General features: G+C 73.0%; 48 protein-coding genes and 1 pseudogene (2 of these 49 running past the window's edge). 28 read left to right on the plus strand and 21 right to left on the minus strand.

What is annotated here, in order from left to right:
* From RVR_RS30815 to RVR_RS30830, 4 genes are all read right to left on the minus strand, one after another.
* A protein-coding gene (locus RVR_RS30815; protein WP_237405062.1) for a GntR family transcriptional regulator crosses the window boundary here: on the minus strand, nucleotides 1–231 show its start. The gene continues 441 nt to the left of window position 1, outside the view; the window shows 231 of its 672 coding nt (coding positions 1–231); it begins with the start codon at nucleotides 229–231; its stop codon lies off the left edge, out of view.
* Between the two features lie 493 nt (nucleotides 232–724).
* Nucleotides 725–1807, minus strand: a complete 1083-nt coding sequence (locus RVR_RS30820; RefSeq protein WP_202237176.1) for an ABC transporter substrate-binding protein — start codon at nucleotides 1805–1807, stop codon at nucleotides 725–727.
* A 318-nt stretch (nucleotides 1808–2125) separates the two neighbouring features.
* On the minus strand, nucleotides 2126–4015 hold the full coding sequence (locus RVR_RS30825) for a PD40 domain-containing protein (protein ID WP_202237177.1): 1890 nt from the start codon (nucleotides 4013–4015) through the stop codon (nucleotides 2126–2128).
* A gap of 215 nt (nucleotides 4016–4230) precedes the next feature.
* Nucleotides 4231–7032, minus strand: coding sequence for a SpoIIE family protein phosphatase (locus tag RVR_RS30830; RefSeq protein WP_202237178.1), 2802 nt, complete (start codon nucleotides 7030–7032; stop codon nucleotides 4231–4233).
* 334 nt (nucleotides 7033–7366) lie between these two features.
* On the opposite strand from RVR_RS30830, the gene RVR_RS30835 reads away from it, so the two are divergent.
* The 15 genes from RVR_RS30835 to RVR_RS30905 all read left to right on the plus strand — a co-directional run bounded on the left by RVR_RS30835 (nucleotide 7367) and on the right by RVR_RS30905 (nucleotide 24349).
* Nucleotides 7367–8170: an ABC transporter ATP-binding protein gene (locus RVR_RS30835; RefSeq protein ID WP_202237179.1), complete on the plus strand. Its 804-nt coding sequence runs from the start codon at nucleotides 7367–7369 to the stop codon at nucleotides 8168–8170.
* Nucleotides 8171–8179: 9 nt separating this feature from the next.
* Complete coding sequence (locus RVR_RS30840; RefSeq protein ID WP_202237180.1) at nucleotides 8180–8968, plus strand: SRPBCC domain-containing protein; 789 nt, start codon at nucleotides 8180–8182, stop codon at nucleotides 8966–8968.
* Nucleotides 8946–9806 carry an HpcH/HpaI aldolase family protein gene (locus tag RVR_RS30845; RefSeq protein ID WP_202237181.1) on the plus strand — a complete coding sequence of 287 codons (861 nt, stop codon included), beginning with the start codon at nucleotides 8946–8948 and terminating at the stop codon, nucleotides 9804–9806. The genes RVR_RS30840 and RVR_RS30845 overlap by 23 nt, the downstream gene beginning before the upstream one ends.
* Before the next feature lie 100 nt (nucleotides 9807–9906).
* Nucleotides 9907–11028, plus strand: coding sequence for an amidohydrolase family protein (locus RVR_RS30850; protein WP_202237182.1), 1122 nt, complete (start codon nucleotides 9907–9909; stop codon nucleotides 11026–11028).
* A complete protein-coding gene (locus tag RVR_RS30855) occupies nucleotides 11025–12677 on the plus strand; it encodes a thiamine pyrophosphate-binding protein (protein ID WP_202237183.1) in 1653 nt (550 codons plus the stop codon). Before RVR_RS30850 ends, RVR_RS30855 begins: the two co-directional genes overlap by 4 nt.
* Entirely contained in the window at nucleotides 12677–13570 is an 894-nt protein-coding gene (locus RVR_RS30860; RefSeq protein ID WP_202237184.1) for a hypothetical protein, read from the plus strand. The genes RVR_RS30855 and RVR_RS30860 overlap by 1 nt, the downstream gene beginning before the upstream one ends.
* Before the next feature lie 45 nt (nucleotides 13571–13615).
* A complete protein-coding gene (locus tag RVR_RS30865) occupies nucleotides 13616–14836 on the plus strand; it encodes a DUF3500 domain-containing protein (RefSeq protein ID WP_202237185.1) in 1221 nt (406 codons plus the stop codon).
* A gap of 17 nt (nucleotides 14837–14853) precedes the next feature.
* Nucleotides 14854–15720: a hypothetical protein gene (locus RVR_RS30870; RefSeq protein ID WP_202237186.1), complete on the plus strand. Its 867-nt coding sequence runs from the start codon at nucleotides 14854–14856 to the stop codon at nucleotides 15718–15720.
* A gap of 52 nt (nucleotides 15721–15772) precedes the next feature.
* Nucleotides 15773–16762, plus strand: coding sequence for an ABC transporter substrate-binding protein (locus RVR_RS30875; protein WP_237405063.1), 990 nt, complete (start codon nucleotides 15773–15775; stop codon nucleotides 16760–16762).
* 84 nt (nucleotides 16763–16846) lie between these two features.
* Nucleotides 16847–17707, plus strand: a complete 861-nt coding sequence (locus RVR_RS30880) for an amidohydrolase family protein (RefSeq protein ID WP_202237187.1) — start codon at nucleotides 16847–16849, stop codon at nucleotides 17705–17707.
* Between the two features lie 74 nt (nucleotides 17708–17781).
* Complete coding sequence (locus tag RVR_RS30885; protein WP_202237188.1) at nucleotides 17782–18450, plus strand: GntR family transcriptional regulator; 669 nt, start codon at nucleotides 17782–17784, stop codon at nucleotides 18448–18450.
* Between the two features lie 92 nt (nucleotides 18451–18542).
* Entirely contained in the window at nucleotides 18543–19652 is a 1110-nt protein-coding gene (locus RVR_RS30890) for an ABC transporter substrate-binding protein (protein ID WP_202237189.1), read from the plus strand.
* A gap of 45 nt (nucleotides 19653–19697) precedes the next feature.
* Nucleotides 19698–20564, plus strand: coding sequence for an ABC transporter permease (locus RVR_RS30895; RefSeq protein ID WP_237405064.1), 867 nt, complete (start codon nucleotides 19698–19700; stop codon nucleotides 20562–20564).
* Between the two features lie 108 nt (nucleotides 20565–20672).
* Nucleotides 20673–21929 (plus strand): lactonase family protein, encoded by a 1257-nt coding sequence (locus RVR_RS30900; protein ID WP_202237191.1) that lies wholly within the window; start codon nucleotides 20673–20675, stop codon nucleotides 21927–21929.
* Between the two features lie 461 nt (nucleotides 21930–22390).
* Complete coding sequence (locus RVR_RS30905) at nucleotides 22391–24349, plus strand: hypothetical protein (RefSeq protein ID WP_237405065.1); 1959 nt, start codon at nucleotides 22391–22393, stop codon at nucleotides 24347–24349.
* A 113-nt stretch (nucleotides 24350–24462) separates the two neighbouring features.
* Here the strand turns inward: RVR_RS30905 and RVR_RS30910 are convergent, their stop codons facing one another.
* The 9 genes from RVR_RS30910 to RVR_RS30950 form a co-directional block, all read right to left on the minus strand.
* Nucleotides 24463–25281, minus strand: coding sequence for an ABC transporter ATP-binding protein (locus tag RVR_RS30910; protein ID WP_202237193.1), 819 nt, complete (start codon nucleotides 25279–25281; stop codon nucleotides 24463–24465).
* A 59-nt stretch (nucleotides 25282–25340) separates the two neighbouring features.
* Nucleotides 25341–26126: an ABC transporter permease gene (locus RVR_RS30915; protein WP_202237194.1), complete on the minus strand. Its 786-nt coding sequence runs from the start codon at nucleotides 26124–26126 to the stop codon at nucleotides 25341–25343.
* The gene (locus RVR_RS30920; RefSeq protein ID WP_202237195.1) at nucleotides 26123–27172 is read right to left on the minus strand and encodes an ABC transporter substrate-binding protein; all 1050 of its coding nucleotides are present in this window, start codon (nucleotides 27170–27172) and stop codon (nucleotides 26123–26125) included. The genes RVR_RS30915 and RVR_RS30920 overlap by 4 nt, the downstream gene beginning before the upstream one ends.
* A 433-nt stretch (nucleotides 27173–27605) precedes the next feature.
* Nucleotides 27606–28544 (minus strand): DUF6807 domain-containing protein, encoded by a 939-nt coding sequence (locus RVR_RS30925; protein WP_202237196.1) that lies wholly within the window; start codon nucleotides 28542–28544, stop codon nucleotides 27606–27608.
* Nucleotides 28541–29689, minus strand: coding sequence for a Gfo/Idh/MocA family protein (locus RVR_RS30930; protein ID WP_202237197.1), 1149 nt, complete (start codon nucleotides 29687–29689; stop codon nucleotides 28541–28543). The genes RVR_RS30925 and RVR_RS30930 overlap by 4 nt, the downstream gene beginning before the upstream one ends.
* 507 nt (nucleotides 29690–30196) lie before the next feature.
* A complete protein-coding gene (locus RVR_RS30935) occupies nucleotides 30197–31102 on the minus strand; it encodes a substrate-binding domain-containing protein (protein ID WP_202237198.1) in 906 nt (301 codons plus the stop codon).
* Nucleotides 31095–32003 (minus strand): amidohydrolase family protein, encoded by a 909-nt coding sequence (locus tag RVR_RS30940; RefSeq protein ID WP_202237199.1) that lies wholly within the window; start codon nucleotides 32001–32003, stop codon nucleotides 31095–31097. The genes RVR_RS30935 and RVR_RS30940 overlap by 8 nt, the downstream gene beginning before the upstream one ends.
* A gap of 44 nt (nucleotides 32004–32047) precedes the next feature.
* Nucleotides 32048–32731: a 4-carboxy-4-hydroxy-2-oxoadipate aldolase/oxaloacetate decarboxylase gene (gene ligK / locus RVR_RS30945; RefSeq protein ID WP_202237200.1), complete on the minus strand. Its 684-nt coding sequence runs from the start codon at nucleotides 32729–32731 to the stop codon at nucleotides 32048–32050.
* Nucleotides 32732–32967: 236 nt separating this feature from the next.
* On the minus strand, nucleotides 32968–33993 hold the full coding sequence (locus RVR_RS30950; protein WP_202237201.1) for an amidohydrolase family protein: 1026 nt from the start codon (nucleotides 33991–33993) through the stop codon (nucleotides 32968–32970).
* A 234-nt stretch (nucleotides 33994–34227) separates the two neighbouring features.
* On the opposite strand from RVR_RS30950, the gene RVR_RS30955 reads away from it, so the two are divergent.
* A complete protein-coding gene (locus RVR_RS30955; RefSeq protein WP_202239403.1) occupies nucleotides 34228–34887 on the plus strand; it encodes a GntR family transcriptional regulator in 660 nt (219 codons plus the stop codon).
* 581 nt (nucleotides 34888–35468) lie between these two features.
* The gene (locus RVR_RS30960; protein WP_202237202.1) at nucleotides 35469–36770 is read left to right on the plus strand and encodes a cation:dicarboxylate symporter family transporter; all 1302 of its coding nucleotides are present in this window, start codon (nucleotides 35469–35471) and stop codon (nucleotides 36768–36770) included.
* Nucleotides 36771–36818: 48 nt separating this feature from the next.
* Here RVR_RS30960 and RVR_RS30965 read toward each other — a convergent pair whose 3' ends face one another.
* The 5 genes from RVR_RS30965 to ccrA form a co-directional block, all read right to left on the minus strand.
* Nucleotides 36819–37493, minus strand: coding sequence for a GntR family transcriptional regulator (locus RVR_RS30965; RefSeq protein ID WP_202237203.1), 675 nt, complete (start codon nucleotides 37491–37493; stop codon nucleotides 36819–36821).
* Between the two features lie 191 nt (nucleotides 37494–37684).
* The gene (locus RVR_RS30970) at nucleotides 37685–38518 is read right to left on the minus strand and encodes an AfsR/SARP family transcriptional regulator (RefSeq protein ID WP_202237204.1); all 834 of its coding nucleotides are present in this window, start codon (nucleotides 38516–38518) and stop codon (nucleotides 37685–37687) included.
* 516 nt (nucleotides 38519–39034) lie between these two features.
* On the minus strand, nucleotides 39035–40036 hold the full coding sequence (locus RVR_RS30975) for a beta-ketoacyl-ACP synthase III (protein WP_202237205.1): 1002 nt from the start codon (nucleotides 40034–40036) through the stop codon (nucleotides 39035–39037).
* On the minus strand, nucleotides 40036–41775 hold the full coding sequence (locus RVR_RS30980; protein WP_202239406.1) for a fatty acyl-AMP ligase: 1740 nt from the start codon (nucleotides 41773–41775) through the stop codon (nucleotides 40036–40038). The genes RVR_RS30975 and RVR_RS30980 overlap by 1 nt, the downstream gene beginning before the upstream one ends.
* 37 nt (nucleotides 41776–41812) lie before the next feature.
* Nucleotides 41813–43144, minus strand: a complete 1332-nt coding sequence (ccrA, locus tag RVR_RS30985) for a crotonyl-CoA carboxylase/reductase (RefSeq protein ID WP_202237206.1) — start codon at nucleotides 43142–43144, stop codon at nucleotides 41813–41815.
* Between the two features lie 633 nt (nucleotides 43145–43777).
* Here ccrA and RVR_RS30990 point away from each other — a divergent pair.
* From RVR_RS30990 to RVR_RS31010, 5 genes and pseudogenes are all read left to right on the plus strand, one after another.
* A complete protein-coding gene (locus RVR_RS30990; RefSeq protein WP_430393197.1) occupies nucleotides 43778–59398 on the plus strand; it encodes a type I polyketide synthase in 15621 nt (5206 codons plus the stop codon).
* Nucleotides 59399–59521: 123 nt separating this feature from the next.
* Nucleotides 59522–70600 (plus strand): annotated as a pseudogene (locus RVR_RS30995) (type I polyketide synthase); the annotation flags it as partial.
* Nucleotides 70601–70614: 14 nt separating this feature from the next.
* Nucleotides 70615–71718, plus strand: coding sequence for an NAD(P)-dependent alcohol dehydrogenase (locus tag RVR_RS31000; RefSeq protein ID WP_202237208.1), 1104 nt, complete (start codon nucleotides 70615–70617; stop codon nucleotides 71716–71718).
* 68 nt (nucleotides 71719–71786) lie between these two features.
* Nucleotides 71787–73238: an aldehyde dehydrogenase gene (locus tag RVR_RS31005; RefSeq protein WP_202237209.1), complete on the plus strand. Its 1452-nt coding sequence runs from the start codon at nucleotides 71787–71789 to the stop codon at nucleotides 73236–73238.
* 82 nt (nucleotides 73239–73320) lie between these two features.
* A complete protein-coding gene (locus RVR_RS31010) occupies nucleotides 73321–74142 on the plus strand; it encodes a mycofactocin-coupled SDR family oxidoreductase (RefSeq protein WP_202237210.1) in 822 nt (273 codons plus the stop codon).
* Between the two features lie 69 nt (nucleotides 74143–74211).
* On the opposite strand, the gene RVR_RS31015 is transcribed toward RVR_RS31010, so the two are convergent.
* The 3 genes from RVR_RS31015 to RVR_RS31025 all read right to left on the minus strand — a co-directional run bounded on the left by RVR_RS31015 (nucleotide 74212) and on the right by RVR_RS31025 (nucleotide 78048).
* Nucleotides 74212–75735: a flavin-containing monooxygenase gene (locus tag RVR_RS31015; protein ID WP_202237211.1), complete on the minus strand. Its 1524-nt coding sequence runs from the start codon at nucleotides 75733–75735 to the stop codon at nucleotides 74212–74214.
* Between the two features lie 42 nt (nucleotides 75736–75777).
* Nucleotides 75778–76971, minus strand: coding sequence for a cytochrome P450 (locus RVR_RS31020; RefSeq protein WP_202237212.1), 1194 nt, complete (start codon nucleotides 76969–76971; stop codon nucleotides 75778–75780).
* 66 nt (nucleotides 76972–77037) lie between these two features.
* Complete coding sequence (locus RVR_RS31025) at nucleotides 77038–78048, minus strand: choice-of-anchor I domain-containing protein (RefSeq protein ID WP_202237213.1); 1011 nt, start codon at nucleotides 78046–78048, stop codon at nucleotides 77038–77040.
* 392 nt (nucleotides 78049–78440) lie between these two features.
* On the opposite strand from RVR_RS31025, the gene RVR_RS31030 reads away from it, so the two are divergent.
* From RVR_RS31030 to RVR_RS38750, 6 genes are all read left to right on the plus strand, one after another.
* A complete protein-coding gene (locus tag RVR_RS31030; protein WP_202237214.1) occupies nucleotides 78441–79373 on the plus strand; it encodes a hypothetical protein in 933 nt (310 codons plus the stop codon).
* A gap of 31 nt (nucleotides 79374–79404) precedes the next feature.
* The gene (locus RVR_RS31035; RefSeq protein WP_202237215.1) at nucleotides 79405–80478 is read left to right on the plus strand and encodes an acyl-CoA synthetase family protein; all 1074 of its coding nucleotides are present in this window, start codon (nucleotides 79405–79407) and stop codon (nucleotides 80476–80478) included.
* A 176-nt stretch (nucleotides 80479–80654) separates the two neighbouring features.
* Complete coding sequence (locus RVR_RS31040; protein WP_202237216.1) at nucleotides 80655–81617, plus strand: NAD(P)H-quinone oxidoreductase; 963 nt, start codon at nucleotides 80655–80657, stop codon at nucleotides 81615–81617.
* Between the two features lie 223 nt (nucleotides 81618–81840).
* A complete protein-coding gene (locus RVR_RS31045; protein ID WP_202237217.1) occupies nucleotides 81841–82758 on the plus strand; it encodes an alpha/beta hydrolase in 918 nt (305 codons plus the stop codon).
* Nucleotides 82759–83278: 520 nt separating this feature from the next.
* Nucleotides 83279–102133 (plus strand): type I polyketide synthase, encoded by an 18855-nt coding sequence (locus tag RVR_RS31050; RefSeq protein WP_202239430.1) that lies wholly within the window; start codon nucleotides 83279–83281, stop codon nucleotides 102131–102133.
* Nucleotides 102134–102209: 76 nt separating this feature from the next.
* Nucleotides 102210–115343, plus strand: partial view of a type I polyketide synthase gene (locus RVR_RS38750; RefSeq protein WP_202237218.1) — the 5' portion only. The gene runs 7959 nt beyond the window's last position; only the first 13134 of its 21093 coding nucleotides appear in the window; it begins with the start codon at nucleotides 102210–102212; the stop codon falls past the right edge of the window.

Here is a 115343-nt window from a genome sequence, read left to right on the forward strand (position 1 = left end):
GCGGTTGACCTCGCTGGTGACGTACCCCTCCTGCGTCAGGCGTGCGAGCACGGCCCGCATGGTGCTGCGCGAGACGCTGAACATCCTGGTCAGGTCGGCTTCGGTCAGCCGCGTGTCCGGTTCGATGCTGCCCGACAGCAGCAGCGAGCGCAGTTCCTCGTATGCCTGGCTGGACCGGGTGGCGGACGACCTGCTGTCGTCCACGACACCGCCGTTGCTGCTCTGTTCCACCGTGATCGCCTATGGGTGTGAGAAGGGAGGACATCGCCCGGAGCCGGTCCGGCGAACCGTGCGACGGATCGGGACGCAGTGGACGCGGCCGCTCGCGCTGCCGCGCCGAGGCCAGGGTAGAGGCGAAGCGCGTCCTCGGCGAGAAGGTGCGACGGTGCCCGCCCCCGCGTCCGCGCGCGGGCACGGCGGGGCCGCACCGCCGACCACGGTTCCGCTCTGTCACCCCTGGCTCACGCAAGGACCGCCCCAAGACTCCACCCCACCCCCACTGGTCAGGTGGATTGTCCAACAACGCCGGGGCAAGCGCAACACCGGCCCGGCGGGGCGTGGCGCCCGCGGGAGGACATGGAGGGTGATCAGACGGGTGGTCGCGTTGCCGCGGGCGCTCCTTGGTTGTCGGACAACGGGTGTGCCGGGTGCGTCCGCTCCCTTCTCGGTGGCTCCGGGCGAGGGGCTGTTCCGCTCCTCGCCCGCGGCGGACGCCGGCGGGCGGCTACGGCAGGTACCGGTTGGTGAAGTTGTCGGAGGAGACGATCGCCTGTCCCGACTCCAGGGCGTTCAGCGAGTTGATGAACGTCATGGTCGTGATCCACGCCGACAGCTTCATCGCGTCGCTCCTGGGCCACTCGACCTGGGGGAGGCTGGCCTTGATGACGGAGGCGGAGACTCCGGGCAGGGCCCCCGCCGCCACCTTCTGGACGGTGGCGGAGTCGAGGTTGGCGTTCATGTACGCGGTGGCCTGCTGCACCGCGGTGGCGAACTTCCTCGCCACGTCGGCGTGCTGGGACAGGTAGCTGTTGCGCGCCACCACGACCTGGCCGTATCCGGCCTGCTCCTCGGACCAGGCTTTGACCTTGGTGGAGTCGGCGACGACCACGCCGTCCCCGGTGTCCTGGATGGCGAGCGGGGTGGGCTGGGAGGTGGCGAACCAGTCGATCTGGTTGCTCTTGAGGGCGGCCTTGTCCGCGGCGGGGCTGGGCAGCGAGACCCACTTCACCTTGCCGGGGTCGACGCCGTACGCCTTGAGGTAGACGCTCGCCTCGCCCTTGGTGTTCGCCGAGCTGGAGCCGCCGGTCGAGCCGTCGAGGGCCTTGGCGACCTGGGCGGCGGGAGTGGCGGCGGTGAGCTGGTGGGCCTTGGCGAACTTGGTGCTGACGATCAGCCCGAGGGGGTTGCCGCCGCCGTCGGCGGCGATCGCCGTCTCGGGGACCCGGCGGTCGACGGCGGACAGGAAGTCGGTGGGGCTGTCGTTGAGGAACTGGATCGAGCCCGACTGGAGGGCGGAGGTGCCGGTGGCCGCGGTCGTGGTGACGTACTTGACCTTCAGCTTCTGCTTGCCGAAGTAGCCGTTGGCGTCGGCCAGTCGGATCGGCATGTCGAAGATGTTGCCCGCGACCCCCACGGTGACCGTGGTCATGCCGTCCGCGTCGGCGGCACTGGCGCCTCCGCACGCGGTCAGCGTCACCGCGCACAGGGTCGCGGTGCCCCCCGCCGCGACGAGCCGGGCGCCGCCCCCCGTGCGCGGGGCCCGTCTGCCAGGACCCGCGTCGCCGGCGTCCGAGGTGAGGCGTCTCATCAGTTCTCCCCAATCACCACCGGCGGCACGGCCGTGGTGCGAGCACTTCCGGCGGCGGAGTCGGCCCCGGTGCTGCGGATCGACCTCGGGCTCAGCGTCTGCGCGCCACCGATTGTCGTACAAGGTGCGAGCGACCGTAACACCGGCGCAGTACCCCTGCAACAACTCGGCCGTGAATGGGGGGTGATGTGAAACGGGGCTTCGGAAAAGGGTGACATCTGTTCGACAATGTGGTGCGCGGGTGGTGCGAGGGGCGGGGCACCGCCCCTGCTGCCGGTGGCCTCTCCCGGGAGCAGGGGCGGCGTTCGGGGGCCTCCGTTACGAGGACAGGAGGCTCTGCGGGAGGTAGAGCGGCATGGAGTCCTCGGTGAGGCTGTTGGTCAGCGCCCGTTTACCGGAGCCGTCGGCGTTCATGACCATGATCTGGCCGTAGGACTGGAAGGTCTCGTCGTAGAGCACCGCCTCGTCCTGGAAGCCGAACATGCCGGTGTTGTAGAGGATGCGGCCGTCGTGGTTCCAGACGGCGTGCGCGTCGTTGGCGCCGCTGGTGGTCAGCAGGCGCAGGTCGCCGCCGTCCGGGCGGATGGTGTAGATGTCGAAGTTGGCGCCGCTGGTGCGGCGGGTGAACACGATCCGCCGGCCGTCCGGGGACCAGTCCGGGAGGTTGTCCTCGGCCTCGGTCAGCACCCGGGTCGCGCCGGTGTCGAGGTTCATGACGCGCAGGCCCGACGCGCCCTCGCTCCACACCCGGTAGACGATCTCGGTGCCGTCGGCGGAGTAACTCGGGAAGCCGCAGTTCTGCGTGCCGTCGGTGAGCTGCTCCCAGGCCGAACCGTCGCTGCGGACGCGTATCACCGCGTTCGTGGGCGCGTCCTCCACGAACCACGTGCCCAGGCCGGCGGCGATCCACTGCCCGTCCGGCGACCAGGCGGGCCGGTAGGCGCCGACGGCCCCGGGGAACGGGCTGGAGATCTTGCCGGCCGGGTCGAAGACGACCTTGCGGTCGGTGCCGCGCGCGTTGTTGGTGACGATGGAGGAGTTGCCGAGCTGCTTCTCGGTGTAGGCGAGCCGGCCCTGCCGGGACAGCACCGGGAAGACGTCGCAGAAGCGGTACTCCCAGTCCGGGTCCCAGCTGTAGAGAGGGGTGTCCAGCGCACGCACCGGGGTGAGGGCCTGCTTCTCGTAGATCACCGACCGGCCGTCGGGCGACCAGCACGGGGAGCGCAGCGACCGGCGGACGGCCGGGCGGGTGCCCGAGGTGTAGGCCAGGCCCTCGTTCGCCCCGCCCTTGACGAGGTAGCCGATCTCGCCGGCGCCGATGAACTGCGGCGCGACCTTGAGGTCCGGGCCGGAGGTGTGCTGGACGCGGTCGGTGCCGGTGGCCACGTCCACCGAGACGATCTGGGACGTCGCGCCGCCCTGCTGGTGGGCGGCGTAGGTGGCCTCGGTGGTGATCTCGTAGTAGACGATCCTGCTGCCGTCGGGCGACCACTTCGGCGAGCCGAGGCAGTAGCCCGGCTTGGTGGCGACCTGGCGGAAGCCGGTGCCGTCCTTCCTGATGACGTAGACGCTCAGTTCCTGGGTGTGCTCCCAGCCGACGCCGCCGTCGTGGCCGCGCCAGACGGTGTTGCGGTCGCTGGCGAACGCGAGCCACTCGCCGTCGGGGGACCAGGACGGCCGGAAGTGGCCGTCCGGCCCCGAGGGGTCGCCGGCCAGGGCACGCGTGCCGGTGAGGTTGGTGAGCGCGCCGGTGCGGACGTCCAGCAGCCAGATCTGCGCGCGGTAGTCGCCGGTGCCGGAACGGGTGGAGACGAAGGCCAGGGTCCGCCCGTCGGGGGAGAGCACGCCGGCGTCGTCCACCCCGGAACCGCTCACCAGCGGCTCCACGTGCGAACCGTCCAGTGAGGCGCGGTAGATGTTGGGGTTGCCGTCGCCCCCGCGGTCGGAGGTGAAGACCACCGAGGTCCCGTCGTGGGAGAAGCCGGCGTGGTAGTCGAGCCAGGAAGTGGTCAGCAGCCTGCGCTCGTTCGTACCGTCGAGGTCGGAGACGTACAGGTCCGACACCGACGGGCCGATCCGGTTCATCAGCATCACGCCCTTCTTGCCGGGGCCGGCGGCGGCCACCGCGAAGGGCTTCGGTAACAGCGCGGCGGCGGCGGTGGCGGCGCCGGCCGTCAGGAAGGCTCGGCGTTTGATGTCAGGGGGCATGGCTGCGGTCCCTTCGCAGTGGGGTGGCCTGGTTCCGTGCCGGGTTGCGGTGACGGCTGCGCCGGCGGCGGTACGGTGTGCGGCTCGCGCCCGGACGGCCGCCGGTACGGGGGTGGGGCTGGGGCAGGACAAGGATTGTCCGACAACCCGCCCGTGACCGTAACAGCGACCTCCGCCCGCCACAAGACGTCGCCGCGCCACTCCCGTTCCCGGGCTCAGAGTTCCTCGTCGCCCCACTGGTCGAGCAGCGACTGCTCGGTCTCCGCGGCGGGCTCGCCGGCGTGGGTGTTCAGCGCCTGCTCGGTCCAGATCACCTTGCCCCGCCGCGTGTAGCGGGTGCCCCACCGCTCCGCGAGGCGGGCCACGAGGAACAGCCCGCGGCCGCCCTCGTCGGTGCCGGCCGCCCGCAGCAGGTGCGGCGAGGTGCCGCTGCCGTCGGAGACCTCGCAGATCAGCTTGCGGTCGTACAGCAGGCGGACGGCGACCGGGGGAGTGCCGTAGCGGACCGCGTTCGTGGCCAGTTCGGAGACGATCAGCTCGGTGGTGTAGCCGAGGGCGTCCAGACCCCACGCCTCCAGTTGCCGCCCGCACGCCGCGCGGACCCGCGCCACCTCCGCCGGGTCGGAGGGCATGTCCCACCGGGCGACCCGCTCCGCGGGCAGCCGCCGGGTACGGGCCACCAGCAGGGCGACGTCGTCGGTGGGGCGCTCCGGCAGCACCGCGTCCAGCACGGCCCGGCAGGTCGCCTCCGGGTCCCGCTCCCCGTGCCCGGCGAGCGTGTCCCGCAGCAGGTCGAGGCCGAAGTCGATGTCGTGCCCGCGCCGTTCGACCAGGCCGTCGGTGTACAGCACGATCGTGCTGCCCTCGGCCAGGTCCAGTTCCGCGGCCTCGAACGGCTCCGCACCGCCCAGGCCCAGCGGCGGGCTGACCGGCACGTCCGGGGTGTCCACCGAGCCGTCCGGCCGGACCAGCAGCGGCATGGGATGCCCGGCGCGGGCGAACGTGGCCCGGCCGGACGACGGGTCGTAGACCGCGTACAGGCAGGTGGCCCCGGTGACGCCCTCGGCCTTGCCCTCGTCGGCGTCCATGCGGGCGACCAGTTCGTCCAGCAGCGCGAGCAGTTCCTCGGGTGCCAGGTCGAGCGCCGACAGGTTGCGGACGGCGGTGCGCAGCCGGCCCATGGTCGCCGCGGCGTGCAGGCCGTGGCCGACGACGTCGCCCACCACCAGCGCGGCGCGCGCCCCGGGCAGCGCGATCACGTCGAACCAGTCGCCGCCCACGCCCCCCGAGGCGGTCGGCAGGTAGCGGTGGGCGGCCCGCAGCGCGCTCAGTTCGGGGGAGGCGCCGGGCAGCAGGCTGCGCTGGAGGGTGACGGCCATGGCGTGCTCGCGGGTGTAGCGGCGGGCGTTGTCGATGGCCACCGCGGCCCGCGCGGCCAGTTCCTCGGCCAGCTCCAGGTCGTCCTGCTCGAAGGCGGTGCGGCCGTCGGCCTGCCAGAACGCGGCCACGCCCAGGACCACACCGCGGGCCCGCAGCGGCACGGTGAGCAGCGAGTGGATGCCGCGGTCCCTGACCCGGCGGCTCAGTTCGGGGTCCGCGGAGGCGAACCCCGGAACGTACCGCGGCACGAGCCCCTCGCCGGCCCGCAGGTCGGCGTCGAGCGTCCCCTCGCGGAGGGCGGCGCCGGCCGTCAGGAAGGGGGTGGGGGCGAGGGCGAGGCGCTCCCCCACCGGGGCGAACGGCGGCTCGCCGTCCGCGCCGGCGCGCACCACGCGGCGCAACTCCTGCTCCCTGCCGGTGGGTTCGTCGCCGGTCAGCACCGGTTCCGCGAGGTCGACGGTGACGTAGTCGGCGAACAGCGGCACCGTCGCCTCCGCCAGTTCCCGCACGGTGCGCCGGATGTCCAGGGTGGTGCCGATGCCGATGCTCGCGCCGTACAGCACCGCGAGCCGCTTGCGCGCGGCGTCGGCCCGGCTGGACAGCTCGCTCAGCTCGGTGGAGTCCCGCATGGTGGCGACGGAACCGGACACCGCTTCGTACCCGTTCAGCGGACGCTGGTTCACCGACAGCACCCGGCCGCCGGACAGGTGCACCTCGTCGCTGGCCTCCCGCCCGGAGGACAGCAGGTCGGTGAGGGGCTGTGCCAGGGGCAGCCGGTCCACCTGCTGTCCCTGCGCCTGCGGCGGCAGGCCGAGCAGCCTCTGCGCCTCCTCGTTGACCAGCAGCAGCTTGCCGTCGGCGTCGACGATGACGATGCCCTCCCGGGCGGCGTGCAGGACGGCCTCGTTGTGCAGGTACATGCGGGTGATCTCGGCCGGGCCGAGCCCCCTCGTCTGCCGCAGCAGGCGCCTGCCGACCGCCACGGCGCCGACCGTGCTGGCGGCCATCGCGAAGGCCGTGATCCCCAGCAGCAGCGGCAGCCGCCGGGTCGCGGCCGCGCTGATGCTGCTCAGCCGGACACCGACGGCGACCCCGCCCACCACCGTGCCGCTGCCGTCCTTGATCGGCATGAACGTCCGCATCGCGGTGCGGCCCTCCGACACGTTGCGCCCGGTGATCGTGCGTCCCGACCTGAGCGCCGCCAGGTCCTGGGCGTACGGGATACGGGTGCGCAGCAACGCCGGGTCGGCCTGCGTGTAGCGGATGCCCCGGCGGTCCACGACCACGACGAAGTCGACGAGGGAGTCCCGCACGATGGCGTCGGCCTGGGGCTGGAGCCGGGCGGTGGGATCGGGTGACCGCAGCGCCTCCACGACCCCGGGGGAGTGCGCGATGGCGTTCGCGACCGCGTGGGAGCGGTGGGCCGCGGCCTGCTCGGCCTCGTGCTCGACGGTCACCACGAGCAGAGCGGCGGCGACGGCCGCCATCAGCAGCACGATCGCCACCTGGAGCAGGAACATCTGGCCGACCACGCTGCGCGGGTTGAGGAGGGACTGCGAGCTGCGCCGCCAGCCACGCGCCGAGCCGGTGGCACGCGACGGGCCGTCCGCACGCCGCGGTTGACGGAACCGGTACATATGCACCCTTTTACACCCGATGCCCCCTCGGGTCGGGTGGCCTCGCCGTTTTGTTCAACAGACCGTGGCCGCGCGGACGCCGCCGCGCGGACCGAACCAAGTATTTTCGCGCACCCTTCTTGAGCTGACGATTCGGCGGTGTTACGGTCGCTCGCAAGTTGTTGGACAATCCGCCAGCCGGGGATACGGGCTCCCGCCCCAGCGTGATGCCGCGCGCACCGGGCTGCCGTGCGGAAGCCCCACCACAGCCAGCGGCATCCACCGCCGGGGCTGCTCGGACGCCATACCCGTGAGTGCCGGATCGCCTCTCCCGTTGCAGGCCAAGGAGACAGAGTTGTCGACCAACCAGCAGGACACCAGTGCGGAGGCACTCCGCTTCGAGGGCGTGACCCTGGAGTTCCCCGGGAGCCACCAGCCGGCCATCGAGAACGTCTCGTTCCGCGTCCCGCGGCGGAAGTTCGTGGCCGTGATCGGGCCGAGCGGGTGCGGCAAGAGCACCATCCTCAACCTGGCCGCCGGGCTGCTCAAACCGTCCCGGGGCGAGGTGGACTTCAACGGCGAACCCGTCCACGGGGTCAACTCCGAGGCGGCGTACGTGACCCAGAAGGCCAACCTGCTGCCCTGGCTGAGCGTCAGGGCCAACATCGGCCTGGCGCTGAAGTTCCGCAAGGTGCCCAAGGACGAGCGCCACGAGCGGATCGCGCACTGGATCAGGGTGGTCGGCCTGACCGGGTTCGAGGAGCACTACCCGCGCGAGCTGTCCGGCGGCATGCAGAAGCGTGTCGCCATCGCCCGGGCCCTGATCTACGACCCCTCCATCGTGCTGATGGACGAGCCGTTCGGCCCGCTGGACGCCATCACCCGGCTCAAGCTCCAGCAGGACCTGCTCAACCTGTGGGAGGAGCAGGAGGGGACGCTCATCTTCGTCACCCACGACCTCAACGAGGCGCTGTACCTCGCCGACGAGGTGATCGTGATGTCCAAGGGGCCGGGGACGGTGCGCCGCGTCCTGGAAGTGCCCTTCGAACGTCCGCGCGACATCGGGTCCCTCGTCGAGTCGCGCGAGTTCTCCGAGCTCTACAACGACCTGTGGAGCCTGTTCAAGTCGGAGATCGACCTGTCCGGCGCCCCCGCGTAAGGAACCGCAGTGATAACGATCAAGGAAGAGATCGACGTCCCGAGCCCGCGCAGCCGGGTCTGGGAGGTCGTGTCCAACCCCTCGGACGTGGTGTCCTGCATCGCCGGGGCCGAACTCGGCGAGGCCCACGACGACGGCTCGTTCGACGGCGCCCTGGTGATCAAGTTCGGCGCGATCCGGGTCAGGTTCGCCGCCCGCATCACCCTCGACCTGGACCCGGGGGAGTACGAGGGCCGCCTGTCGGCACGCGGCGGCGACGGGCAGGGCGCCACGCGCTTCCGCGGCGAGGCGACCTTCCGCGTCGTCGAGGGCGCCGACCCCGGCAGCGCGCGGGTGCTGATGAACGGCGAGGTGACCCTCAGCGGCAAGCTCGCCTCGCTGGTCGAGTCCGGCGCCGGGGTGGTGGTCTCCCGGATGACCAAGGACTTCACCGCCAAGCTGATCGCCAAGTGCGGCACGCCCGCCGCGGCGGACCTCCCGCCGGCCGCCGAACAGCCCGCGCCGGTCGCGGCGTCCACCGGCGCCCCCGCCGGCGAGACGGCGCCCGCCACCACCGCCGATCCCACTGCCGCCGACCCCGCCCCGGTGTCCGCGCCCGTGCCCGCCCCGGCCCCCGCCGGCCCGCTGCGCCGCTGCCTGGCCTGGCTCGCCCGCGTCTTCGGCCGCCGGCAGGACCCGCCGGGCTCCGGCCCGGCCACCCCGGGCGCCGGCGCCCCGAACCCCCCGCACACCCACGACGCTTCGCACCCGACGCAGCAGACCGAGGAGGTCGGCAGTGGCAACGCCCCGGCTCAATAAGGTGATCGCCGCCTTCGAGGCAGGACAGCACGTCTTCGCGTCCTTCTCCGCGGCCGACCCGTCCGCCGCCCTGGAGTTCGGCACCAGCGCCTACGACGCCCTGGTCTTCGAGACCGAGCACAAGCCGTGGGACGTCCCCGCGCTGCGCGACAGCCTCCAGTACCTGCTCAACCGCCGCCAGATCTTCGGCGCCGACAGCCTGGCGCCCGCGCTCACCCCGCTGGTCCGCATCCCCGTCAACGGCGGCGAGAAGGGCCAGTGGCAGGCCAAGCAGGCGCTCGACCTGGGCGCGTACGGCATCGTGTGGCCGCACATCTCCACGGTGGAGGAGGCGCACAACGCCGTCGCGGCCTGCCGCTACCCGCGGCTGCCGGACCGACCGCGCCACGAACCCGCCGGCCTGCGCGGGGACAGCCCCGCGGCCGCCGCCCGCTACTGGGGCATCTCCACCGCGGAGTACTACGCCAAGGCCGACGTGTGGCCGCTCGACCCGGACGGCGAGATCCTGGTGGCCCTCATGATCGAGGACCAGCTCGCCATCGAGAACCTGCCGGACATCCTCGACCAGGTGCCGGGCATCGGCCTGGTCATCATCGGCGAGGGCGACATGAGCCAGGAGCTGGGCATCCCCCGGCAGTACGACCACCCGCTGATGCTGGAGTGCAAGCGTCGCATCCTCGACATCTGCGCCGCCCGCGGCGTCCCGGTCGGACACCCGCACGTGACGGCCGACAACGTCAAGCAGGTGCTGGACGACGGCTACCGCTTCCTGATGTCCATGCCGGTGCGCACCTACCCCGGGCTGGAACTGGGCCGCTCCCTGACCGGCCGCGACTGAGTCCGCACCAGCCCCCCGTCCGGCCCGGTCCGGACGGTCCTCCCGCCCCCCCCGCCGTCGACGCGCGAGCGTGCGCGGCCGCCAAGTTTCGGAGTTTTGCATGCGTATCGACTGTCACGGCCACTTCACCACGGCCCCGGCCGCGCTGGGGAAGTGGCGCGAGCGGCAGATCCAGGCGTTCGAGGAGTCAGGCGCGCGGCTGTCGCCCGCCGAACTGCGCATCAGCGACGACGAGATCACCACCGCCATCGAGCAGGGGCAGCTCAAACTCCAGCTCGAGCGGGGGACGGACGTGGCACTGTTCTCCCCGGGCGCCGGCAAGATGGCCCACCACTACGGCGACGAGCAGACCAGCCTGGCCTGGTCGCACGTCAGCAACGACCTGATCGCCCGGGTGTGCGGCCTGTTCCCCGACCGGTTCGTCGGTGTGTGCCAGCTCCCGCAGTCCCCCGGCGAGCCGCTGGCCGCCTCGGTCCGGCACAGCGCCGCCGAACTCCAGCGCTGCGTCGAGGAACTGGGCTTCGTCGGCTGCCTGCTCAACCCCGACCCGTCGGACGGCCACTGGCAGGCGCCGCCGCTCACCGACAAGGTGTACTACCCGCTCTACGAGAAGATGGTGGAGCTGGACGTCCCCGCGATGGTGCACGTCGCGATGTCGCGCAACCCCGCCCTCCAGGGCACCTGCGCGCACTACCTCAACGGCGACACCGCCGCCTTCATGCAACTGTGCACGTCGGACCTGTTCAAGGACTTCCCGACGCTGAAGTTCATCCTGCCGCACGGCGGCGGCGCGGTGCCCTACCACTGGGGGCGCTACCGCGGCTTCCTCCAGGACCGGGGGCTGCCTCCGCTGGAGGAGGCGGTGCTGGGGAACGTCTACTTCGACACCTGCGTGTACCACCGGCGCGGCATGCAACTGCTGGTGGACATCGTGCCCACGCGGAACATCCTCTTCGCCTCGGAGATGATCGGCGCCGTCCGCGGGGTGGACCCGGAGACCGGCCACCACTTCGACGACACCGGCTCGCTGCTGGACTCGCTGGACTCGCTGGGCGCGGACGACCTGCGCGCGGTGTTCGGCGGCAACGCCCTGCGGGTGTTCTCCCGGCTGCCGGCGGTCCTGGCCGCACGGGGCGTCACCGTGCCCGCCCCGTCCACCCCCTCCGCCACGTCCGGTCAGACCGGCACGTCGGCCACCACCGCGAAGGAGTCCGGCAAGTGAAGGTCTACGAGGCGCTCGCCGAGGCGTTCGTCAAAGAGGGCGCGAGCGACGTCTTCGGCATGATGGGCGACGCCAACATGCACTGGATGAACGCCCTGCACGAGCGCGGGGTGAACCTCTACGAGGTGCGGCACGAGGGCTCCGGCCTGGGCATGGCCGACGGCTGGGCGCGCACCGCGGGCCGGCCGGGCGTGGTCACCACCACCAGCGGCCCGGGCACCGCGCAGCTTGCCACCTCCATGATCGTGGCGGCGCGCGCCCGCACCCCGCTGGTCGCCTTCTGCGGGGAGACACCGGTCGGCGACGAGACGGCCGTGCAGTACCTCGACCAGCGCCGGTTCGCCGCCGCCATCGAGTGCGGCTTCGTGCACGTCTCCCGGCCCGACCTCGCCGAGGAGGCCGTCCAGCAGGCGTTCTACCTGGCCCGGACCGAGTCCCGGCCGATCATGCTGAGCGCCCCGATCGACGTGCAGGTCAAGGAGTACGAGGAGGTCGGGCCGTACGTCCCCTCGACCGACCTCATCGACACCGCGCGGCTGCTGCCGGACCCGGGCCGGGTGGAGCAGGCGGCGGAGATCGTACGGGCCGCCAAGCGGGTGGTGGTCATCGCCGGGCGCGGTGCGCGCGCGTCGGAGTCCGGCGAGGAGCTGCTGCGCTTCCAGCGGCGGACCGGCGCCCTGCTGGCCACCACCCTCCAGGCGAAGAACTGGCTCTGCGACGCGACCGAGTTCCACGTCGGGATCTCCGGGCTGTACGGCAACAAGGTCGCGATGGAACTGCTCCAGGAGGCCGACTGCGTGATCGCGGTCGGCGCCAGCCTGAACCACTACACCACCGAGCACGGCCTGCTCTTCCCCGACGCCACCTACGTGCAGATCGACAGCGCGCAGAACGTGGTGATGGGCAACGGCCGGGCGGCGGAGTGCTACGTGCGGGCCGACGCGCGCACCGCGCTGGCGGAGCTGAACCGGGTGCTGGAGCAGGGCGGGCCGGCGGCCGAGGGCTTCCACACCGACGACGTGCGGCGCCGGCTGGCCGACGCGCTGGCGGAGCCGTCCGGCTACGAGACCGAGCCCGGCCGGCTCGATCCCCGCGAGGCCATCCGGGTGCTGGACGCCGCGCTGCCGCGGGAGATCGGCCTGGTGCTGGGCAGCGGTCACCAGACCGACTTCGGCACGATGCTCTTCCAGCGCTCCCGCGAAGTGCTGTCGAACTACGGCATGTTCGGCGCGATCGGCCAGGCCCCGCTGCTGACCATCGGCTCGATCGTGGCCGACGGCGGCCGGCCGGCCTTCGTGGTGGAGGGCGACGCCAGCTTCCTGATGCACCTGTCGGAGTTCGAGACCGCCTGCCGGTACAACATCCCGGTGCTCGTCGTGGTGATGAACGACGAGGGGCTGGGCGCCGAGTTCCACAAGGCCAAGGCGAAGGGCCTGGACCCGGAGCTCGCGGTTATACCGAACCCCGACCTCGGGCCGGTCGCGATCGCGCTCGGCGGCGCCGGCGCGACCGTCCGCAGCACCGACGAACTGGTCGCGGCCCTCGCGGACTTCGTCCGCGACCCGCGCCCGATGGTGGTCGACGTGCGGATCACCCGGAACGTGCTGAGCGTGCCCTACCGCCGGCTGCAGTACGGCGAGGACGTGTGATGACGGCCATGTCGGTCCTGCTGGGGGACTACCCGCACACCCGGCCGCTGAAGGACGGCACCGTCCCGGTCCCCGGGGTGGAGTGCGCCTACGCCCAGGCGTCGCCGCTGTACTCGGCGTTCGCCCGGATGGTCAGGAGCCTGGAGTACGACGTCTGCGAGATGGCGCTGGCGACGTACTTCCAGGCCCGCGAGGCCGGGGTGCCGATCACGCTGCTGCCGGTCGCGATGATCGGCGGTACCCACCACGGCTCGCTGACCCGCCTGCCGGACGGCCCGCGGATCACCCCGCGGGAGCTGGCCGGCGCCCGGGTCGGAGTGCGCTCCTACAGCCAGACCACCGGCCTGTGGGTGCGCGGCGTGCTGCGCGAGGACTACGGCGTCGAGTCGTCCGACGTCACCTGGGTCACCACCGAGGAGCCGCACGTCGCGCAGTACCGCGAGCCGGAGAACGTGTGCCGGTCCGGGGCGGCGAAGGTGGCCGACCTGCTGCGCGACGGCGAGGTGTCCGCGGCGGTGCTCGGCCCGAAGGCGATCGGCAACCAGGGCGCGGGGCTGGTCCCGGTCCTCCCGGACGCGCAGGAGGCCGCGCTGGCCTGGATCGACCGGCACGGCACCGTGCCGGTGAACCACGTGGTCGTGGTCCGCGACGAGGTGCTGGCCGCCGCGCCGCAGGCCGTCGCCGCGCTGTACGAGGCGCTGGCGGCGTCGATCGCGGCCACCGCGGACCAGCGCGACGCTTCGCCCGCCGGGCGGGCGGTGTCGGCCGGCTGGAGCGACCCGTTCGTCGCGTCGGTGCGGATCGCCGCCCGCTACGCGCAGGAGCAGCAGGTCGTGCGCGAGCCGATCGACCTCGACCGGATCGTGAAGGACGTGCCCTTCCTCGATGCGTAACGGACCCGAAGCAGTGGACGACCACGGAGACGGGGTGGAGCGACGATGAGTACGGGTGAACTGCGCTACCGGTCCAAGGCCCCCACCCGCAAGCCCGAGGTGTGGACCCCGGACCTGCTGGAACGGGTGGAGTGGCGCAGGCGCGCGGCCGACGAGCCGTTCCGCGGCGTCGCCGACGCGGCCGGAGTACGCCCCGGCCTGTTCCCGCTGCACGCCACCGGCGTCGACGTGTCGGGCGTGCGCGGTGCGGGGGAGCGCTACCTCGCCGCCCTCACACCGGGCCAACTGGCCGAGGGCCGGCTGCCGATGGACGACGTGAGCTGGCGGCACTGGGCGAACGGCGCCCGCTACTTCCTGCGGCACGGCGTGTGCGTGGAGGAACTCGACGACGCCACGCGCCAGCTCGCGCTGGACGTCATGCGCGCCAGCCTGAGCGACGCCGGCTTCACGCAGGTCGTGGACCTGATGCACCTGAACCTCACCATCGGCGAGCTGCGCGGTGAGGAGGACATGCTCAACGAGTGGCTGTACTGGTTCACCGTCTACGGCGACCCCGGCAAGGGGTCCGAGCCGTGGGGCTGGCAGCTCGACGGGCACCACGTCAACGTCAACTGCGCGTTCGTCGGCGACCAGATGGTGCTCACCCCGACCTTCCTCGGCGCGGAACCGGTGCACGCCACCTCCGGCAGGTTCGCCGGCACGCACGCCTTCCGGCACGAGGAGGCCGCCGGCCAGGAGCTGTTCGACAGCCTCACCGGGCAGCAGCGCTCCCGCGCCGTGATCGGCGACGTGCTGCCGCCCGACCTGTTCGTCGGCGCCTTCCGCGACAACTACGAACTCAACTACCAGGGCATGCCCTTCACCGAGCTGACCGGCCACCAGTACACGCTGGCCACGCGGCTGCTCGGGCTGTACGTCGGCCGGGCCGGCGCGGGCCACGCCGAGGCGCGCACCGCCGAGGTGCTCGCGCACAAGCAGGACACGTACTTCTCCTGGATCGGCGACGGCGGCCCGGACAGCCCCTTCTACTACCGGGTGCACAGCCCGGTGATCCTCGTCGAGTTCGAGCACCAGGCCGGGGTCATGTTCGACAACGACGTGCCGACCCGGCGGCACATCCACACCGTCGTGCGCACCCCGAACGGCAACGACTACGGAGTCGACCTGCTGCGCCAGCACCACGAGCGCTTCCACCGGCACGGGCACGAGGGCGGGCACGAGGGCGGGCACGAGGGCGGGCACGGCGGCCGGGCGGACCGGCCGTGAACCAGAAGGAGTCGGAGATGAAGTTGGTTGTGGGCCGGGACGACCTCGCGGAGGCGGCGCTGGGCGCGGTCTCGCAGCGCGGCACGGCCGTCGAGCGGGTCGACGTGAAGCCGGTGCACAAGGCCTCCCGGGGCTTCGTGAACGACCAGGCGGTCGACCTGTGCGAGCTGGCGGTGGTGACGCTGCTCCAGGCCGTCGCCCTGGGCAAGCCGGTCGTCCTGCTGCCGGTCACCACCCTGGGCCGCACCCAGCACCAGACCCTGGTGACCATGGGCGACCTGACGGTGGCGGACGTGGGGGGCAGGAGCGTCGGCATCCGCTCCTGGAGCCAGACCACCGGCGTGTGGGTGCGCGGCTTCCTCACCGAGCAGTACGGCGTGGACCTGCGCTCGGTGGACTGGACGGTCTACGAGGGCGGGCACGTGGACGGCCACCAGGACCCGTCGTGGGTGCACCGGGCACCGGAGGGGGCCCGCCTCCAGGCGGACTTCCTCGAAGGACGCCTCGACTTCGGGGTCATGGGCAACGAACTGCCGGACGACGACCGCATCCGCACCGCCATCCCGGACGCCCGCGAGGTCGCCGAGCAGTGGACGAAGGAGCGCGGGTTCCTCCCGCTCAACCACGTGGTGGGCGTGACCGCGGAAGCCGCCGCGGAGCACTCGGCGGCGATCCTCGCCGCGTACGACGCGATGGGCGAGGTGGCCGCGAAGGACCCGGGCGGGACCAACCCGGTGGGCTTCGAGGCGCTGCGCGGACCGGTCTCCCTCGCGGCCCGGTACGCGCGGGAGCAGGAAGTCCTCTCGCGGCCGGTGGAGTTCGACGAGCTGCTGGAGCAGTCGTGCGCCGCCCTGGGCGTCACCCCCGCCCGCCTGGGCGGCTGACCCCCGCCCGGAACCCCACGTTCGCAGCACACACCCGACTGGAAGGCAGGTCATGGCGAAGCTCACGGTGGCCCTCGGCAACTACCGACACGCCCAGGCGTTGATCGACGGCAGTGTCCCCGTGGAGGGGCACGGCGTGGAGGAGGTGCGGGTCAGGCCGATCATCGGCGCCTACCGGCGGATGATCAGGGACCTGGAGTTCGACGTGTGCGAACTCGCCCCGGTCTCCTACCTGATGGCGCTCCAGGAGGACGTGCCGCTGACCGGCGTCCCGGTGTTCCTCAACCGGCGCTTCCACCACGGCGACATCCAGTGCGCGGCCGGCTCCGGCATCCGCGTGCCGAAGGACCTCGAAGGGCGCCGGGTCGGGGTGCGCGCCTACACGGTGAGCACCGGCGTGTGGGTGCGCGGGGTCCTGAGCAACGAGTACGGCGTGGACGTCGACAAGATCACCTGGGTGGTCGACGACGACGACCACATCGAGGGCCGCACGCCCGGCAACGTGGAGCGGGTCACCGACGGGCGCTCGCTGGGCGAGTTGCTGCGCGCCGGGGAGATCGACGCGGCGTTCACCGGCAACGCCGGCACCGGCCGGGCAGGCGCGCCCACGGCCGGCTGGACCGCCGCGGCCGAACCGGCCGCCGCCGACGACGCGGACGCGGGACCGTACCCGCTCTTCGCGGAGGCCGACGTGCTCGGCGCCGACTGGTACCTGCGCACCGGGATCTACCCGCTGCACTCGGTGGTCGCGGTCCGCTCCGACCTGGTCAGGGAGGACCCCGGGCTGCCGACCGCGCTCTACACGGCGTTCGCCGACAGCAAGCGCCGGCAGGTCGCCACCGACCCGGAGTGGACCGAGCTGCCGCGGCTGGGCCGGCAGGCCCGGCAGGTCGGCGGCGACCCGATCCCCTACGGCCTGGAGGCGAACGAGGCATCCCTCAGGGCCCTGGTCCGCTACTCCCAGGAGCAGGGCCTGCTCGACTCCGACTTCCCCAGCGACCCCCGCCGGCTGTTCGCCGAGGGCGACTACCCCGGCGCCTGAGCCCGCGCCGCCCGGGCGCTCCGGCGCCCGGGCGGCCCACCGCGACCGTCAGCACACCCAAGAGGCGAAGGAAAAGGCACGACCATGGACATCGTCGACACGCACTGCCACATCATCTCGCAGGACCTGGCCGTCTACCCGCGCGCGCCGCTGGGCGGCAAGCAGTCCGAGTGGGCCGCCTCCCGCCCGCTCGACGCCGAGGAGATGGTCGCCCGCATGGACGAGGCCGGCATAGGCCAGTCCGTCCTGGTGCAGGCCACCACGGCCTACGGCTACGACAACTCCTACGTGCTGGCCAGCCGCCGCCGGTGGCCCGAGCGGTTCGTCGCCGTCGGCACGTTCGACCCGCTGGCGCCCGGCGCCGGCGCCCGTCTGGCGGACCTGGTCGGCGAGGGGGGCCTGGCCGGGGTGCGGCTGTTCACCAGCGGCAGCACCGTCCCGGAGCAGGGGCAGTGGTTCGCCACCCCGGAGACCTACGAGTTCTGGCGGGCGGCCGAGGAACTGGGCGTCACCGTCTGCCTCCAGATGCGGCTCGGGGCCGCGACCAAGCACCTGATCTCGGTGCTGGTGCGCTTTCCCGGCGTGCGGGTCCTGCTCGACCACATGGGCTACCCCGACATCGCGTCCTCGCCCGAGGAGGCCGGCCAGGAGGTCGCCTCGCTCGCGAAGAACCCCGGGCTCCACCTCAAGCTCACCCACCGCAACCTGGAGCGGCTGCACGACGCCGGCGACAAGGCCGCCGACTTCCTCCGGCCGGTCGTCGAGTCCTTCGGCTCCGACCGGATCGCCTGGGGCTCCAACCTGCCGGCCGCGGAGCAGACGCTGCCCGAGTTGCGCGAACTCGCCGAGACCGTGCTGGCCGGCCTGCCCGAGCAGGAGCGGGCGGACATCTTCGCCGGCACGGCCCGCCGCCTCTACCCCGGCCTCGGCGTGGTCCAGGACTGACCCGCGCGGTGCCCCCGCGGCCCGCCGAAGCGGGCCCGCAGGGCGCCTCCCCCCTTCCAGACAAGGCGATCACGGTGCAGAGCGACAACGGCATCACCCACGAGACCGGCTCGTCCGCGACCCGGTACAGCCAGGCGTACGACGAACTGCGCTCGCTGCTGCTGTCGGGCAGCATCGAACCCAACACGCGGTTGACCGAGGCCGACCTGACCAGGTTGTGCAACGTCTCGCGCGGCACCATGCGGGCCGTACTGGTCCGGCTGGCGCAGGAGGGTTACCTCACCAGCGAGGTCAACCGCGGTGTCCGGACCCGGATCTTCTCACCGGAGGAGGCCCGGGACATCCTGGAGGCGCGCGAGACCGTCGAGTCCGCGCTCGCCGGGAAGGCCGCGGAGCGGGCCACCGAGGAGGAGATCCGGGAACTGCGCGCCACGCTGGAGGAGATGGCGGACGCCAGGGCCCGCGGCGACCAGTCGGCCTACTCCCAGGGCAACCGCCGCTTCCACCAGCAGGTGAAGGCGGCCGCCCACCAGGCGACGCTGGCCCGGGCCCTGGACACCCTGCTCTACCCGCTCGTGATGCGCCAGTACCGCAACGTCGCCGCCCAACACCCCAGGACCGGGTCGTTCGAAGAGCACCAGGCCATCCTCCTCGGCATCGTGACCCGCAATCCCGAGGCGGCCACCGCGGCGATGCGCCACCACGTCGCCACCGCCCGGCACGCGCTCGTCCTCGGCCGGTGACCGGCCCACCCACCCGGGGCAGTGCCGTACGCGGCGCGGGGCACTGCCTCCCCATCAGTTGTCCACGGTTATCCACGGTGACAGGAGACTCAATGATCCACCACGACACGCAGGCACGCGGGCCGAGAACCCCGGCGGCCGCCCGGCGCGGCCGAGCGGCGTTCACCCGGCCGGGGGTCAGGGCCGGCGCACGGTTCGTCGCCGCCGGAAGCACCGTCGCGCTGTGCGCGGTGGTGCTGACCGCCTGCGGCGGGAGCGGCTCGGGCAAGAACGCGGACGGCACGACCACGGTCACCGTCGGGGTCGCGGGCAACATCTTCGACATGCCGATCCGGCTGGCCGAGGCGAACGGCTACTTCAGCAAGCAGAAGCTGAAGGTCAAGTACGTCACCACGACCGCGGCCACCGGCACCTCCGCCCTGGAGTCGGGCTCGATCCAGTTCCTCAACGACAGCCCCACCGACTTCCTGTCCGCGATCGGCAAGAACGTGCCCGAGACGGCGATCGCCGCCGACGGCGGCGGCAACCCCCTCGGGCTGATCGTCAGCACCAAGTTCGCCAAGGCCCACCAGCTCACCGCCGCCACCCCCGCCGCCCAGGTCGCCAAGGCCCTCGACGGCTCGACCGGCGGCTCCAGCTCGGCGAACACCAAGGGCGAGGCGAGTGTCTACCTCAAGGCGTTCGGCGTCGACCCCGGCAAGGTGAAGTGGGTGTCGCTGCCCAGCCCCGCCGCGGACAAGGCCGCCCTCAAGAGCAACCAGATCGACTGGTTCGTCACTTCTCAGCCGACGCCGCTGGCCATCCAGGGCACCGGGGACGGCGTGGTCGTGGCCGACTCGACCAAGGTCACGGCCTGGTCGGAGGAGGCGGCCGGATACGGCCAGGCGGTGGTGGCGCGCAACAGCTACCTGTCCCAGCACGCCGACGTGGCGAAGAAGTTCGCCACCGCGGTGCAGCAGGCCACCGCGTACATGAACGCCAACATCGACTCCGCCACCGTCCAGAACGTGGCGGCGGGGGCCCTGCCCGGAGTCTCCGCCTCCGTCATCAAGGCCAGCCTCCCCCAGGTCGGATGGCCCAAGAGCGACGCGATGACCGCCGCCGACTGGACCAAGACCGTGACCTTCATCAACTCCCTGGGGGCGTTGACCAAGGACGCCGAGATCACTCCCGACAACTACACGAACAAGTACCTGCCGTAGCACTGCCCGCTCACGGCTGATGAGACTGGAAAGGAGCAGACGGTGGTGGCTGCTACCCGTGAGATAGCGGAAAAGAAGGTCGGGACCGAGGTTCCGGCGGCAACCGGAGCGAAGAAGGACCACCGGTGGCGGGGCGCGGCCCTGGTGATCGTGCTGCGCCTGGCCGTGATCGCGCTCTGCCTGGTGCTGTGGCAGGTGATGAGCGGCCCGGTGATCCCGGAGTACGCGGTGAGCAAGCCGACCGACGTGTGGACGGCGCTGCACCACCTGCTCGGCTCGTCGCAGGGCTGGACCGACATCAAGACCACCTCCTTCGAGGTGGTGGTGGGGTTCGGCATCGGGGTGGCGATCGGCACCGTGATGGGCCTGGTGCTGGGCTCCTTCCCGCTCGCCGGGCGGGTGATGGAGCCGCTGGTCGCCGCGATCAACGGCGTCCCGAAGATCGCGCTGGCCCCGCTGTTCGTGCTGTTCTTCGGGATCGGCGACTGGTCGAAGATCTACATCGCCGCCACCGGGGTGGCCTTCGTGGTCTTCTACAACCTCTATCTCGGCCTGCGGCTGCGCGACCGCGAACTCATCGAGATCATCCAGGTGATGGGCGGCCGCCGCAGCCACGTGCTCAGCTACGTCACGCTGCCCACGCTGGCGGCGCCGTTCTTCGCGGCGCTCAAGACCGGCGGGCCGCTGGCCATTCTCGGCGTCATCGGCGGTGAGTTCATCGCCTCCTCCGAGGGCGTGGGCCACGAACTGTTCACCTCCGCGATGAACCTGGACGCCGCGACCGAGTTCGCCGGGCTCATCGTCCTGATGGCGATCACGCTGATCCTCAACAGCATCCTGACCCAGCTCGACAAGTTCGCCCTCAAGAAACTGGGCCTCGCCAAGCGCCGCACCTCGGGGCAGAGCGCGTAGTCCGGAGAATTCCGCCTACCAGGGAATTCACTCCTCCCGCCCAGCGCGGCATCGGCCGCCGGGCATTCCTTTCCTTGTACATTCGAGATGCAAAGGAGCACTCTCGACATGTCAGACTCACGACCCGCCTCCACCGGGCGTTCCCCGGACGGGCCGGCCGCCGGTCAGGACCGGCGCCCCACCCGTAGACGGCTGCTGGGCTCGGTGGTCGCCGCCGCGGCCGTGCCGCTGCTCGGCGCCGTGCCCTCCGCGGCGGCCGCGACCCGCGCTCAGGGGGAGCCCGCGGCCCTGCGGCCGCGCGGGTCCACCCGGGAACTCGTCTACTTCAACACCTGGAAGGGCACCGAGATCTACGGTGCCTGGTTCGACGCCGGCACCGGCGCCCTGACACCGCTGGGACCGGTGGGCGAGGCGACCGCCGACTGGGCCGTCACCCACCCGACGCTGCCGATCATGTACGTGGCCACCATGGCGGTCGGCGGGGTCGTCGACACCTTCCGGATCGACCCGGCGACCGGCGCCCTGACGAAGACCGGGGAGCTGTCCACCGGCGGCACCGGCCTGAACGGCGGCGGGGTCTCGTACATCGGCATCGACCCGGCTTCGGACACCCTGCTGGCCACGAACTTCGAGGACGGCTTCACCGCGGCCGTGCCGATCACCCGGACGGGAGAGCTGGCCCCGCCCGCCTCGCTCGCGCAGGACACCGGCTCCGGCCCCAACCCCCGCCAGGCCGGCCCGCATCCGCACCACGCGGAGGTGGACCCGAGCGGCAGGTTCGTCCTCGTCGCGGACTTCGGCGCCGACCGCGTCTTCGCCTACCGCTTCGACCGCCGCAGCCGCACGCTGTCCGCCGCCGGCCCGACCGCCGGATACACGACGGCGCCCGGTTCCGGCCCGCGCCGGGTCGCCTTCCACCCGGACGGCCGCACCGTGTACCTGCTGAGCGAGCTGAGCTCCGACCTCCAGGCGCTGCGGTGGGCGCCGGACACCGGCGAGCTGACGAACCGCCAGACCCTGCCGCTGTCCACCCCGGACTTCACCGGCACCAAGAGCGCCTCGGACCTGGCGATCAGCGCCGACGGCCGCTTCGTGTACGCCGGCAACCGTGCGGAGAACTCCCTGGTCGTCTTCGCGGTCGACCCGCGCACCGACCTGCTCGGCGTGCTCCAACGGGTCCCGTGCGGGGGGACCACGCCCTGGGGCTTCACGCTCCACCCGAGCGGGCGGTGGCTGCTCGTCGCCAACGAGGCCAGCAGCACCGTGAACGTGTTCGCCGTCGACCAGGGCTCCGGCCGGCTCACCGACACCGGCACGTCCCTGGCCGTGCCCAACCCGGACTCCATCACCTTCTACCGGAGCTGACACCGCTCTCCCGGGCGCCCGCGCGGTCTCGCGCCGGCGCCCGGGAGGCTCATCCCCCCACCCTTCATCCCCCCCGCTCCCGGCCCCCCACCCGTCCGCCCGCGGTGCCGTGAACCCGCCGGCCGGACACGCCACCGCCCCCCCGGGCCCTTCCCGCGCCGGCCGCCCGCGCGGAATCCGCTTTTCCGCCAGCCTGTGCACCCCGCCTTCTCGCGGTGGTCGCAGGCGGCTTTCGCATGCCCGCGGACGGAATTCCGCGAAATCCTGTCGAGGAATAAGAAGTTCCGCCAACTAATTGACGGTGGATCAGGCGCGGAGTAGCGTCCGGCACGGCCTCCAGGAAACACGCGGCGGCGCGGCACCGGAATTCGACGGATGTCCGAGCCGTTCGTGTCCACCCTGCCCCTGAACGTCCGCACGAGAAAAACTCGATGACCCACTCGACGGGAGCTGGAAGAGAAATGGGATCCGAGAAAAAGGGGATAGGCCGTCGGGCCTTCCTGGTGGCCGGTGCGGCCACCGCAGGCGCCGCGCTGCTGCCCTCCTTCGCCGTGGCGGCCGCGGCCGCCGGCAAGAAGGGGGTGATGCTGATGAACCGGATCGGCCCCTCGAAGTCCACCCTGTACATCGCGAACGCCGACGGCTCGAACGAGCGCCCCCTGCTCACGGGCACCGCCGCGGCGTTCGACCGGCACGCCAACTACGCGCCCGACGGCAAGTCGGTCTACTTCACCTCCGAGCGCACCGGCGACGGCAACTCCAACCTGTACTCGGCCACGCTGAACGGCTCGGGCCAGAGCTCCACCGTCACCTCCGTGGTCGGCGGCCCCGCGGTGTACGACAGCGCCACGCTGTCGCCGGACAAGCGGACGCTGGCCTTCTCCTCCACCCGCTCCGGCGACCACCTGTCGCAGATCTGGCTGATGGACACCAAGACCGGTGCTCTCACCAACCTCAGCGGCACCGCGGCGCTCGCCGGCGACCCCAGCAGCCCCGACGGCCACTTCCGCCCGGTCTGGTCGCCCGACGGCCAGTGGATCGCCTTCTCCAGCGACCGCAACACCCAGTGGATGGGCCACGACAACGGCACCGGCTGGGAGCACACCCAGGAGCTGAGCATCTACGTCATCAAGCCCGACGGCACCGGCTTCCGCCAGTTGGCGACGAAGCCGGGCTACTGCCTGGGCTCGCCCAAGTGGTCCCCGGACGGCAAGCGGATCGTCTACTACGAGATCACCGTCGAGGGCACCTGGCAGGCCCACCGCCCGGAGGACATCGGGGTCGTGGAGTCGCAGATCGTCTCGGTCGACCTCGCCACCGGCACCAACCGCGTCCAGCACACCTCCGGCCCGAACCTCAAGGTCTCGCCGCAGTACGTGACCAGCACGGAGATCGGCTACCTGGTCAAGAACGGCCAGGACGAGGGGCTGGCCTACGTCAGCGGCTCGATCCCGGACGTCACCCGCGCCGGAGTGCGTTCGCCCTGCTGGTCGCCCGACGGGAAGTCGGTGGTCTACGAGAAGCAGAGCTTCACCAACCGCACCCTCGACACGCCGCTGTACAGCTGGGACGCGAACTGGGACTACCGGTTCTGCGACGTCTTCCCGATCCTGTCGCTCCAGGGCCGGTTGGCCATCACCGAGAAGCAGACCGGCCCGGCCATGTCCGACATCGCCACCATGAACCCGGACGGGAGCGGCCTGAAGGTGGTCTTCGACACGACCACCTCCGGGCTGGACACGACCCTGGTCGCGGAGGGCCTGGCCGGGGCCTTCCGGCCGGCCTGGTCGCCGGACGGCGCGTGGATCGCGTTCGGCCTGGGCGGCTGGTTCCAGGAGCGGGCGGTGATGACCGCGGCGATCTGGCGGGTGCGCAGCGACGGCACGGGCGCGGAGGCGCTGACCGACAACTCCACCAACTCCGGCTTCCCCAGCTACTCCGCCGACGGGACGAAGATCGTCTACCGGGTGTGGGGCGCGCAGAGCGGTCTGCGCGTCCTGGACCTCGCCACCAGGACGACGACGGTCCTCACCACCGCGTCCGACAACCTGCCCGACTGGTCCCCGGACGGCAGCCTCATCGTCTTCACCCGCAAGACCGGCCCGACCAACTTCGACGTGTGCACCATCAAGCCGGACGGCACCGGACTGAAGGTCCTCACCAGCAGCGGCGCCAACGACGGCCACGCCGTGTGGCACCCCGACGGCCGCATCCTCTACAACACCGGCATGTACGGCTTCCGCGAGGAGGCGGCGCTGTACGACAACACCTTCCAGCCGTACGGCATGATCATGGCGATGAACGCCGACGGATCCGGCAAGACGATGCTCACCGACAGCCAGTGGGAGGACTCGATGCCGCTCTACCTCACGCAGGCGGTCCTCACCGGCGCCGGCAAGGCGGCCGCCGCCCGCGGCTGAGGACGCTGTGGCGCACGCCGTCGCTCCGTGACGTCCCCCGGCACCCGCGGGACCGCTTCCCCTCCCCGACGCGGCGGAGGGGAAAGCGGCCCCGCGGGTCCGGGCCGACCCGCTCAGCGGACCTCGTCAGGGGCCCGCTGGGCCCGCACCACCTCCCAGATCTCCTCCTCCAGGTCGCGGTGCTCCCGGCTGTGCTTGAGTTCGAGCGGGCGCGGCCGCGGGAAGGGGACTCGCCACTGCGACACCACCCGGGCCGGCCGCGCGCTGAACGCCACCACCCGGTCGGCGAGGTAGACCGCCTCGTCGATCTGGTGCGTCACGAAGACCGCCGTCTTCTTGCGGGCGTCCCAGATCTTGAGCAGTTCCGCCTGCATGCTCTCGCGGGTCTGCGCGTCCAACCCGGAGAACGGCTCGTCCAGCAGCAGGATCTGCGGGTCCGCGGCCAGTGCCCGGGCGATGTTCACCCGCTGCTTCATGCCCCCGGACAACTGGTCGGGGTAGAACCCCTCGAAACCTCCCAGCCCGGTCAGGGCGAGCAGTCGGGCCGCCACGCGCAGCCGCTCCTTCCGGCCGGCCCCGGCGAGCTCCAGACCGTAGGCCACGTTGTCGATCACCGTGCGCCACGGCAGCAGGCACGCGTCCTGGAACACCACGGCGCGGTCCGGCCCGGGGCGGTCGACCGGCCTGCCGTCCACCCGGATGCGCCCGCCGGACAGCGGGACCAGGCCGTCCAGCGCCATCAGGAAGGTGCTCTTGCCGGAACCGCTGGGGCCGACGATCGCGACGAACTCGCCGTCGGCGACGTCGAGGTCGATCCCGTCCACGGCGAGGACGTTCCCGGCGCGGGACCGGTAGGTGACGCGTGCGGACTCCACCCGCAGCTTCGCGCCGTCCTCGGTGTCCGGCTGCCGCGCCTGCTGGTGGGTGGCCATGGCTTCCCTCCGGTCGGTGTGCGGTACTCCTGTGGCGCGCGGGCCGGGCGCGGGGGCGCTCACCGGCGCCACCGCTGCATCCGGCGTTCGAGCAGCGCCGCGACCTGCGTCAGCGCGATGCCCAGGAAGGTGATGACGGCGACGGTCGCGTACATGACCGGCATGTTGAACGAGTTGCTGGCCGAGATGAGGACGTTGCCGATCCCCGCCTTCGACGCGAAGATCTCGCCCACCACGACGCCGATCATGGCCCGCCCGATGGAGATGCGCAGCCCGGTCATGAAGAAGGGCACCAGCGTGGGCAGCACGATCGTCCGGATGACCTTGAGGTCGCTGCCGCCGAAGCTGCGGGCCAGCCGGCGCAGTTGCCAGTCCACGTTGCCGACGCCGGCCGCGGTGTTCATCAGGATGACCGTGGTGCAGCTCAGCACCACGACCACGATCTTCGGCGTCATGCCGATGCCGAAGATCAGGATCAGCACCGGCACGACGGCGACCTGGGGCATCGAGTTGATGCCGACGACCAGGGGCTTCAGGAACTCGTCGGCCGCCCGGTACCAGCCGGTGAGCAGCCCGAGCAGGGCGCCGAGGACGACCGAGACGCCCAGGCCGATCGCGAACTCCTCACCCGAGACCCGCAGGTTCGACCAGATCTCGCCGTCGGAGAAGAGCGTGCCCAGGGCGTGCACGACCTTCGACGGACCGGGCAGGAACAGCGGTTTGACCCAGTGCTCCTCGACCGCGAGCTGCCACAGGCCGACCAGCAGCAGCAGGCACAGCGCGCCCAGCAGGACCGGGCGGACCGCCGTCCACACCTCCCTCGCCGTCCGGCGCGGCGCCGTCACGGCCGCGTCCCGGTGAGCGAGGTGTCCACGACGTCCGCGACGGACAGCCCCTTGGCGTCGGGGATCACCTGGGCGGTCGCGCTGATCGCCTTGGCGATGCCGGCGGTGTCCACCGCCCAGGTCGAGGACCAGGTCCACCTGCCGGCCCGCGCGGGGTCGGTGTTGACGGCGAGCGTCTCCTCGCAGCTCTCCGCGGTCGCTCCGCTGCCCTTCTCGCAGTCGGCCACGGCCGCCTTCCGGTGCGCGGGCTGCGCGGCCCACCTGGCGGAGGAGACCAGGACGCCCACCAGCTTCCGCAACGCCGCCGGACGGGACCTGAGCGCGTCGTCGGACGCCCAGAACGTCACGTTGGGGACCTGCACGGCACTGTCCTCGGCCTTGAGCACGACGGTGCCCACCCGCTGCTCCACCGAGCGCTGGGTGTTGAGTTCCGCGGTGGCCTTGACGGTGCCTCCGGAGACGGCGCCGAAGCGCTGGGCGAGCGTGCCCGCGGTGACGAAGGTGACGTCGTCGGGGTCCACGCCGTAGTGGGACAGCACCGCCATCAGGTAGATCTCGTCGGCCGAGTTGCCGCCCGACACCCCGATGGTCCGGCCCTTGAGCTGGGCGATCGAGGTGATGCCCTTGGCCGCGAGGACGTCGTACTGGGCCCCCGCCGCCTGGGCGAAGATCCTGCCGGAGACGGCCTTCTCGGCGATGTCGCCGATGAAGTTGGTGGGGCCGCCGGAGGCGACGTCCACGGCGCCGGTGGCCAGCGCGGCGACCGAGGAGGAGCCGCCGCCGGTGAACTTCTCGACCGAGACGTCGAGTCCGGCCTTCTTGAAGAACCCCTCGTACTCCGCCGCGTAGAACGGCGTCAGGGTCGTGGTGGGGCTCAGGTCGCCGAAGGTGATCCGGTCGGCGGACGCTCCCCCCGACGACGATCCGGAGGACGTCCCCGACGAGCCGCAGGCGGCCAGGCCGAGGGACGCGGTCACGGTGAGCAGGACGGGCAGGAGCAGGGCGCGCCTGCGCGGGAAACGGTCGGTCGTGTGGCGTGATCCCATGGTCGTGATCCCTTTCTCCGCGTGCGTGTGAGGACGCTGAGCAACTTCGGGAGTCGTTCGGACGGGATGGGGCGCGGTCGCACCGATGCGTGGGCACGTGCCGGTCGATCGCGGACGGGACATCGGCGGACGGGCGGGGCGGTACCGGCGGGACGTCGTCGTCGGGTGCGGACGGTCGGTCGGTCAACGGGCCGGCCGAGGCGGGATTGTGTGACCAGACCCGCCGTGATGCCTCATGGAACGTAGCACCAGGGAAACAACTTGACAATATTGTCGGACAATTGACCTGTCGAGGTGGGCAGTCGGACCGCGGCGGCGTACGTGTCGGGGTCGGCCGACAGCTCCGGCGGCAGCGTGGGGACCGTGTCTCGGCCGGTCGTAGACGCTCAGCCGGAGATCCCGACCGCCCCGGGGAACCCGACGTGGGCCGCGGTCACCACGGGTGCCGGGCCAGGTGGGCGGTGACCGCGGCCCGGTCCCAGACGCCGTCGGCGACGTGCACGCGGTAGGCGCGGGACAGGGTCTCGCCGGGTGCCAGGACCAGTTCCTCGTGGAAGGCGAAGGAGGGCGCCACGGCGGCGAACGGGTCGGTGCGCACGAACCAGTGCGCGGGGTGCGTGCCCTGCGCGCCGGAGTGGTCGTTGCCGGGCGCGTGCTCGAAGACGAGGGTGGCGTGCCCGTCGCGGCCGTCGTGCTCGCCGCGGTAGGCGAGCCAGGGCGCCTGCGCGCCCATCAGGTCGCGCTCGGCACTGTCGGCGCGGTCGGTGAAGGCGTGCCCGCCGCGGAAGGCGCGGGGCCCGCGCCAGAACAGCCCGGTGTAGCCGGCGTCGGGGCGCCCGGCGGTGGTGGGGCTGCCGAACCGCAGCGGCCCGGCGCGGCGGTTGGTGACCGCGGATGACCAGGTCAGGGTCCAACTGCCGGTCCCGGCCCCTGCGTCGGCGTCGGCCCGGACCTCGATCCGGCGGTCCTCCTCGGCCCACAGCGAGCCGTCGTACGGGTGCCAGGTCAGGCGCTCGGCGATCACCGCGCCGCCCGGGCCGGCGGACACCTCGTCGAAGCCGGCGTGCGCCATCGAGCCGATCCGCTCGGGCAGCGCGAGGTAGCCCTCGCCGTGGACGTAGGTGTTGCCGCCCCACAGGTTCTGGCCCGACAGGTGCGAGGCGGTGAACTGGAGGCCCTTGTGCCAGCGGTGGTCGTGGGGGCGGTAGTCGGTGACCAGGCCGCCGCCGAGGGTGCGGATCGGGTGGAGGTAGGGCTTGGGCGCCTCCCAGGCGGCCTCCGGGCGGTAGACGTAGGCGAACAGTTCGGTACCGGTGGGCCGGTGGGTCACGGTGATCCGGTCGTCGTGGACGTGGGTCAGCGACAACGTCATGCGGGCTGGTCCTCCTCGCGGGCGTCGACCGGCAGCCGGTCGGGGGCACCGCCGTGCATGGCGGCGTAGAACGGGTCGCCCGGGCCGATCTCGCCGGCCCGGACGGTGGCGTCGGTGAAGGCGGACTTGTAGAGCGCGGCGGTGAACTCCACCACCCGCCGGCCGCCTTCGCCGCTGGTCGGGTGGAGGACACCGGTCCTGATGTCCGCGACGAGGGCGCGCAGTTGGGCCAGGTGGGAGCTGGGCTCGTCGGGGCCGAAGTCGTTCCAGGCCGCGGCGGTCGCCGCCGGGACGCCGGGCGCGGGGGTGATCCGCCAGTCGGCGTTGCGGTAGCCGTACAGGTGGGTGAGCTCGATCGTGGCGCGCTCGCAGTCGATCCGGATGCGGCTGACCTCGTCGGGGCTGAGCACGCTGTTGACGACGGTGGCGACCGCGCCGCCCGCGAACCGGACCTGGGCGGTGGAGACGTCCTCGGTCTGCACGTCGTGCACCAGCCGGGCGGCCATCGCGCGGACCTCGCGCCACGGACCCATCAGGTCCAGCAGCAGGTCGGTCTGGTGGATGCCGTGGCCCATGGCGGGGCCGCCGCCCTCGGTCTCCCAGCGGCCGCGCCACGGCACCGCGTAGTAGGCGGCGTCCCGGTACCAGGTGGTCTGGCAGTGGGCGACCAGCGGCCGGCCGAACGCACCCGCGCGCAGCAGCCGCCGCACGTGCCGGGCGCCGGAGCCGAACCGGTGCTGGAAGACGAACGAGGTCGCGGGGGAGCCGGGGGCCGGATCGGCGGCGGCGGTCACCGCGTCGTAGTCCGCGAGCGAGGGGCACGGCGGCTTCTCGCACCACACGTGCGCACCGGCCCGCACCGCGGCGATCGCCTGCTCCCGGTGCAGCGACGGCGGGGTGCACAGCACCACCAGGTCGGGGCGTGCCCGGGCGAGCAGGGTGTCGAGATCGGTGAGGGCGTCCGCCACGGCGAACTCCTCGGCGGCGGCGCGGGCCGCCTCCTCGGCGACGTCGGCGACGGCGACGATCCGCACCGCGCCCTCCGCCGCCAGGGTGGCGAGCGCGGGCAGGTGCGCTCCTCGGGCGATGGAACCGGTTCCCACCACGGCGGTGCGCAGCGGGGTGTTCGGGTCGTACGGCGACATAGGGGCCCTCTCCTGCGGCTGGCGGTACTCCGCGAGCGGCCCGGAGGCGGGGTCCCGCTCCGGCGCTCGGTCGCCGGGGCGTGGCGGCGGTCCGCCACGGGCCCACGGCATGCGGGCGCACGAAACCCCCGGGAGGGGTGTGCCGACGGCTCCTTCGCCCAGTTGTTCCCACGTTGTAACCACCGCGCGCACGGGTGGTCAACATGGCCGCGGTGAGCGAGCCGGGGTATCGCCCGAACCCGTCGGCGGTGCGGCTGCGCACCGGACGCTGCGGGCTGATCGCCCTGGCGGTGCCCTTCGGATCGGCGCGGCGACCCCGCCGCGGCACGCGGTGCACGTGGCTCCGTACCGGCTGGAGGTGGGGGAGTCCACGACCGGGGTGCGCACGCCCCTCGCCGACTGAGCGCCGGTACGTCCGCGGACTTCCGCGGACGTACCGTTCGGCGGGTTTCCCGGGCCGACCGGGATGCGGGACGGGCCCCGGGCCGCTCCTGGTCCCGCTGTGGTTCAGCTTGTGGCGGGGGTGGTGTCGAGGAGTTGGTGGGCGGGGGTGAGGAGTTCGTCGGCGGTGAGGCGGCGGGGGAGGAGGCCCTGGGCGTGGCAGGCGTCGGCGATCTCGTTGAGGGGGGTGGTGAGGTGGTCGATGCCGGAGCGGGTGAGGTGGGGGGTGTGGGGGGGTTGGTGGGCGGTGGTGTCGTGTTCGGCGCGGGTGAGGAGGGTGTAGGCGGCGCGGACGGCGTCGGGGTGGTGGTGGAGGGTGGTGTTGGCGACGGCGACGAGGTGGTTGACGGGGGCGTAGCCGTGGGTGGTGTACCAGGTGTGGTCGCGTTCGGTGGGGTGGTCGAAGACGGGGCGGAATTCGTCGCCTTCGGGGAGGTCGTTGCCGAGGACGGCGGCGTCGATGGTGCCGTTGCGGAGGGCGTCGGTGAGGCTGCCGGTGAGGGTGCGGTGGACGTAGGGGGGGTCGTGGTGTTCGGGGACGTGGGCTTCGTCCTGGGTGATCCAGTGGGATTCTTCGGCGGTGATGCCGTAGTCCTCGGTGAGGTGGCTGCGGATCCACATGCCGGTGGTCTGGGTGTAGGAGCGGACGCCGATGCGGAGGCCGCGGAGTTGGGTGGGGTGGGTGAGGGGGTGGTCGCGGTGGGTGATGAGGCATTTGCGTTGGAAGCGTGCGGCGACCACGACGGGTAGGAGGGTGAGGGGGTGGCCGTGGGCGATGGCTTGGAGGGCGGTGACGACGGCGAGTTCGCTGAGGTCGTAGGTCTGGGTGCGGACCATGGGGGCGAAGGCGTGGTGGATGGGGGTGACGTCGGCGAAGTCGAGGGTGACGTCGGGGTGGGTGAGGGTGCCGGTGCGCAGGAGGGTGCCGATGGGGTGGGTGTCCAGGGCGGTGCGCAGGTGGGTGTCAGGCATGGTGGGCCCCGGGGGTGGCGGTTGCGGGGGTTGCCGGGGTGGGGGTTGCGGGGGTTGCGGGGGTGTGGAAGTAGAAGGTGTTGGCGGTGCCGCCGAGGATGGCGGTGGTGGCGGTTTCGGGGAGGGTGGTGAGGTGGGTGCGGGCTTGGGTGAGGAGGTTGGTGAGGGGGCCTTGGGCGGCGGGGTAGTTGGATCCCCACATGATGCGGGAGGGTCCGTAGGTGGTGTGGAGGGTGGTGAGGAAGTCGGGGATGGTGGAGGCGCCTTGGGTGGCGGCGTCGAGGGCGCGGTGGGTGAGTTTGAGGTGGACGCCGGGGTATTGGGCGAGGTCGAGGAGGGCTTGGGAGGTGTGGTAGGGGGGTCCGTCGGTGAGGTCGGGGCGGGCGCAGTGGTCGAGGAGGACGCGGGTGCGGGGGTAGTGGTCGAGGGTGGTGCGTAGGGCGGGGATGCCGTGGATGGTCATCTGGAGGCAGATGGGGATGTCGTGTTTTTCGGCGTGTTCCCAGGCGGGGTAGCTGTCGGGGTGGCCGAGCCAGTCGGCTTGTCCGGGCATGGTGGTGCCGGTGGTGAACAGGCGGAAGCCGTTGAGGCCGCGGGATTGCCAGTGGTTGATGCGGTCGACGGCGTCGGGTGCGGTGGCGTCGAGGGAGTAGACGCCGGTGAGGCGGTCGGGGTGGGCGGCGACGGAGTCGGCGAGGTAGCGGTTGTCGTGTCCGTAGACGGTGGAGGCTTGGACGACGACGGCGCGGTCGATGCCGGCGTCGTCGAGGGCGTGCAGGAGTCCGTCGAGGTCGACGGGGTGGTCTTGTGACCAGGTGGAGCGGTGTCCGCCGATCGGGTCGGTGGGGTAGCGGTCCTCGTCGGGCGAGATGACGTGGGTGTGGGTGTCGATCACCAGCATGAGCGGCGTCGGGTCCTTTCGGTCGGTGCGGCGCGGGCGGTGCGTCAGTCGGTGTAGCGCAGGCCGCGCGCCCGCAGCTCGTCGCGCATCTGGTAGATGTCCAGGCCGAGTTCGCCGGCCGCGAGCCGCCGGCGCTTGGTCTCCTCGTTGGCCTCGCGGGCCTCCCCGGCGTCGGCCGTCGCGGCCGCCTTGGCGGCGGGTACGACGACCACGCCGTCCGCGTCCGCGAGCACCACGTCGCCGGGGGTGACCAGCGCCCCCGCGCAGACGACCGGCACGTTGACCGAGCCGGGGGTGGCCTTGACCGTGCCCTTGGCGTGGATCGCCGCGCTGAAGACGGGGAAGTCCATCCGCTCCAGGTCGGCGACGTCGCGGCAGCCGCCGTCGATCACCAGGCCGCGGGCGCCGCGCGCCCGGTAGGAGGTGGCCAGCAGCTCGCCGAAGAAGCCGTCGTGGCTCTCGGACGTGCAGGCCGCGACCACCACGTCACCCGGCCGGATCTGTTCGGCGGCGACGTGCAGCATCCAGTTGTCGCCGGGCTGGAGCAGCACCGTCACCGCGGTGCCGCACAGGCGGGCGCCGGAGTAGACCGGCCGGATGGAGGGGCGCATCAGGCCGAGCCGGCCCATCGCCTCGTGCACGGTCGCCACGCCCAGCGCGGACAGCCGCGCCACTGCGTCGGGATCGGCCCGCTCGATCGTCGTGTGGACGACGCCGAGTTCGTGCATGGTGTTTCCTTCCTCGGGTGCTTCGGTGACGGGACTCCGCCACGCGCTGTCGTGGTGCTCGGTGCTCGGTGCTCGGTGCTCGGTGCTCGCTGCCCGGCGGCCGGTGCACGGTGCCCGGCGGCCGCCGGCCGTGCCGGACCGCGTTGCCGTACGCCCCGCCGGCTCCCGCCGCCCCGCGCCGTGCCGCCCTGCCGGGTCGTGCGCGGGGGGAGGGGGCGCGGCTCAGCCGGCGCGACTCAGCGGCCGGACGCCCGCAGGCGCGCGTCGAGCCGGGGGTAGACGGCGCGGGCGTTGCCCTCGGTGATCGCCGCGAGGTCCGCGGCGGACAGGCCCGCCTGCTCGACGTAGCGGCGGGTGTCGTCGAAGTGGTGCCCGGTGTCGGGGTCGATGCCGCGCACCGCGCCGATCATCTCCGAGGCGAAGAGCACGTTGGCGTGCGGGATCACCTTCAACAGCAGGTCGATCCCGGGCTGGTGGTAGACGCAGGTGTCGAAGTAGACGTTGCCCAGCACGTGTTCGGCCGGCTCCGGCCTGCCGAGCGCCTGGGCGAGGCCGCGGAAGCGCCCCCAGTGATAGGGGACGGTGCCGCCGCCGTGCGGGATGACCATCCGCAGGGTGGGGAAGTCGGCGAACAGGTCGCCCTGGAGCAACTGCATGAAGGCGGTGGTGTCGGCGTTGAGGTAGTGCGCGCCGGTGGTGTGGAACGCGGGGTTCGCACTGGTGCTCACGTGCACCATCACGGGGACGTCGAGTTCGACGATCTTCTCGTACAGCGGGTACCAGGAGCGGTCGGTCAGCGGCGGGGCGCTCCAGTGGCCGCCGGAGGGGTCCGGGTTGAGGTTGACCGCCACGGCGCCGAGCTCCTCGACCGCGCGGACCAGCTCCGGCACGCAGGTCGCCGGATCGACCCCGGGCGACTGCGGCAGCATCGCGGCCGGCGCGAACCGGTCGGGGAACAGCTCGCCGACCCGGGCGCACAGGTCGTTGCAGCACCGTGCCCACGCCTCCGACACGGCGAAGTCGCCGACGTGGTGGGCCATGAACGACGCGCGCGGGGAGAAGACCGTCAGGTCGATGCCGCGCTCGTCCATCTGCCGGAGCTGGTTGGCCTCGATGGTCTCGCGGATCTCGTCGTCGCCGATCCGCAGGTCGGCGGGTCGCGGCGGTTCGCCGTCGCCGGCCAGGGCCCGGACCTGGCGGTCGCGCCAGTCGCCCAGAGCCGCGGGTGCGGTCGTGTAGTGGCCGTGGCAGTCGATGATCAACGGATCTCCTCGCCGGTCGTGGGGGCTGGTCCTGACGGGCGGCCGGGGCGGCCTGCGCCCGCCGTACCGTGCTCGGCATCGTAGTCGTCAATCATATTGCTGACAATATTGCCAATGGTAAGGTTGGCGACCAGTCGGCGATCCGCCGGAGGCGGCCCAGGGGGCCCGGCGCCGACCGCCGCGACCCGTGCGGGAGCCCGTCAGGAGAGGGAGCAGCAGGTGACCAGCACGCGCATGAAGGGAGTCGCCGCGCGGCTCCACGTCGGCGCCCGGATCCGCCACGCCCTGTGGGTCGGCGAGATCGTCCCCGGGCAGCGGCTGGTGGAACAGGACCTGGCCGACCGGCTGGAGGTCACCCGCAGCTCCGTCCGCGAGGCGCTGCTCGACCTCGCCTCGGACGACCTGGTGGAGCTGGTGCCCAACCGCGGCGCCCGGATCAGGGTGGTCTCGGTCGAGGAGGCCGTCCAGATCACCGAGTGCCGCTCCGCGCTGGAGCGGCTGTGCGCGCGCAAGGCGGCCGAGCGCGTCACCCCGGAGCAGCGCGCCGCGCTGGCCGAGGTCGGCGAGCAACTGCGCACGGCGGTCGCGGAAGGAGCGCTGGAGGCGTACTCCACCCTCAACCGCAGGCTGCACGACCTGATCATCGAGTTCAGCGGCCAGGCCGTCGCCCGGCGCCAGCTCGAACGGCTCAACACGCAGATGGTGCGCTTCCAGTTCCGGCTGGCCATGCGGCCCGGCCGGCCTCAGGAGTCGCTGCCGCAACTGCTGGCCATCGTGGACGCCGTCGGCTCCGGCGACCCCGACGCCGCCGACAAGGCCGCCGAGGCGCAGCTGGCCGGCGTCATCGCGCAGTTGCGGGCGAGCGATCCCCCGGCCGCCCTGAGCGGATGGTAGGGGGACGGGCGACGCCCGCGAACGCCGGTGCGGCGGGTTTCGCGGTACGCACCGGCGTGTTACGGGCGGCGCGGCGAAGACCGCGGGTTTCGGCCGAAAGGCCGCCGACGGCGTGACCCGCCGACCCTGCCGTCCTGCCGGCCGCGTGCGGGCGCGCCGCGCCCGCGTCCGGCCGCTCTTCGGCGCGGGGCCTTTCTCCCGTGCCGGGTGCCGTGGTCGGGCGCCGGGGGCCTTTCTCCCGTGCCGGGCGGGCCATCGTGCCTGCTCACGCCGCTGCCGGGGCCACGATCGGCACGCCGCGGACCGGATGCAGGATCTCCTGTCGGCGGGTCTTTCTCGGTGGACCATATCTTCAGCAGGATTATTGACAATAACGTCGACATGGGATTCAGTCGGGGCAGCAACGGGCCCGCCGAGGCGCCAGAGCGCCACCACCCCCCGCGCCTGGCGGGGCACCGCCCCACCGGCCATCGCCCCCCGCCCCTGCCGTCTTCGCCGCCGGCCGCCCCTGGAGGGCCCTGCCGGCACCCACCGCTTTCGACCGAATCCGACCGGCCTTCAACGGAGAATCCGGAACCACGATGAGCGAGACCGTCACGATAGACGCGCCGCCCGCGGCGCCCAAACCCCCTACCCCGTTCTACCGGGACCTGGCCGTCCAGGTCCTCGCAGGCGTCGCGCTGGGCGTCCTGGTGGGCAACTACGCCCCCTCTGTCGGGCGGCACACGCAGTTCCTCGGCGACATCTTCATCCACCTGATCCAGATGGTCGTCGGGCTGATCATCTTCTGCACGGTGACCCACGGCATCGCGAGCGTGCGGGACCTGGGGAAGGTCGGCCGGATCGCGGTCCGGGCGCTGGTGTACTTCGAGGTGATCACCACCGCGGCCCTGATCATCGGGCTGGTCGTGGTCAACGTGCTGCACCCGGGCTCGGGAGTGCACATCGACCTGTCGCACAACGGCGGGGCCGGCACCGCGCCGGCCAAGTCCGAGGGCTTCGACGACTTCCTGGTCGGCCTGGTCCCCACCTCGGCGGTGCAGGCGTTCGCCCAGGGCGACATCCTCCAGGTGCTGGTGTTCTCGGTGCTGTTCGCCTGCGGACTGGCCTCGCTGGGCGAGCGGAGCGCGCCGGTGCTGGAACTGGTCGGCACCGTCCAGAAGACGCTGTTCTGGATCATCGGCAAGGTGATGCGGATCGCGCCCCTGGCGGCCTTCGGCGCCATCGGCTACACCGTCTCCAAGTACGGCCTGGGCACGCTCACTTCGCTGGGCAAGCTGATCGGCGTCTTCTACCTGATCGTGCTCCTCTTCTTCCTCCTCGTCCTGTGGCCGGTCTCCCGGTACGCCGGGGTCAGCCTGCTGAAGGTGCTGCGCTACTTCCGCGCGGAACTGCTGCTGGTGCTGGGCACCAGCTCGTCGGAGAGCGTCTTCCCGCAGCTCACGTCGAAGCTGGAGCGGCTGGGCGTCGAGCAGTCGGTGGTCGGCCTGGTGCTGCCGACCGCGTACAGCTTCAACCACGACGGCACGTGCCTGTACTTCGCCTCGGTGAGCGTCTTCCTCGCCCAGGCCACCGGTACCGACCTGGGCTGGCAGGCGCAGATCGGCCTGCTGCTCATCCTGCTGCTCACGTCCAAGGGCGGGGCGGGGGTCTCCGGCTCGGCGATCGCCGTGCTGGCGCTGACGCTCAGCTCCACGCACAAGATCCCCGTGGACAGCATCGCGCTGGTGCTGGGCATCCACAGCATCCTGTCGGCCGCGTTCGTGTTCACCAACATCGCGGGGAACTGCGTGGCCACGCTGGTGGTCGGCAAGTGGGAGAACGCCATCGACCGGGTCCGGCTGCACAAGGAACTCGACGCCGGGTTCACGACCGCCGCGTGACGCCGGCGCCCCCGCCCCGCCCCCGGCCCGCCGGCATCCGCCGACGGGTCAGGGGACGAGGGAGGGGGCGCCGCCGGCGGTGGCGCGCACCTGTTCCAGGACGCTGTCGAGGTGTGCCCGCGTCGCCTTCTCGGCGGCGTCCGGGTCCCCGGCCACGATCGCGTCGATGATCGCCAGGTGCTGGGGGAGCGACTGGGCGGGCCGGCCCGCGCGGGCGGCCAACCGGAACTGGTGGCGCACCATCTGGGCGTTGAGCCGGTCGAGCAGCGACTCGGCCACCGTCTGGCCGCTCGCGGCGGCCACCCGCTCGTGCAGGCGGCGATTGAGGGCGGAGTAGGTGTCCAGGGCGCCTTCCGCGACGGCCGCGCGCATGCCCTCCCCGATCCCGCCGAGCGCCTGCCGGTCGTCGTCCGTCGCGTGGACGGCCGCCCGCCGCGCACACAGGACTTCGAGGGCGGAGCGGCACTCCGTGATCAGCACGGCGTCCTCGATCGAGACCACGCGGACCCGCGCGCCCCGGTTCGGGACCAGTTCCACCAGCCCCTCGGCGGCCAGTTCCTGGAGGGCCTCGCGGACCGAACTGCGGGTGACGCCGAAGCCGTCCGACAACTCCTGCTCCACCAGCCGCTGGCCGGGAACCATGTCCCCGGCCGCGAGCGCCTGGCGGACGCCCTGCTGCACCGCGCTCCGCCCCGCCCGCCCCGACTTCCGGTCCTGCGCCACTGCGACCGCCTCGTTGAGTTCCGCTGTTGTCCGCCGGGAAAATATATCCGGCCGACCCGCGGTCGCACGCGCTGTTCGGCAGGGTCCGCCGGACGCGCGGTGACGTGGTGGGGCGGTGGCCGACCCGGCCACCGCCCCACCACGTCACCGCGGGACGCGCCCTGCGGGCCCCCGCACGGTGGCCCGCGGCCTCACCCCGCCGGCCGCGAGGGGGCCGTCAGTTGCTGGAGGAACAGCTTGGACTCCTCGACGGCCTCCAACGACGAGTCCCGGCGCAGAATTCCCTGCTGGACCGTCCGGATACGCGGCGACGGCTCCATTCCCAATTCGTCGCGCAGGTTCTGGTGAAGCTGCTGGAAAGTCGCCAGCGCCTGCCCCGGCCGGCCCGACCGGTACAGCGCGACCATCAATAGCGAGTGGATATTCTCGTGCAGCGGGTGCTGCACCACGAGGCCGGACAGTTCGCCTATCACTTCGTGATGGCGCCCCAGCCGCAGATCGGCCTCAATACGCTGCTCCACGGTGCCCATGCGCTGTTCCTCGAGCGACACCTGATGGGCCAGCAGGTGCGGGCCGGTGCGCACGTCCACCAGTGCCGGTCCGCGCCAGCGGGCGAGTGCCTCGCGCAACGCCGCCGAGGCCCGGCCGTTGTCGCCTTCGGCCAGTGCACGGCGCCCGAGAGCGGCGTGCCGGGCGAAGTCCGTGGCGTCGTGGGTGCCTTCGTCCGCCGACAACTGGTATCCCCAGCCGGTGTACGTTAGCACCTCCTGGGCCACCGCGGCGCTGCTCACCCGGAGGCATTTCGCCAGCAGCCGCCGCAGCAGCACGATGTAGGTCTGCACCGTGGTGAGCGCGCTCGGCGGGGGAGAGCTTTCCCACAGTTCCTCGACCAGCAGGTCGACGGGGACGACGCGGCCGGCCCGAACCGCGAGTAACGCCAGTAATTGCCGGGGCTTTGGTGCGCTCGGTGCCGCGTCCCGGTCGCTGGCGCCGACGACCAGGGGCCCGAGAATCCCGATGTCCAATGCTTCCCCCACGGAAAACGCGTGCGAACAGGGAGTGGATTCGAGTATATCCGGTGCGAGTGAATGTGAATTCTAAAGTGGTCTTCCGCAGCATACGGCAGGCGACGCATCGGCTGTCAAGGGCACCAAGTTTTGCGCCGGAGTGGCCCGTTCTTGACTTCCGCTTGGTCGTGTCCCCGTTGACGATCTTCGCCGTGGACTTCGGAGCCGATGGCGAATGCCGGGCCGCGGTGTTTCCGGCCTGAGCTGGTCCGGATTGGGGGAAGCGTGCCGTATACGCGATTGATGCGCATCCCTGACGGTATTCGAGCTTCAGGGTTCTGTGGCCGGATTCCGGTGAGAATATTCGCCACGGTATACGAACATGTGTGGCCCTCGCCAGGGGTATGACACCGGAAAACGCGGGGCCCGCCGGAGCGTCGTCCGACGGGCCGTGCGCAGGTGCGCCGCCGACCGGTGAGGGCGGCCGGCGTGTGCGCCGACCGCCCTCACGGGTGCGGGAGTTGCCGCGATCGTTCAGGGCAGGGCGACCACCATCGCGGCGTGCGTCAGCCCGGCTCCGAAGCCGACGAGCAGGGCGAGGTCGCCGCTGCCGGCCCGGCCCTGGGCCACCATGCGTTCCATCGCCAGCGGGATGGAGGCGGCCGAGGTGTTGCCGGTGTCCGTCACGTCCCGGGACACCGCCACATGGGGAGGCAGTCCGAGGGCGGCCACCGCGGCGTCGACGATGCGCAGGTTGGCCTGGTGCGGGATGAACGCGCCCAGTTCCGCGGGGTCGGTCCCTGCCGCGGCGAGCGCCCGGCGGCAGACCTGCGGGACGGTCCCTATCGCCCACCGGTAGACGCTGGGGCCGTTCATCCGCAGGGTCGGCCAGGCGGCCTGGCCGTCCCGCAGTTCCAACCACGAACCGGAGTGCGCGATGGCCTCCCGGTGTCCGCCGTCGGACCCCCAGACCACCGGGCCGATCCCCGGGGTGTCGGCGGGCCCGACCACGACCGCTCCGGCGCCGTCGCCGAACAGGAACGCGGTCGCCCGGTCCCGCAGGTCGATGATGTCGGTCATCTTCTCCGAGCCGACCACCAGCACCCGCCGGGCGGCCCCCGTCCTGATCAGCGCGTCGGCCACCGCCAGCGCGTGCACGAAGCCGGCGCAGGCCGCGCTCACGTCCATCGCGCCGGCCGACGAGGCACCCGTCAGGTGGGCGATCTGCGGCGCGGCGGCGGGGGACTGCTCCAGGTGGGACATGGTCGCCAGCAGGACCATGTCCACCTCCTCGGCGGCCACCCCGGCCTGGGCGAGCGCCTTGAGCGACGCGGCGACCGCCATGCCGACCACGGTCTCCTCCGCGTCGCCGAAGCGGCGCGAGACGATCCCGGAGTGCCGGCGGATCCACTCGTCGCTGGAGTCGATCAGCTCCACGAGTTCGTCGTTCGGCACCACCCGGCCGGGCCGGTACGCGCCGACGCCCAGGATGCGCGAGCCGGCGGCCCCGGCGGCCGTGCCGATCGTGCCCGCCATCACGCCTCCCGCGCCGGTGCCGGGCCGAACTCGCCGTCCAGGTAGCGGCTGCGGGCCAGCCGGCGCTGCACCTTGCCGCTGGAGGTCTTCGGCAGCGCCCCGCGGCGCAGCAGCACTATCTCGTCGATCCGCAGCCGCTGCCGGTCCCAGACCGCGTCGTGCACCCGCGCCCGCAGCGCGTCGGCGCCGCCGTTGCGCAGCGCCCGGCCGTCGGCCTCGACCAGGAGCACCAGCCGCTCGGTCCGCCCGTCGTCCAGGGCGAAGGCCGCGGCGCAGTTGGGGTGCAGCGCCCGGTCCGACACCTCCGCCGACAGCTCTATGTCCTGCGGGTAGAAGTTGCGGCCCTGGTGGATGACCACGTCCTTCAGGCGGCCGGCGACGAAGACCTCGCCGTCGTGCAGGAAGCCCAGGTCGCCGGTCCGCAGCCAGGTGCCGCGCGCCTCCTGCCCGGCGATCCGGGCGCCGAAGGACTCGGCGCTCTCCGCCGGCCGCCCGTGGTAACCGCGGGCCACGCAGGGGCCGTTGATCCAGATCTCGCCGACCCGGCCGGCCGGCTGCTCCGTGCCGGTGCCGGGGTCCACGACGGCCACCCGCGAGGAGGGCACGGTCACCCCGGACCCCACCAGCCGCACACCGTCCGTCCCCGGCCCGGTCAGCGGCACCACCCGGCCGTCCTGGAGCGCGGCGGCGTCGGCGCGCAGCAGGGTGGGCGGGCGGTCCTCCGGGCTGCCGCTGAGCTTCAGGGTGTTCTCGGCCAGGCCGTACCCCGGGCACATCGCCTGCGGGCGGAAGCCGGCCGGGGCGTACGCCTCGGTGAAGTCCGCCACGGCCGTCCAGCGCACCGGTTCGGCGCCGTTGACCGCCACCCGCCAGGAGGACAGGTCCAGCCCGGCGGGCAGGCCGGTGTCGGCGACCGAGCGCACGCACAGCTCGTAGGCGAAGCTGGGCGCGGCGGCGTGGGTGCCGCGGAACCGGGAGATCGCCTCCAGCCAGCGCGCCGGCCGCCGGATGAACGACTGCGGGGCCATCAGGTAGGCGGGGACGCCGGTGAACAGCGGCATCACCACGCCGAACATCAGGCCCATGTCGTGGAAGAGCGGCAGCCAGTTGACCACCGTCCCGTCGGAGCGCACGGGCCACAGCTCCACGGTCTCCGCCACGTTGGCGCGGAAGTTGGCGTGCGTGACCTCGACGCCCTTGGGGTCCCCGGTGGAGCCCGAGGTGTACTGGAGCAGCGCGACGTCGTCCGGGCCGGGGAGGCGCACGGCCGGGGCGTCGTCCGGGACGTCCGGCAGCGACTCGGTGTCGATCACCGTCAGCCCGGTCAGCAGGTCGGCGAAGTGCTCCTCCACCTCCCGCTTGACGGCGGTCGTGGTGAGGATCGTCTTCGCGCCCGCGTCGTCGGCGATGCGGCGCGCGCGCTCCATGCCGCGGCGCCGGGTCGGCACCTGCACGGGCGCGCCCGCGGTCCCGGCGTACATGCACCCGAGCAGCGCGGCGACGAACTCCAGGCCGGACGGGTACAGCAGGACGGCGGTGCCGCCGGCCAGCCCCGCCGCCTCCAGCGCGGCCGCCCGGGCCCGGGCCGCCCGGTCGAGCCGTCCGTAGGTCAGGGTCTCCTCGGGGGTCTCGCCGTCGCGCAGGAAGACGTACGCGACGGTGTCCGGCTGCTGCTCGCTCCGCAGCCGCAACGCCTCGGGCAGGGTGGGGGCCAACTCGGCCGGCAGGGCGAGTTCCATGGCGGTCACGTGGGCTAACTCCTCCTGATGGGCCCGGTTACACGGACCGGAGCGGGTTGAGCTTCTGCTCACCCAGCCGGGCGCGTAGCTGGGGGTCGGTGACGCCGAGTCCCTCCTCGGGTGCCATGCACAGCACGCCGACCTTGCCGGTGTGCGCGTTCGTCTGCACCAGCCGGGTCGCCTCGCCGGCCTCGGCGAGCGGGTACACCGCGGACAGGACCGGGGAGAGCTTGCCGAGCTTGCTCAGCCGCATCGTCTCGGTCGCCTCGCTGAGGTTCATCCCGTGGCTGCCGATGATGCGCTTGAGGTTCATCCACAGGTAGCGGTTGTCGTAGTTGTGCTCGAAGCCGGAGCTCGACCCGCAGGTGACGACGGCGCCGCCGCGGCGGACCACGATGACCGACATGCCGAAGGTGGCCTTGCCGATGTAGTCGAAGACGATGTGCGGGTCCTCGCCCACCTCCTGGCGGATCGCGCGGCCCAGCCGCTTGGCGAGTTTCACCGTCGCCGGCCCGGGCTCCGGCTGCGTGCCGATGCCGATCTCCTGGCGGTTGATCACGACGTCGCAGCCGAGCTTGCGGGCGATCTCCGCCTTGCGCTCCGAGCTGACCACGCCGATCGGAACGCCGCCGCCGTTCTTGACCATCTGGACGGCGAACGAGCCGAGCCCGCCGGTCGCGCCCCAGATCAGCACGATGTCGCCCTGCTTCATCCGGGCGCCGTGCTCGCCGATCAGCATCCGGTAGGAGGTGCCGCCGCACAGCGGGATGCAGGCGGCCTCCTCCCAGCTCAGGTGGGCGGGCTTGGGCATGAGCTGGGCGGAGCGGACCACCGAGTAGTGCGCCAGGCCGCCGAAGTTGGTCTCGTAGCCCCACGCCCACATGTCGGAGAGCAGGCTGTCGTTGTGGGTGCGGGGGTCCTCGGTGTCCGCCACCACGGGGGAGACGGAGACCCGGTCGCCCACCTTCCAGCGGCGCACCCCGGAGCCGGTCCGCACGATGACGCCGGACGCGTCCGAGCCGAGCACGTGGTACGGCTGGTCGTGCCGCGCGTCCCAACCGCCGCCGCGGCCCAGCCGCTTCAGCGCGTCGAAGGTCGAGATGGGCTCGAACATCGCCGACCACACGGTGTTGTAGTTGATGGAGCTGGCCATCACGGCCACCAGCACCTCGTCGGGCGCCAGTTCCGGCATCGGCACCCGGCCCACCCGCACCGACTTGCGCACGTCCTTGCTGGCGCTGTCCATGCCGATGAACGCGTCGGCGTCCTCGGCCCGCAGATGCGCGGCGACGAAGTCCTCGGGGACCGGAATTCGGCTCAACTCGTCCGGGTCGGCGCCCCGGAGCACTGCCTCGGTCATGGGTTCCATGTAGCCTCACCTCGGGCCGGACGAAATTCCTGACATGCAGGATGACGAGGACGAAGCTACGGGAGTACGTTTGCGATAGACACCCCTAACCTTCGGCCCCGCGCACGGCGCGGTGAGCGCCACCGGCATTGCGGTGCCGCCTTTTCCCGGGGTTCGGCGCCGATAGCGGCCCGGTGTCGCGGTGCCTACTGTTCAGTACGGCGTAACCGATCATCCCGTGCCCGGGTCTTCGGCCGGAACCCCTAACTCCGTGCCCGAGGTTCACCCCTAGTCCGGGATTCACCCCTAGCGGGACCCGACCCCCCGCGACCTGCTTCCGTGCAGCTCAGGCGGCATATCAGAGCCGCGTCCAACCCCCTTCGCGGGACCCCGCGCAGCGGCCCGGGCGGTCCTTGGCGGTGCGGCTGCCCGGGGTGGGAAAGCGGCCCCGCGAGGGCCCCGACAACGACCGCACATTACTAGGGGCCGATAGGGGGACCGGGGCGGTTGGGGGCTTGGGTAGCCTACCTGGAAACGGGGTGCTGCGTACGCCTGGCAATTGAGATCGATGACGGGTTCTTCGAAGATCTCCAGTTCTCTTGATATGCCGACCTTGTATCGGACGTCGACCAGCTCGGGGCCGTGGGAGCGATAGTGAGTGACGACAAGTCCTTCGAGTATCTGAAGAAAGTGACTTCGGAGCTCAAGCGTACCCGGAACCGACTCTCGGAAATCGAGTCGAAATCCAGGGAGCCGCTCGCCGTCGTCGGGATGGCGTGCCGCTTCCCCGGCGGGGTCGCCGGCCCCGACGACCTGTGGCACCTGGTCGCCTCGGGCACCGACGCGGTGTCGCTCTTCCCCGCCGACCGCGGCTGGGACGTCGAGCAGCTCTACGACCCCACCGGCGACCGCCCCCACACCTCGCTCACCCGCGAGGGCGGATTCCTGGCCGCCGCCGCCGACTTCGACGCCGGGTTCTTCGGGATCTCCCCGCGCGAGGCGCAGGCGATGGACCCGCAGCAGCGGCTGCTGCTGGAGGTGTCGTGGGAGGCGCTGGAGCACGCCGGCATCGACCCGCGCACCCTCGCCGGCACCTCCACCGGCGTGTTCACCGGCCTGATGTACCACGACTACCCGGCCTCCGACCAACCGGACGCCGCCGAGGGCACCGGCTCGGCCGGCCTCGGCGCCAACGGCGCCGTCGCCTCCGGCCGGGTCTCCTACGTGCTGGGCCTGGAGGGCCCGGCCATCACCGTGGACACCGCCTGCTCCTCGTCGCTGGTCGCCATGCACTGGGCCGGGCAGGCGCTGCGCTCGGGCGAGTGCTCGCTCGCCCTGGCCGGCGGCGTGACCGTGATGGCGACCCCCAGCACGTACGTGGAGTTCAGCCGCCAGGGCGGCGCCGTGTCACCCGACGGCCGCTGCCGGGCGTTCTCCGAGGCGGCCGACGGCACCGGGTTCAGCGAGGGCGTCGGCATCCTCGTGCTGGAGCGGTTGTCGGACGCGCGGCGCAACGGGCACGAGGTGCTGGCCGTGGTCCGGTCGAGTGCGGTGAACCAGGACGGCGCGTCCAACGGCCTGACGGCGCCGAACGGTCCGTCGCAGCAGCGCGTGATCCGCCAGGCGCTGGCGTCGGCCGGACTGTCGCCGGCCGACGTGGACGCCGTGGAGGCGCACGGCACGGGCACGACCCTGGGCGACCCGATCGAGGCGCAGGCGCTGCTGTCCACCTACGGCCAGGGCCGCCCCGACGACCAGCCGCTGTGGCTCGGCTCGATCAAGTCCAACATCGGCCACACCCAGGCCGCCGCCGGCGTCGCCGGCGTCATCAAGATGGTGCAGGCGATGCGGCACGGCGTGCTGCCCCCCACCCTGCACGCCGACCTGCCCAGCTCGCACGTCGACTGGACGGCCGGCCAGGTCCGGCTGCTCACCGAGCCGCAGCCCTGGCCCGACGCCGGCCGCCCGCGCCGGGCCGGCGTGTCCTCCTTCGGCGTGTCCGGCACCAACGCGCACGTCATCATCGAAGCCGCCCCCGAGACCGAGGCCGAACCCCCCGCCGCGGACCGGCCCGGCGACGAGGACCCCGGACTGTTCGCCCCGCACACCGCGATGGCGTGGACCCTGTCCGCACGCAGCGCCAAGGCACTGGCCGGCCAGGCGGGACGCCTGCTGGAGCGTGTGCAGGACGCCCCGGAACTCGACCCCGCCGACGTGGGCTGGTCGCTGCTGCGCTCCCGCGCGCTGTTCGAGCACCGCGCCGTCGTCGTCGGCGCCGACCGGGCCGAGCTGACGGCCGGCCTGGCCGCGCTCGCCGCGGGCGAACCCGCCGCGAACGTCGTCACCGGCGCCGCCCGCTCCGGCGGCCGGGCCGTCTTCGTCTTCCCCGGCCAGGGCTCGCACTGGGAGGGCATGGCCAAGGAACTCCTCGCCACCTCACCGGTCTTCGCCGCGAAGGTCCAGGAGTGCGCCGAGGCGCTCGACCCGCTCGTCGACTGGTCGCTGCTGGAAGTGCTGCGCCACCCCGAGGAGTCCGCGGAGCTGCTGAGCCGCATCGACGTCTACCACCCGGTCTTCTTCACCATGATGGTGGCGCTGGCCGAGGTCTGGCGCGCCCTGGGCGTCGAGCCCGCGGCCGTCGTCGGGCACTCCCAGGGCGAGGTCGCCGCCGCCCACGTGGCCGGCGCGCTGTCCCTCAGCGACGCCTACCGCGTGGTCCTGGTGCGCGGCAACATCTTCGAGAACGTGCTGCTCGGCAAGGGCGCCATCGCCTCGGTCAAGCTGGGCCAGGAAGCGGTCGAGGAACAGATCGCCGGGTACGAACGGCTCTCCGTCGCCGGCGTCAACTCCCGCTCCGGGGTGACCGTCTCCGGCAGCATGGAGGACGTCAAGGCGTACCTCGCCGAGTGCGAGGCCGCCGGCGTCCCCGCCCGCATCCTCGGCATGGCCGCCTCCCACTCGCCCGCCCTGGAACCGCTGCGCGAGCGGCTGCTCGGCGAGCTGTCCTTCGTCCGCCCCCGGGCCGGCACCATCCCCATGTACTCCACCGTCGACGCCGCCCTGGTCGACACCGCCACCCTGGACGCCGAGTACTGGTACCGCAACCTGCGCTCACCGGTGCTGTTCGAGCAGACCACGCGCGTCCTGGTCGACGCCGGCTTCAGCGCCTTCGTCGAGGCCAGCTCGCACCCGGTGCTGACCGTGCCGCTCCAGGAGACCCTCGACACCTTCTACCCCGACCTCGCGGCCGACGCGGCGGTCACCGGGACGCTGCGCCGCAACGAGGGCGGCCCGGCCCGGATGCTGGCGTCCGCGGCCCACCTGTTCGCGCACGGCGTGCCGGTCGTCTGGGACGGCCTGTTCGCGGGCCGCCCGCCGCGCCGGGTCGAGCTGCCCACCTACGCCTTCCAGCACCGGCGGTTCTGGAACGCGCTCCCGGAGCCCGCGGCCGGCCGCGACCCGCTGGACACCCTGTTCTGGGAGTCCGTCGAGGGCGGACGGCTGGCCCAGTCCCTGGGTGTGGACGACGCGGTCGTCTCCGAGGTCGTGCCGGCCCTGCTGAGCTGGCGCGAGCGCCGGCAGCGGGAGGCGGCCGCCGACGACTGGACCTACCGCCAGTCCTGGGTGCCGGTCGACGGACTGCGGCAGGGCCCGCCCGCCGGCCGCTGGCTGGCCGTCGCGGACCGCGCCGACGACCCCTGGACCACCGGCGTCGCCGAGGCCCTCGGCCCCGACACGACCGTCCTCGCCCGGGCCGACGCGACCGCCGAACGGCTCGCCGCCCCCGGCTACGACGGCGTCGTCTGGCTGCCGCCCGCCGGTGCGGACGGCCCGGCGGCGACCCTCGCCCTGGTCCAGGCGCTGCGCGCGTCCGGGCAGGGCGCGCCGCTGTGGGTGCTCACCCGGGCCGCGGTGTCCGCCCGGCCCGGCGAACCCGTCAGCGGCATGTGGCAGGGCGGCATCTGGGGCCTCGGCCGCGTCGCCGCCCTGGAACTGCCGGACCTGTGGGGCGGGTTGGTCGACCTGCCCGAGGAGTTCGACGCCGCCGTCGCGGCCCGCCTGGGCGGCGCGCTGTCCACCGCCCACGGCGAGGACCAGCTCGCGGTCCGCGCCTCGGGCGTCGTGGCCCGCCGCCTCGTGCGCGCCGCCGTCCACGGCACCGGCGAGCCCTGGCACACCGGCGGGACCGCCCTGGTCACCGGCGGCACCGGCGGCCTCGGGGCGCACGTCGCCCGCTGGCTGGCGGAGCGCGGCGCCGAGCACCTGGTGCTGCTGTCGCGCCGCGGCCCGGACGCCCCGGGCGCGGCCGAACTGCGGGCCGAACTGGAACAGGCCGGCGCGCGTGTCAGCGTGCACGCCTGCGACGTGGCCGACCGCGAGGCCATGACCGCGATCGTCACCGGTCTGCCGGACGACCTGCCGCTGCGCACGGTGGTGCACGCCGCCGGCGTCGGCAGCGCACTCGTGCCGGTCGAGTCCCTGGACGCCGGCCAGTTGGAGTTCGAGCTGCGGGTCAAGGCCGAGGGCGCCCTGCTGCTGGACGAGTTGACCGAGGGCATGGACCTGGACGCGTTCGTGCTGTTCTCGTCGGGGGCGGCGTCCTGGGGCGGCAGCGGGCAGGGCGGTTACGCGGCGGGCAACGCCTGCCTGGACAGCCTGGCCGAGTACCGCCGGGCGCGGGGGCGTACCGCCACCTCCCTCGCCTGGGGCGGCTGGGCCGGCCCTGGCCTGACCGACATCGACGCCACCTTCGTGGACTACCTGCGGCGCATGGGCGTGCTCGCCATGCAGCCCGACCTCGCCGTCGCGGCCATGCAACGCGTCCTGGAACAGGACGAGACCACCGTCACCGTCTCCGACATGGACTGGACGAAGTTCGTCCCCGCGTTCACCCTGGCCCGCCCCAGCCGCCTGTTCGCCCTGCTCCCCGAAGCGGCCCCGGCCGCCGCCGAGCCGGCCGACGACGACGGCGGCGACTTCGCCGCCCGGGTGGCCGCCATGTCCGCGGCCGAGCGGCGCGCCTACCTGACCACCCTGGTCCGCGACCACGCCGCCGCCGTCCTCGGGCACGGCGGCGGCGACGAGATCGACCCCGGCCAGGCGTTCCGCGAGGTCGGCTTCGACTCGCTGACGGCGGTGGAACTGCGCAACCGGCTCCAGACCGCGACCGGCACCGGCCTGCCCGCCACCCTGGTCTTCGACTACCCGAGTGCGGCCCGGCTGGCCGGTTACCTCGCCGAGCGGTTCGGCGACGGCGCGGCGGCGCAACCGGACCTGCCCGCGCTGGTGCAGGCCACCGACGACCCGATCGCCGTGGTCGGCATGGCCTGCCGCTACCCCGGCGGGGTGACCGGCCCCGACGAGCTGTGGAACCTGGTCGCCACCGGCACGGACGCGATGAGCACCTTCCCGGACGACCGCGGCTGGGACCTGGAGGCGCTGTACGACCCGGCGGGCTACCGGCCGGGCGCGTCGGTCACCCGCGAGGGCGGCTTCGTGGACTCCGCGGTGGAGTTCGACGCGGGGTTCTTCGGGATCTCCCCGCGTGAGGCGCTGGCGATGGACCCGCAGCAGCGGCTGCTGCTGGAGGTGGCCTGGGAGTCGCTGGAGCACGCCGGCATCGATCCGGCGGGGCTCGCCGGGACGGCCACCGGCGTCTTCGTCGGCGCCGCGTCGTCCGGCTACCTGGAGGCCATCGACGGCCTGCCCGAGACCGAGAGCCACCGGATGACCAGCGGGCTGCTGTCCGTCATCTCCGGCCGGCTCTCCTACAGCCTGGGCCTGGAGGGCCCGGCGGTGACGGTGGACACCGCGTGCTCGTCGTCGCTGGTGGCCATGCACTGGGCCGGCCAGGCGCTGCGCTCGGGCGAGTGCTCGCTCGCCATCGCCGGCGGCGTGAACGTGCTCGTCAGCCCGGTCGGGTTCACCGAGTTCAGCAAGCAGGGCGGCCTCGCCGCCGACGGCCGCGTCAAGGCGTTCGCCGAGGCCGCCGACGGGACCAGTTGGTCCGAGGGCGCCGGCGTCGTGGTGCTGGAGCGGTTGTCGGACGCGCGCCGCAACGGGCACGAGGTGCTGGCCGTGGTCCGGTCGAGTGCGGTGAACCAGGACGGCGCGTCGAACGGGTTGACGGCGCCGAACGGTCCGTCGCAGCAGCGGGTGATCCGCCAGGCGCTGGCGGCGGCCTCCCTGGCACCGTCCGACGTGGACGTGGTGGAGGCGCACGGCACGGGCACGACACTGGGCGACCCGATCGAGGCGCAGGCGCTGCTGGCGACCTACGGCCAGGGCCGCCCCGAGGACCGGCCGTTGTGGCTGGGCACGATCAAGTCCAACATCGGCCACTCGCAGGCCGCCGCCGGTGCGGCCGGCGTCATCAAGATGGTGCAGGCCATCCGCCACGGCTCGCTGCCGCCCACCCTCAACGTGGACGAGCCGAGCACGAACGTGGACTGGAGCGAGGGCCGGGTGCGGCTGCTGACCGAGGAGCAGCCGTGGCCGGAGACCGGCCGCCCGCGCCGCGCGGGCGTGTCCTCCTTCGGCGTGTCCGGCACCAACGCGCACGTCATCATCGAGGCCGCGCCCGAGGTTGAGGTCGAGGCCGCCGCCGAGGACACGGACACGGACCCGGGCCCGGGAACGGGCGCGGAGGCGGGCCCCGGGACTGCCGCGGGAACGGGCGAGCACCCGGACGGCGGGAACGCCGGGCACCCGCGGGGCGCCGCACTCGGCACGGACGACACCGTGTGGGTCGTCTCCGGGCGCTCGGCGGACGCCGTGGCCGGCCAGGCGGAACGGCTGCTGGAGCGCGTCGAGCAGGACACGGGTCCGGACCCCGTGGACGTGGCCCACTCGCTGCTGACGTCCCGTTCCCTCTTCGAGCACCGTGCGGTGGTGGTGGGTGCGGATCGCTCGGAACTCGTCTCCGGGTTGCGGGCGTTGGCGGCCGGTGAGGCGGCGGGGAACGCGGTGGAGGGTGTGGCGCGGAGCGGCCGCCGGGTGGCGGTGTTGTTCACCGGTCAGGGTGCGCAGCGGCTGGGGATGGGGCGGGAGTTGTATGAAGAGTCGCCGGTGTTCGCGGCGGCCTTCGACGAGGTGGTGGCGGAGTTGGACCGGCATCTTGAGGTGCCGTTGCGGGAGGTGGTGTGGGGTGAGGACGCCGACGCGTTGAACTCCACCGGTTGGGCGCAGCCGGCGTTGTTCGCGGTCGAGGTGGCGTTGTTCCGGCTGTTGGAGTCGTTCGGGGTGAGGCCGGATTACCTGTTGGGGCACTCCATTGGTGAGGTGGCTGCGGCTTACGTTGCCGGGGTTTTCGATCTGGTGGATGCGTGCCGGTTGGTGGGGGCGCGGGCGCGTTTGATGCAGGCGCTTCCCTCGGGTGGGGCGATGGTGGCCATCGCCGCTTCCGAGGACGACGTGCTGCCGCATCTGTCCGACGGGGTGTCGGTGGCGGCGGTGAACGCGCCGGGTTCGGTGGTGGTCTCCGGTGAGGAGTCCGCTGTGCTCGCGGTCGGTGAGCATTTCAAGGCGGTGGGGGTGAAGACGACCCGGCTGCGCGTCTCGCACGCCTTCCACTCGGTCCTGATGGAGCCGATGCTGGACGACTTCCTGGCCGCGATCGCGGATGTGTCGTTCTCCGAGCCTCGGATCCCGGTGGTGTCGAACCTGACGGGTGAGCCGGCGGACATGACGTCGCCGAAGTACTGGGCACAGCAGGTGCGTTCGGCGGTCCGCTTCGCGGACGGACTGGCATGGCTGACGGCGCAGGGCGTGGACGCCTTCGTCGAGGCGGGACCGGACGCGGTGCTGGCCGGACTGGTGGAGTCCGACGGCGCCACCGCGGTGGCCGTGCAGCGCCGCGACCGCACCGGGGCCCGGACCGTCCTCCAGGCGCTGGCACGGTTGTTCGCGGAGGGCGTGCCGGTCGACTGGGACGGCCTGTTCGCGGGCCGCCCGCCGCGCCGGGTCGAGCTGCCCACGTACGCCTTCCAGCGGCGCCGTTACTGGCCGGAGGGCGGCACGGCCGCCGCCGACGTGGCGGCCGCCGGCCTGATGGCGGTCGAACACCCGCTGCTGGGCGCGGTGGTGCCGTCGCCCGAGGGCGGCGGGGTGGTGTTCACCTCGCGGCTGTCGGTCGCGTCGCAGCCGTGGCTGGCCGACCACGCCGTGCAGGGTGTGGTGCTCTTCCCGGGCACCGGTTTCGTGGAACTCGCGGTGCACGCCGCGGACGCGGTCGGCTGCGGCCGGGTCCGCGAGGTGATCGTGGAGGCGCCGCTGGTGCTGCCGGAGCGCGGCGGCGTGCAGGTCCAGGTGGTCGTCGGCGAACCCGAGGACGGCCGGCGCCCGTTCACGGTGTACGCGCGCCCCGACACGGGCGGCGAGCAGCCCTGGGTCCGGCAGGCCAGCGGTGCCGTGGACGACGCGGCCGGGGCCGACGCGGCCGGGTTCGAGGCGCTGGCCGGCGTGTGGCCCCCGGCGGGCGCGGACGTGCTGGAGACCGACGGGATCTACGAGCGGATCGCCGAGCAGGGCTTCGTGTACGGCCCCTCGTTCCGCGGCCTGGCCCGCGCCTGGCGCCGCGACGGGCAGGTCTTCGCCGAAGTGGCGCTGCCCGAGGCGCAGTCGGGCCGGGCGGGCGCTTTCGGCCTGCACCCGGCGCTGCTGGACGCGGTGATGCACGCGCTGGCCTTCGTGGACCTGGAGCCGGCGGAGTTCGGCCGGCTGCCGTTCAGCTTCGGCGACGTGGCGCTGCACGCCTCCGGCGCGGGGCGGGTGCGCGCCTGCCTGACGCGGACCGGACCCGACTCGGTGGCGATCGCCGTGGCCGACGAGGCCGGTGACGCGGTGCTGTCGCTGGGCTCGCTGGTGGTACGCCCGCTGACCCCGCAGGCGCTGAGCGCCGCGGGCGGCGGCCGGGACGAGGCCGTCCTGGCCCCGCGGTGGACTGCGCTGGACACGCAGGACCCGGCGCTGGACGACTGGGAGAGCGTGGCCGCCGCAGTCGTGGCGGGGCCCGGCCAGCGCGTGGACTGGCTGCCGGGCGCGGTGCTGCACCCGCACGCCGGGGACGTGGTGTCGGACGCGGCACTGCCGCTGGTGATCGCCGTGACCGGTGGCGACCGCCCGGTCGAGGGGGCCCACGAGGCCACCCGGTGGATGCTGGACCAGCTCCAGACCTGGCAGTCCGGGGCCCGGGAGCTCGTCGTGGTGACCTCGGGCGCGGTGGCCGCCGGCCCCGACGAGTCGGTCACCGACCTGGGCGCCGCCGCGGTATGGGGCCTGGTGCGTTCGGCGCAGGCGGAGAACCCCGGCCGGATCACCCTGGTCGACACCGACGCCGCCACCGGCATGACGGCCGGCCTGCTGGCCGCCGCGCGCGCCACCGGGGAGCCGCAACTCGCGGTACGGGCGGGCCGGTTGCACGCGGCGCGGTTGGCGCGTGCGGATGTCGGGCTGGTGGCGCCGGAGTCGGGTGCCTGGCACCTGGACTCCATGGCGAAGGGGACGTTGGAGAACCTGCGGTTGGTGCCGTTCCCGGAGGCGGAGCGGGCGTTGTCCGACGGTGAGGTGCGGATCGAGGTGCGGGCGGCGGGGTTGAACTTCCGCGACGTCCTCAACGCCCTGGGCATGTACCCGGGCGAGGCGGGCCCGTTGGGCGGCGAGGTGGCCGGCGTGGTGACCGAGGTCGGCGCGGGCGTGTCCGACCTGCGGGTCGGCGACCGCGTCATGGGCCTGAGCGACGGCGGTCTCGGCTCCGTCACCGTGACCGACCGGCGGCTGGTCGCGCCGATCCCGTCGGGCTGGTCGTACACGACGGCCGCGTCGGTGCCGACGGTCTTCCTGACCGCGTACTACGGACTGGTGGACCTGGCCGGGGTGCGGTCGGGCGAGCGGGTGCTGGTGCACGCGGGCGCCGGCGGCGTCGGCATGGCCGCGCTGCAACTCGTCGCGCACCTGGGCGCCGAGGCGTACACGACCGCGAGCGAGGGCAAGTGGCCGGCGCTGCGGGAGCGGGGGGTGGAGGCGGCGCGTCTGGCGTCGTCGCGGACGCTGGACTTCGAGGAGGCGTTCCTGCGGGAGACCGGGGGGCGCGGGGTGGACGTGGTGCTGAACTCCCTGACGGGGGAGTTCATCGACGCGTCGCTGCGGTTGATGCCGGGTGGCGGCCGCTTCGTCGAGATGGGCAAGGCCGACCTCCGCACCGACGAGCAGATCGGCGCCGTGCACCCGGGCATCAGCTACCACACCTACGACCTGGTGCAGGCCGGGCCCGACCGGGTCCAGCAGATGTTGCTGGAGTTGGTGGGGTTGTTCGAGTCGGGTGTGTTGGTGCCGTTGCCGGTGGTGGAGTGGGATGTGCGGCGGGCGCCGGAGGCGTTCCGGTTCATGAGTCAGGCGCGGCATGTGGGCAAGATCGTGTTGACGGTGGGTCGGCGGGTGGTGGGTGAGGGGGCGGTTCTGGTCACTGGGGGGACTGGTGGTCTGGGGGGTGTGGTGGCGAGGCATCTGGTGGTGGAGCACGGGGTGCGGGATCTGGTGTTGGTGTCGCGTCGGGGGTTGGGGGCGCCGGGTGCGGAGGAGTTGGTGGCGGAGCTTTCGGGTCGGGGTGCTCGGGTGGAGGTGGTGGCGTGTGATGTGAGTGATCGTGAGGCGTTGGCGGGGGTGGTGGCGGGGATGTGTGCGTCGGGTGTGTTGGCGGGTGTGGTGCATACGGCGGGTGTGGTGGATGACGGGTTGGTGTCGTCGTTGTCGGGGGAGCGGTTGGGTCCGGTGTTGGCGCCGAAGGTGGATGCGGGGTGGTGGCTGCATGAGTTGACGCGGGGGTTGGATCTGTCGTTGTTCGCGGTGTTCTCGTCGATGTCGGGTCTGGTGGGGGCTCCGGGGCAGGGCAACTACGCGGCGGCGAACGTGTTCCTGGACGCGTTGGTGGAGCGGCGTCGGAGTGAGGGGCTGCCGGGCGTGTCGATGGTCTGGGGTCCGTGGACCCCCGAGGTCGGCCTCACCGGCGCCCTGTCCGAGGCCGATCTCCGCCGGCTGCACAGCTCCGGTACGCCGCCGTTGTCGGTGGAGCAGGGCATGCGGCTGTTCGACCAGGCCGTGCTCGCGGACGCGCCCGTCCTCGCGCTCACCCGCCTCGACGCCGCCGTGCTGCGCGGCCAGGCCGACCTGCCCGTGATGCTCCGGGAACTGGTCGGGGCCAGGCCGCGGCGGGCCGCGGCCGGCGCACGGCAGCAGTCCGGGGGCCTCGCGGGGCAGTTGGCCGGGCTCAGTGCCCAGCAGCGCGACCAGCACCTGCTGGCCCTGGTCCGCGACAACGTCGCGGTCGTCCTCGGCCACGGCGGCGGTCAGGACGTCGATCCCGGCCAGGCGTTCCGGGAGGCGGGCTTCGACTCGCTGACGGCCGTGGAACTGCGCAACCGCCTCCAGAGCGCGACCGGCCTCGCACTGCCGGCCACGCTCGTCTTCGACTACCCCAACGCGACCCGGCTCGCCGCCTTCCTCGCCGAGCAGTTCGGCGACGCCGCCGAGCCCGCCGCCCGGCCGGACCTGCCCGCGCTGGTCTCGGTGACCGACGACCCGATCGTCGTCGTGGGCATGGCCTGCCGCTTCCCCGGCGGTGTGACCGGCCCCGACGACCTGTGGGACCTGGTCGCCTCCGGCACGGACGCGATGTCCCCCTTCCCGGCGGACCGCGGCTGGGACCTGGACGGCCTCCACGACCCGACGGGCACCCGCCCGAACACGTCCGTGGCCGACGAGGGCGGGTTCCTGGCCTCCGCCGCCGACTTCGACGCCGGGTTCTTCGGGATCTCCCCGCGCGAGGCGCTGGCGATGGACCCGCAGCAGCGCATGGTCCTCGAAGTGGCCTGGGAGGCGCTGGAGCACGCGGGCATCGACCCGACCGGACTCGGCGGCACCCCGGCCGGCGTCTTCGTCGGCAGCTACCACTCCGGCTACAGCGACCTCGTCGTGGAGTCCGGCGGCGACGCGCAGGCCCAACTGCTCACCGGCGCCGCGCAGAGCGTGCTGTCCGGGCGGGTCTCCTACGTCCTCGGGCTGGAGGGCCCGGCGGTGACGGTGGACACCGCGTGCTCGTCGTCGCTCGTCGCGATGCACCTGGCGAGCCAGTCGCTGCGCTCGGGCGAGAGCACGCTCGCGCTGGCGGGCGGCGTGACCGTGATGGCCACCCCCGGGACGTTCGTGGAGTTCAGCCGGCAGGGCGGGCTCGCGGCCGACGGGCGCTGCAAGGCGTTCGCCGAGTCCGCCGACGGCACCGGCTGGTCCGAGGGCGCGGGCATCGTGGTGCTGGAGCGGTTGTCGGACGCGGAGCGGAACGGGCATCGGGTGCTGGCGGTCATGCGCTCCAGCGCGGTGAACCAGGACGGTGCGTCGAACGGGTTGACGGCGCCGAACGGTCCGTCGCAGCAGCGGGTGATCCGCCAGGCGCTGGCCGCCGCGGGGCTCTCACCGGCCGACGTGGACGCCGTGGAGGCGCACGGCACCGGCACCTCGCTGGGCGACCCGATCGAGGCACAGGCGGTGCTGGCCGCCTACGGACAGGACCGCCCCGAGGACCGGCCGCTCTGGCTCGGCTCGGTCAAGTCCAACCTGGGCCACACGCAGGCGGCGGCCGGTGTCGTGGGCGCCATCAAGATGGTGCAGGCGCTGCGTCACGGGGTGCTGCCCCGGACCCTGCACGTGGACGAGCCGAGCACGCACGTGGACTGGGGCCAGGGCCGGGTGCGGTTGCTGACGGAGTCGGTGCCGTGGCCGGAGAACGGGCACCCGCGGCGGGCGGGTGTCTCCTCGTTCGGGATCTCGGGGACGAACGCGCACGTGATCTTGGAGGCGGCTCCCGCGGTGGAGTCCGAGGTCGAGGCGCGGGTCGAGGTCGCGGGAGAGGCTGGGGCCGAGTCCGAGTCCGGGTCGGGGTCGGTGTGGGTGGTGTCGGGTCGTTCGGAGGGGGCGTTGCGGGCGCAGGCGGAGCGGTTGTTGTCTGTGGCCGAGGGGCTGGATCCGGTGGATGTGGGTGGGGCGTTGTTGTCGCGGTCGGTGTTCGAGCACCGTGCGGTGGTGGTGGGCAGTGGGCGTGAGGAACTGACGGCGGGGTTGCGGGCGTTGGCGGCCGGTGAGGTGGCGGGCAACGCGGTGGAGGGTGTGGCGCGGAGCGGCCGCCGGGTGGCGGTGTTGTTCGCGGGTCAGGGTGCGCAGCGGCTGGGAATGGGCCGCCGGCTGCACGAGGAGTCGCCGGTGTTCGCGGCGGCCTTCGACGAGGTGGTGGCGGAGTTGGACCGGCACCTCGAGGCGCCGTTGCGGGAGGTGCTGTGGGGCGAGGACGCCGAGGCGTTGAACTCCACCGGTTGGGCGCAGCCGGCGTTGTTCGCCGTGGAAGTGGCGCTGTTCCGGCTGCTCGAATCCTTCGGCGTCACACCGGATTACCTGCTGGGGCACTCCATCGGTGAGGTGGCCGCGGCTTACGTCGCCGGGGTGTTCGATCTGGTGGATGCGTGCCGGTTGGTGGCCGCGCGGGCCCGTTTGATGCAGCAGCTTCCCTCGGGTGGGGCGATGGTGGCCATCGCCGCTTCCGAGGACGACGTGCTGCCGCTCTTGTCGGACGGGGTCTCTGTCGCGGCGGTGAACGCGCCGGGTTCGGTGGTGGTCTCCGGTGAGGAGGGCGCTGTGCTCGCGGTCGGTGAGCATTTCAAGGCGTTGGGGGTGAAGACGACCCGGCTGCGGGTGTCGCACGCCTTCCATTCGGCGTTGATGGAGCCGATGGTGGACGACTTCCTGGCGGCGATCGCGGAGGTGTCGTTCTCCGAGCCGCGGATCCCGGTGGTGTCGAATCTGACGGGTGAGCCGGCGGACATGACGTCGCCGAAGTACTGGGCGCAGCAGGTGCGTTCGGCGGTCCGCTTCGCGGACGGACTGGCGTGGCTGACCGCGCAGGGTGTGGACGTGTTCGTGGATGCGGGTCCTGATGGTGTGGTGGCGGGTCTGGCGCAGGCGAACGCGTCGGATGCGGTGGCGGTGGCGTTGATGCGCAAGGACCGTGGGGGTCTGGACACGGCGTTGCTGGCCGCTGGTGACCTGTTCGTGCACGGGGTGCCGGTGGAGTGGGCGGGTCTGGTCGGTGGGCGGGGGGCGGAGTGGGTCGAGCTGCCGACGTACGCCTTCCAGCGCCGCCGCTACTGGCCCGACGCGGCTGTTCCGACGACGGGTCAGGAGCCGGGCCGCGACCCGCTGGACGCGCTGTTCTGGGAATCCGTCGAGCACGGGCGGCTGGCCGAGTCGCTGGGTGTCGACGACGCCGCGGTCTCGGGCGTCGTGCCCGCCCTGCTGGACTGGCGCGAGCGGCGCCGCCGCGAGATGGCGGCCGACGACTGGCGCTACGACCAGCGCTGGGTCCCGGTCGACGGTGTCCCGCGCGGCGCCACGGCGGACCGCCGGCTGGTGGTCGTGCCCGCCGGGGCGGACGCCTGGACCCGCGGAGTCGTGGACGCGCTGGGCGACGGCGTGACCGTCCTGGAGGCCGAGGCGGCGGACGCGGACCGGCTGGCCGCCGAGGGCGCGGAGTGCACCGCCGTGGTGTGGCTGCCGCCCGCCGAGGAGTCCGGGGTCGCGGCGACGCTGCGCCTGGTCCAGGAACTGCGCGGGGCCGGGGTGCCGGCTCCCCTGTGGGTGGTCACCCGCGGCGCGGTCGCCGCCCGGCCGGACGACCGGGTCGACGGCGTCTGGCACGGCGGTGTCTGGGGCCTCGGCCGTGTCGCGGCCCTCGAACTGCCCGACCTGTGGGGCGGGTTGGTGGACCTGCCCGAGGAGGTGGACGGGACGGTGGCAGCCCGGCTGTCGGGCGTGCTGTCCGGCGGCCACGGCGAGGACCAGCTCGCCGTCCGTGCCTCGGGCGTCCTCGCCCGCCGACTGGTCCACGCGACCGGCCGGGACGGCGCCGCGGAGCCGTGGCGTACCGGCGGGACGGCGATCGTCACCGGCGGGACCGGCGGTCTGGGCGGCCGCGTGGCCCGCTGGCTGGTGGACCGCGGCGCCGAGCACCTGGTGCTGCTCTCGCGCCGGGGCGCCGACGCCCCCGGGACCGCGGACCTCACGGCGGGGCTCGAAGCCGCGGGCGCCCGGGTCACGGTGGTCGCCGGCGACGTGGCCGACCGGGCGGTGCTGGCCGAGGCGTTCGCCGCGGTGCCGGCGGACCTGCCGCTGCGGACGGTGGTGCACGCCGCGGGCGTGGGCAACGCGTTCACGCCGTTGGAGTCCATGACGCCCGAGCGGCTCGCGGACGAGCTGCGGGTCAAGGCCGGCGGCGCGCTGCTGCTGGACGAGTTGACCGAGGGCATGGACCTGGACGCGTTCGTGCTGTTCTCGTCGGGTGCGGCGTCCTGGGGCGGCAGCGGGCAGGGCGGTTACGCGGCGGGCAACGCCTGCCTGGACAGCCTGGCCGAGTACCGGCGGGCCCGGGGCCGTACCGCCACGTCGGTGGCCTGGGGCACCTGGGCCGAGGTCGGGATGGCCGCGGGCAGTTCCGACGGCCACGACCACCTGGCGCGCCTGGGCGTCTCCGCCATGGCGCCCGACCTCGCGATCATCGCTCTGCAACGGGTGATCGAGGACGACGCGGCCACGGCCACCGTCTCCGCCATGGACTGGTCCACCTTCGCCCCGGCGTTCACCCTGGCGCGCCCCAGCAACCTCTTCGCCCTGCTTCCCGAGGCCGTCCCGGCGGCCCCGGACGCGGCCGAGGCGGACACCGGGTTCGCTCAGCACCTCGCGGCGCTGCCGGACGAGGAGCGGCGCGAGGAACTGCTCGCCCTGGTCCGGGAGCACACCGCGGCCGTGCTCGGCCACGACAGCGCCAGGGACGTCGATCCCGCCCAGGCGTTCCGCGACGCCGGGTTCGACTCGCTCACCGCGGTCGAGCTGCGCAACCGGTTGCAGCGGCGTACCGGGCTCGCGCTCCCCGCGACGCTCGTCTTCGACCACCCGAACCCGAACCGGCTCGTCGACCACCTGGCCGGGGAACTGGTCGGCGGCGGGGACGCGGCGGGCGGACTGGACGAGCTGAGGGACCGGTTGCAGACGTTCGCCGCCGACCCGGCGGTCCGCGAGGACCTGGAGGCGATGCTGCGCCAGGTGCTCGGCGCCGTCGAGGACGCGACCGCCGCGCAGCGCGGCGACATCGACGCCGCCTCCGACGAGGAGCTGTTCTCCATGGTCGACCAGGGGAGCAGTTGGATGTCCGATTCTTCGTCGACCGCCGACCACGAGTGACAACGGGAATTCGAGGACTCTCCTTCAATGGCCACTGAAGAACAGCTGCGTTCCTATCTGAAGACGGCCGTGGCGAACTCGCGCGAGGCGCAGCGGCAGCTGAACGAGATCAAGGGCAGGCGGGACGAGCCGCTCGCCATCGTGGGCATGGCCTGCCGCTACCCCGGCGGCGTGACCGGCCCCGACGGCCTCTGGGACCTGGTCGCCTCGGGCACCGACGCGGTGTCGGTGTTCCCCGCCGACCGCGGCTGGGACGCCGACGCGCTCTACGACCCGGAGGGCGCCCCCGGCACGACGTCCACCCGCGAGGGCGGCTTCGTGGACGCGGTGGCGGACTTCGACGCGGGGTTCTTCGGGATCTCCCCGCGTGAGGCGTTGGCGATGGACCCGCAGCAGCGGCTGCTGCTGGAGGTGGCCTGGGAGTCGCTGGAGCACGCCGGCATCGATCCGGCGGGGCTCGCCGGGACGGCCACCGGCGTCTTCGTCGGGGCGTCCTCCTCGGGGTACATGGAGGCGATCGGGGGCATGCCCGAGACCGAGAGCCACCGGATGACCAGCGGGCTGCTGTCCGTCATCTCCGGCCGGCTGTCCTACGTCCTCGGGCTGGAGGGCCCGGCGGTGACCGTGGACACCGCGTGCTCGTCGTCGCTGGTGGCCATGCACTGGGCCGGCCAGGCGCTGCGCTCGGACGAGTGCTCGCTCGCCATCGCCGGCGGCGTGAACGTGGCGGTGAGCCCGGCGGGGTTCGTGGAGTTCACCCGGCAGGGCGGCCTCGCGCCCGACGGCCGCTGCAAGGCGTTCGCCGAGGCGGCCGACGGCACGGGCTGGTCCGAGGGCGCCGGCGTCGTGGTGCTGGAGCGGTTGTCGGACGCGCGGCGCAACGGGCACCGGGTGCTGGCCGTGGTGCGGTCCAGCGCGGTGAACCAGGACGGCGCGTCGAACGGGCTGACGGCGCCGAACGGTCCGTCGCAGCGCCGGGTGATCCGCCAGGCCCTGGCGTCCGTCGGGCTCGCGCCCACCGAGGTCGACGCGGTCGAGGCGCACGGCACCGGCACCGTGCTGGGCGACCCGATCGAGGCGCAGGCGCTGCTGGCGACCTACGGCCAGGGCCGCCCCGAGGACCGGCCGTTGTGGCTGGGCACGATCAAGTCCAACATCGGCCACTCGCAGGCCGCCGCCGGTGTCGCGAGTGTGATCAAGATGGTGCAGGCGATACGCCACGGCGTGCTCCCGCGCACCCTGCACGTGGACGAGCCGAGCAAGCGGGTGGACTGGAGCCGCGGCCGGGTGCGGCTGCTGACCGAGGAGCAGCCGTGGCCGGAGACCGGCCGCCCGCGCCGCGCGGGCGTGTCCTCCTTCGGCGTGTCCGGCACCAACGCGCACCTCATCCTCGAAGCCGCGCCCGCGCTTGCACCCGCGCTCGAACCCGCGCCTGCTCCCGCTCCCGGGTCCGCGGAGACCGCCGCTTCCGCGTCCGGGAACACGGCCGCCGCGGCCGCCCCCGGCGCGGCCGCCCGGACCGCCGACGACACCCCGGAGAGCGGGGCCGCCGTCTCCGGAGCCCTGCCGTGGGTGCTCTCCGCCCGGTCCCCGCAGGCGCTCGCCGCGCAGGCCGGACGGCTGCTGGAGCACGTCGAGCAGGACCCGCGGCCGGACCCCGCCGACGTGGCGTACTCGCTGCTGCGCTCCCGTTCCCTGTTCGACCACCGCGCCGTGGTCGTCGGCGCCGACCGGGAGGAACTGACCGCCGGGCTGCGCGCGCTGGCCGCCGGGGAGCCGGCCGCCGCCGTCGCCGAGGGCGTCGCCGAGGCCGGCCGGCACAAACCGGTGTTCGTCTTCCCCGGTCAGGGCTCCCAGTGGGTCGGCATGGCCGGCGAACTGCGTGCGGCCTCACCGGTGTTCGCCCAGGCACTCGACGCGTGCGCGGACGCGCTCGCCGAGTTCGTGGACTGGTCGCTGCTGGACGCCCTGGACGACGAGGACCTGCTCGCCCGCGTCGACGTCGTGCAACCCGCCCTGTGGGCGGTCATGGTGTCGCTGGCCCGGGTGTGGGAGTCGCTCGGCGTGCGCCCCGCCGCAGTGGTGGGCCACTCCCAGGGCGAGATCGCCGCGGCCTGCGTGGCCGGCGCGCTGTCGCTGTCCGACGGCGCCCGGGTCGTCGCCCTGCGCAGCCGCGCCATCGCCGAGGAACTGGCCGGCGACGGCGGCATGGTCGCCGTCCCGCTGCCGGTGGCACAGGCGGAGGAACTCCTCGCCCGCTGGGGCGACCGCGTCTCCGTCGCCGCGATCAACGGCCCCGGGTCCGTGGTCGTCTCCGGCGTCCCGGACGCCCTCGACGAACTCCTCGCCCACTGCGAGGACACCGGGGTGCGGGCGAAGCGGGTCCCGGTGGACTACGCCTCGCACTCCGCCGCGGTCGAGCGGATCGAACGGCGGCTCGCGGCGGACCTCGCCGCCGTCGCCCCCCGGTCCGGCGCGGTGCCGATGTACTCGACCGTCACCGCGGAGCCGATCGACACCGCCGGGCTCGACGCCGCCTACTGGTACCGCAACCTGCGCCGGACCGTCCGCTTCGAGGACGCCAACCGCGCGCTGGCCGAGGCCGGCTACACGGTGTTCGTCGAGATCAGCCCGCACCCGGTGCTCACGATGCCGGTGCAGGACACGCTCGGCGACGAGGCCGTGGTCACCGGCACGCTGCGCCGCCACGAGGGCGGTCCGGCCCGCTTGCTGCTGTCCGCGGCCCACCTGTACGCCCACGGCGTGCCGGTCGCGTGGGACGGACTGTTCGCCGGTGCCGCGCCGGCCGTGGTGGACCTGCCGACGTACGCCTTCCAGCGGCGCCGCTACTGGCCCGAGGGCGGCACCGCCGCGGCCGACGTGACGGCCGCCGGCCTGGAGGAGGTGCGGCACCCGTTGCTCGGCGCGGTGCTCTCCTCGCCCGAGGGCGGCGGGGCGGTGTTCACCTCGCGGCTGTCGGTCGCGTCGCAGCCCTGGCTGGCCGACCACGCCGTGCGGGGTGTGGTGCTCTTCCCTGGCACCGGCTTCGTCGAACTGGTCGTCCACGCCGCGGACGTGGTCGGCTGCGGCCGGGTCCGCGAGCTGATCGTGGAGGCGCCCCTGGTGCTGCCCGAGAGCGGCGGGATGCAGGTCCAGGTCGTCATGGGCGCGCCCGAGGACGGCCGGCGCACGTTCACGGTGTACGCGCGCCCCGACGGCGGCGGGGACCGGTCCTGGGTCCGGCACGCCGCCGGCGTGGTGGAGGGCGCGGAGGCACCGGAGGCCGCCGGGTTCGAGCCGCTGGCCGGCGCGTGGCCGCCCCCGGGCGCCGAGGCGCTGGAGACCGGCGACGTGTACGAGCGGACCGCCGGCGGCGGCTTCGCCTACGGCCCCACCTTCCAGGGCCTGACCCGCGCATGGCGCCAGGACGGCCGGGTCTTCGCCGAAGTGGCGCTGCCCGAGCAGCAGTGGGGCCGGGCCGGGGCGTTCGGCCTGCACCCGGCGCTGCTGGACTCGGTGCTGCACGCCTCGCTGTTCGCGGGGCTGGCACCCGCCGAGTTCGGCCGGCTGCCGTTCAGCTTCGAGGACGTGGTGCTGCACGCCTCCGGCGCCACCGAGGTGCGCGCCTGCCTGACGCCGACCGGGCCCGACTCGCTGTCGGTCCTGGTGACCGACCCGGCGGGCGGCCCGGTGCTGTCGGTGGGCTCGCTGGTGATGCGCCCGCTGACCCCGCAGACGCTGACGGCCGCCGGGCGCCGCGACGAGGCCGTCCTGTCCGTGGAGTGGACCGAACTGCCCGCCGGGGCCGAGGAGTCCGCGGGCCCGGGCGCGGGCTCCGGCGCGGGCCTCGACGCGGTGCTCGGCCCGGTGGCGGCGGGCCCGGACGCGGAGGTGCCGTGGCTGCCGGGGGTGCCGGTCCACCGGGACCTGGCGGACGTGCGGCCGGAGGCGGGCCGCCCCGTGGTGCTGGCCGTGGCGGCGCAGGACGGTCCGGTCGTGGCGGCCGCCCACGCGGCTGCCCGCTGGGTCCTGGAGCAGGTGCAGACCTGGCTGCGGGACGCGGCGTTCGCCGGTTCCTCGCTGCTGGTGCTGACCCGCGGCGCGGTCGCCGCCGGGGCCACCGGGGCCGGCGGGGAGGTGGCCGACCTGGCCGCCGCCACGGCCTGGGGCCTGGTGCGTTCGGCGCAGGCGGAGAACCCCGGCCGGATCACCCTGGTCGACACCGACCCGTCCGCCGCCGTGGCTGCGGGCCCCCTCGCCGCGGCACTGGCCGGCGGCGAGCCGCAACTCGCGCTGCGGGCGGGCCGGTTGCGCGCACCGCGGTTGGCGCGTGCGGATGTCGGGCTGGTGGCGCCGGAGTCGGGTGCCTGGCACCTGGACTCCATGGCGAAGGGGACGTTGGAGAACCTGCGGTTGGTGCCGTTCCCGGAGGCGGAGCGGGCGTTGTCCGACGGTGAGGTGCGGATCGAGGTGCGGGCGGCGGGGTTGAACTTCCGCGACGTCCTCAACGCCCTGGGCATGTACCCCGACCCGGACGAGCCGATGGGCAGCGACGTGGCCGGCGTGGTCACCGAGGTCGGCGCGGGCGTGACCGACCTGCGGGCCGGCGACCGCGTCATGGGCATCACCAACGGCGGCCTCGGCTCGGCCGTGGTGGTCGACCGGCGGCTGGTCGCGCCGGTCCCCGCGGGCTGGTCCTTCGCCACCGCCGCCTCCGTGCCGACGGCGTTCCTGACCGCGTACTACGCGCTGGTGGACCTGGCCGAACTGCGGTCGGGCGAGCGGGTGCTGGTGCACGCGGGCGCCGGCGGCGTCGGCATGGCCGCGCTCCAGATCGCCGGACACCTCGGCGCCGAGGTCTACAGCACCGCCAGCGACGGCAAGCGCGACCTGCTGCGGGAGCGGGGGGTGGAGGCGGCGCGTCTGGCGTCGTCGCGGACGCTGGACTTCGAGGAGGCGTTCCTGCGGGAGACCGGGGGGTGCGGGGTGGACGTGGTGTTGAACTCCCTGACGGGGGAGTTCATCGACGCGTCGCTGCGGTTGATGCCGGGCGGGGGTCGCTTCGTCGAGATGGGCAAGGCCGACCTGAGGCGGAGCGAGGAGGTCGCGGCACTCCACGAGGGGGTCCGCTACCGCTCCTTCGACCTCGTCGAGGCGCACCCTGACCGCCTCCAGCGGATGTTGCTGGAGTTGGTGGGGTTGTTCGAGTCGGGTGTGTTGGTGCCGTTGCCGGTGGTGGAGTGGGATGTGCGGCGGGCGCCGGAGGCGTTCCGGTTCATGAGTCAGGCGCGGCATGTGGGCAAGATCGTGTTGACGGTGGGTCGGCGGGTGGTGGGTGAGGGGGCGGTTCTGGTCACTGGGGGGACTGGTGGTCTGGGGGGTGTGGTGGCGAGGCATCTGGTGGTGGAGCACGGGGTGCGGGATCTGGTGTTGGTGTCGCGTCGGGGGTTGGGGGCGCCGGGTGCGGAGGAGTTGGTGGCGGAGCTTTCGGGTCGGGGTGCTCGGGTGGAGGTGGTGGCGTGTGATGTGAGTGATCGTGAGGCGTTGGCGGGGGTGGTGGCGGGGATGTGTGCGTCGGGTGTGTTGGCGGGTGTGGTGCATACGGCGGGTGTGGTGGATGACGGGTTGGTGTCGTCGTTGTCGGGGGAGCGGTTGGGTCCGGTGTTGGCGCCGAAGGTGGATGCGGGGTGGTGGCTGCATGAGTTGACGCGGGGGTTGGATCTGTCGTTGTTCGCGGTGTTCTCGTCGATGTCGGGTCTGGTGGGGGCTCCGGGGCAGGGCAACTACGCGGCGGCGAACGTGTTCCTGGACGCGTTGGTGGAGCGGCGTCGGAGTGAGGGGCTGCCGGGCGTGTCGATGGCGTGGGGTCCGTGGACCCCCGAGGTCGGCCTCACCGGCGCCCTGTCCGAGGCCGACATGCGTCGCCTGGAGCGGTCCGGCATGCCGCCGTTGTCGGTGGAGCAGGGCATGCGGCTGTTCGACCAGGCCGCAACAGCGGGCATCGCGCTGGTGGGACTCGGCCGGGTGGACGCCGCCGTGCTGCGCGGCCGCGCCGACCTGCCCCTGATGCTCCGCGCGCTGGTCGGCGGCCGGGCCCCCCGCGCCGTGGCCGGCCGCCAGCAGCAGTCCGGGGGCCTCGCGGGGCAGTTGGCCGGGCTCAGTGCCCAGCAGCGCGACCAGCACCTGCTGGCCCTGGTCCGCGACAACGTCGCGGTCGTCCTCGGCCACGGCGGCGGTCAGGACGTCGATCCCGGCCAGGCGTTCCGCGACTCCGGCTTCGACTCGCTCACCGCGGTCGAACTGCGCAACCGCCTCCAGAGCGCGACCGGCCTCACACTGCCGGCCACGCTCGTCTTCGACTACCCCAACGCGACCCGGCTCGCCGCCTTCCTGGGCGAGCGGTTCGGCGACACCGGCGCCTCCGCCGCCGGGCCGGAGCTGCCCGCGCTCGTCTCGGTGACCGACGACCCGATCGCGGTCGTGGGCATGGCCTGCCGCTACCCGGGCGGCGTGGAGAGCCCGGAGGACCTGTGGAACCTGGTGGTCGCCGGCGGCGACGCCATGACGCCGTTCCCGCTGGACCGCGGCTGGGACGTGGAGGGCATCTACGACCCGACGGGCACCCGCCCGAACACCGCGGTGGCCAACGAGGGCGGGTTCCTGGCCTCCGCCGCCGACTTCGACGCCGGGTTCTTCGGGATCTCCCCGCGCGAGGCGCTGGCCATGGATCCGCAGCAGCGGCTCCTGCTGGAGGTCGTCTGGGAGGCCCTGGAACGCGCCGAGATCGACCCGGCCGACCTCGCCGGCACCCCGGCCGGCGTCTTCGTCGGCAGCTACCACTCCAGCTACGGGGACCTGGTCGCCCGCGCGGGTGACGCGCAGGCCCAGATGATGACCGGGGGCGCGCAGAGCGTGCTGTCCGGGCGGGTCTCCTACGTCCTCGGGCTGGAGGGCCCGGCGGTGACGGTGGACACCGCGTGCTCGTCGTCGCTCGTCGCGATGCACCTGGCGAGCCAGTCGCTGCGCTCGGGCGAGAGCTCGCTCGCGCTCGCGGGCGGCGTCACCATCCTCGCCACCCCCGGCACGTTCGTGGAGTTCAGCCGGCAGGGCGGGCTCGCGGCCGACGGGCGCTGCAAGGCGTTCGCCGAGTCCGCCGACGGCACCGGCTTCGGCGAGGGCGTCGGGATCATGGTGCTGGAGCGGCTCTCGGACGCCCGCCGCAACGGGCACCCCGTCCTCGCCGTCCTGCGCTCCAGCGCCGTCAACCAGGACGGCGCGTCCAACGGCCTGACCGCCCCCAACGGCCCGTCCCAGCAGCGGGTCATCCGCCAGGCCCTGGCCGCCGGCGGGCTCGCCCCGACCGACGTCGACGCGGTGGAGGCGCACGGCACCGGCACGACGCTGGGCGACCCGATCGAGGCGCAGGCGCTGCTGGTCGCGTACGGCCAGGACCGCCCCGAGGACCGGCCGCTGTGGCTGGGCACCGTGAAGTCCAACATCGGGCACACCCAGGCCGCCGCCGGTGTCGCCGGGGCGATCAAGATGGTGCAGGCCATCCGGCACGGCGTGCTGCCGAGCACCCGGTACGCCGACGAGCCCACCTCGCACGTCGACTGGGACCAGGGCCGGGTGCGGCTGCTGACCGAGGACCAGCCCTGGCCCGAGACCGGACACCCGCGCCGGGCCGGCGTCTCCTCGTTCGGCATCTCCGGCACCAACGCGCACGTCATCCTGGAGGCCGCCCCCGACACCGACGCCGACGCCGCGGCCGAGCCCGGCACCGGCGCTGCGTCCGACGCCGACGCCGACACTGCGGCCGAGCCCGGCACCGCGCCCGCCGCGGACAGCACGGACGGCACGGACGGCGGCGGCGACGCCGAGACGGTCTGGGTGGTCTCCGGCCGCTCGGAACAGGCGCTGGCCGCGCAGGCCGGACGGCTGCTGCCGGCCGTGGCGGCGCACCACCCGGCGGACGTGGGCGCCGCGCTGCTGGGCACCCGCTCGCTGTTCGAGCACCGGGCGGTCGTCGTGGGCAGGGACCGCGAGGAACTGACCGCCGGACTGCGCGCGCTGGCCACCGGCGCGCCGGCCGCCCACGTGGTCGAGGGCGTGGCCCGCACCCGCCGCGGGCTCGCGGTGCTCTTCACCGGCCAGGGCGCGCAGCGCCTCGGCATGGGCCGCCTGCTCCACGCCCAGTCTCCGGTGTTCGCCGCCGCCTTCGACGAGGTGGCCGACGAGTTGGACCGGCACCTGGAGTCCCCGCTGCGGGACGTGGTCTGGGGCGGGGACCAGGAGCTGCTGGACCGCACCGGCTGGACGCAGCCCGCCCTGTTCGCGGTCGAGGTCGCGCTGTACCGGGTGCTGCTGTCCTGGGGCATCCGCCCGGACTACCTGCTCGGCCACTCCATCGGCGAGGTGGCCGCCGCCCACGTGGCCGGGGTCTTCTCGCTGCCGGACGCGTGCCGGCTGGTGGCCGCGCGCTCCCGCCTGATGCAGGCGCTGCCGGCCGGCGGGGCGATGGCCGCCGTCGAGGCGACCGAGGAGGAGGTGACCGACCGGCTCACCGGCGGGGTGTCCGTCGCGGCGGTCAACGCCGCCGAGTCGATCGTCGTCGCCGGACCCGAGGACGAAGTGGCCGCGGTGCAGGGGCACTTCACCGCGCTCGGTCGGCGGACCCGCCGGCTGCGGGTCTCGCACGCCTTCCACTCCGCGCTCATGGAGCCGATGCTCGACGCCTTCGCGGCGGAACTGGAGCAACTGGCCTACGCCGAGCCCGCCCTGCCCGTCGTGTCGAACGTGACCGGCGCGCCGGCGGACCTGGCCAACCCGGCCTACTGGGTCGAGCAGGTCCGCTCCGCGGTCCGGTTCGCCGACGGGCTGAGCTGGCTGGTCGACCACGGCGTGGACACCTTCGTGGAAGCGGGCCCGGACGCGGTGCTGTCCGGTCTGGCCGGCGCGCTGCCCGGGGCGGCCTCGGTGGCGCTCCAGCGCGGCGACCGCGCCGGCCGCCCGGTCCTGCTGCACGCCCTGGCCCGGCTCCACGTGCGGGGCGTGGCCGTCGACTGGACCCCGCTGTTCGCCGGGCGCGGCCGGCGCCGGGTGGAGCTGCCGACGTACGCCTTCCAACGCCGCCGCTACTGGCCGCAGGCCGTACCGGAGCAGGCGGCCGGCCGCGACCCGGTGGACGCCCTGTTCTGGGAGTCCGTGGAGAGCGGCACGGGCGAGCTGGCCCGCTCGCTCGGCGTCGCGGACGACGCCCTGTCGCACGTGGTGCCGGCCCTGCTGCGCTGGCGTGAGCGCAGGCTGCGGGACGCGGCGGCCGACGACTGGTGCTACCGCCAGTCCTGGGTGCCCGTCGACGGCCCGCGCGCCGACCCGGCGGCGCCGGCGCGCTGGCTGGCGGTCGTCCCCGAGGGCGACGACCCCTGGACCGGCGCCGTCCTGAAGGCACTCGGCCCCGACGTCACCGTGCTCAGCCCCGAGGCCGCCGACGCCGAGGCGCTGGCGCGGGCCGGCGCCGACCGCACCGGCGTGGTGGCGCTGGCCGCCGACGGCACGTCCGGACTCACCGCGGTCCTGCGGCTGGTCCAGGAGGTGCGGCGCGCGGAGCTGGCCGTCCCGCTGTGGGTGGCCACCCGCGCCGCGGTCGCGGCCCGTCCCGGTGAGCGGGTCGAGACCGTGTGGCAGGGCGGAATCTGGGGGCTCGGACGCGTCGCGGCCCTGGAACTTCCCGACCTGTGGGGCGGGTTGATCGACCTGCCCGGCGAGCCCGACCCGGTGGCCCTGGACCGGCTGGCGGGCGTGCTGTCCGGCGGCCACGGCGAGGACCAGCTCGCGGTGCGCGCCTCCGGCGTGCTGGCCCGCCGGCTGGTGCGCGCGCCGGGCCGCGGCACCGGAGAGGCGTGGACGACCGGCGGCACGGCCCTGGTCACCGGCGGCACCGGCGGCCTGGGCGGATACGTGGCCCGGTGGCTGGTCGAGCGGGGCGCGCAGCACCTGGTGCTGATGTCCCGGCGCGGCCCGGACGCCCCCGGCGCCGACGGGCTGCGGGCCGAACTGGAGGCCGCCGGCGCCAAGGTGAGCGTCGTCGCGGGCGACGTCACCGACCGGGCGACGATGGCCGAACTGCTCGCCGGCCTGCCCGCCGACCTGCCGCTGCGGTCGGTGTTCCACACCGCCGGCGTCCTGCACGAGCCGACACCCGTCGAGGCGCTCAGCCTGGAGACGCTGCACGACAGTCTCGGGGCGAAGGTCGAAGGCGCCCTGCTGCTGGACGAGTTGACCGGCGAGACGGACCTGGACGCGTTCGTGCTGTTCTCGTCGGGCGCGGCGTCCTGGGGCGGCAGCGGCCAGGGCGGTTACGCGGCGGGCAACGCCTGCCTGGACAGCCTCGCGGAGTACCGCCGGGCCCGCGGGCGTACCGCCACCTCCATCGCCTGGGGCACCTGGGCCGAGGCGGGGATGGCCGCGGCGAACACCGACGAGCACGACTACCTGGTGCGGCTGGGCGTGCTGCCCATGCAGCCCGAACCGGCCGTCGCCGCCATGCAGCGCGTCCTGGAGGAGGACGCGACCACGGTCACCGTCTCCGACATGGACTGGTCGAGGTTCGCGCCCGCGTTCTCGCTGGCCCGGCCGAGCCGGCTGCTCGCCCTGCTCCAGGACACCGGCCCCGCCGCGGCCGAACCCGAGGCCGACGCCACCGCGTTCGCCGGGCAGTTGGCGGCGGTGCCCGCGGCCGAGCGGCGCGAGTACCTCGTCACCCTGGTGTGCGACCACGCCGCCGCCGTGCTGGGCCACGGCAGTGGCGACGAACTGGACCCCGAGACCGCCTTCCGGGACGCCGGGTTCGACTCGCTGACCGCGGTCGAACTGCGCGACCGGCTCCAGGCGATGACCGGGCTGACCCTGCCCGCCACGCTCGTCTTCGACTACCCCAACCCGCTCAAGCTCGCGGCCCTGCTGGACGAGACGGCCGGCGGCACCGCGGGGGAGGGCGACGAGGAGGAGCTGCGCCGCGTGCTGGCGTCCGTCCCGCCGGCCAAACTCCGGGCCGCCGGCCTGCTCGACGCCGTCCTCGCCCTGGCCGAGGAGGCGGGCCAGGACACCGGCGAGGCGGACGGGGCCGACGAGCCGGACGAGACCGACCTGATGACCGCCGACGCCGACGACCTCGTCCGCATCGCGCTCGGATCCGCGTGAAGGAGCTGTACGACATGGACATCACCGCAGCAGTGATCGAGGAGGCCGGGTCCCCCTTCGTCCTGAAGCAGGTCGAACTGGCCGACCCCGGCCCGGACGAGGTGCTGGTCGAGCTGCACGCCACCGGGCTGTGCCACACCGACCTGGCCGTCCAGCACGGGTTCACGCCCTTCCCGCTGCCCGGCGTGCTGGGCCACGAGGGCAGCGGCGTGGTGCGCGCGGTGGGGCCGGGCGTCCTCGGCCTCGCGGCCGGCGACCACGTGGCGCTGTCGTTCGCGAGCTGCGGCGAGTGCGGCAACTGCCGGGACAAGGTGCCCTCCTACTGCGACACCTTCGTCGCCCGGAACTTCATGGGCGCCCGCATCGACGGCACCCGGCCGCTGTCGCTGGACGGCGCGGGACTCGGCTCGAACTTCTTCGGCCAGTCGAGCTTCGCCTCGCACACCGTGGCGCACACCCGCTCCGTGGTGAAGATCCCCGCCGAGGTCCCGCTGCCGCTGGCCGCGCCCCTGGGCTGCGGTGTGCAGACCGGCGCCGGGGCGGTGCTCAACTCGCTCCAGGTCACCGCGGGCAGCTCGGTGCTGGTGCTCGGCGGCGGCTCGGTCGGCCTCAGCGCCGTGATGGGCGCGGTGCTCGCCGGCGCCGAGACCGTCATCGTCGTCGAGCCGCTGGAGTCGCGGCGGCTGGTCGCCAAGGACCTCGGCGCGACCCACGTCCTGGACCCCGAGGACGGCGGGATCGCCGAGCAGGTCCGCGGCATCGTGCCGCAGGGCGTGCGGTACGCGGTGGACACCACCGCCAAGTCCGCGGTGCTCGCCGAGGTCGTCCAGGCCATGGCCAAGCGGGGCCGCGTCGCCCTGCTGGGCATCCCCTCCGAACCCACCGCCGTGCTCCCGCTGAGCCTCGGGCTGAGCCAGATCCTCGGGCTGAGCGTCGTCGGCGTCGTCGAGGGCGACAGCGACCCGCACACGTTCATCCCCTGGCTGCTCGACCAGTACCTCCAGGGCCGGTTCCCCCTCGACCGCCTCGTCACCACGCTGCCGTTCGCCGACATCAACGAGGCGGCCGCGGCGCAGGTGCGCGGGGACGCGATCAAGGTGGTGCTCACGCACCGGTGACCGGGCCCGCCCCGGCGCGCACGAGTTGGCAACCCCCGACGAGGACAGGCTAAGGACAGGCGAGGCCCATGCCCATCGACCACCACCACTTCTACATCGGCGGCGACCGGGTCGCACCCGGCACCGGGCACCGCATCCAGGTGCACGCCGCCGCCACCGGAGAACTCGTCGGCAGCGTGCCGGAGGCCCACCCGGCGGACGTGGACGCGGCCGTCGCCGCCGCCCGCGCCGCCTTCGACGACCCCTCGGGGTGGCGGCAGTGGACCCCGCAGGCCCGCGCGGAGACGCTGACCCGTTTCGCGGCGGCTCTCAAGGAGCGTGCTCCCGAGATCGCCCGGCTGGTCAGCGTGCAGAACGGCATGCCGATCAGCCTGGCCGGCCTGCTGGAGGGCACCGCGCCCTCGGCGCTGCTGCGCTACTACGCCGCGGTGGCCGCCGCGAAGACGGGCGACGACCGCCGCCCCGGCCTGTTCGGCGGGCACGCGGTCGTCGTCCCCGAACCGGTGGGCGTCGTCGCCGCGATCGTCCCCTGGAACGTGCCCCAGGGCATCACCTTCATGAAGCTCGCCCCCGCCCTGGCCGCGGGCTGCTCCGTGGTGCTCAAGCCGTCCCCGGAGACCGTGCTCGACGCCTACCAGGTCGCCGAGGCCGCCGCGGAGGCCGGACTGCCCGCGGGGCTGCTCAACATCGTGCCCGGCGGCGCGGAGACCGGCCGCTACCTCGTCGGCCACCCCGGCGTGGACAAGGTGTCCTTCACCGGCTCCACCGCCACCGGCCGGAGCATCGCCGAGACCTGCGGGCGGCTGCTGCGGCCGGTCTCCCTGGAGCTGGGCGGCAAGTCCGCCGCGGTCGTCCTGGACGACGCGGACCTCAGCGGCGTGATGGACCGCTTCTTCCGGGCCACGCTGCTGAACAACGGGCAGGTCTGCTGGCTGGGCACCAGGATCCTGGCGCCCCGCTCCCGCTACGCCGAACTGGTCGACGCCGTCACCGAGATGGCGCGCGCGCTCAAGGTCGGCGACCCGCTCGACCCCGCGACCCAGCTCGGCCCGCTGGTCTCCGAGCGGCAGCGGGACCGGGTGGAGTCCTACATCGCCAAGGGCGTCAGCGACGGCGCCCGCCTCACCGTCGGCGGCGGCCGCCCCGCGTGGGCCGACCGCGGCTGGTACGTCGACGCGACCGTCTTCGCCGACGTGGACAACAGGTCCGCCATCGCGCAGGAGGAGATCTTCGGCCCGGTGCTGTCGGTCATCCCCTACACCGACGAGGACGAGGCCCTGGCACTCGCCAACGACAGCGACTACGGGCTCGGCGGCTCGGTGTGGACCACCGACGCCGACCGCGGCCTGGACTTCGCCCGCCGGGTGCAGACCGGCTCGATCGGGGTCAACAGCTACGCCAACGACCCGGTCGCGCCCTTCGGGGGCCGCAAGGCGAGCGGCCTCGGCTACGAACTGGGCCCCGAGGGCCTCGCCCAGTACCAGGTCCTGAAGTCGATCTACGTCGACCAGCAGGTCTGAGTGGCGCCCGGTGCCCCTTTCCCGGCACCGGGCGGCCACCCCACAGGTAGTGACATGCAGTGAGAAACGGAGTGGACGACTCATGACGCGACGACTCGACGGTAAGGTGGCCATGATCACGGGTGCGGCCCGTGGCCAGGGCCGGGGCCACGCCCTGCGGCTGGCCGAGGAGGGCGCCGACCTGATCCTGGTGGACATCTGCCAGAACATCGACACGCTGGCCTACTCCCTCGGCTCCGAGGACGAGCTCGCCGAGACCGCCGCCCAGGTGGAGAAGCTGGGCCGCCGCGTGGTGACGGCGCAGGCCGACACCCGGGACGCGGCGGCGCTGCGGGAGGCCGTCGAGCGCGGCACCTCGGAGCTGGGCGGCCTGGACATCCTCGTCGCCAACGCCGGCGTGGGCATGGCGCACCCCTCGACCAGCCAGGAGCAGGCGTTCCGCGACCAGTTGGAGATCAACACCATCGGCGCATGGAACACCGTGCACGCCGCGGCGCCGAAGATCATCGAGGGCGGCAAGGGCGGCGCGGTCGTCGTCATCAGCTCGGTGATGGGCCTGAGCGGCAAGATCGGCAGCCCGACCGGCGGCGCGGAGGGCTACGTCGCCGCCAAGCACGCGCTGCTGGGCCTGTCCCGGGCGTGGACCCGGTGGCTGGGCCCGCACAACATCCGGGTCAACTCCATCCACACCACCGGGGTGCGCACCCCGCTGCTCATCAACGACGCCGTCAAGAAGGTGCACACCAAGCCCCCCACCACCGGCGCCGAGGTGGGCCACATCCTCGACGTCACGATGCTGGACGTCAGCGACGTCACCGGCGCGGTGTCCTGGCTGGTCTCGGACGAGGCCCGCTACGTCACCGGTATCGCGCTGCCGATCGACGCCGGCTTCACCACCCCGTAAGACCCCCACGGCGAACCGCCCCCCGAGCCGACGGCTCGGGGGGCGGTTCGCCGTACGGGCGGCGGCCGGTCAGGAACTCGTCTCCGGCACCGGACGCGCCGGGGCGTCCCCGGAGCCGGCGGCCCGGGCGCCGGAGGGCGCCGGGGCGAACTCCACGGCGTCGTCCACCGGACCGCGCCAAAGCAGCCGGACGTCCTGCCGGTAGTTCTGCTCCAGGGTCCACGGCGCGCGCGTGCCCCGCTTCGGCATGGTGTCCGCGCCGCGCAGCACGTAGCCGGACCGCAGGTCCAGGATCGGCAGCACTTCGTCCCCGGCCGGCGGGGCCAGCGGCCGCACCACGGCGTGGCCGCGCTCGGCCATGTGCGCCAGCAGCCGGGACACGTACTGCGCGACGAGGTCGGCCTTCAGCGTCCACGAGCTGTTGGTGTAGCCCAGCGTCCAGGCGAAGTTCGGCACCCCGGAGAGCATCATGCCCTTGTAGGCGACCGTCGCGCCCGGGTCGACCGGCCGGCCGGCCACGCTCAGCCGGATGCCGCCAAGCGGCAGCAGGTTCAGACCGGTCGCCGTGACGACCACGTCCGCGGGCACCTCCTTGCCCGAGCGCAGCAGGAGGCCCCTCTCGGTGAAGGACTCCACGTGGTCGGTGACGACCGACGCCTCCCCGGCGCTGATCGCCTTGAACAGGTCCCCGTCCGGCACGTAGCACACCCGCTGGTCCCACGGCGCGTACCGCGGGGTGAAGTGGGTGTCGACGTCGTAGCCGTCCGGGAGCTGCTTGACGACGCCCTTGCGCAGCATCGCCTTCACCTTCTCGGGGCGCTTGCGGCTGAACCGGTAGAAGCCCAGCGCCAGCGTCGCGTTCTTCCACCGGATCGCGGCCAGCGCGGTGCGCTCGGGCAGCACCCGGCGCAGCGCGCCCGCGATGCCGTCCCGGGAGGGCAGCGACATCACGTAGGAGGGCGAGCGCTGGAGCATCGTGACGTGCGCGGCCCGTGCGGCCATCGCGGGCACCAGGGTGACCGCCGTGGCGCCGCTGCCGATGACGACGACGCGCTTGCCGGTGTAGTCCAGGTCCGCGGGCCAGTGCTGGGGGTGCACGATCCGCCCCCCGAACCGGTCGGCGTCCTTGAACTGCGGGCTGTAGCCCTCGTCGTAGCGGTAGTAGCCCGAGCACAGGTAGAGGAAGGAGCAGGTCAGCGTGATCTCCTCGGCCTCGCCCTCCGCGCCCCGCTCCACCCGCACGTTCCAGCGGGCGTGCGCCTCGTCCCAGTCCGCGCCGACCACCCGGTGCCGGAAGCGGACGTGGTCCAGCAGGCCGTCCTCCCGGGCGGTCTCCCGGATGTAGGACAGGATGCTCTCCCCGTCGGCGATCGCCTTCGGGTCCTTCCACGGGCGCTGCTGGTAGCCCAGGGTGTGCATGTCCGAGTCCGACCGCACCCCCGGGTACCGGAACAGGTCCCACGTCCCGCCGACGGCGTCCCGCGCCTCCAGGATCGCCAGCGTCCGCCGCGGGTCCGCGCGCCGCAACCGGCCGGCGGCGCCGATCCCGGACAGTCCCGCCCCGACGACGAGGACATCGACGTGCTCAGCCACGGACCCTCCCCGCCTGCACCGGCCGGCCGGCCGTGCGCGCCGTCACCATCCCACCGGCATGGACCGCGGACCGCGGACCATCATCTCGCTCTTCCAGGCGATGTCGCCCGCCACCTTGAGGGTCGGCAGCCGCTCCAGGAGCGCGCGCAGCGCCTCCTGCAACTCCAGCCGGGCCAGCGGGGCGCCGAGGCAGTGGTGGATGCCGTGGCCGAAGCCGATGTGGTGGTTGCTCGGGCGGTCGAGCTTGATCTCCTCGGGGTCCTCGAAGCGCAGCCCGTCGCGGTTGGCCGCGCCGAGGGCCACCAGGACCGGTTCGCCGGCGCGCACCAGCGTCCCGCCGACCTCGATGTCCTCCCGGGCGTAGCGCGGGGCGGCCGAGCCGCTGCCCAGCGGCACGAAGCGGAACAGCTCCTCGACGGCCGACGGGATCAGCTCCGGGTCGTCCAGCAGCCGCTTCCAGTGCTGCGGCTGGTCCAGCAGGGCGTAGACGAAGCTGGGGATCTGGGAGGCGGTGGTCTCGTGCCCGGCGATGAGCAGGCCGATGCAGTGGTCCAGCAACTCCTGCTCGGTGAGCTTGTCCTGCACGTCGCGGGCCTCGATCATGCCCGAGATGAGGTCGTCGGCCGGCTGTGCGCGGCGGGCCGCGATGATCCCGCCGATGTAGCCGACCAGCTCCATGCGCTTGACCCGGCCCTCCTCGGGGTTCAGCGTGCTGGTCGACAGGATGGCGTCGGTCCACCTGCCGAACTTCTCCCGGTCCTCGAAGGGGACGCCGAGCAGCTCGCAGATGACGGTCGTCGGGATCGGCAGCGCGTAGTCCGCCACCAGGTCCGCCGGCTCGCCCTTGGCCAGCATGTCGTCGATGAGCCGGTGGGCCAGGTCGTGGACCTTCGGCCGCAGCTCCTCCACCCGGCGGATGGTGAACGCCTTGCTGATCAGCCGGCGCAGCCGGGTGTGGTCGGGCGCGTCCATGTTGAACATGGACTTCGCCTGCGCGTTGAACTTCCGTGCCCGCGGCGGGTCGTGCTCCTCGGACAGCGCGCGGCTGAAGCGCGCGTCGCCCAGCACGAGCCGGGCGTCCTCGTAGCGGGTGGCCAGCCAGGCCGGTTCTCCGTAGGGCAGCTTGACGCGGATCAGGCCGTCGGTGTCGCGCGCCCTGGTGTACGACTCGCTCAGCGCGAGACCTTCGTCAGGGCCGAACGGGTAGGACAGCGACTCCGGGTAGGTCGTGTTCAATGAGTGCTCCTCAGCGGGGAGATGCGGGTCGCGGGCGGTGCCGCCCGCGGGCCGGGCGCCGGCGGGTCAGACCCGGGTGAGGTCGACGACGGACACGAGGTTGGCGCCGTAGTTCGCGATGTAGGCCCGGCGGCCGTCCGCGGACACGGCGATGCCGGCGGGAGTGCGCTCGACGGCGACGGTGTTGACGACCGTCCGCGTGGCGGTGTCGATCACGGACATCGTCCTGCCGGGGGCCGTGTTGCCACCCATGTTCACGACGTAGGCGCGGGTGCCGTCGGGGGAGATCGCCACCCCGCCGGGGCCGGGGCCGACCGTGATGACGGACGCCACCTCGTGGGTGCGGGTGTCGATGACCGACACCGTGTTCCCGGGGTCGCCGAACGGTCCGTGGTCGGCGACGTAGGCGTGGGCGCCGTCCGGGGTGATGGCGACGGCGCCGGGCGACCGGCCCACGGTCACGGTGGTGACCACCGTGTTCGTCGCGATGTCGATGACGGAGACGGTGCCCTCGGTCTCGGTCGGCTTGCCGTAGTTGACCACGTAGGCGTGCACGCCGTCCTCGTGGATCGCCACCGCGCCGGGCGCCGCCCCCACGTCGACGGTGCCGACCACCTCGAAGGTGGCGGTGTCGATGACCGACATGGTGTTGCCGGGGTTGGCCTCGGAGCCCAGTTCGGAGATGTAGACCCGCCGGCCGTCGGGCGTGACCGCGACGCCGTCGGGGGAGTTGCCGACCTCGACGGTGGCCACGACCTCGTGGGTGGCGGTGTCGATGACCGAGACGGTGTGGCCCGGCTCCTTGCCGGAGCCGTAGTTGACGACGTAGACCCGGGAGCCGTCGGGGACGACCTCCAGCGCGGTGGGCCCGACGCCGACCTTCACGGTCGCGACGACCTCGTGGGTGGCGGTGTCGATCACCGACACCGTGTCACCGGGGGAGTGGGTCGCCCACCGCCCGTAGTTCGTCACGTACGCCCGGGTGCCGTCCGGGGTGAGGGCGACCGCGGAGGGCCCCTCGCCCACCGGGATGGTGACCTCCACGTGCGGGACGTCGAGCTGTTCGGTCTCGGTCACGGATGTGCTCTCCTCACGGCGACTGCCGGCGCGCGCCCGCTGACGGGAGGTCGTCGGAAAATGTCTCGTGGATTCGACGGATCTGCTTATGCGGAAAATCCGGCGGGTAGCGTGCTGTCGTGATGGCCGTCGCCTCGCCGGGTCGGCGGGGTTTCCACCCGCGGGTTTCCCCACGTCGAAACCGGTACCGATGCTCGAAGGATCGTATCGGCGTGCTGCGGATGAAAGGCGTGACTCTCCACGTTAGGGGCCCGCTTAGGGGGTTTCGGGACAGATTAGGGGCCCCGTCCACACGCCGTCGAAGGGCTTAGGGGATTGCTAGGGGGGTGTTGTCGCCCCGTCCTTCAGTAGGTTCGTGCCCCGAGAAGGCGTCGCATGGGATGGGGAGTAACGTGAAGATCGCATACCTTGTCGATGGGGGTCTGAGCGATCTGCCAGGCGCCGGCACGGATCTCTACGAGCGCTACCCGCAGGTCCAGGAGATCTACGAGAAGGCCGCCGGCTGGACCGGGCTGACCGTCGACCGGATGCTGCGCTGGGAACTGGACCGCCTGGAGGAGTACCAGCAGGTCGGGCTGATCCGCCAGGCCTCGATCATCCTCGGCGTCGCCGACCTGCTCGCCGAGCGCGGCGTGCGCCCCGACGTCATCGCCGGCATGAGCCTCGGCTCGCTGGTGGGCGCCTGCATCGCGGGCGCCGTCGAGCGCAAGGACCTGTTCACCTTCCTGCGCCGGAAGACCGAGGTGCCCCCGCCCACCGGCCCCGCCCAGGGATGCGCCGGCCTGCTGGTGCCGGTGGACGCCGACGACGAGGAGTACCTCGGCCAGCTCGTCGAGGGCACCTGGGTCGGCGGCGAGCTCGGCCTGCGCCGCAACGGCACCGTCCGCGGCTTCATGGTCTCCGGGTACGTCGACGCCCTCCACGAGCTGATGGCCAAGCTCCCGGAGGGGTCGATGCACATGATCAAGGACGTGAACGTCGCCGTGCACGTCCCCGCCTGCGCCGACCAGAACGAATACCTCGAACCGGTCTGGTCGAAGATGAATTTCCACGACCCGGAGATTCCGCTGTGTTCCTGCAAGGAGCGCGGAATGCTCACCACCGCGGCGGACGTACGGAAATGGTACCTGGGAAACCAGGTCGACAAGGTGAGCCATCCCGACATGTTCTCCAACGTGATCGGCCACGAACCCCAGCTTGCGTTCCTCCTCGGCCCGGCCAAGCTCGACATCTACCTCGACGCACTGCCGTGCCCGGTCATTCAGATCGAGAACGACGAACAGCTCACGGACGCCATGACCGCCCTGTACGAAATGCGGATCTGATCGCTGTCTCCCCCAGAAAGGCGCGCCAGGCATGAACGAATCACTGGCTCTGGTCGACCAGTTCCTGCAGACCGACCTCGACGAGTGGACCCGGCAGGTGGTCCGACGGCACTTCGACCCCGGAACCGGCAGCCCCTACTGGCTCAAGCGCGCGGCGGAGCTGGACTTCGACCCGCTGGAGATCACCCGCTACGACGAGCTGAGCGCGCTCGGGCCGTTCCCGCTGTCCGTGCTGCGCAAGCTCGACCCCGCCGACCTGGTTCCCCAGGCGGTGCCGCGGCCGATCGCCGGCCGGGTCTTCGACTCCGGCGGCACCACCGGCGACCCCAAGCGCATCCTGTACACGCCCGCCATGCTCCAGCACCGGCAGGCGTGGCGGCACTGGTCGTTCCACACCGAGGGCTTCCGCCCCGACGGCAACTGGGTGCAGGGCACCCCCACCGGACCGCACGTGATCGGCCTCGGCGTCCAGGAACTGTCGTCCTACGGCGGGCGGATGTACATCGTCGACATCGACCCGCGGTGGGTCAAGCGGCTCATCCGCGCCGGCAAGCTCGCCGAGGCCGACGAGTACACCGACCACGTCCTCGGCCAGATCACCAACATCCTTGCCAGCCAGCCGATCGACTACCTCAACACCACGTCGGCCCTGCTCACCGCCCTCATCCGGCGCGCCCCGGAGCTGGCCGCGAAGCTCAAGGGCGTACGGGTCAGCGGCACCCACTGCACCCCGGCCATGTTCCGCACGTTCAAGGAGACCCTCAACGGCGGCAGCGGCGCCATCGTGGGGCGCAGCTACGGCAACACCTTCGGCACCTCGGCCGGCATCCCGGACGAGGACGACGGCGAGATCCTGCCGTACCTGCCGAACTACCCCAACGTCACCGCCCGCGTGGTCGACAAGCAGGACTGGACCCGCGAGGTCGGGTTCGGCGAGCAGGGCCAGGTCATGCTGAACGTCCTGCACCCCGACCTGCTCCTGCCCAACTTCCTCGAACGGGACCAGGCCGTCCGGTACGACACCGGCGCCGCCTACCCCTGCGACGGCGTCGCCAACGTCATGCCCCTCCAGATCACCAGGAACGCCCCGGAGGGCATCTACTGACAGCCGCCCACCCAGGCGACCCGGCACCGTCCCGCGCCTCGCGGACGGTGCCGCGCCGCCACCGGCGCGGCCCGCAGCGGAACCGCGCCCGCGGGACGGGGAGGCGGAACCGCACACACGGACTCGAAGGAGGAACGGGAAGCGGCCCCGCCGGGGCACTGCGGCCCCTGACACCCATGCAAGCGATCGTCATCGAGGACAAGCAGCTCGTGCTGCGCGAGGTCGAGGACCCCAGGCCCGGACCGGGCGAGGTGGTCGTCGACGTGGCCGCGGCCGGTGTCAACCGGGCCGACGTCTCCCAGCGGCAGGGCCTGTACCCGCCGCCGCCGGGCGCCGCGCCCTACCCGGGGCTGGAGGTCTCGGGCGTGGTCAGCGCCCTCGGCATCGGGGTGAAGGGGCGCCGGGTCGGCGACGAGGTCGCCTGCCTGCTGGCCGGCGGCGGCTACGCCGAGCGGGTCGCGGTACCCGCCGCGCACACCCTGCCGGTGCCGGCCGGGGTGTCCCTGCGGGACGCGGCGGCCCTGCCCGAGGTCGCCTGCACGGTCTGGTCCAACGTGGTCGACCGCGACGCCCTGCGGGAGGGCGAGACGCTGCTGGTCCACGGCGGCGGCAGCGGCATCGGCACCTTCGCGATCCAACTGGGCAAGGCACTGGGCGCGTCGGTAGTGGTGACCGCCCGCGCGGCCAAGCACGACCGGCTGCGGGCCCTCGGCGCGGACCTCGCGGTCGACTACACCACCGAGGACTTCGTGCTGGCCACGAAGGAGTTCACCTCCGGTGCCGGCGCCGACGTCATCCTCGACATCATCGGCGCGAAGTACCTCGCGGACAACGTCGAGGCCCTCGCCCCGAACGGCCGGATCACCGTCATCGGCCTCCAGGGCGGCCGCAAGGCCGAACTGGACCTCGCGCTGCTGCTCAACCGGCGCGGTTCGGTCTCGGCGACGTCGCTGCGCGCCCGGCCGCGGGCCGACAAGTCGCGCATCGTCGCCGGAGTCGAGCGGGAGGTGTGGCCCCTGGTCGAGGCGGGCACCGTCAAGCCGGTCGTGCACACCGCCCTGCCGCTGGCCGAGGCGGCCGAGGCGCACCGCCTGATCGAGGCGAGCGACCACGTCGGCAAGATCCTCCTGCTGCCGTAACCGCCCGTCGTCCGGCGCCCGCCTCCCGCCCCGCGGCCGGCGGCCTTCCGGGGTGTCCGGCCCCGGTGCCGCCACCGCGACGGACGCCCCCGTGCCGAGCGGGTACCGAGGAGCCCGCCCGGCGACGACACCGCACCGCCCCCCACCTGCCCCGCGCCGGCCCCCACCTCGGCCGGCGCTCGCTCGCATCGTCGGCACAGACGATGCCGGAACGGAGTTCCCGATGCCACTCGACCCCGCGGTCAAGGCCGTCCTCGACATCCTTGACGCCGCCGGCGACAGGCAGCTGCACGAGCTGCCGATGCCCCTCGCGCGGGCGAACTATGACCAACTCGCCGGGCTCGGCGGCGAACCGGCGGCGATCGGCCGCACCGAGCGCACCACCGCCGACGGGGTGCCGGTCCGGCTGTACTGGCCGGACAGCCCGGGCCCGCACCCGATCCTGCTCTTCTTCCACGGCGGCGGCTGGGTGCTCGGCAGCCTCGACGGGTACGACGGCGTGGCCCGCGACCTGAGCGCGCACGCCGACTGCCTGGTGGTCAGCGTCGGCTACCGCCTCGCCCCCGACCACTGCTTCCCCGCCGCGGTCGAGGACGCCCTCACCGTCGCCAAGTGGGCGATGCGGACGGGCGACGCGTACGGCGGCGACACCCAGCGGCTGGCGGTGGCCGGCGACTCGGCGGGCGGCAACCTCAGTGCCGTGCTCGTCAACGAACTGCCCGGCCGGTTCCGGGCGCAGGCGCTGCTCTACCCCGTCACCGACCAGACTAGGAAGCACCCCTCGGTCCGCGAGAACGGGCAGGGCTACCTGCTCACCGAGGACACCCTGCGCTGGTTCAGCGAGAACTACCTCGGCGACCAGGACCCGCGCCACCCGTGGGCGTCGCCGCTGTTCGCCGCCGACGAGGTGCTCGCGGCCGCGCCCCCGACCCTCGTGGTCACCGGCGAGTTCGACCCGCTGCGCGACGAGGGCGAGGCCTACGCCGACCGGCTGCGCGCGCTCGGCGTCCACGTCGAGAACCGCCGCTACGACGGCATGATCCACGCCTTCTTCTCCATGCGCGGGATGGTGCCGGCCGCCGGCGAGGCCCTGCGCCAGGTGACGGACTTCCTCCAGGAAGCCTGGACGCAACACACGTGACATAAAACCTCCCCTTCTCCGGGACGCCCGTTCCCCCGCGGGCGTCCCGGTTGTTTTTCCACCCCCGGGAGAGGGCCGCGGAACCGGCCGCCCGGCAGACGGAATTGCGCCGCGAATCCCGTACCGCTCCCGCCACCGGAACGACATCGGGAGGGTATTCCCGACAGCCCGTTCCTGCGGCGCAGATCACACCGGACCACCGCGGACCCCGATCCCCGTGAGCGGCGACGCGCGCCCGGGAGGAGGGCGTCGACCAGGGGCGATCCCCGCGGACGGCGGCCGGGCACCCCGACCGGCCGCGACCGCCACCCGGAGGGCCCGCTCCCCGTCACCGACGGTCACCCCTACCTGCGTTAGGGGTCAAAGGGAAGACCTCCAGGGGCCGTTAGGGGGACGAAGTCCTTCCTTTCCGCAATAGCGTTCCCGCGGAGGACCAGAAGCCGGGCTCAGCGCAGGACGCCGGGATCAGGGACGACCTAGGTAGGGGCGAGAAGTGACAGCCGAAGGCCACGCCGAATCGATGGACCACGAATTCTCCGACTCGGACGTCGCCGTCATCGGAATGGCGTGCCGCCTCCCGCAGGCACCGGACCCCGCCGGCTTCTGGCGGCTGCTGCGCACCGGCACCAGCGCCGTCGGCGAGGTCCCCGCGGACCGCTGGCCCGACCGGCCCGGCAACGACGGCCACGACGACGCCCTGCGGGCCCTCGTCCGCCGCGGCGCCTTCATCGACGCGCCGGACGCCTTCGACGCGGCCTTCTTCGGCGTCTCGCCGCGCGAGAGCGCCGAGATGGACCCCCAGCAGCGCCTGGCCCTCGAACTCGGCTGGGAGGCACTGGAGGACGCCGGCGTCGTCCCCGAGACGCTGCGCGGCCTGCCGGTGGGCGTCTACGTCGGAGCGATGGCCAGCGACCACGCCCACCTGACCTCCCTGCGCAGCCCCCAGGCGCTCAACCACCACACCATGGCCGGCACGCACCGGGCCGTCATCGCCAACCGCATCTCGTACTTCGCGGGACTGCGCGGGCCGAGCATGACCGTCGACACCGGCCAGTCCTCCTCCCTCGTCGCGGTCCACATGGCCTGCGAGGCGCTGCGCACCGGAGAGGCGCGGCTCGCCCTCGCCGGCGGCGTCAACCTCAACCTCACCGAGCAGACGGCCCTCCTGGAGGCCCGGCTCGGCGCGCTGTCCCCCGACGGAAGGTGCTTCACCTTCGACGAGCGGGCCAACGGCTACGTCCGCGGCGAGGGCGGCGGCTTCGTCGTCCTCAAGCCCCTCCGGGACGCGCTGGCCGACGGCGACGACGTCTACTGCGTCATCCGCGGCAGCGCCGTCAACAACGACGGCGCCGGCGACAGCCTGCTGGTGCCGACCGTGACCGGCCAGCGCGAGGTGCTCACCCGCGCCTACGACCGGGCCGGCATCGCCCCCGGCGCGGTGCAGTACGTCGAACTGCACGGAACCGGAACCAAGGTCGGCGACCCGGTCGAGGCCGAGGCCCTCGGCCATGCCCTCGGCACCGACCCCGACCGCGAACACCCCCTGCTCGTCGGCTCCGTGAAGACCAACGTCGGCCACCTGGAAGGCGCCGCCGGCATCACCGGCCTGCTCAAGGTCGCCCTCATGCTCAAGCACCGCCGGATCCCGGCCAGCCTGAACTTCCGACGGCTCAACCCCGACATCCGCGCCGACGAGTGGAACCTGCGGGTCGCCGCCGAACCCGGTCCGTGGCCGGAGCCCGCGGGCACGCTGCACGCCGGCGTGTCCTCGTTCGGCATGGGCGGCACCAACTGCCACGTCGTGCTCAGCTCCCCGGTGCGGGCCGAGGCCCCGCCCGCCCCCGAGACCGCCCCCGGCCCCGCGGCCGACGCGCACCCCGGCCCCGCCGAACTCGCCCTCGTCGTGTCCGCCAAGTCCCCGGCGGCCCTGCGCGCCCAGGCCGAACTGCTGCTGGACCGGATGGCCGCCGACCCCGCGCCGGACCCCGCCGATGTCGCCTGGTCGCTGGTCGGCTCGCGCTCCGCCTTCCCCCACCGCGCCGTCGTCGTCGGCCGCGAAGCGCAGGAGCTGACCACCGGACTCGCCGCCCTGGCCGCGGGCGAGCCCGCCGCCGGACTCGTCCAGGGCCACGCGCGGCCCGACCACCGGGTGGCGTTCGTCTTCCCCGGCCAGGGCGCCCAGTGGACCGGCATGGCGACCGGGCTGATGGCGGACTCACCGGTCTTCCGCGCGGCGATCGAGGAGTGCGCCCAGGCGCTGCGCCCCTACGTCGACTGGTCGCTCACCGACGTCCTCGACGACCGGGCCGCCCTCGAACGCGTCGACGTGGTCCAACCCGCGCTGTGGGCCGTCATGGTCTCCCTCGCCCGACTGTGGCGCTGGATGGGCGTCGAACCCGCCGCCGTCGTGGGGCACTCCCAGGGCGAGATCGCCGCCGCCTGCGTCGCCGGCGGCCTGTCCCTGGACGACGGCGCCCGCGTGGTGGCCCTGCGCAGCCAGGCCATCGCCCAGACCCTCACCGGCCGCGGCGGCATGGCCGTCGTGGCACTGCCCGCCCCCGAGGCCGCGGACCTCATCGCCCCCTGGGACGGCCGGCTGTCCATCGCCACGGTCAACGGCCCCGGCTCGGTCGTCGTGTCCGGCGAGTCCGCGGCCGTCGGGGAACTGGCGGCGCGGTGCGCGGACACCGGGATCCGGGTCCGCCCGGTCTCCGTGGACTACGCCTCGCACTCCGCGGCCGTCGAGGAGATCGAGGACCGGCTGCTCGCCGACCTGGCACCGCTGCGCCCGCGCGCGGGCACGGTGCCGATGTACTCCTCCGTGACCGGCGCCCCCGTGGACACCACGGAACTCGACGCCCGCTACTGGTACCGCAACCTCCGGCAGACGGTGCGGTTCGAGACCGCCACCCGCGCGCTCGCCGCCGACGGGATATCGGTCCTGGTCGAGGTCAGCCCGCACCCGGTGCTCACCGTGCCGGTCCAGGACACCCTGGACTCCCTCGGCGAGGCGGACGGCCAGGACGGCGCGGCCGGTCCCGACGGCCGCACCGGACCCGGCGGCCCCGACGCGGCCGCGGGCCGCACGGCCGTCGTCACCGGCAGCCTGCGCCGCGACCAGGGCGGCCTGGACCGCTTCCTCACCTCGGTCGCCCAGGTCCACGTGCACGGCGTGCCCGTCGCGTGGGCCGCCCTCTTCGAGGGCTCGCGGCCGCGGCGGATCAAGCTGCCCACGTACGCCTTCCAGCGCGACCGGCACTCCGTCATCGGCCTCGGCCAGGAGCCCGTCCGGCTCCTGGAGGCCGATGCCGGCGCCACGCCCGGGCTCGCGCCCGCCACCGGCGACCAGGACGACGCGTTCCTCGGCAAGCTGGCCCCGATGTCCGCCAAGGAGCGCGACGCCCACCTGCTCTCGGTGGTCCGCGACCACGCCGCCGCCCTGCTCGGCCACCGCGGCGGTGCCGACGTGGACCCCACCGTGCCCTTCCGGTCGGCGGGGTTCGACTCGATGACCGCGGTCGACCTGCGCAACCGGTTGCAGAGCGCCACCGGCCTGCCCATCCCGAGCAGCATGGTGTTCGACTACCCCACGCCCGCCCGCCTCGCGGCCTTCCTGGCCGGCCGGCTCGGCGGCACCCGGTCCGCCGACGACACCGCGCTCCCGCTGCCCGCCGCCCCGGTCGCCGACGATCCGCTGGTCATCGTGGGCATGTCCTGCCGCTTCCCCGGCGGCGTCGCCGGCCCCGAGCAGATGTGGGACCTCGTCATCGGTGAGCGCGACGCGATCACCGGCTTCCCGACCGACCGCGACTGGGACCTGGAACACCTCTACGGCCCCGACACCGCGGGCCGCCTGGCCGGCGGGTTCGTGGAGGGGGCGTTGGACTTCGATGCGGGGTTCTTCGCGATGTCGCCGCGTGAGGCGTTGGCGACGGATCCTCAGCAGCGGTTGTTGTTGGAGGGGTCGTGGGAGGCGTTGGAGCATGCGGGGATTGATCCGGTGTCGTTGGCGGGTTCGGCGACGGGGGTGTTCGTCGGCAGTTACCAGTCCGGTTATGCGGAGGTGGTGTCGGCGGCGTTGGTGGATGCGGATGCGGATGCGCAGTTGTTGACGGGTGGTGCGCAGAGTGTGTTGTCGGGGCGGGTGGCGTATGCGTTGGGGTTGGTGGGTCCGGCGGTGACGGTGGACACGGCGTGTTCGTCGTCTTTGGTGGCGTTGCATTTGGCGGGTCAGGCGTTGCGGGGTGGGGAGTGCTCGCTGGCGTTGGTGGCGGGTGTGACGGTGAATGCGTTGCCGCACACGTTTGTGGGGTTCTCGCAGCAGGGTGGGTTGTCGGCTGATGGTCGGTGCAAGGCGTTCGCGGAGGCGGCGGACGGGACGGGTTTCAGTGAGGGGATGGGGGTGTTGGTTGTCGAGCGTTTGTCTGATGCGGAGCGGAACGGGCATCGGGTGTTGGCGGTGGTGCGGTCGAGTGCGGTGAACCAGGACGGTGCGTCGAACGGGTTGACGGCGCCGAACGGTCCGTCGCAGCAGCGGGTGATCCGGCAGGCGCTGGCGGCTGCGGGGTTGTCGTCGGGGGATGTGGATGTGGTGGAGGGGCATGGCACGGGCACGACGTTGGGCGACCCGATCGAGGCTCAGGCGGTGTTGGCGACCTACGGCCAGGATCGGTCGGAGGAGCGGCCGTTGTTGTTGGGGTCGTTGAAGTCGAACATCGGTCATACGCAGGCGGCTGCGGGTGTGGCGGGTGTGATCAAGATGGTGTTGGCGATGCGGCATGGGGTGGTGCCGCGGACGTTGCATGTGGATGAGCCGTCGTCGCATGTGGACTGGGGCCAGGGTCGGGTGCGGTTGCTGACGGAGTCGGTGGCATGGCCGGAGAGCGGTCGTCCGCGGCGGGCGGGTGTGTCGTCGTTCGGGATCTCGGGGACGAACGCGCACGTGATCTTGGAGGCGGCTCCCGCGGTGGAGTCCGAGGTCGAGGTGGAGGTCGCGGGAGGGGCTGGGGCCGAGCACGCCTCCGAGACGGTGTGGGTGGTGTCGGGTCGTTCGGAGGGGGCGTTGCGGGCGCAGGCGGAGCGGCTGTTGTCGGTGGCCGAGGGGCTGGATCCGGTGGATGTGGGTGGGGCGTTGTTGTCGCGGTCGGTGTTCGAGCACCGTGCGGTGGTGGTGGGCAGTGGGCGTGAGGAACTGACGGCGGGGTTGCGGGCGTTGGCGGCCGGTGAGGCGGCGGGGAACGCGGTGGAGGGTGTGGCGCGGAGTGGTCGTCGGGTGGCGGTGTTGTTCGCGGGTCAGGGTGCGCAGCGGCTGGGGATGGGCCGCCGGCTGCACGAGGAGTCGTCGGTGTTCGCGGCGGCTTTCGACGAGGTGGTGGCGGAGTTGGACCGGCACCTCGACGTTCCGTTGCGGGAGGTGGTGTGGGGTGAGGACGCGGAGGCGTTGAACTCGACGGGTTGGGCGCAGCCGGCGTTGTTCGCCGTCGAGGTGGCGCTGTTCCGGCTGCTCGAATCCTTTGGCGTCACACCGGATTACCTGCTGGGGCACTCCATTGGTGAGGTGGCTGCGGCTTACGTCGCCGGGGTGTTTGATCTGGTGGATGCGTGTCGGTTGGTGGGGGCGCGGGCGCGTTTGATGCAGGCGCTTCCGGTGGGTGGGGCGATGGTGGCGGTTGCCGCGCCGGAGGAGGAGGTGCTGCCGCATCTGTCGGACGGGGTGTCGGTGGCGGCGGTGAACGCGCCGGGTTCGGTGGTGGTCTCCGGTGAGGAGTCCGCTGTGCTCGCGGTCGGTGAGCATTTCAAGGCGTTGGGGGTGAAGACGACTCGGCTGCGCGTCTCGCACGCCTTCCATTCGGCGTTGATGGAGCCGATGGTGGACGACTTCCTGGCGGCGATCGCGGATGTGTCGTTCTCGGAGCCGCGGATTGCGGTGGTGTCGAATCTGACGGGTGAGCCGGCGGATATGACGTCGCCGAAGTACTGGGCGCAGCAGGTGCGTTCGGGGGTGCGGTTCGCGGACGGTGTGGCGTGGTTGACGGCGCAGGGTGTGGACGTGTTCGTGGATGCGGGTCCTGATGGTGTGGTGGCGGGTCTGGCGCAGGCCAACGCGTCGGATGCGGTGGCGGTGGCGTTGATGCGCAAGGATCGTGGTGATGTGCGGACGGTGTTCCACGCGGTGGGGCAGTTGTTCGTGGAGGGTGTGCCGGTCGGGTGGGAGACGTTGTTCGCCGGTGCGGGGCCCCGTCGGGTGGATCTGCCGACGTATGCGTTCCAGCGCCGCCGTTACTGGCCGCAGGCGTCCCTCGCGGGCGGCGACGTGATCGCCGCCGGTCTGGCGTCCGCCGAGCACCCGTTGCTGAGCGCGGTGGTGTCGGTGCCCGGTTCGGGTGCCGTCGTGCTGACCTCGCGGCTCTCGGCACGTACACAGCCGTGGCTGGCCGGCCACGCCGTCCAGGGGACGGTGGTCTTCCCCGGTGCCGGTCTCGTGGAGCTGGCGATCCGCGGCGCGGACGCCGTGGGCGCGGGCGGGCTGCGGGAGTTGGAGGTGGAAGCCCCGCTGGTCGTTCCGGAGACCGCGAGCGTCCAGGTCCAGGTCGTCGTGGCGGACGGCCGGCTGGAGATCTACTCGCGCGCCACCGACGACGACCCGTGGACCCGGCACGCGACCGCCGTGCTCGGTGACGCCCTCGCCGCCGGGGCGGCCGACTGGCCGTGGCCGCCCGCCGCGGACTCGCGCGTGGACCTCCCCGACCTCTCCGAGGCGACCGACGGTGACGGTCTCGCGGACGGCCCGGCCCTCCAGGGGCTGCGGCAGGTCTGGCAGGCCGACGGCGAGGTCTTCGCCGAGGTGGCCGTGGCAGAGAACGAGGCCGACCGGGCGCGCAAGTTCGGCGTTCACCCGGACCTGCTGGAGGCGGCCCTCCGGGCGAGCGCCTTCGCGGAGCCGGACCCCGTCCCGGCCGGGCGGGTGTGGACCGGCTTCGCCGACGTGACCCTGCACGCCGAGGGCGCGACGGCGGCACGCGCCCGGGTGGTCCGTACGGGCCCGGACCGCGTGAGCGTGGAACTCTTCGACGGCAACGGCGAGCCGGTGCTGTCCATCGGCTCCGTGACGCTGGGCGCGGCTCCCGCCTCCGGACCCTTGGCCGCCTCCCGGAACGGGACGGCGCTGGCCCTCGACTGGCCGGCGCTGCCCGCGGCGGAGACCGGCGCGGACTCCGCCGAGGGCGCGGGAGTTCCGGACGGAGTGGACGCTCCGGGCGGCCCGGCGTTCGCGTTCGTCCAGGCGCCCACGGCCGACCCTTCGTGGCTGCCGGAACCGGCGTACCCGCACCTCGACGGCGTCCTCGCCGACGGCAACCCGCCGCGGTACGTGGTGCTCGCCGTGTCGGGCGGGGCGCCCGACGACATGGTGCGGGCCGTGCACGCCACGACGCGGTGGGCCCTGGAGCAGCTTCAGTCCTGGCTGGCCGAGGAGCGCTTCGCCGACACCACCCTGGTCGCGCTCACCCGCGGCGCGGTCTCCGCGGGCCACGACGAGCCCGTGCCGGACCTCGGCGCGGCCGCGGTGTGGGGGCTGCTGCGCACCGCGCAGAGGGAGCACCCGGGCCGGGTCGTCCTCGTGGACACGGAGCCCGGCATCGACCTCGACGTCCGGCGGCTGGCGCTGGCGCTGCGCGGCGGCGAGCCGCAACTCGCCCTGCGCGGCGAGGAGATCCGCGCGGCGCGGCTGGTCCGCGTCACCGCGCAGGACGCACCCGAGGCGCGCCCGGAGCCCGAGGGCACGGTGCTGGTCACGGGCGGTACGGGTGGTCTGGGCCGTGAGGTGGCGCGTCACCTGGTGGCGGTGCACGGGGTGCGGAGTCTGCTGCTGCTGAGTCGTCGGGGTCTGGCGGCCGAGGGTGCGCGGGAGTTGGTCGAGGAGTTGGGCGCGCTGGGCGCGGAGGTCGTGGTCGGGGCGTGTGACGTCGCGGATCGTGCGGCGCTGGCGGAGGTGCTCGCGGGTGTGCGGCTGACGGGTGTGGTGCACACGGCCGGTGTGGTGGACGACGGTCTGGTGTCGTCGTTGACCGCTGAACGCCTGGACCGGGTGCTCGTGCCCAAGGTGGACGCGGCCTGGCACCTGCACGAGCTGACCGCCGGGGCGGACCTGGCGTTCTTCGCCGTGTTCTCCTCGCTGTCCGGCATCCTCGGCAACCCCGGTCAGGCCAACTACGCGGCCGGCAACGTCTTCCTCGACGCGCTGATGCAGGCCCGGCGCCACGCCGGTCTGCCCGGCGTCTCGATGGCCTGGGGCGCCTGGACGCAGGACGTGGGCCTGACCGCCGCGCTCACCGAGGCCGACATGCGCCGGCTGGCCCGCTCGGGCATGCGGCCGCTGTCGGTGCCGGAGGGCCTGGCCCTCTTCGACCGCGCTCTCGCGTCCGACCGGGCACTCCTCGGACTCGCCAGCCTGGACCTCGCCGCCCTCCGGGCCCGCGACGACCTGCCCGTCTTCCGTTCGCTGGCGGGCGGCCGGGCCCGGCGCCGGGCCGGGGAGCAGCAGCTCGCCGGCGGCCTGGCCGAGCGGATGGCCCGGCTGACCGAGCCGGAACGCGAGGACTTCCTCCTCACCCTCATCCGCGACCACGCGGCGGCCGTCCTCGGCCACGCGTCGGGCCAGCACCTGAACGTCACCACGGCGTTCCGGGAGATGGGCTTCGACTCGCTGATGGGCGTCGAACTGCGCAACCGCGTCAAGCGCGGCACCGGCCTGCCGGTGGCGGACTCGATGGTCTACGACTACCCGACGCCGCTGCGGCTCGCCCAGTACCTGGCGAGCCTGATGGGCGGCGTCGAGGTCCGGGCGGGCGGTGCCACGCCGGCCCGCGCGCTCGCCGACGACGACCGACTGGCGATCGTGGGCATGGCCTGCCGCTTCCCCGGCGGGGTCACCAACCCCGACGAGCTGTGGAAGCTCATCGCCGAGGGCGGCGACGCCATCGCCGGGTTCCCCGACGACCGCGGCTGGGACGTCGAGCAGCTCTACGACGCGGAGGGCACCCGGAGCGGAAGCTCCGTCACCCGCAGCGGCGGGTTCGTCGAGGCCGACGGGTTCGACAGCGCCTTCTTCGGCATCTCGCCCCGCGAGGCCCTGGCGATGGACCCCCAGCAGCGGCTGCTGCTGGAGAGCTCGTGGGAGGCGCTGGAGGACGCGGGGATCGACCCGCAGTCCCTGGCCGGCAGCTCCACCGCGGTCGTGTTCGGCATCAGCCAGTCGCACTACGGCGAGCTGGTCAGGCCGCTGGAGGAGACCCAGGGCCACCTGCTGACCGGCGGCGCCTTCAGCGTCGCGTCCGGCCGGGTGGCGTACACGCTGGGTCTCGAAGGCCCCGCGGTGACGGTGGACACGGCCTGCTCGTCGTCCCTGGTGGCACTGCACCTGGCCGGGCAGGCACTGCGGGCCGGCGAGTGCTCGATGGCGCTGGCCGGCGGTGTGACGGTGATGGCGACGCCGGGCACCTTCGTGGAGTTCAGCCGGCAGGGCGGTCTGTCGGCCGACGGCCGGTGCAGGGCGTTCGCGGACGGTGCGGACGGCACCGGCTGGTCCGAGGGCGTCGGTGTGCTGGTGGTGGAGCGGTTGTCGGACGCGGAGCGCAACGGGCACCGGGTGCTGGCGGTCGTACGTGCCAGCGCGGTGAACCAGGACGGCGCGTCGAACGGCTTGACGGCGCCGAACGGTCCGTCCCAACAGCGGGTGATCCGGCAGGCGTTGGCGGCGGCCGGGCTCAACTCCGGTGACGTGGACGCCGTGGAGGCGCACGGCACGGGCACCCGGCTCGGCGACCCCATCGAGGCGCAGGCGCTGCTGTCCACGTACGGCCAGGACCGGCCGGAGGAACGGCCCTTGTGGCTGGGGTCGTTGAAGTCGAACATCGGTCATACGCAGGCGGCGGCGGGTGTCGCGGGCGTGATCAAGATGGTGCTGGCGATGCGGCACGGGGTGCTGCCGCAGACGTTGCACGTGGACGAGCCGAGTTCGCGCGTGGACTGGGACCAGGGTCGGGTGCGGTTGCTGACGGAGTCGGTGGCCTGGCCGGAGAGCGGTCGCCCGCGGCGGGCGGGCGTGTCGTCGTTCGGGATGTCGGGGACGAACGCGCACGTGATCCTGGAGGCCCCGGCGACCCCGGAGCCCCCGGCGGGCGCGGCGGTCCCGGCCGGGATCGAGCCCGGCACCGCGGCGGACGCCGATCCGCAACAGGGCGCCGTTTCGCCGGCCGTGGGATGGGTGCTCTCCGCCCGCTCCGAGGACGGGCTACGGGGTCAGGCGGGTCGTCTGCTGGCGGCTGTGGAGTCGTCCGGGTCGGCGGGTTCGGTGGAGCCGGTGGATGTGGGTGCGGCGTTGTTGTCGCGTTCGCTGTTCGACCACCGGGCGGTGGTGGTGGGTGCGGATCGTGAGCAACTGGTGTCGGGTGTGCGGGCGTTGGCGGCGGGTGAGCCGGCCGGGAACCTGGTGGGCGGCGCTGCCGGCGGTGGTCAGGAGCGTCGGGTGGTGTTCGTCTTCCCGGGGCAGGGTGCGCAGTGGGTGGGTATGGCGGAGGGTCTGCTGAATTCCTCGTCGGTGTTCCGGGAGTCGATGGAGTTGTGTGGGGAGGCGTTGAGGCCTTTTGTGGAGTGGGATTTGTTGGGGGTGTTGGGTGAGGGGGATGAGGTGGTGTTGGGGCGGGTTGATGTGGTGCAGCCGGTGTTGTGGGCGGTGATGGTGTCGTTGGCTGCGGTGTGGCGTTCGTGGGGTGTGGTGCCGGCTGCGGTGGTGGGGCATTCGCAGGGGGAGATTGCGGCGGCGTGTGTGGCGGGGGGTTTGTCGTTGGGTGATGGTGCGCGGGTGGTGGCGTTGCGGAGTCGGGCGATTGCGGGGGCGTTGGCGGGTAGGGGTGGGATGGTGGCGGTGTCGTTGCCGGTGGAGGGTGTGCGGGGGTTGTTGTCGGGGGGTTTGTCGGTGGCGGTGGTGAACAGTCCTGGTGGTGTGGTGGTGGCGGGTCCGGTGGAGGAGTTGGATGCGTTGTTGGTGGTGTGTGAGGAGCGGGGGGTGCGGGCGCGTCGGGTGCCGGTGGATTATGCGTCGCATTCGGTGTTTGTGGAGTTGATCGAGGATCGGGTGTTGGCGGATTTGGCGGGGTTGGCGCCGGTGTCGGGTTCGGTGCCGATGTATTCGTCGGTGTCGGGTGAGCGGGTGGATACGGCGGGTTTGGATGGGGGGTATTGGTATCGGAATTTGCGGCAGACGGTGGAGTTCGAGCGGGCGACGCGGGCGTTGGCGGCGGATGGTTTCTCGGTGTTTGTTGAGGTGAGTCCGCATCCGGTGTTGACGGTGGCGGTGCAGGACACGTTGGGTGAGGGTGTGGTGGCGGCGGGTACGTTGCGTCGTCATGAGGGTGGGTTGGACCGGTTCCTGTTGTCGGCCGCGGAGCTGTTCGTGCACGGCGTCCCCGTGACGTGGAACGGTCTGTTCGCGGACCGGAAGCCGCGGCCGGTGAGCCTGCCGACGTACGCCTTCCAGCACCAGCGGTACTGGCCGCAGCCTTCGTTGGTGGCGGGGGACGTGGCGGCTGCGGGTCTGGTGTCGGCGGAGCATCCGTTGCTGGGTGCCGTGGTGTCGGTGCCCGGCTCGGACACCGTGGTGTTGACGTCGCGGTTGTCGTTGCGGGCGCAGCCGTGGTTGGGGGACCACGCGGTGCACGGGACGGTGATCTTCCCGGGGACGGGGTTCGTGGAGCTGGCGATCCGCGGTGCGGACGCCGCCGGCGCGGGCCGGCTTCGGGAGCTGATCGTGGAGGCGCCGCTGGCCGTTCCGGCCGGCGGAAGCGTCCAGGTCCAGGTGGTCGCCGACGCCGAGGACCACACCGTCGCCGTCTACGCCCGAGCCGACGAGGACGAGCCGTGGACCCGGCACGCGATCGGCGCCGTCGACGACGAGACAGCGGGCGTGGACACCGCGGACCTGGCCGGGGAGTGGCCGCCGGCGGGCAGCACGCCGGTGGACCTGGAGGACTTCTACCAGCGCAGCGCCGACAGCGGGTTCGGCTACGGCCCGGTCTTCCAGGGCCTGACCCGGGCATGGCGCCTCGACGGCCGTATCTACGCCGAGGCCGCCCTGCCCGACGACCAGGCGGCCGCCGCAACGGCGTTCGGCATCCACCCGGCGCTGCTGGACGCGGCCCTGCACCCGAACACCTTCGCCGACCTCGAACCCACCGAACTCGGCCGGCTGCCCTTCACGTTCGACGACGTCACCCTGCACGCCACCGGCGCGAGGGCCGTACGGATACGGATGGCGCGCACGGGACCGGACTCCGTCACGGCCGTCCTGGCCGACGAGACCGGCGCGCCCGTCCTGTCGATCGGCTCGCTGGTCATGCGTCCGGTCCCGGAGCAGGTCCTCGGCGGGGCCCGGGCCCCGGAGACGATGCTCGCCCTGGTCTGGAACGAGGTGCCGGACGCGTCCGGTGCGGCGGCCGGCGCGGAGCCCGGTGCGGCGCCCGCCCAGGACGGCGACGTGCTGCTGGAGGTACCCGCCGCGGCCGACGGTTCACCGGAGTCGGTGCACGCGGCCGTGGCGTGGACACTCGGGCAGTTGCAGGGCCTCAGCGGCGGCCGACTGGTCGTCCTGACCCGCGGCGCGGTCGCCGCCCTGCCCGGCGAGACCGTCACCGACCTGGCCGCGGCCGCCGTGTGGGGCCTGGTGCGGTCCGCGCAGAGCGAGGACCCGGGCCGGATCGTCCTGGTCGACGCCGACGAGGGCACGCGGGCCACCCGCGACCTGCTGGCGCGCGTGGCCGGCACCGGCGAGCCGCAGCTCGCGGTGCGTGAAGGCGCCCTGCTGGCACCCCAGTTGACGCGCACGACCGAGACCGGCGAGCCCGTCGCCCTGGACGGCACCGTCCTGATCACCGGCGGAACCGGCGGCCTCGGCAGCGCGGTCGCCCGGCACCTGGTCGCCGCGTACGGCGTGCGCAGCCTCCTGCTGCTCAGCCGCCGGGGCGGCACGGCCCCCGGCGCCGCCGAACTCGTCGAGGAGCTGACCGCCCAGGGCGCCGAGGTCACGGTGGTCGCGTGCGACGCCGCCGACCGGTCGGCCCTGGCCGAGGTGCTGGCGGGAGTGCCGCTCGCGGGAGTGGTGCACACCGCGGGCATCCTGGACGACGGCGTGATCTCCACGCTCACCCCGGAGCAGGTCCACCGCGTGCTGACCCCGAAGGTCGACGCCGCCTGGCACCTGCACGACCTGACCCGCGACCGCGACCTCGCGATGTTCGTGGTGTTCTCCTCGCTCGCCGGACTCATCGGCAGCCCGGGACAGGGCAACTACGCCGCGGGCAACGTCTACCTCGACTCCCTCGTGCAGCAGCGCCGCGCCGCCGGACTCGCCGGCATCTCCATGGCATGGGGACCGTGGGACCAGAGCCTGGGCCTCACCGGCGCGCTGTCCGGCACCGACATGCACCGCCTGGGCCGGCTCGGCATGCTCCCGATCTCGGAGGAGCAGGGGATGGCCCTGTTCGACCAGGCGCTCTCCGCCGGCCTGCCCCTGCTGGGACTGACCGAACTGAAGGCATCGGCCCTGCGGGCCACGACCGAGGTCCCGGCGCTGTTCCGGTCGCTCGCCGGCGGCCCGGCGCGCCGGACCCGGGCCCGCGCGGGAGCCGCGGCGCCGGCGGCCGGCCTTGCCGGCAGGCTGGCCGGTCTGACCCCCGAGCAGCGGCAGAGCCACCTGCTCGGCCTGGTCCGCGAGCACGCCGCCGCGGTGCTGGGGCACGGCTCCGGCAGCCGGATCGCCGCGGAGCAGCCCTTCCGCGAGGTGGGCTTCGACTCGCTGACCGCGGTCGAGCTGCGCAACCGGTTGCAGGCCGTGACGGAGCTGAGCCTGCCGTCGACGCTCGTCTTCGACTACCCGAACGCGGTGCGTCTCGCCGGGTACGTGGGCGAGCGCCTGGGCGGCGTCACCGCCGCTCCGGTCGACGCGCTGCCGGTGCTGCGGTCGGTCGACGACGATCCGCTGGTCATCGTGGGCATGTCCTGCCGCTTCCCCGGCGGCGCTTCGGACCCGGACCGGTTGTGGGACCTGCTGGAGCAGGGCCGGGACGGCATGGGCGCGTTCCCCGGCGACCGCGGCTGGGACACCGGCCTGCTGACGGAGCTGGCCCACGCGGGCGGGTTCGTGGAGGGGGCGTTGGACTTCGATGCGGGGTTCTTCGCGATGTCGCCGCGTGAGGCGTTGGCGACGGATCCTCAGCAGCGGTTGTTGTTGGAGGGGTCGTGGGAGGCGTTGGAGCATGCGGGGATTGATCCGGTGTCGTTGGCGGGTTCGGCGACGGGGGTGTTCGTCGGTAGTTACCAGTCCGGTTATGCGGAGGTGGTGTCGGCGGCGTTGGTGGATGCGGATGCGGATGCGCAGTTGTTGACGGGTGGTGCGCAGAGTGTGTTGTCGGGGCGGGTGGCGTATGCGTTGGGGTTGGTGGGTCCGGCGGTGACGGTGGACACGGCGTGTTCGTCGTCTTTGGTGGCGTTGCATTTGGCGGGTCAGGCGTTGCGGGGTGGGGAGTGCTCGCTGGCGTTGGTGGCGGGGGTGACGGTGAATGCGTTGCCGCACACGTTTGTGGGGTTCTCGCAGCAGGGTGGGTTGTCGGCTGATGGTCGGTGCAAGGCGTTCGCGGAGGCGGCGGACGGGACGGGTTTCAGTGAGGGGATGGGGGTGTTGGTTGTCGAGCGGTTGTCTGATGCGGAGCGGAACGGGCATCGGGTGTTGGCGGTGGTGCGGTCGAGTGCGGTGAACCAGGACGGTGCGTCGAACGGGTTGACGGCGCCGAACGGTCCGTCGCAGCAGCGGGTGATCCGCCAGGCGCTGGCGGCTGCGGGGTTGTCGTCGGGGGATGTGGATGTGGTGGAGGGGCATGGCACGGGCACGACGCTGGGCGACCCGATCGAGGCTCAGGCGGTGCTGGCGACCTACGGCCAGGATCGGTCGGAGGAGCGGCCGTTGTTGTTGGGGTCGTTGAAGTCGAACATCGGTCATACGCAGGCGGCTGCGGGTGTGGCGGGTGTGATCAAGATGGTGTTGGCGATGCGGCATGGGGTGGTGCCGCGGACGTTGCATGTGGATGAGCCGTCGTCGCATGTGGACTGGGGCCAGGGTCGGGTGCGGTTGCTGACGGAGTCGGTGGCTTGGCCGGAGAGCGGTCGTCCGCGGCGGGCGGGTGTGTCGTCGTTCGGGATCTCGGGGACGAACGCGCACGTGATCTTGGAGGCGGCGCCTGGGGTGGAGGCCGAGGTCGAGGTCGTGGAAGGGGATGGGGCCGAGTCCGGGTCCGAGTCCGGGTCGGGGTCGGTGTGGGTGGTGTCGGGTCGTTCGGAGGGGGCGTTGCGGGCGCAGGCGGAGCGGCTGTTGTCGGCGGTGTCGGAGGCGGAGTCGTGGGGCTCGGCGGCGGTGGGTGCGGCGTTGTTGTCGCGGTCGGTGTTCGACCATCGTGCGGTGGTGGTGGGTGCGGATCGGGCTGAACTCGTGGCAGGTTTGGGGGCGTTGGCGTCGGGGGAGCCGGGTGCTCTGGTGGCGCAGGGTGTGGCGCGGAGTGGTCGTCGGGTGGCGGTGTTGTTCGCGGGTCAGGGTGCGCAGCGGCTGGGGATGGGCCGCCGGCTGCACGAGGAGTCGCCGGTGTTCGCGGCGGCCTTCGACGAGGTGGTGGCGGAGTTGGACCGGCACCTCGAGGCGCCGTTGCGGGAGGTGCTGTGGGGCGAGGACGCCGAGGCGTTGAACTCCACCGGTTGGGCGCAGCCGGCGTTGTTCGCGGTCGAGGTGGCGCTGTTCCGGCTGTTGGAGTCGTTCGGCGTCACACCGGATTACCTGTTGGGGCACTCCATCGGTGAGGTGGCGGCCGCGCATGTGGCCGGGGTGTTCGATCTGGTGGATGCGTGTCGGTTGGTGGGGGCGCGGGCGCGTTTGATGCAGGCGCTTCCGGTGGGTGGGGCGATGGTGGCGGTTGCCGCGCCGGAGGAGGAGGTGCTGCCGCATCTGTCGGACGGGGTGTCGGTGGCGGCGGTGAACGCGCCGGGTTCGGTGGTGGTCTCCGGTGAGGAGGGCGCGGTCTTGGAGGTCGGTGAGCACTTCAAGGCGCTGGGGGTGAAGACGACCCGGCTGCGTGTCTCGCACGCCTTCCACTCGGCGTTGATGGAGCCGATGGTGGACGACTTCCTGGCGGCGATCGCGGATGTGTCGTTCTCCGAGCCGCGGATTGCGGTGGTGTCGAATCTGACGGGTGAGCCGGCGGATATGACGTCGCCGAAGTACTGGGCGCAGCAGGTGCGTTCGGGGGTGCGGTTCGCGGACGGTGTGGCGTGGTTGACGGCGCAGGGTGTGGACGTGTTCGTGGATGCGGGTCCTGATGGTGTGGTGGCGGGTCTGGCGCAGGCCAACGCGTCGGATGCGGTGGCGGTGGCGTTGATGCGCAAGGACCGTGGTGATGTGCGGACGGTGTTCCACGCGGTGGGGCAGTTGTTCGTGGAGGGTGTGCCGGTCGCGTGGGAGACGTTGTTCGCCGGTGCGGGGTCCCGTCGGGTGGATCTGCCGACGTATGCGTTCCAGCGCCGCCGTTACTGGCCGCAGGCGTCCCTCGCGGGCGGTGATGTGGCGGCTGCGGGTCTGGTGTCGGCGGAGCATCCGTTGCTGGGTGCGGTGGTGTCGGTGCCGGAGTCGGGGACGGTGGTGTTGACGTCGCGGTTGTCGTTGCGGGCGCAGCCGTGGTTGGGGGATCACGCGGTGCACGGGACGGTGGTCTTCCCGGGGGCGGGGTTCGTGGAGTTGGCGATCCGCGGTGCGGATGCGGTGGGTGCGGGTGGTCTGCGGGAGTTGGTCGTGGAGGCGCCGTTGGTGGTGCCTGCGGTCGGCAGTGTTCAGGTGCAGGTGGTGGTCGGAGATGGTGGGTCCTTGACGGTGTATGCGCGTGCCGCGGACGAGGAGCCGTGGACGCGGCATGCGACCGCGGTGCTCGGGGATGCCCTGCCCGCGGACGCGGACGCGGACGCGGTGGGTGCGGGTGCGGGTGGGTGGCAGTGGCCGCCGGCCGACGCCTCGTCCGTCGACGTCTCGGACTTCTACCCCTCCCTCGCGGACGAGGGGTTCGCCTACGGTCCGGCCTTCCAGTGGCTGCGGCAGGTGTGGGTCGGACCGGAGGAAGTGTTCGCCGAGGTGGCCGTGGCGGACGAAGCGGCCGACCAGGCACGGAAGTTCGGTGTGCACCCCGCTCTGCTGGACGCGGCGCTCCAGGCGAGTACCTTCGCGGGCCTCGACCCCGCGCCGGCCGGCCGGATGCCGTTCAGCTTCGCCGACGTGACCCTGCACGCGGGCGGCGCGACGGCGACCCGGGTGCACATGGTGCGTACCGGCCCCGACAGCGTCAGCGTCGAACTGGCCGACGGCAACGGTGACCCGGTGCTGACGATCGGGACGCTGGTGCTCCAGCCGGTCACGGCGACCGGTCCGGTCGGCGGCGCGCAGGCGGGTGCGGTGCTGGCGGTCGACTGGTCGTCGGTGGTCGCCTTGGACGAGGCGGCCGGGCCCGGGGCGCCCCTTCGGGTGGTGGGCGCCCCGGAGGACCTCGTCGTGGAGGATCTGGTTCCGGGTGAGGTCGTGGTGTTGGAGGCGGTCGGTACGGCGGGTGAGGTGGTGGGTTCGGCTCATGGGTTGGCTGGTTGGGTGTTGGCGCAGGTGCAGGGGTGGCTTGGGGATGAGCGGTGTGCGGAGGGTCGGTTGGTGGTGGTGACGCGGGGTGCGGTGTCGGCGGTGCCGGGGGAGGTGTTGGCGGATGTGGCGGCGTCGGCGGTGTGGGGTCTGGTGCGTTCGGCGCAGGCGGAGAATCCGGGGCGGATCACCTTGCTGGACCTTGGTGCCGGTGAGGGGGTCGGGTCGGTCGACCGTGCTGTGGTGGTCGGGGCGGTGAATTCCGGTGAGCCGCAGCTCGTGGTCCGCGACGGTGTGGTGCGGGCCGCGCGCCTGGTCCGTGTCGCGGCTGCGGCCGACGGGGACGCGGGGTCGGTGGGCTTTGGTGCGGGCACGGTGCTGGTCACGGGTGGTACGGGTGGTCTGGGCCGTGAGGTGGCGCGTCACCTGGTGGCTGTGCACGGGGTGCGGAGTCTGCTGCTGCTGAGTCGTCGGGGTCTGGCGGCCGAGGGTGCACGGGAGTTGGTCGAGGAGTTGGGCGCGCTGGGCGCGGAGGTCGTGGTCGGGGCGTGTGACGTCGCGGATCGTGCGGCGCTGGCGGAGGTGCTCGCGGGTGTGCGGCTGACGGGTGTGGTGCACACGGCTGGTGTGGTGGATGACGGTCTGGTGTCGTCGTTGACCGTCGAGCGGTTGGATCGGGTGTTGGCGCCGAAGGTGGATGCGGCGTGGTATTTGCACGAGTTGACGGCGGGGATGGATCTGTCGGCGTTCGTGGTGTTCTCGTCGTTGGCCGGTGTGGTGGGTAGTCCGGGGCAGGGGAACTACGCGGCGGGCAATGTGTTCTTGGACGCGTTGATGCAGTATCGGCGGCTGGAGGGGTTGCCGGCGGTGTCGATGGCCTGGGGTCCGTGGGCCCAAGGTGCGGGTCTGACGGGTGAGTTGTCGGATGTCGACATGCGGCGGATCGCCGCGTCGGGAACGCCGCCGTTCACGGTGGAGCAGGGCCTGGCGGTGTTCGACGCGGCTCTGGGCAGTCCGGAGGCGGCCGTCGCCCTGACCCGGCTCGACCTCGCGGCACTGCGGACCCGCGACGAACTGCCCCCGCTCTGGGGCCTGCTCGCCGGCAAGCGCGGTCGGCCGGTGGCGAGCGACCGCCGCCAGGAGTCCGGCACCCTCGCCGACCGCCTGTCGGCCCTGGCCCTTCCGGAGCGTACGGACCAGCTCCTCGTTCTGGTCCGCGACCACGTCGCGGCGGTGCTCGGCTTCGCCTCCCGCGAGCAGATCGACACCACCCAGGCGTTCCGGGAGCTGGGCTTCGACTCGCTCAGCGCCCTCGAACTGCGCAACCGGTTGCAGACGGCGACGGGACTCACCGTCTCGTCGACCCTGGTCTTCGACTACCCCAACCCGCAGCGTCTCGCCGCGCACCTCGCCGAGCAGTTCGGTACGGCGGGGGGAGCGGAGACCGGAGCGGCCGCGCTGCTGGCCCAACTGGACGCGCTCAGCAGCACGTTGGCCCGGGCGGACGTCGTCGACGAGGACCGCGAGGCCATCGCGCACCGGCTTCGCTCGATGCTCGACACGTGGCGTTCCCCCGAAGAGGAGAACGCCGACGAGGACTGGGAGACCCCCGACGAGGTCTTCCGCTTCATCGACGACGAACTCGGTATTTCCGAAAGCGAAGTGTGAGCGTGACCGGCGTCGACGATCGCGTCCGTAGCGCCTTATTTGACTCGATCACGGATTCAGAGACAGCGGAGCCAAAATGACTCAGTCCTCGGATAAGATCGTTGAGGCGCTGCGCGCGTCGCTTCTGGAGAACCAGCGTCTTCGCAAGGAGCACCAGGACCTCGCGGACGCGGTGAGCGAGCCACTGGCGATCGTGGGCATGGCCTGCCGGTTCCCCGGTGGTGTCGAGGACCCCGAGGGCCTGTGGCGCCTGGTCGCCGAGGGAGGCGACGCGGTCGGCGGCTTCCCGACCGACCGTGGCTGGGACACCGAGCTGCTGCACGACATCCCCAACGGCGGGGGGTTCCTCGCCGACGCCAGCGGGTTCGACGCCGAGTTCTTCGGCATCTCGCCCCGCGAGGCCCTGGCCACCGACCCGCAGCAGCGGCTGCTGCTGGAGGCGTCCTGGGCGGCGCTGGAGCACGCGGGCCTCGACCCCCGCAAGGCGGCGGGCACTCCGACCGGCGTCTTCATCGGCGCCGCGCCCTACGGCTACAGCGACGTCATGAGCGGGTCGTCCGACGATCTCCAGGGCCATGTGCTGACGGGCAACGCTCCCGCCGTCGTCTCCGGCCGGGTGGCGTACACGCTGGGCCTGGAGGGTCCGGCGGTGACGGTGGACACGGCCTGCTCGTCGTCGCTGGTGGCACTGCACCTGGCCGGCCACTCGCTGCGGGCCGGCGAGTGCTCGATGGCACTCGTCGGCGGTGTGACGGTGATGGCGACGCCGGGCACCTTCGTGGAGTTCAGCCGGCAGGGCGGTCTGTCGTCCGACGGGCGGTGCAGGGCGTTCGCGGACGCCGCGGACGGCACCGGCTGGTCCGAGGGCGTCGGTGTGCTGGTGGTGGAGCGGCTGTCGGACGCACAGCGCAACGGGCACCGGGTCCTCGCCGTGGTGCGCGCCAGCGCGGTGAACCAGGACGGCGCGTCCAACGGCCTGACGGCGCCGAACGGCCCCTCCCAACAGCGCGTGATCCGCACGGCGTTGGCGGCCGCGGAACTGTCGTCCGCCGATGTGGACGTGGTGGAGGCGCACGGAACCGGTACGACGCTGGGCGACCCGATCGAGGCGCAGGCGCTGCTGTCCACGTACGGCCAGGACCGTCCGGAGGACCGGCCGTTGTGGCTGGGGTCGTTGAAGTCGAACATCGGTCATACGCAGGCGGCGGCGGGTGTCGCCGGGGTGATCAAGATGGTGCTGGCGATGCGGCACGGGGTGCTGCCGCAGACGTTGCACGTGGACCAGCCGAGCACGCACGTGGACTGGAGCCGTGGGCAGGTGCGGCTGCTGACGGAGTCGGTGGCCTGGCCGGAGAACGGCCGCCCGCGCCGGGCCGGTGTGTCCGCGTTCGGGATGTCCGGGACGAACGCGCACGTGATCCTGGAGGCTCCCGAGGTAGCGGCCGACGCCGAGGCCGAGGTCGGAGTCGTTCCGGGTGTTCAGGACGAGCCGGCCGCGGGTGCGGGTGGGGCTGCTCCGGTGGCGTGGGTGGTGTCGGGGCGTTCGGCGGCCGCGGTGCGGGGTCAGGCGGGTCGTCTGCTGGCGGCTGTGGAGTCGTCGGAGTCGCCGGAGTGGTCGGGTTCGGTGGAGCCGGTGGATGTGGGTGCGGCGTTGTTGTCGCGTTCGCTGTTCGACCACCGGGCGGTGGTGGTGGGTTCGGGGCGTGAGGAGTTGGTGGCCGGGTTGTCGTCCCTGGCGGCGGGTGAGCCGGCGGGGAACGTGGTCGCGGATGGGGTGCGGTCCGGTGCGGGTCGTCGGGTGGTGTTCGTCTTTCCGGGTCAGGGTGCGCAGTGGGTGGGTATGGCGGCGGGGTTGTTGGAGTCGTCGTCGGTGTTTCGGGAGTCGATGGAGTTGTGTGGGGAGGCGTTGAGGCCTTTTGTGGAGTGGGATTTGTTGGGGGTGTTGGGTGAGGGGGATGAGGTGGTGTTGGGGCGGGTTGATGTGGTGCAGCCGGTGTTGTGGGCGGTGATGGTGTCGTTGGCTGCGGTGTGGCGTTCTTGGGGTGTGGTGCCGACTGCGGTGGTGGGGCATTCGCAGGGGGAGATTGCGGCGGCGTGTGTGGCGGGGGGTTTGTCGTTGGGTGATGGTGCGCGGGTGGTGGCGTTGCGGAGTCGGGCGATTGCGGGGGCGTTGGCGGGTAGGGGTGGGATGGTGGCGGTGTCGTTGCCGGTGGAGGGTGTGCGGGGGTTGTTGTCGGGGGGGTTGTCGGTGGCGGTGGTGAACAGTCCTGGTGGTGTGGTGGTGGCGGGTCCGGTGGAGGAGTTGGATGCGTTGTTGGTGGTGTGTGAGGAGCGGGGGGTGCGGGCGCGTCGGGTGCCGGTGGATTATGCGTCGCATTCGGTGTTTGTGGAGTTGATCGAGGATCGGGTGTTGGCGGATTTGGCGGGGTTGGCGCCGGTGTCGTCTGGGGTGCCGATGTATTCGTCGGTGTCGGGTGAGCGGGTGGATACGGCGGGTTTGGATGGGGGGTATTGGTATCGGAATTTGCGGCAGACGGTGGAGTTCGAGCGGGCGACGCGGGCGTTGGCGGCGGATGGTTTCTCGGTGTTTGTTGAGGTGAGTCCGCATCCGGTGTTGACGGTGGCGGTGCAGGACACGTTGGGTGAGGGTGTGGTGGCGGCGGGGACGTTGCGTCGTCATGAGGGTGGGTTGGACCGGTTCCTGTTGTCGGCCGCGGAGCTGTTCGTCCGTGGGGTGCCGGTCGCCTGGGACGGGTTGTTCGCCGGGCGGCGGACGCGTCGGGTGGATCTTCCGACGTACGCCTTCCAGCGCCGCCGCTACTGGCCGCAGCCTTCGTTGGTGGCGGGGGACGTGGCGGCCGCGGGTCTGGTGTCGGCGGAGCATCCGTTGCTGGGTGCGGTGGTGTCGGTGCCGGAGTCGGGGACGGTGGTGTTGACGTCGCGGTTGTCGTTGCGGGCGCAGCCGTGGTTGGGGGACCACGCGGTGCACGGGACGGTGATCTTCCCGGGGACGGGGTTCGTGGAGCTGGCGATCCGCGGTGCGGACGCCGCCGGCGCGGGCCGGGTGCGCGAGCTGATCGTGGAGTCGCCACTGGTGGTGCCGGAGCGGGACAGCGTCCAGGTGCAGGTGGTGGTCGATGCCGAGGACCATACCGTCGCCGTCTACGCCCGTGCGGGTGAGGACGAGCCGTGGACCCGGCACGCCAGCGGCTCGACCGGCACCGAGGCCCTCGCCGTCGAGGCGGGGGAGTTCGCCGGGGAGTGGCCGCCGGCGGGCAGCACGCCGGTCGACCTGGAGGACTTCTACCAGCGCAGCGCCGACAGCGGGTTCGGCTACGGCCCGGTCTTCCAGGGCCTGACCCGGGCATGGCGGCACAACGGCGACATCCTGGCCGACATTGCCCTCCCGCAGGACGAGCGGACCGGCGCGGGCGCGTTCGGCATCCACCCCGCGCTGCTGGACGCCGCCCTGCACCCCTCCACGTTCGCCGACCTCGAACCCACCGAGCTCGGCCGGCTGCCCTTCGCCTTCAACGACGTCACCCTGCACGCCACCGGGGCCACCCGGGTCCGGGCGCGGATCACGCCCGCGGGACCCGACGCCGTCGCCCTGGAACTCGCCGACGAGGCCGGACAACCGGTGCTGTCGATCGGGTCCCTCGTCCTCCGGCCGCTCACGGCGCAGACGCTGGCCGGCGAGGCACGGCCCGGCGCGATGCTGGCCCTCGACTGGGTGGAGGTACCGGCGCCCGAGGCCGGCGTCCAGGATGGCGGGTTCACCGTCGTCCGAGGCCCCGCGGGCGCCACGCCTGCCGCGGTGGCCACGGACGACGCCGATTCCGACGCCGATTCCGACGCCGGCACTGACGCCGAACCGTCCGACCTCGTGGTCCTGGAGGTCGCCCCGGAGGGCGACCAGGTGGTGGAGGCCGTCCACGCGACGGCGAACTGGGTGCTCGGCCGGCTCCAGGCGTTCACCGGCACGCGCATGGCCGTCGTGACCCGGGGCGCGGTCGCCGCCGGCCCGGGCGAGACCGTCACCGACCTGGCCGCGGCCTCGGTGTGGGGCCTGGTCCGCTCCGCGCAGACCGAGGACCCGGGCCGCTTCGTGCTGCTCGACATCGCGCCGGACGCCGCGCCGGACGCCGTTCTCGACGCCGCTCTGGTGGCCCGCGCGTTCGCGGCGGACGAGCCGCAACTCGCCCTGCGCGGCGAGGTGTTCCGCAGTCCGCGCTTCACCCGGGTGCCCGGCTCCGAGGAGGAGCCCGCCCCGGTCGCCCTCGACGGCACCGTCCTGGTCACCGGCGGCACCGGTGGCCTGGGCCGCGAGGTGGCCCGGCACCTGGTGGCCCGCCACGGTGCGCGCGACCTGCTGCTGCTCAGCCGTCGGGGAGGCGACGCCGAGGGCGCCGCCGAACTCGTCGAGGAGTTGGCCGCCCAGGGCGCCCGGGCCACCGTCGCCGCGTGCGACGTCGCCGACCGCGAGGCCCTGGCGGCGGCGCTCGCCGGCACGAAGCTGGCCGGTGTGGTGCACACCGCGGGCATCCTGGACGACGGGACCGTCGCGTCGCTGACCGCGGACCAGATGGACCGGGTCATGCGGCCGAAGGTCGACGCCGCCTGGCACCTGCACGAGCTGACCCGGGACGCCGACCTGCGCGTCTTCGCGGTGTTCTCGTCGTTCTCCGGGCAGATCGGCAGCCCGGGGCAGGGCAACTACGCCGCGTCCAACATGTTCCTGGACGCGCTGATGGAACAGCGCCGCCAGGACGGCCTGCCCGGCGTCTCGATGGCGTGGGCCGCCTGGACGCAGGAGGTGGGCCTGACCGGAACCCTGTCCGAGGTGGACATGCGCCGCATCGCGCGCTCCGGGGTGCCGCCGCTCACCGTGGAACAGGGCCTGTCGCTCTTCGACCAGGCGCTGGCGGCCGACCGCCCCGTCCTCGCGCTGGCCCGGCTCGACCTGCCACGCCTGCGTGCGCAGGGCGAACTCCCGGCGGTCCTGCGCGGCCTGGTCCCCGGGCCCGTACGCCGTGCGGTGGCCGCGCAGGAGGTGCGCGGCGACGGCTTCGCGCAGCGCATGGCCGCGCTGCCGGCCCAGGAGCGCGCCGCCCACCTGCTGACCCTGGTGCGCGACCACGTCGCCTCGGTGCTCGGCTACCCGTCCGGCGCCGACATCGACGAGGCCAAGCCCTTCCGGGAGATCGGCTTCGACTCGCTCACGGCCGTCGAACTGCGCAACCGGTTGCAGGCCGTCACCGGCCTGGGCCTGCCCTCGACGCTCGTCTTCGACTACCCGACCGCCGTACGCCTCGCGGAGTACGTGGGCGAGCGCCTCGGCGGGGTCTCCGCCGTCCCGGTCGACGCGCTGCCGGTGCTGCGGTCGGTCGACGACGATCCACTGGTCATCGTGGGCATGTCCTGCCGCTTCCCGGGCGGGGTCTGGAACCCGGACGGCATGTGGGACCTCCTGGCGCAGGGGCGGGACGCCATGACGCGCTTCCCCGGCGACCGCGGCTGGGACACCGGCCTCCTGACGGAGCTGGCCCACGCGGGCGGCTTCGTCGACGGCGCCATGGACTTCGACGCGGGCTTCTTCGCGATGTCGCCGCGCGAGGCGCTGGCGACGGACCCGCAGCACCGCCTGCTGCTCGAAGGCTCGTGGGAGGCGCTGGAGCACGCCGGCATCGACCCCGTCTCGCTCGCGGGCTCGGCGACCGGTGTGTTCGTCGGCAGCTACCAGTCGGGCTACTCCGAGGTCGCCGGCGAGGCGATGACGGACTCCGACGCGAACGCGCAACTGCTCACCGGCGGTGCGCAGAGCGTGCTGTCCGGCCGGGTGGCGTACGCGCTGGGCCTGGTCGGACCGGCGCTGACGGTCGACACCGCCTGCTCCTCCTCCCTGGTGGCGCTGCACCTGGCCGGTCAGGCGCTGCGGGGCGGCGAGTGCTCGCTCGCCCTGGTGGCGGGCGTGACGGTCAACGCGCTTCCGCACACCTTCGTCGGGTTCTCGCAGCAGGGCGGTCTGTCGGCCGACGGCCGGTGCAAGGCGTTCGCCGAGGCCGCCGACGGGACGGGCTTCAGCGAGGGCATGGGGGTCGTGGTCGTCGAGCGGCTGTCCGACGCGGAGCGCAACGGGCACCGGGTGCTGGCGGTCGTACGCTCCAGCGCGGTGAACCAGGACGGTGCGTCGAACGGCCTGACGGCGCCGAACGGTCCGTCGCAGCAGCGGGTGATCCGCCAGGCGCTGGCGGCCGCGGGTCTCGACGCGGCGGACGTGGACGCGGTGGAGGCGCACGGCACGGGCACCACGCTGGGCGACCCGATCGAGGCGCAGGCGGTGCTGGCGACGTACGGCCAGGACCGTCCGGAGGACCGGCCGTTGTGGCTGGGCGCGGTGAAGTCGAACATCGGCCACACGCAGGCGGCCGCGGGCGTGGCCGGCGTGATCAAGATGGTGCTGGCGATGCGGCACGGGCTGCTGCCGCAGACGCTGCACGTCGACGAGCCGAGCACGCACGTGGACTGGGAGCAGGGCCGGGTGCGGCTGCTGACCGAGGCCACGCCGTGGCCGGACAGCGGTCGTCCGCGCCGCGCGGGTGTGTCGTCGTTCGGGATCTCGGGGACGAACGCGCACGTGATCCTGGAAGCCGCCCCCGGCACGGAGGCCGCCACCGGCGCGCAGACGGGCATGGCAACCGGTACCGGGACGACCGGTACCGGGACGACCGGCACCGGGGCGACCGGCGTGGAGGCGGCGGCGTCCGCATCCGGAGCCGACACGGTCCCCGAGCACGCCTCCGAGACGGTGTGGGTGGTGTCGGCCCGTACGGAGGCGGCGTTGCGGGCGCAGGCGGAGCGGCTGTTGTCGGCGACCGAGGGGCTGGACCCGGCGGACGTGGGTGCGGCGTTGTTGTCGCGGTCGGCGTTCGACCATCGTGCGGTGGTGGTGGGTGCGGATCGCTCGGAACTCGTCTCCGGGTTGCGGGCGTTGGCGGCCGGTGAGGCGGCGGGGAACGCGGTGGAGGGTGTGGCGCGGAGCGGCCGTCGGGTGGCGGTGTTGTTCACCGGTCAGGGTGCGCAGCGGCTGGGGATGGGCCGCCGGCTGCACGGGGAGTCGCCGGTGTTCGCGGCGGCTTTCGACGAGGTGGTGGCGGAGTTGGACCGGCACCTCGACGTTCCGTTGCGGGAGGTGGTGTGGGGTGAGGACGCCGAGGCGTTGAACTCCACTGGTTGGGCTCAGCCGGCGTTGTTCGCGGTCGAGGTGGCGTTGTTCCGGCTGTTGGAGTCCTTCAGCATCACACCGGACTACCTGTTGGGGCACTCCATCGGTGAGGTGGCTGCGGCTTACGTCGCCGGGGTCTTCGAACTGGCGGATGCGTGCCGGTTGGTGGCGGCGCGGGCGCGTTTGATGCAGGCGCTTCCGGCGGGTGGGGCGATGGTGGCCGTCGCCGCTTCCGAGGACGACGTGCTGCCGCTTTTGTCGGACGGCGTCTCTGTCGCGGCGGTGAACGCGCCGGGTTCGGTGGTGGTCTCCGGTGAGGAGTCCGCGGTGCTCGCGGTCGGTGAGCACTTCAAGGCGCTGGGGGTGAAGACGACCCGGCTGCGCGTCTCGCACGCCTTCCACTCGGTCCTGATGGAGCCGATGCTGGACGACTTCCTGGCCGCGATCGCGGATGTGTCGTTCTCCGAGCCGCAGATCCCGGTGGTGTCGAACCTGACGGGCGAGCCGGCGGACATGACGTCGCCGAAGTACTGGGCGCAGCAGGTGCGTTCGGCGGTCCGCTTCGCGGACGGACTGGCATGGCTGACCGCGCACGGTGTGGACGCCTTCGTCGAGGCGGGACCGGACGCGGTGCTGGCCGGACTGGTGGACCTCAACGGGGCCGCCGGCGCGACCGCCGTGGCACTGCAACGCGGCGACCGCACCGGCGGCCAGGTCGCCCACCACGCGGTGGGGCGGCTGTACGTCCACGGGGTGCCGGTGCGGTGGGACGTCCTCTTCACGGGCCGCGAGCCCCGCTGGGTGGACCTGCCGACGTACGCGTTCCAGCGCCGCCGCTACTGGCCGCAGGCGTCCCTCGCGGGCGGCGACGTGACCGCCGCGGGTCTGGCGTCGGCCGAACACCCGCTGCTGGGCGCGGTGGTGTCGGTTCCTGAGTCGGACACGGTCGTGCTGACCTCGCTGCTGTCGCTGCGCACGCAGCCGTGGCTGGCCGACCACGCCGTCCAGGGCACGGTCATCCTCCCCGGCACCGGCTTCGTGGAGCTGGCGATCCGCGGTGCGGACGCCGTGGGCGCGGGCGGGCTGCGGGAGTTGATCGTGGAGGCGCCGCTGGTCGTCCCCGCCTCCGACAGCGTCCAGGTCCAGGTCGTCGTGGACGGCGGGACCGCCGTCGTCTACGCGCGGCCCGCCGGTGACGAGCCGTGGACGCGGCATGCGACCGCGGTGCTCGGCGAGGCCCTGCCCGCGGGCGCGGGTGCGGGTGCGGGTGGGTGGCAGTGGCCGCCGGCCGACGTCTCGTCCGTCGACGTGTCCGACTTCTACGACCGGATGGCCGAGGGCGGTTTCGTCTACGGTCCGGCGTTCCGGGGTCTGCGGCGGGTGTGGCAGGCGGAGGGTGAGGTCTTCGCGGAGGTGGCGGTCGGGGAGGAGGAGACCGATCGGGCGCGGAGGTTCGGTGTGCATCCGGCGTTGCTGGACGCGGCGCTCCAGGCGAGTGCGTTTGTGGGGCTGGATCCGGCGCCGGCGGGTCGGTTGCCGTTCAGCTTCGGTGAGGTGACGCTGCACGCGGGTGGTGCGGTGGCGTCGCGGGTGCGGGTGGCGCGTACGGGGGCGGACAGCGTCCGTGTGGAGTTGGCGGACGGCAACGGTGACCCGGTGCTGACGATCGGTTCGCTGGTGATGCGGCCGGTGGCGGCCGGGGGCGTGGCCGGTGGGGTGCGGTCCGGTGCGGTGCTGGCGGTCGACTGGTCGTCGGTGGTCGCCTTGGACGAGGCGGCCGGGCCCGGGGCGCCCCTTCGGGTGGTGGGCGCCCCGGAGGACCTCGTCGTGGAGGATCTGGTTCCGGGTGAGGTCGTGGTGTTGGAGGCGGTCGGTACGGCGGGTGAGGTGGTGGGTTCGGCTCATGGGTTGGCTGGTTGGGTGTTGGCGCAGGTGCAGGGGTGGCTTGGGGATGAGCGGTGTGCGGAGGGTCGGTTGGTGGTGGTGACGCGGGGTGCGGTGTCGGCGGTGCCGGGGGAGGTGTTGGCGGATGTGGCGGCGTCGGTGGTGTGGGGTCTGGTGCGTTCGGCGCAGGCGGAGAATCCGGGGCGGATCGTCCTGCTCGACCTCGACCAGCGGGCCTCCGCCGTGGACGCGGGCCTGGTCGCGGGGGTGGTGGCCGCTGGTGAGCCGCAAGCGGTCGTGCGCGACGGTGTGGTGCGGGCCGCGCGCTTGGTCCGTGTCGCGGCTGCGGCTGACGGGGACGCGGGGGGAGAGGTGGGCTTTGGTGCGGGCACGGTGCTGGTGACGGGTGGTACGGGTGGGCTGGGCCGTGAGGTGGCGCGTCACCTGGTGGCGGTGCACGGTGTGCGGGATCTGCTGCTGCTGAACCGTAGTGGTGGCGGCGCCGAACTCGTGGCGGAGCTGGCGGAGTTGGGTGCGCGGGCGCGTGTGGTCGCGTGTGACGTCGCGGATCGTGTGGCGCTGGCGGAGGTGCTTGCGGGTGTGCGTCTGACGGGTGTGGTGCACACGGCTGGTGTGGTGGATGACGGTCTGGTGTCGTCGTTGACCGTCGAGCGGTTGGATCGGGTGTTGGCGCCGAAGGTGGATGCGGCGTGGTATTTGCACGAGTTGACGGCGGGGATGGATCTGTCGGCGTTCGTGGTGTTCTCGTCGTTGGCCGGTGTGGTGGGTAGTCCGGGGCAGGGGAACTACGCGGCGGGCAATGTGTTCTTGGACGCGTTGATGCAGTATCGGCGGCTGGAGGGGTTGCCGGCGGTGTCGATGGCCTGGGGTCCGTGGGCCCAAGGTGCGGGTCTGACGGGTGAGTTGTCGGATGTCGACATGCGGCGGATCGCCGCGTCGGGAACGCCGCCGTTCACGGTGGAGCAGGGTCTGGCGGTGTTCGACGCGGCTCTGGGCAGTCCGGAGGCGGCCGTCGCCCTGACCCGGCTCGACCTCGCGGCACTGCGGACCCGCGACGAACTGCCCCCGCTGTGGCGCACCCTGGTCGGGCAACCGGCCCGGCGCGCCGCCGGCGACCACCGCGCCGCCCCCGACGACCTCGCGCACCGCCTCGCGGGCCGTTCCCTCGCCGACCGCGAGGAGGACCTGCTGGCCCTGGTCGCCGACCACGTGGCGGCGGTGCTCGGGTACGCCTCCCGCGAGCAGATCGACACCGCCCAGGCGTTCCGGGACATGGGCTTCGACTCGCTCAGCGCCATCGAGCTGCGGAACCGGCTCCAGGCCGCGACGGGACTCACCGTCCCGGCCACGCTGGTCTTCGACTACCCGAACGCGCGGCGCCTCGCGGCCTACCTCGCCGAGCAGTTCGGCGACGCCCCGCGCGGGTCGGCGGTGGCCCTGCCACCGCTCGTCTCCGTGGACGACGACGCGCTCGTCATCGTCGGCATGGCCTGCCGCTTCCCGGGCGGGGTCCGGGACATCGACGGCTTCTGGCAGCTCGTCGCCAACGGCGGCGACGGCATGTCCCCCTTCCCCGCCGACCGCGGCTGGGACCTGGAGGCGCTGTACGACCCGGCGGGCGACCGCTCGGGCACCTCCGCCACCCGCGAGGGCGGCTTCCTGGACGACGCGCTCGACTTCGACGCCGGCTTCTTCGGCATCTCGCCCCGCGAGGCGCTCGTCACCGACCCGCAGCAGCGGCTGCTGCTGGAGACGTCGTGGGAGGCGCTGGAGCACGCCGGGATCGCCCCCGAGCGGCTGGCCGGCAGCAGCACCGGCGTCTTCGTCGGCAGCTACCAGTCCGGCTACAGCGAGGTCATCGGCGACGCCCTCGACGAGGCCGAGCCGCAGATGCTCACCGGCAACGCCCAGAGCGTGCTGTCCGGCCGGGTGGCGTACACGCTGGGTCTCGAAGGTCCCGCGGTGACGGTGGACACGGCCTGCTCGTCGTCCCTGGTGGCGCTGCACTGGGCGGGCCAGGCGCTGCGCGCGGGGGAGTGCTCCCTCGCCCTGGTCGGCGGCGTGACCATGATGGCCACCCCGAGCACCTTCGTCAGCTTCTCCCAGCAGGGCGGCGTCGCGTCGGACGGACGCTGCAAGGCGTTCGCGGACGGTGCGGACGGCACCGGCTGGTCCGAGGGCGTCGGTGTGCTGGTGGTGGAGCGGTTGTCGGACGCGGAGCGCAACGGGCACCGGGTGCTGGCGGTCGTACGCGCCAGCGCGGTGAACCAGGACGGCGCGTCGAACGGCCTGACGGCGCCGAACGGCCCCTCCCAACAGCGGCTGATCCGGCAGGCGTTGGCGGCGGCCGGGCTCAACTCCGGTGACGTGGACGCCGTGGAGGCGCACGGCACGGGCACGTCCCTGGGCGACCCGATCGAGGCGCAGGCGGTGCTGGCGACCTACGGCCAGGACCGGCCGGAGGACCGGCCGCTGTGGCTGGGCGCGGTGAAGTCGAACATCGGTCATACGCAGGCGGCGGCGGGTGTCGCGGGCGTGATCAAGATGGTGCTGGCGATGCGGCACGGGGTGCTGCCGCAGACGTTGCACGTGGACGAGCCGAGCACGCACGTGGACTGGAGCCAGGGTCAGGTGCGGCTGCTGACCGAGGCCACGCCGTGGCCGGAGAACGGCCGCCCGCGCCGGGCCGGTGTGTCGTCCTTCGGTATCTCCGGGACGAACGCGCACGTGATCCTGGAGGCTCCCGAGGTTGAGGCCGAGGCCGAGGCCGAGGTCGGAGTCGTTCCGGGCGTTCAGGACGAGCCGGCCGCGGGTGCGGGTGGGGCTGCTCCGGTGGCGTGGGTGGTGTCGGGGCGTTCGGCGGCCGCGGTGCGGGGTCAGGCGGGTCGTCTGCTGGCGGCTGTGGAGTCGTCCGGGTCGGCGGGTTCGGTGGAGCCGGTGGATGTGGGTGCGGCGTTGTTGTCGCGTTCGCTGTTCGACCACCGGGCGGTGGTGGTGGGTTCGGATCGTGAGCAACTGGTGTCGGGTGTGCGGGCGTTGGCGGCGGGTGAGCCGGCCGGGAACCTGGTGGGCGGCGCTGCCGGCGGTGGTCAGGAGCGTCGGGTGGTGTTCGTCTTCCCGGGTCAGGGTGCGCAGTGGGTGGGTATGGCGGCGGGTCTGCTGAATTCCTCGTCGGTGTTTCGGGAGTCGATGGAGTTGTGTGGGGAGGCGTTGAGGCCTTTTGTGGAGTGGGATTTGTTGGGGGTGTTGGGTGAGGGGGATGAGGTGGTGTTGGGGCGGGTTGATGTGGTGCAGCCGGTGTTGTGGGCGGTGATGGTGTCGTTGGCTGCGGTGTGGCGTTCGTGGGGTGTGGTGCCGGCTGCGGTGGTGGGGCATTCGCAGGGGGAGATTGCGGCGGCGTGTGTGGCGGGGGGTTTGTCGTTGGGTGATGGTGCGCGGGTGGTGGCGTTGCGGAGTCGGGCGATTGCGGGGGCGTTGGCGGGTAGGGGTGGGATGGTGGCGGTGTCGTTGCCGGTGGAGGGTGTGCGGGGGTTGTTGTCGGGGGGTGTGTCGGTGGCGGTGGTGAACAGTCCTGGTGGTGTGGTGGTGGCGGGTCCGGTGGAGGAGTTGGATGCGTTGTTGGTGGTGTGTGAGGAGCGGGGGGTGCGGGCGCGTCGGGTGCCGGTGGATTATGCGTCGCATTCGGTGTTTGTGGAGTTGATCGAGGATCGGGTTCTTGATGATCTGGCGGGGTTGGCGCCGGTGTCGTCTGGGGTGCCGATGTATTCGTCGGTGTCGGGTGAGCGGGTGGATACGGCGGGTTTGGATGGGGGGTATTGGTATCGGAATTTGCGGCAGACGGTGGAGTTCGAGCGGGCGACGCGGGCGTTGGCGGCGGATGGTTTCTCGGTGTTTGTTGAGGTGAGTCCGCATCCGGTGTTGACGGTGGCGGTGCAGGACACGTTGGGTGAGGGTGTGGTGGCGGCGGGGACGTTGCGTCGTCATGAGGGTGGGTTGGACCGGTTCCTGTTGTCGGCCGCGGAGCTGTTCGTGCACGGCGTTCCCGTGACGTGGAACGGTCTGTTCGCGGACCGGAAGCCG

Source organism: Streptomyces sp. SN-593 (genome assembly GCF_016756395.1).
GTDB lineage: Bacteria > Actinomycetota > Actinomycetes > Streptomycetales > Streptomycetaceae > Actinacidiphila > Actinacidiphila reveromycinica.

Bases quoted from the DNA above. Each gene is read 5' to 3' on its own strand.
- RVR_RS31010 (WP_202237210.1), top strand. From the start codon at position 73,321: ATGACGCGACGACTCGACGGTAAGGTGGCCATGATCACGGGTGCGGCC.
- RVR_RS30865 (WP_202237185.1), top strand. From the start codon at position 13,616: ATGAGTACGGGTGAACTGCGCTACCGGTCCAAGGCCCCCACCCGCAAG.
- RVR_RS30875 (WP_237405063.1), top strand. From the start codon at position 15,773: ATGGCGAAGCTCACGGTGGCCCTCGGCAACTACCGACACGCCCAGGCG.
- RVR_RS30860 (WP_202237184.1), top strand. From the start codon at position 12,677: ATGACGGCCATGTCGGTCCTGCTGGGGGACTACCCGCACACCCGGCCG.
- RVR_RS31045 (WP_202237217.1), top strand. From the start codon at position 81,841: ATGCCACTCGACCCCGCGGTCAAGGCCGTCCTCGACATCCTTGACGCC.
- RVR_RS30850 (WP_202237182.1), top strand. From the start codon at position 9,907: ATGCGTATCGACTGTCACGGCCACTTCACCACGGCCCCGGCCGCGCTG.
- RVR_RS30935 (WP_202237198.1), bottom strand. From the start codon at position 31,102: ATGCCTGACACCCACCTGCGCACCGCCCTGGACACCCACCCCATCGGC.
- RVR_RS30980 (WP_202239406.1), bottom strand. From the start codon at position 41,775: ATGGAACTCGCCCTGCCGGCCGAGTTGGCCCCCACCCTGCCCGAGGCG.
- ligK (WP_202237200.1), bottom strand. From the start codon at position 32,731: ATGCACGAACTCGGCGTCGTCCACACGACGATCGAGCGGGCCGATCCC.
- RVR_RS30890 (WP_202237189.1), top strand. From the start codon at position 18,543: ATGATCCACCACGACACGCAGGCACGCGGGCCGAGAACCCCGGCGGCC.
- RVR_RS30955 (WP_202239403.1), top strand. From the start codon at position 34,228: ATGAAGGGAGTCGCCGCGCGGCTCCACGTCGGCGCCCGGATCCGCCAC.
- RVR_RS30830 (WP_202237178.1), bottom strand. From the start codon at position 7,032: ATGTACCGGTTCCGTCAACCGCGGCGTGCGGACGGCCCGTCGCGTGCC.
- RVR_RS30825 (WP_202237177.1), bottom strand. From the start codon at position 4,015: ATGCCCCCTGACATCAAACGCCGAGCCTTCCTGACGGCCGGCGCCGCC.
- RVR_RS31005 (WP_202237209.1), top strand. From the start codon at position 71,787: ATGCCCATCGACCACCACCACTTCTACATCGGCGGCGACCGGGTCGCA.
- RVR_RS30975 (WP_202237205.1), bottom strand. From the start codon at position 40,036: ATGGCGGGCACGATCGGCACGGCCGCCGGGGCCGCCGGCTCGCGCATC.
- RVR_RS30940 (WP_202237199.1), bottom strand. From the start codon at position 32,003: ATGCTGGTGATCGACACCCACACCCACGTCATCTCGCCCGACGAGGAC.
- ccrA (WP_202237206.1), bottom strand. From the start codon at position 43,144: ATGGAACCCATGACCGAGGCAGTGCTCCGGGGCGCCGACCCGGACGAG.
- RVR_RS30900 (WP_202237191.1), top strand. From the start codon at position 20,673: ATGTCAGACTCACGACCCGCCTCCACCGGGCGTTCCCCGGACGGGCCG.
- RVR_RS31050 (WP_202239430.1), top strand. From the start codon at position 83,279: ATGGACCACGAATTCTCCGACTCGGACGTCGCCGTCATCGGAATGGCG.
- RVR_RS31040 (WP_202237216.1), top strand. From the start codon at position 80,655: ATGCAAGCGATCGTCATCGAGGACAAGCAGCTCGTGCTGCGCGAGGTC.
- RVR_RS30925 (WP_202237196.1), bottom strand. From the start codon at position 28,544: ATGACGTTGTCGCTGACCCACGTCCACGACGACCGGATCACCGTGACC.
- RVR_RS30930 (WP_202237197.1), bottom strand. From the start codon at position 29,689: ATGTCGCCGTACGACCCGAACACCCCGCTGCGCACCGCCGTGGTGGGA.
- RVR_RS31035 (WP_202237215.1), top strand. From the start codon at position 79,405: ATGAACGAATCACTGGCTCTGGTCGACCAGTTCCTGCAGACCGACCTC.
- RVR_RS30910 (WP_202237193.1), bottom strand. From the start codon at position 25,281: ATGGCCACCCACCAGCAGGCGCGGCAGCCGGACACCGAGGACGGCGCG.
- RVR_RS30880 (WP_202237187.1), top strand. From the start codon at position 16,847: ATGGACATCGTCGACACGCACTGCCACATCATCTCGCAGGACCTGGCC.
- RVR_RS30960 (WP_202237202.1), top strand. From the start codon at position 35,469: ATGAGCGAGACCGTCACGATAGACGCGCCGCCCGCGGCGCCCAAACCC.
- RVR_RS30820 (WP_202237176.1), bottom strand. From the start codon at position 1,807: ATGAGACGCCTCACCTCGGACGCCGGCGACGCGGGTCCTGGCAGACGG.
- RVR_RS30905 (WP_237405065.1), top strand. From the start codon at position 22,391: ATGGGATCCGAGAAAAAGGGGATAGGCCGTCGGGCCTTCCTGGTGGCC.
- RVR_RS30870 (WP_202237186.1), top strand. From the start codon at position 14,854: ATGAAGTTGGTTGTGGGCCGGGACGACCTCGCGGAGGCGGCGCTGGGC.
- RVR_RS30920 (WP_202237195.1), bottom strand. From the start codon at position 27,172: ATGGGATCACGCCACACGACCGACCGTTTCCCGCGCAGGCGCGCCCTG.
- RVR_RS31000 (WP_202237208.1), top strand. From the start codon at position 70,615: ATGGACATCACCGCAGCAGTGATCGAGGAGGCCGGGTCCCCCTTCGTC.